Origin of the sequence: Sphingopyxis sp. (assembly GCF_025869345.1) — a bacterium.
Classification (GTDB): Bacteria; Pseudomonadota; Alphaproteobacteria; order Sphingomonadales; family Sphingomonadaceae; genus Sphingopyxis.
Genome location: NZ_JAOZVW010000146.1, coordinates 1 through 113,561, shown reverse-complemented (window position 1 = coordinate 113,561; position 113,561 = coordinate 1). Strand labels below are relative to the sequence as shown.

Here is a 113,561-nt window from a genome sequence, read left to right as displayed (position 1 = left end):
GGGTTCGTCTGGCCGACGACGGGCTGTCGCGGGTCGGCGAACCCGAACATGTCTATGACCCCTGGCGCTACCCCGCCGACTGGGTGGTCGAAGGCTTTTCGCCCGAAGGGCCGAAGATCGCCCGTCGCGGCGACTGGTTCTATCTCGTCACGGCGGTGGGCGGGACCGCGGGGCCGCCCACCGGCCATATGGTCATCGTGGCGCGTTCGCGCTCGATCCACGGGCCGTGGGAAAATTGCCCCGACAATCCGATCGTCCGCACCCTTTCATCCGAAGAAGCCTGGTGGTCCCGGGGGCACGCGACATTGATCGAGGGGCCGAGCGGCGATTGGTGGAGCGTCTACCACGGCTATGAAAAGGGATTTTGGACGCTGGGGCGCCAAACCCTGCTCGATCCGGTGACGTGGACCGATGACGGCTGGCCGCGGATGACCGGCGGCGACCTGTCGCAGCCGATCGCCAAGCCGGAGGGCGGAACGCCCGGGCCGCACGGCATGGCGCTGTCGGACGATTTCTCTTCGCTGGCGCTCGGTTCGAAATGGAATTTCTTTAAGCCCGCCGCGGACGAGAGCACCCGCGCGACGTTGGGCGAAGGGGCGCTGCTGCTGGCGGCGCGCGGGCGGGCGCCGTCCGATTCATCGCCGTTGCTGCTGATCGCGGGCGATCGTTCCTACAGCTTCGAATGCGATATCGAGATCGATCCGGGGGTCACCGCCGGGCTGATCCTTTTTTACGACGAGCATCTCTATTGCGGCCTCGGTTTCGATGCGGAGCGCTTCGTCACGCATCAATATGGGATGGAACGGGGCAGGCCCGCCAATCCCCATGGCCGCCGGATGCGGCTGCGCGTGACCAACGATGCTCATATCGTCACCTTCGATACCAGCGGCGACGGTGGGAGGAATTGGGCGCGCTTCGATCGCGGGATGGAAGTGTCGGGCTATCACCACAATGTCCGCGGCGGTTTCCTGATGCTGCGCCCGGGCCTTTATGCCGCGGGCGCGGGGCAGGCGCGCTTCCGCAATTTCCGCTTTCGCGCGCTCGGTTAGGGGCCGGACCCTACAGCGTCACGCCCGATTTCCAGATCGCGATGTCGCGCTCGCCATTGACCTCGGAACGCGTCTCGCGGCCGGAGGCGGTATCGACCAGCAGGGTAAGCAGCGCATCGGCGGCGCCTTCGAACCCATCGGCTAGCACTTGCCCCGCGTCGAAATCGATCCAGCCGCGTTTGCGCGTGGCGAGCGCCGAATTGGACGCGATCTTGAGCGTGGGGGCGGGAAAGCCGAGCGGGGTTCCGCGTCCCGTCGTGAACAGGATCAGCGTCGCCCCCGCGGCGGTGAGCGCCGTCGACGATACGGCGTCATTGCCCGGCGCCTCCAGCAGCGTGAGGCCGGGGAGCGATGCCCGGCCGCCGTAGCGCTGCACGTCGGTGAGGGGGACTCGTCCGCCTTTCTGCACGGCGCCCAGCGACTTTTCCTCCAGCGTCGTGATCCCGCCCGCAAGATTGCCGGGGGAGGGGTTTTCGCTGACCGGCTCGCCGTGGCGCGTGAAATAGGCCTTGAAGTCGTCGATCAGCGTCGCGGCGCGATCGAAGACGTCGCGCGATACGGCGCGGCCGAGCAGCATGGGTTCGGCGCCGAAGATTTCGGGTATTTCCGAAAGAATGACCCGCCCGCCGGCCGCCGCGACGGCATCGCCCATCCGGCCGACCAGCGGATTGGCGGTCAGGCCGGACATGCCGTCGGACCCGCCGCACTTGACCCCCAGCACGAGGTCGGCGAGCGGGACGTCGCTGCGCTCGGCCTGTGCCGCATCGGCGACCAGTTCATCGACCAGCGCCAGGCACGCGGCCTCGTCGTCCTCGACCGCTTGCGCGGCAAGGCTGCGAATATGCGTCCGGCTTTCGGGCGGGATGCCGTCGAGGAGTGCGCCGAGCTGGTTATTCTCGCAGCCGAGCCCGACGATCAGCACCCCGCCGGCATTGGGATGGCGCGCCAGCGCGGCGAGCAACGCGCGCGTGTGGCCCAGGTCATCGCCAAGCTGCGAACAGCCGAAAGGGTGTTTGAACGCATGGATGCCATCGATCCGTCCGGCATGACGCGCGGCGGCGATCCGCGCGACCCGTTCGGCGAGATTGCCGACACAGCCGACGGTAGGGATGATCCAGATTTCGTTACGCGTTCCCACTTGCCCATCGGCGCGCCGATAGCCCCGAAAGCTCGGGCCGCTACTTGCCGCCGCGACGATTTTGGCCGCCGCGGGCGTGAAACTGAATGACGTATCGGGCGTCAGCGCGGTTGAAAGATTATGGCTGTGAACATGGTCGCCGACCGCGATATCGGTCGAGGCGATACCGATCGGAAAGCCATATTTGATCACCTTGTCGCCGCGGGCAATCGGCGCGATCGCTACCTTGTGACCATGCGGAACGGCAACGGAGAGCGCGATGGGGGCGTCGTCGATGCGCAGCAGATCGCCCGCAGCGCCGTTGGCAAGCAATGTCGCGACATTGTCGTCGGGGTCGATCCTGATTGCGGTTACCGGTGTCATATATGCGCCTCGCTTTGATGATGGCCGATAGTTCAGGGCTGGGCCGGCGCGGCGACCGACTGGCGCTCGATGAAGGTCGAGGCAAGCACCGGGCTTTCCTCGATCGCGGTGCCGTCGAGGAAATCGGGGACCAGCGTCCGTGCGGCGCGCGCGCCCATCTCGCGGATCGGCCAGCGCACCGTGCTCAGCGCCGGCCAGATATGGGTTGCCGTAGGCGAATCGTCGAATCCGATGATCGAAAGTTGCCCCGGAACCGAAAGACCCTTGCTATGAGCGACGCTCATCACCCCCGCTGCCATTTCGTCGTTCGAACAGAAAACCGCCGTCGGGGGTTCAGCCAGCGACAGCAAGGCCTCGCCCGCCTCGACGCCCGCGGCATAGCGATAATTGCCGGGTGCGAAATGGTTGGGCGCGAGCGTCAGGCCCGCCTCGCGGAGCGCGGTGTGGAAACCTTCCTCGCGCTCGGCAGCGGACCGAAAACCTACGGGGCCGCGCACGAAACCGATTCGGCGATGGCCGAGGCCGATCAGCCTGCGCACCGCCTCCGCCACCACCTCGCGATCGTTGGAGGATACGCAATGCACCGCGTCGTCGAGGAGCGCCGATCCGACTCTGACGTAACGCACCCCCAATTCGCTGCACAGCGCCGCGAGCGCATCATTCTCGGAAATGGGAGGGAGCAGCATGGCACCGATCGGACGCTGCTTTTCCAGAAAGATGCGGACGTCTTCCAACATGCGGTCCGATCCGCGGTCGACCGGACGGACGAGCAAAGCCAGGTCGCTGTCCTTGATCGCATCGAGAACCCCTTGCTGGAAGTTCAGCACCGTCTGGGCATTGGGATTGTCGTGGAGTAGCGCGATCAGGAAATTGCGGCGAAAGGCGAGGGCGCGCGCCTGGGGATTGGGAACGAAGCCTAGGGTTTCGATGGCGTCCTGCACCGCCTTGCGCGTCTTTTCGGCGATGAACTCGGATCGATTGATGACGCGGCTGACGGTCTTTTTCGACACACCGGCCAAGGCGGCGACGTCGTTGATCGTCGGCTGTTTGGAACCCGGCTCACCTTTGTTTGCTCGCATATTGTCCGCACTCCGCTCGTTGGTCCGCCGGATGATCCGCAGATCGGCGCTATTTCTTGCCTAGTGAGCGTTCGGGGAACCGAAATCAACAGGCGGGCTCGCCTAATCGCTTGTTTTTGACACCGGTGTCTTTTAGAGTAGAAGCCAGAAGAGGGAAATGACAAAGATGAGTGCGACGAACGAAGCGGAAACTGTGGCCCGGGCGCTTCTTGCCGCGCGCGCCGGAAAGACACCGCTTACCTCTTATCCCGGCGCCGTGCCGCAAACCATGGCTGCGGCTTATGCGATTCAGGACCATGCGATCCGGCTCGACGGCCGGCCTGTCGGCGGCTGGAAGGTCGGCCGGATCGCCGACGATCTTGCGGACCGCTATGGCGACAATCGTCTCACGGGGCCCATTTTCTCCGAGGAAATTCGCGAGGAGTCATCTGGTGCCGCGCCCGCGATGCCGGTATTCGTGCCGGGATTCGCTGCCGCCGAAGCGGAAGTTTTGCTACGGCTCGGCGCGGTCGGCGATGTCGATTACGACGCGGTTTCGATCCGCGATTGCATCGAAGAAGTGCGCGCCGGGATCGAGATCGCAAGCTCGCCCTTTGCCGAAATCAACCAGCACGGACCTGCCGTCACGGCGTCGGATTATGGCAACAACAAGGGATTGGTGCTCGGCCCGCCTATCGCGGCATGGCGCGATGTCGACCTGATCCGCATGCCTGTCGCGATGTTCATCGAAGGAGCGAAAGTGGGCGAAGCGACGATGGAGACGATGCTCGACGGCCCCTTCGGCGCTGCCGCCTTCCTGGTACGCACCCTGCATCGACGGGGGGTATCCATAGCGCCCGGCACCTGGGTGTCGTCGGGTGCCATAACGGGCGTCCATGAAGTCACGCCGGGCCAGACGGTGGAGGCGCTGTTCGACGGAAAAATCCGCGTCGGCTGTCTGATCGAAAGCCTCTAGAGGCAGATAAGGGGAGAGTGATGGCAGACGCAATCGCAGAAAAGATCGTGCCGCCGGTGGCCAATGTCGGACGATATCGCTGGGTCATTGTCGGCCTGCTCTTTCTCGCCACCGCAATCAACTATGTCGATCGCCAGATGATCGGCGTCCTCAAGCCAACGCTCCAGCATGAAATGGGGTGGACCGAGGGTGATTTCGCCAACATCGTCTTCTGGTTCCAGGTCGCCTATGCCATCGGCTATATCGGTTTCGGACGGATCGTCGACAAGGTCGGCGCGCGCGTCGGCTATCTTGTTGCGATCGTCATCTGGACGGTAAGCCACATGGCGCACGGTCTGGCGTCGAGCGTAACCCAGTTCGCGCTCGCGCGGGCCGGTCTTGGTATCGGCGAATCGGGCAATTTCCCTGCCGGCATCCGTGCCGTCACCGACTGGTTCCCGCAAAAGGAGCGGGCTTTCGCGATCGGCTTGTTCAATGCGGGCGCGAATGTCGGCGCGATCGTCACGCCGCTGCTCGTTCCCTTCCTCGTCCTCATGTTCGACTGGCGCGTCGCCTTTTACGTCACCGGTCTGTTCGGGGTGTTGTGGCTGATTGCCTGGTGGGCGATCTATCGCCATCCCGACGAGCATCCCAGACTGTCGGAGGGTGAGCGCGCCTGGATCCAGCAGGATCCGGCGGACCCGGTGACGCCGATCGGTTGGGGGCGGCTGCTCGGCATACGCGAGACCTGGTCCTATGCGCTCGGGAAATTTTTCATCGACCCGATCTGGTGGTTCTTCCTCTTCTGGCTGCCCGGCTATCTGTTCGAGCGCTATGACATGGACCTCAAGAGCTTCGGTCTGCCGCTTGCGGCCATCTATCTGATTTCCGATGTGGGCAGCGTGGCCGGCGGCTGGCTCTCCTCGCGGCTGATCAAGGCGGGGCGCACCCCCAATTTCGCCCGGAAATTGACGATGTTCGTCTGCGCCTGCTGCGTCGTGCCGGTCTATTTCGCGCAGGACATCGACAGCGTCTGGACTGCGGTGCTGATCATCGGGCTCGCAACCGCCGCGCATCAGGCTTTCTCCGCGAACCTCTACACGCTGCCGTCGGACATCTTCCCGCGCGGGGCGGTGGGCTCGGTGGTCGGCATCGGCGGCACCGTCGGGGCGGTCGGCGGCATGGGCATGGCGCTGTTCACCGGCTATATCCTCGAGACGACGGGCAATAATTATCAGATATTGTTCGGCATCTGCGCGAGCGCCTATTTCGTCGCGCTGCTGGCGGTGCATCTTCTGTCGCCGCGTCTCGACCGCGTGACGGTATAGGCTCGCGATGTTTCGTCCGCTGACCCTCCATCCGGACCGGCTCTTTCCGTCCGATCCGGCTCAGCGCGCCATTGCGCGCCGCCTGTATGCCGAGGTTGCCGATCTGCCGATCATCAGCCCGCACGGACACACCGACCCGGCCTGGTTTGCGGCCAACGCGCCTTTCGGAAATGCGACGGAAATGCTGCTGCATCCCGACCATTATGTGTTCCGGATGCTGTATTCGCAGGGCGTTTCGCTCGACGCGCTCGGCATCCGCAATCCCGATGCCGACCCGCGCGAGAGCTGGCGGTTGTTCGCGCAGCATTATCATCTTTTTCGCGGAACGCCGTCGCGAATGTGGATGGACTGGGTGTTCGCCGAGGTGTTCGGGCTCGAGGTGCAATTTTCAGCCGAGACGTCGGATCTCTATTACGACCACATCACCGAAACGCTGGCGGCCGACGCCTTTCGTCCGCGCGCGCTGTTCGATCGTTACCGGATAGAGGTGATCGCGACGACCGAAAGCCCGCTCGACACGCTCGACCATCACGCGGTCATCCGCACCGCCAACGAAAAGGGCGAATGGGGCGGGCGCGTCATCACCGCCTATCGGCCCGATCCGGTCGTCGATCCCGAGTTCGAGGGCTTTCGCGACAATCTGGCGCGCCTGTCGGAGCTGTCGGGCGAGGATGCCTTTTCCTATGCCGGCTATCTTGCCGCGCATCGCCGGCGCCGCGCCTTCTTTGCGAGCATGGGGGCGACCTCGACCGACCATGGGCATCCCAGCGCGGCGACGGCAGACCTTTCCGATGCCGAGGCCGAAGCCCTGTTCGCGCGGGTCACCGGCACCGATGTCAGCGCGGCCGACGCCGAACTGTTCCGCGCGCATATGCTGACCGTGATGGCGGGAATGAGCCTCGACGACGGCCTGGTCATGCAAATCCACCCCGGCGCTTTCCGCAACCATAACCCCTGGCTGTTCGCCCATTATGGCCGCGACAAGGGCGCCGATATTCCAACGGGCACCGATTATGTTCATGCGCTGCGCCCGCTGCTCGGCCGCTATGGCAATGAGACGGCGCTGACGGTCATTCTCTTCACGCTCGACGAGACGAGCTATGCGCGTGAACTTGCGCCGCTCGCGGGCCATTATCCGGCGTTGAAGCTTGGCCCCGCCTGGTGGTTCCACGACAGTCCCGAAGGGATGCGCAGGTTCCGGCAGCAGACGACCGAAACCGCCGGCTTCTATAATACGGTCGGCTTCAACGACGACACGCGGGCCTTCCTGTCGATCCCGGCGCGGCATGACGTCGCGCGGCGGATCGATTGCGGCTTTCTGGCCCAGCTTGTCGCGGAGCATCGGATGGAGGAATGGGAAGCCGCCGAACTGGCGACCGACCTCAGCTACCGTCTCGCCAAGGCGGCCTATAAGCTGTGAGATTGTCCGCCGACACGCGCCTGCCGTCTTCGATCGCCGCGCCCGCCTATGACCGCGCCGCGCAAGCGAGCGGAATCGTCCATTTCGGGATCGGTGCTTTCCACCGCGCGCATCAGGCGGTCTATACCGACGATGCGATGGCGGCGGGCGATCGCGATTGGGGGATCGTCGGCGTTTCCTTGCGCTCGGGCGACGTTGCGGCGCAGCTCAACCCGCAGGACGGTCTCTATTCGATCAGCACCCGCAGCGCCGCGGATGCCTCGCTTCGTCTGATCGGCGCGGTGCGGCATGTTCTGGTCGGATCGGTTGCCCCGCAGGCGGTCATCGACGCTGTCGCCGCGCCGACGACGCATATCCTCAGTTTCACGGTGACCGAAAAGGGCTATTTGCGTGCCGCCGACGGCACGCTCGACCTCGCCGCGGCAAGGGGGGCATCGAGCCTCTACCGCTTCGTCGGCGCCGGTTTGGCGGCGCGCAAGGCGGCGGGGCTTCCCGGCGTTACGCTATTGAGCTGCGACAATCTCGCGAATAATGGCGCCGTGCTGGGCGGGCTGATGCGGCAATATCTTGTCGCCGCGCACCCCGATCTGGTGGACTGGTTCGATGCCAACTGTCGCTGTCCGGCAACGATGATCGATCGCATCGTGCCCGCGACCACCGACGCTGATCGCGATGCGATCGAAGCCGCGCTCGGTGCGCGCGACGAGGGCACGGTGGTCACCGAAGATTTCCGTCAGTGGGTGATCGAGGATGATTTCGCCGGCCCGCGCCCGCGCTGGGAGCAGGTGGGGGCCGAACTGGTCGCGGACGTCGCATCCTATGAAACCGCCAAGCTGCGGATGCTCAACGGCGCCCATTCGGCTCTTGCCTATATCGGCCTTGGGCGCGGCCATGACTATGTTCATCAGGCGATCGCCGATCCCGCCATCCGGCCAGTCGTCGAAGCGATCATGCGCCGCGAAGCCGCGCCGACCATCGATGCGGCGCCGGGGCAGAATCTCGACGCTTATGCCGCATCGCTGCTCGATCGCTTCGCCAATCCCGCGCTTGCGCACCGGCTGATCCAGATCGCGATGGACGGCAGCCAGAAGATTCCGCAACGCTGGCTCGAAACGCTGGCCTGGCATCAGCAGCGCGGCGACACATGCCCGTCGCTGGGTCTGGCGATCGACGCGTGGATCGACTTTCTGGCAAGCGGCCGCTGGCCGATCGACGACCCGATGGCGGACGCGCTTCGCGAAGCGGCGGTGCAGCCCGATGCGCGGCAGCGGCTGTTCGGCGCGGGGGGGCTGCTTGCATCGGGTTGGCGTCCGGAGCCTTAGGGCTCCCCGGGCAGGCTGCTGCGCCGTTTTGTTTAAGGCACTGTATTTCCGCCTATGGCCGCTTCTTGCCGCTCGCGCGCGGAAGCGGTCTGGATCGGAAGGGGAGGGCAGTCCCTGTGTTTCATATGGTCAATTGCACCCGCCTTCGATCGTGCAGTTCGGCTGCTCTTGTTGATCAGAGACCGCAACCTCAGCGCCGCTTCCCTCTGCCAGCAGCATGGCAATGCGCGCTCCCAATGCCAGATCGGGCTCCTGTCCGAACGCATCATGCCGGACCTGACCCAAGCGGTCGATCAATATCAACGATGGCGTGCCGCGCAGCTTATAGCGCTGCATCGTTACCGGCGGCCCCGCGGGATCGGTATGGGTATCGACACCCACCGGAAAGCCGATCCGATATTCGTGCAGAAAAGCTTCGAGCGCGACCGGGGTCATCGCTGCATGATGCTCGAACACGGTGTGCAGGCCGACCACCGCGACTTCTTCGCGGCTGAACGTCTGCTCCACGCGCTGTAATTGCGGCAGGCCGTGCGCAACGCAGCCGGGGCACAGCATCTGGAAGGCGCCCAACACGATAATGCGGCCTCGCAATGAGTCTGGCGACAGGGGCGCGCTGTTGAACCACTGAGTTACTGCCCATTCCGGGGCCGGATAGGGAGGCATTTGCGGGATTTCCTTCTTCATGAAACGATGGGCTCCCGCTGGCGAAGCCAGCCGTCATGGTGTCGTATGCGCAAGCGAATAAATGCCGTCAGGCCATGCCTCTCATTGCTGCCAGCGATACGCCGAAATGATGGGGAGCGGTCGCCCGTCAATGACATAGGCTGGAACCGACTCCATCTTTGCCGCTTCGGCTCCGGCAATGTGACTGGGCGCATTGCCGAAATCAACAAGGGTGGGGAGGCCAGCGGCAATTATCTCCCTTGGTTAACTGCAAGACAATTGCAGATCGACGCGTTCGTTCGGGGCAAGAGATCGGACCTGCCCTTTCGTCAGATCGCCGAGCGACACGCCACCGATGGCAACGCGCACCAGCCGCAGGACATTTGCGCCCTGGGAAGCTACCATGCGTCGAACCTGCCGGTTCCTCCCTTCGGTCAGCACTATTTCGATCCAACTCGATCGCCCGGAGGTGCGCAGCAGCCCGACCGATGCGGCGCTGAGGCGCTCTCCGTCATCCTCGACCGGTTCGCTAAGGGCCGAGACGAAACGCTCGTCTGCAACGCGATCGATCTTAACGTGATAGGTCTTCGGGACGCCCGAAGCCGGGTTCATCAGCTGTTCGGCCCACTGTGTATCGTTGGTCAGGAGCAACAGCCCTTCGCTCGCCTTGTCGAGTCGGCCGACCGGCGAAAGAAACGGCAGTCCGTCAGGAAGGCAATCATAGACCGTATCGCGCTGCCGCGGATCGCGCCGGGTGGTTACGAGCCCGCGCGGCTTGTTGAGCATCAGGTAGACTTTGTCCTGGGCGGTGATCTTGGCGCCATCGACAACGATCACCGCCCGGGCCATATCGACCCGCTGACTGGCAGCACGCGCAGGCCGGCCATCCACGAGCACCCGCCCAGCCTCGATCAGGGCGAGCGCTTCGGTCCGGGAACAATATCCCAGCTTTGAAAGCGCGCGCGGTAGGCTGACAATGGTCGCGGGATGGAAAGGCGGCTGGATGCGCCGGGTGGCAGAGCGCGGGGCACCTTGCCAGGAATCGTGACGGGACATGATGTAGGTCCGGCCCACCGAAGCTGCATTTTCGGGAAGGAGCATGACTGGAACGGAAAGAGGCAGGGAGAAAGCAGCGCTGCGCGGATATCTGACCCCGGGTAGCCGCGAGTGCACCCGGGGCTAGAGGCCCGCGATCAGTCTGCCGGCGCGCAAAGCGCGATGGAAATTGTTACCTGTCATGGTTCGCCTCATCGGCCTGACCAGTTTCGGCGTCAATGCCTGTCGGGGTATCTCGGCAATCTCGGCCTGATCAAAGGAATCGATCGCGCTTCGCCGACGCTAATCGCAGCTTGCAGGCGGCGGCTCAGGCGCTGGTAAACAAGAGCTCGTCCCGGCCGAATAAGCGCGGCTCGATTGGCAGCGGGGTCCCTGGATCGACCTGACCAGCAGCGCCACCATGGATGGCGATTATCCTATCTGAACAGCAACGAAGCTGCCGCACCCTTATGCTGGGCTTCCGGTTGATCATTATTTGACAGGTCGGAACGACCGCTGCCAGCATAGAAGGATAGGGGAGGGTTTTGTTGTTCCAGACTGTGCTTGGTCAATTCGACGTGATGCATATGACCGCGGGCTTTCTCGTCGGGGCTTTGGTGGGGCTGACGGGTGTCGGCGGCGGGGCGCTGATGACGCCGCTGCTGGTGCTGATGTTTGGTGTGAATCCCAAGACGGCGGTCGGAACCGACCTGCTCTTTGCAGCGATAACGAAGACAGTCGGCAGCACCGTTCACGGCTGGCGTGATACGGTCGATTGGCGCATTTTCCGCCGTCTTGCGGCGGGATCGATTCCGGCCGCATTGCTGTCGGTCATCGCGTTGCAGTGGGTAGGCGAGATCGGCGCTCATGCCGAGCGCGTCATTATCGCCTTCCTTGGCTGCATGCTCATTCTCACGGCGTTCGCCGCGCTCTTCCAGAAACGGCTTGTGCGGTTCGCACGCCGCGGAGGCGGTCGCGACGACCGGCGCGCGCTGCTTCCTACGGTAATGCTCGGCGCGTTCATTGGGGTTGCTGTCTCGATCTCCTCCGTTGGGGCAGGAGCAATCGGCGTGACGGCCTTGTTGATGCTCTATCCAAGGCTGCCGGTGTCGCGGATCGTCGGCACCGACATCGTTCATGCGGTCCCGCTGGCGTTGGTTGCGGGCTCGGGACACTGGCTTTATGGCGACGTCGACCCCGAATTGCTCGTCAGTCTGCTCATGGGATCAATCCCTGGCGTGATCATCGGCAGTCTCCTGTCAAGCCGTGCCCCCGACCATCTTCTGCGCCCGGCGCTCGCTGCCGTGCTGCTGCTCTCGGGGGTGAAGTTGCTTATCCACTGATGATATCGGCAGGCTCATGGCCCAGGTGCGGATGGCAGCATGACGGCCGATGACCGGCTCGTCACGAGAGTGGGTTGAAAGGCGCCGCCCGGTTGATAGGCTGTGAAGCACCGGAACCGTGAGAAAAAGGACTGTGAGATGGCTGAAACCTGGCTTCCATCGCTCAAGACGGCAACGCCGCAGGAAGGATTTGAACTCGCCACGAAACTTGCCCGCGTCGGTGTGAAGTTGACCCAGCCATCGGCGGACGTGCGCGACAAGCTCCGCGCCTCCTATGAACAGGATTCGGCGCAGTTGATCGCTTCTTCGCAGGTGATTGCCATCCATTTTCAGACGGTCGCCGCTGCCAATGATTATTGGCGCGGCTGACCTGTCCGCCCCTTAAGCGGGACAGGAATCTTGGCAAAATATGCGATCGGCGATCATGTGCGCTGGAATTCCGAAGCCGGCCATGTGACCGGCAGGATCATCCGGGTTCATCATGCGGATTTCGATTATAAGGGGCACCGGCACCGGGCTTCCAGAGATGATCCGCAATATGAGATCAAGAGCGACAAAACGGATCACATCGCGGCTCACAAGGAAGCTGCGCTGACAAAGATCAAGTAATGACCGCACAATTCGTTACGATCGGTCACTCCAACCGAAGTTTCGACCAGTTTCTTGATATGCTGCGCGCCGCCCAGGTCGGCGAGGTGATTGACGTCAGGCGGTTTCCGCGATCACGGAGCAATCCCGTCTATAATGTCGACCGGCTGCCCGAAGCCCTGGCGCAAGTGCAAACCGGCTATCGCCATTGGCCTGCTTTTGGTGGCCGGCGGCAATGCTGACAGCTTGCGACGCTAGCGCCGGCCATTTCTTGGCGCCCGTGCTGCATCCATAAAGAGCGGGATATCCTGTTAGATGACGCGTACCCGATATTGATATCCCGCTGTTTCATTCTCCGGTTTGGAACCATTAGGGTCCTGACCCTAACAACCTGACAGACGCAGTTGCCAAAACATGCAACCTCGGTCCTGCAAACTGATCTCCAACCTCCTCGTGATTTGGATGAAAAAGCAAGTGGCGTTTCCGATTTTGATAAGTGATGGGTGAGATAGGGGGCCTTACAAGGGGGTGGGTGATTCGCGTTCGAATATTCGTAGCGGCCTTGGTCGCGGCGAGCTTTTCTACTGTCGGCAGTGCGCAGGAAACGATGGACCCGGGCGTGTCCAGCGCGAACCCTGTCGCATCACCAACCAGCGTAAAACTTTCCGCAGCGCAACTTTTCAAATTGGCCGATCAGGCCCGGGGGCGCCGCGACTTCATAACGGCGGAATCGGCCTATCGGGCGCTCGCCAGGGATCCCGACATCGAACTGCGTACCGAGGCGAGATTTCGCCTCGGAATGATGCTGGCCGACGATCTCAAGCGCTATTCGGATGCGGCGATCGAGTTTCGCCATATCCTCGACGACAAGCCGGATGTCGCACGGGTGCGGCTGGAACTGGCGCGCATGCAGGCCATGCTCGGCAATCTTGCCGCAGCGCGCAAGGAATTGCGCGCCGCCGAGGCCGCGGGCCTGCCGCCGGAGGTCGAACAGATCGTGCGCTTTTATTCGCGCGCCCTCGATGCCCGAAAGCCTGTCGGCGGCTCGGTCAAGCTGGCGCTCGCGCCTGACAGCAACATCAACCGCGCTACCCGTTCCGACACGCTGGGCACGGTGATCGGCGACTTCGTCCTCGACGAGGAAGCCAAGGCAAAATCGGGCGTCGGTCTCGATCTGCAAGGACAAGGCTATGTCCGCATCGGGATCGAGCCCGGCGCTGATCTTCTGGTCCACGCATCGGCCGGCGCCGTGCTCTATCGCGATGCCGACTTCAATGACGTCACGGTCGGGGTTCAGGCCGGTCCGCAATATGCGTGGGGCCGCAGCCAATTGACCTTTTCATTCGGGCCGTCGTGGCGCTGGTATGGGCGCGATCCCTATAGCAGGGCGGTCGGCGGCAGCGTGAGCTGGCAACGCCCCACCGGCAAGCGAAGCCAGATGAGGATCGAAGGCGGTATCGCGCACCAGACCAACCTGCGCAACGCGCTTCAGACCGCCGATGATTTCACCCTCTCCGCGAGTTTCGACCGGGCCTTCAGCGCGCGAATGGGCGGCGGGGCGCAACTCTATGGATTCCGGGAGGCCGCGCGCGATCCCGGCTATTCGCTGGCGAGCGGGGGAACCTCCTTCTATCTGTTTCGTGAGCTTGGGCGCGCCACGTTGGTCGGGACGCTGGGCTACAGTCATCTCGAAGCCGATGAGCGCCTGTTCCTTTATCCGAAACGCCGGGTCGAGGACCGTTATAATGCAAGCCTCGCGATGACGCTGCGCGCCCTGAGGCTCGGCCGTCTCGCGCCGCTGGTCCGCCTGAAATGGGAGCGCAACCGCTCCTCGATCGAAATCTATGATTATCGCCGCGTTGCCGCTGAATTCGGCGTCACATCGGCATTTTAACGGGGGAATAGTTCATGCGTCTTACACGTTCCAAGAGGCTGGCCGCGATGGTTTCGTTGACGACGCTCAGCCTGATGCTCGCTGGTTGCGGCGGGGGCGGCGGCGTCAATTCAACGCCCGTGCCGCCCCCGGCACCGACGCCCACACCGACACCCACGCCGACACCGACGCCGACGCCCACGCCCACGCCCACGCCCACGCCCACGCCCACGCCTACGCCGACACCCACACCGACGCCTACTCCCCCGCCAACAGCGACGAAGATCGTCGGGAAACCCACGGCCGGCGCGACCTTCGCCGCGGCCGCAAATCTCGCTGCGGTCGATTATGATGTCGGCCGTGCGCAGCCCGCAACCGGCGGCCCCGTGGCCGAAGCGAGCCTGATCTATGATGCCGGTGCGGACAGCTTTACGCTCAGCGCGGGATCCGAGGAGTTCGTGTTCAATCCGGCCGACGTGAAAATCGCGTCATCAAATCTGCTGCGCTATGAAAAGGTCGAGGGCGACAAGGTCACGCAACTCGATCTCGATTGGGGTATGCGATCCGACTGGACGACCACTCCCGATTATGTTGCGCTTGGCCAACTTCTCATAAGACAAACGGATATACCGACCGGCATCGACCATTATAGAACGCTCGATCTGGTCTTCGGCTTTCCGAGCGAGGCGTCCGCCGTGCCCAAGACAGGGCACGCCGCCTATGACCTGAGGTTCAGCGGCTCGCGCTCCTCCAGCGTCACCGACAGCTTGCTCGATGTGGTCGGGGACGGGACGGCCCTCGTGGATTTTGGAACGGGGCAGTTGGAAATCGCCGGCAAGACGGCATCGTTCAATTTCTCCGGTGCCCGGATTCCGGTTGTCGAAAGCGAAGGGGAGGTCAAAGCCAGTGGTGCGATCGTCGCCGGCGAAAATCGCTTTACCGGCACCTTCACGGCAAAGGCCGGGGCGTCGGACACCTATGCGGGCAATTTGTCCGGGTCCTTCTTCGGTCCTGCTGCCGAGGACATCGGCGGGACACTCTATGGCAGTTCGGGTCCGCTCTATTACAGCCTTGCCTTTGCGGGCTATGGCCTGCCGGAAACCGCCGCTGACGATACGCTCGCCAATCTGGAAGGGGTGACCCGTTTCCGGACCGTTTGGGCGGCGATCAACCTGCCTGCCGAAGAGAATATGGATCCGCCTGACGATAGGATAAATCCTCCCTTCGCGGAAACGATCATCTACGACGCCGATACGCGAACATACACGGTGTCCAGTCGATCGGCCGCTGGATTCCAGTTTTCCTTCGGTCCTGCCAATCGCGTTGCAGCGAACGATTCGGGGGATTATCGAGCCTATGGCGTGGCGCAGCCCTTTGTCGACGGAAAGGTGCAATATTCGATCGGCCTGTTCGATGGCGAGGCTGACGGTATCCAGTTGACCTATGCTGGCTTCATGCGCGTTCTGGCGGCACGCACCGACTTTGACGGCAAGCCCCTTGGCGAAAGCGTCGAATATATCGGCTTCGGCAATTTCACGCCGCCCGATCAATTGCCGCGTAGTGGCAGCGCGACCTATGCAGGCCGCCTTTTCGGAGACATCGACGACGGTTCGAAGCTTGTCGCCGCATTGGTCGGCCGATCGGATCTCACGGCAAATTTCGGGACCGGCGCGCTGACGGCTAGCCTGTTTCCCACGCGGGTCACCGCAGACGGCGTCACGACCGCTTTGGGGCGATATGATTTCTCAGGGGTGATCGATGCCTTCTCGGCGGCTTTCACGGGAGCGTGGAACTTGGGACCGGGAACACTGGCCGGCCGTTTTTACGGCAACGCGGCTCAGGAATATGCGGCAGTCTTCAATATCAAGGATCCCGCAGTGGGGGCGATGACGGGGGTCGCCATAGGGAAGCAAAACGTGCCGTGAATATTGGGAATCCAAGGACGGGCAACGATTGTTTCTCGCCCATAGCTCGTGAGGTTTTGGCATATCCGCGCTGCCGCATGGAAGATCGCGATACGGGTTGCCAGAGTTACAAAACGCTCGATCAGGCAAACCTCGACCCGTCGTCGACCCTCAAGAACAATGCGGAGTGCGGGCGTCGTCCTGGATTTGATATTATGGTCAGAACCCATTTGATATGGCGGCTGTGATTCAAGCTCGCGGTGAGGAGCCTGAAGAATGAGATTGGATCTGGCTGACGGAGGAGCAGTAAGCGGCGTCTTCAGGCCACGACGGTCCAAGACATAAGGTTGCCGACGGCATTGGCGGGATGACCCGCGGCCAGCTTGCCGAGTGTTTCGGTCAGCTTGATACTCGAGATCTTGCAGGTCTCGATGAGCGTGGCGATGACCGCCCAATTGTTGCCGTCTTCATGGAGCCGGCGAACAGGGGCATTCTTCCGGTTCAATGCGAGGGGGCGCATCGACCGCTCCGCGGGGTTGTTGTCGAGATCGATGCGGCCGTTGTCGAGGAGCCAGGTAGCATAGGGTCCATGAAGCGTGGGCGGTCATATTGTCTCGCCGGGGTTTCTGATGTGCCGATTGCGCCTTCGGATTGCCGCCTTCCAAGATCGAAAATGTCTTCCCTTTCCTGGGCCGCGCGTTTCTCCTTGCAGATAGAAGGCCGCGTTTAGCGGCTTGCCGATTCCCGGCTGCTATCCTATATCTGCAATATGCCGATAATGGATCGGCATATTGCGAGGCGTGTGATGACGGCGGTTGCACGAATTCAGGAGTTGCTTGGTGGCGAGGCCGTGACGGGACCGCTTCACAATGAACGGGATATCGTCCGCCTCGTGCGTCGCGGTGTGCCGACCCAGGCGGTCGAGCATTTTCTGGAAGCAGCGCGGCTTCCGTTCAATCTGCTCGATCCCAAGGTGATCAACCTTCGCACCTTCAAGCGGCGCAAGCAGAATGCACAGCCGCTGGAACAGGATGAGTCCGATCGCCTGCTGCGCGTAGTCGGCATCGTTGCCGCGGCCGAGGAAGTCTTCGGCAATCCCGACAAGGCACAGCTCTGGCTGAACCGCAAAAACCGCGCCCTCGATGACGAGACGCCTCTCGCGATGGCCGACACCGATCGCGGCGCGCGCGCGGTCGAAGCCCTGTTGGGACGGATCGAGCACGGCATCGCTGCGTGATCGTCTATCGGCTCTGCAAGGCCGCCCATATCGCATTGGATGGGGAGGGCGCCCGCCTTTGGGGCGGGCGCTGGAACTCGGCGGGCCGCCCGATGGTCTATACGGCAGCGACACCCTCTCTCGCGGTTCTGGAGATACTCGTGCATCTCGACCTGCCCGCCGAATTGCTCCCCGACGATCTGCGTCTTCTGACTATCGAGGTTCCGGACGATGCGCCATCGTACCGGCTCGATGCCGGTCCCGCGGACGATGCCGCGTGCCTTGCCCAGGGCGATGCCTTTCTCGTCGCTGGAGAAGCCTTGTCGCTTCGAGTGCGAAGTGTCGTAGTGCCGCAGGAATGGAATATCCTGCTCAACGTCCGACACGCCGACATGGGCAAGGTGAAGATCATCGCGAATGAGCCGTTCCAGTTGGACCCGCGTCTCCTGCGCTGAAACGCAGCTAACCTTGGTCTCGGGGAGCCTCATATCAGCAAGGCACCGTGATCTCAGGAGCAAATCTTGTCTCACTCCATCCCATTTAAAGCCAAGGTGGTCGATAATCGGCCAAAGCGTGCTAGAAGCTGCCTCCGAAGCCCGCGGAGATGTTGGTATTTTTGCAACTTTACAAAATTAAATGTATAAATTTCAATTGTTTAGATAATATTACTCGAATCCTGCCGCGCCAGCCAGCCGATGCGGACCATCATGTCCTGACGGGATTGGGATTGCCGGCGGCTGACCCTATATTCCAGCGCCAGATCAGGATTCGATGGCGTTTCGGACCACGCAGCGGAAACCGATATGGCTGGTGGAACTGTCGACGGTTTCGGGGTGGCGCGCGGCGGGCCGGTAGCGCTGGCAATAATTGGGGGCGCAAAGATGCGAGCCGCCTTTGAGCACCTTGCGGCCGATGCGGATGTCCGGCTGGGCGGGGTCATAGCTCCGCCGCATCGGTCCTCCGCGCGGATTGTCGATCGCGCAGCAGGATCTGCCGCCACGGGTCGCGCGCGCCGCGGGCTCGGACCACCAGTCCTGCGTCCATTCCCAGACATTGCCGATCATGTCGTGCAGCCCGAAGCCGTTGGCGGGAAAGCTGCCTGCCGGGGAGGTGCCCTCCCACCCGTCGAGACGCTGGTTGGCAAAGGGAAAGAGACCTTGCCAATAATTGGCGAGCATCGCACCCCCCGGCGCCAGTTCATCCCCCCAGGCATAGTCCGCGCCGTCGAGACCCCCGCGCGCGGCATATTCCCACTCCGCCTCGGTCGGCAGCGCTTTGCCCGCCCATGCGGCATAGGCCTCTGCATCGGCATAGGCGATATGGACGACCGGATGATCTTCGAGCCCTGCGATCGCGCTGTCGGGGCCGTCCGGATGGCGCCAGTCGGCGCCGAATTCGAACTGCCACCAGTTGGCGGGGTTGCCGAGATCGACGGGGCCGCGCGTCTTGCGAAAGACGAGCGAGCCGGGGCGATCCATTCCGGGCAACATGCCCGGATAATCGCGAGGATCGGGGGCGATCTCGGCCGCCGTGACATGCCCCGTCGCCGCGACGAAGCGCGCGAAGTCGCGATTGGTGACGGGCGCGGTGTCGATCCAGAAACCGTCGATCCGCACCTGGCGCACCGGGGCTTCCTCGGGATAGAAATTCCGTGATCCCATGGCGAAGGCCCCGCCGGGCAGAAAGATCATGCCCGGCGGCCCGCCTGCGGAAATTTCGCCGTTCGTGTCGCGCATGGTCTCTTTCGCCTCGGGCCCGGCTTTGATTTGCATCGGCCGCCGTCTATCGTCAGGGGGCGGTTAGCTCAAGGATCGCAGCATGAGGAGGATTTTTGAAGCGGGCCGTCACGATCATCGATATCGCCAACCACGCGGGCGTGTCGTTCAAGACCGTTTCGCGCGTCCTGAACGGCGCGCCGACCGTCGCCCAGGACCTACGCGCGCGGGTCGAAAAGGCGATGCGCGACCTCGATTACAAGCCGAATCGCGCCGCCCGGCTGTTGCGCGGCGGCAAGGCGCACGCGCTGGGGCTGATCGTCGGATCGCAGACGCAGGCGATCGCCCAATCGCCCGAGCCCGACCGCCGTATGCCGAGCTATGCCGCCGACGTGATCCTGGGGCTGCTGCAGGCCTGCCACGCGGCCGAATATCATCTGGTGATCGAGAATATCTCGCCCCGCGGCACGCCGGAAGCGCAGGCGATGCTCGGGCGTTTTCTCGACCTCGTGAAGCTCGACGGCGTGATCCTCGTGCCGCCGCTGTGCGACACGCCCTGGGTGCTCGACCTGCTCGACAGCCGCGGCATCGCCTGCGCGCGGATCAATCCGGGGCTCGACCTCGACCGCGCGCTCTGCCTCGTCATCGACAATGAGAGCGCGGGGCGCGACGTGGGCGAGGCGATCCTGTCGCACGGGCACCGGCGGATCGGCTTCATCGACGGCCCGCGGAGCCACGTCGCGCTCGGCGAACGCAGGGCGGGCTTCCTCGATGCCGTCCGCCGCGTTGCCGGCGTTACGGTCGAGGTGCGCCAGGGCAATTTCCTGTTCAGCTCGGGACTTGAGAAAGGGCGCGAGCTGCTGTCGCTTCCCGAACGGCCGACGGCGATCTTTGCCGCGAACGACGAAATGGCGGCGGGGGTGCTTGCGGCGGCGGTCGGTTTCGGCATCGACGTCCCGCGCGAACTGTCGCTGATCGGGTTCGGCGGCCTCGCCATTTCCGAACATAGCTGGCCGCGCCTCGCCACCGTCAGCCAGCCCACGATCGACATCGCGAGGATCGCGGGCGAACGGCTCATCACGCGCGACGGGCGATCCGGCAAGGAATGGAATCAGGTGGTGACGATGCCGTACGAACTGGCGACGCGCCAGTCGCTGGCGCGCGCACCCGACTGAGCCCTTCGACTAGGGATTGTGGGGATTCAGCCACGTATGAAGTGACTGATATGAGGATAGTATCGTGTTCCCCCGCGAAGGCGGGGGTCCAGAGCAGCCCTGCGCCAGCCCGCTCTGGACCCCCGCCTTCGCGGGGGAACACGGTTTTTCGATAATCCTACAGCTGAAGCCTGAATCCCCACAATCCATAGGCCATAGCCACCGCGTCCATCGATCGATCGCCCGATATTGACGATGGATCGATGCTCCATTAGAGGATTGGGACAACGTTGTCCCGAATCGTGAACGGGGCAGGGCTTCGCTGTCGATGCGAATTGCGACGGCGGCAATCTGGGAGGATAAGATGAATTACCGCCGCAAAGCCTGCTGGATGAGCAGCGCCGCCCTCGCGCTGTCGGCGCCGGTTGCCGCGCACGCGCAAGAGGCGCCCGCCGCGGCGGACGATGTCGCGGGCGACGAGATCGTCGTGACCGCGCAAAAGCGCGAACAGAATCTTCAGAAAGTGCCGGTTTCGGTCTCGGTCCTGTCGTCGGCGGTGCTGGCCGACAATCGGGTCAGCGGGCTCGAGCAGCTCTCGCTGGTGTCGCCCTCGATCGGCTTCACCAACAGCGCCAACACGCGCGGGCAGGGGCTTTCGATCCGCGGGATCGGCACGCTCAACTTCTCCGACGGCGTCGAACCCTCGGTCTCCACGGTGATCGACGGCGTCGTCATCGGCCGCTCGGCCGCCTCCTTCTTCGATTTCAACGATATCGAACGCATCGAGGTGCTGCGCGGGCCGCAGGGAACCCTGTTCGGCAAGAACAGCTCGGCCGGCGCGCTCAACGTCGTCACCGGCAAGCCCGACCTTCATGAATCGAGTCTCGAAGCGTCGGCGAGCTATGGCACGTTCGACGATGTCCGGCTCAAGGCCACCGGGTCGCTGGTGCTCGACCAGGGACGCGCGGCGCTGCGCATCTCGGGATTCCGGTCGAAGGCCGACGGGATCATCACCAACACCGTCAACGGCGAAAAGCTCAACGACAACGACAGTTGGGGCGTGCGCGGAAAATTTCTGTTCGAGCCGAGCGACGTCACCTCGATCTATGTGATCGGCGACTATGGCGAGAGCAATCGCAATTGCTGCGTCTCGACCGTGCGCTCGGTGCTGCCGACGACGGTCTATTACAATGGCGACAAGCGGGCCGACCTGCTCGCCGGCCAGACGCTCGGCCCGCTCAACCGCGAGGTGACGATCGACGGCGATTATTTCAACCATCAGAAGACCGGCGGCGCATCGGTCGAGATCAACACCGAACTCGGCGGCCAGACGATCACCTCGATCACCGCTTATCGCGAGTTCAAGGTGTTCGACAACAACGACCCCGATGGGGTTCCCCTGCCGGTGGTGAGCCTCAACAGCGCCCGTCAGAAGCAGCAGCAGTTCACGCAGGAACTGCGGCTGACGTCGCCCGCGGGCGAGCCGGTCGAATATGTCGTCGGCCTCTTTTATTTCTGGCAGGACGTCGTCAGCCAGACGCAGGTGAAGGGCAAGCTGGTCGTGAACCTGCCCGGGAACCTGTATCTCGGCAACCAGGTCGACCGCGACATTACGACCAAGAATGTCGCCGCTTTCGGGCAGGTCACCGGGCATCTGACCGACAGCCTGTCGCTGATCGGCGGCTTTCGCCTGACGTCAGAGCAGGCGGTGGCGCATTTCGACCGGACGATCCTGCCGGGCGCCGTCGCCGCGATGCCGAGCCTGGGCGGACCCGCCTATGCCGCGCCGACGCTGAAGGCCACCGACACCGACCTCAGCTATAAATTGGGCGTGCAATATCAGGCGTCGCCCGATGTCATGGCCTATGCCACCTATACGCGCGGCTACAAGGGGCCGGCGCTCAACATGCTCAACAATCTGACCGCGGTAACGGTCGACGCGGGGCTGGCGGTGCTGCGGCCCGAGATCGCGCGCAACTGGGAAGCTGGCGTCCGCACGACGCTGTTCGACCGGATGCTGACGCTGAACGTCACGGGCTTTTACGAGACCTTCACCGATTTCCAGGCGCAGACCTACAGCGCGCTCCTGACCTCGTTCCAGCTCACCAACGCGGGCAAGCTGATCACCAAGGGGGCCGAGGTCGAGGCGATTCTGCGGCCGGTCGATGGACTCAATCTGTCGGGCAACCTTGCCTTTACCGACACCGAAGTGCGCGGGCTGATCGTGAGCTGCTATGCCGGGCAGACCGCAAAGCAAGGCTGCGTCGGCGGCCGTCAGGACGTTACCGGCGAAGCGCTGACCAACGCGCCGAAATGGGCGTGGACGCTGAACGCCAACTATGGCGCCGATATCGGCAGCACCCTGCGCGGCAGCGCCAATCTGGCGTTCACCTATCGGTCGAAGACGCTCTTCGGCTATCGCGATCCGAACACCGCCCAGCCGGGCTATGGCCTGCTGAACGGGCGCCTGTCGCTCGAGACGCAGGACGGCCGCTATGGTGTGTCGGTGTTCGGCAAGAATCTGACCAACAAGCATTTCGCAAGCTTCATCGGCGCCGGCCTGCTCGACACGTCGGCGACGGGCGCCGGCTACACGCAATTGCTGACCCCCGATGCCTTCCGCACCTTTGGGGTCGAAGGCCGGGTTCGCTTCTGACCCGCCCGCAGATGGCGGGGACGCCGGCCCGAGCGCCGCGTCCCCGCCGGAATATGGAGCCGATCGATGGACTATTCCCGCCGCCGCTTCGTCGGCACCCTTCTGGCCACCACGACCCTGTGCGGCCTGACGCCCGCGCGCGCGATCGGCAGGGCGGGGCCGCGGCCCAATATCATCACCATCGTGCTCGATGACGTCGGCTATTCGGATATCGGCTGCTTCGGCGCCGAAATCCGCACCCCGGCGATCGACAGCCTTGCCGAGGCAGGGCTGCGCTACGTGCATTTCGATACCAAGGCGGTCTGCGCCTCGACCCGCGCGTCGCTGCTGACCGGGCGCAATTGCCACACGGTCAACATGCCCGACGTGCCCGACGTCGCCGCGGTGCTGCCGGGCGATCCCCAGATGGCGCGGCTGTTCCGGATGCCGGGCAATGCGCAGACGATGGCGCAGGCGCTGCAAGGGCGGGGTTATGCGACCTGGGCGGTCGGCAAATGGCACATGATCCCGATGGACGAACTGGGCGAGGACGCCGGGCGGGACAATTGGCCGCTCCAGCGCGGATTCGATTATTTCTACGGTTTTCCGAGGGGCTGGACCGATCAGTATCGGCCCGAGCTGGTCGAGAATAATGCCTATATCAAGCGCGACTTTCCCGCCGGCTATCATCTGTCGGCCGACCTCGCCGACAAGGCGATCGACCTGATCGAACGCCATGTCGCGGAAAAGAAGGACAGCCCTTTCTTCATGAACCTCGGCTTCGGCACCGCGCATTCGCCGATCCAGGTGCCGCGCGAATATTCGGCGCCCTATGACGCGATCTACGAAAAGGGGTGGGACCAGGTCCGCGAGGATCGCTTCGCCCGCATGAAACAGATGGGGCTGATCCCCGCCGACACGCTTTTGCCGCCGCGCGAGCCGCGCGACCGGGCGTGGGCCGATTTGTCGGATGACGAGAAAGCCGTCTTTGCCCGTTATATGGCGGTCTATGCCGGCTTCATCGAGCATTGCGACCGGCAGATCGGCCGTTTGCTGGGCGCGCTGCGCGAGCAGGGGCTGTTCGACAATACGATCATCATCCTTCTGTCCGACAATGGCGCGGCGTCGGAGGCGGGGCAGGGCGGTTTCTTCGACGGGCTCTATCGCGCGAACAGCCTGACTCCGGCCGAGCAGCGCGCGCGCATCGACGAGCTGGGGACCGCCAAGACGCAGGCCGAATATCCGCGCCCGTGGGCGATGGTCGGCGACACGCCGCTGCGGCGCTACAAGCTGTGGCCCTATTCGGGCGGCACGCGCACCCCGATGATCTTTCACTGGCCGCACCATGTGACGGACCCGGGCGCGATCCGGCGCCAGTTCGTCGATGTCGTCGATATCGCGCCGACTCTGCTCGACGCGGCCGGCGCGCGTTTCGACCCGGTGGTCGGCGGCGTGACCCAGATTCCGGTCGCGGGCCGCTCCTTCCTGCCGACGGTGCGCAGCCGCAAGGCGCCCGGCCGGCAGGTCCAGTATTTCGAGCTGCGCGGCAACCGCGCGATCACCAGCGGGCGCTGGCGCGCGGTCGCGCTCCACGATTGCGATCAGCCCTATGCGAACGACCGCTGGGAGCTGTTCGACCTCGACCGCGATTTTTCGGAAAGCACCGATCTGGCCGTTCGCTATCCGGCCAAGGTCGCCGAGATGAAGGCGCTGTGGGACGATCAATGGGCGCGTTACGGCAACGGCGTGCTGGCGCAACCGGGGGCGCTGACGTGCCGCCTGTCCGACCTGTTCGACCGCCACCCGCTTGCCGGACGCGAAGGATGAAGCCAGAAACAGGGGAGCGGTAAGGATGCGAGGATATTATGCGACGACGGCGCTGGCGATGCTTCTGGGATGCGCGGCGATGACGGCTTCGGCGAAGGACCAGGCACGGCCGGTTCCGGCGGCCGAGGCGGCGGCCGACGACTGGGCCGCGAAGACCGAAGCGCAGATGACCGACGACGAGCGTTTCTCGCTGCTCCACGGCTTCATGCCGATTCCGATCGGGCCTTATGCCGACCCCGAATGGCAGGCGAAATGGCCGAAGGACGTGATTCCGGGCGCCGGTTATGTCGCGGGCGTGCCGCGCCTCGGCATCCCGTCGCAGCGCGCCACCGACGCCAGCCTGGGCGTCACCAACCCCTTCGGCATCCGCAAGGGCGACAGCGCGACCGCGCTGCCCGCCGGCCTCGCGCTCGGCGCAAGTTTCAACCCCGACCTGGCCTTCGCGGGCGCCGAGGCGGTGGCGAGCGAAGCGCGCGCCAAGGGGTTCAACGTCCTGCTCGGCGGCGGCATGAACCTGATCCGCGACCCGCGGAACGGCCGCAATTTCGAATATATTTCCGAAGATCCGCTGCTGTCGGGCGTCATGGGCGGCGCGGCGGTGCGGGGCGCGCAATCGGCGGGGGTGGTGTCGACGGTCAAGCATTTCTCGCTCAATTCGAACGAGACCAACCGCCACACATGGAACGCCGAGATCGACGATGCGGCGCACCGCGAAAGCGATCTGCTCGCCTTTCAGATCGCGATCGAGCGCGGCCATCCCGGCTCGGTGATGTGCGCCTATAATCTGGTCAACGGGCAAAAGGCGTGCGGTAACGACCATCTGCTCAACACTGTCCTCAAGAAGGATTGGCGCTACAAGGGCTGGGTGATGTCGGACTGGGGCGCGGTGTCGGGCGCCGACTTCGCGATCAAGGGCCTCGACCAGCAGGCGGGCGAGCAGCTCGACAAGCAGGTCTGGTTCGACGCGCCGCTGAAGGCCAAGCTCGCCGACGGCAGCCTGACGCGCGACCGATTGTCCGACATGGTGCGCCGCATCCTGCGCTCGATGAAGGCGAACGGGCTGGTGGACGCAGGCCCGGCGCCGGCGGTGGACATGGCGGCGCACGCTGCGGTCGCGCGGCGGATCGCCGAGCAGGGGATCGTGCTGCTCAAGAATGACGGCGGTGCGCTCCCGCTCGCCGCCAACGTCGGCTCGGTCGCGGTGATCGGCCGCAATGCCCATGTCGGCGTACTGTCGGGCGGCGGATCGTCGCAGGGTCTGCCGCCGCGCGGCTGGGCGGCGTCGGTTCCGGTCGGCGGCGGCGACGGATCGATCGGCGCGTGGCGGATCGAACGCTGGTTCGCGGGCGCGCCGCTCGCGGCGCTGCGCGAGGCCTTGCCCAAGGCGCATGTCGGCTTCGATCCCGGCCTCTATCCGCAGGACGCCGCGGCGCTCGCCGCGCGCTCGGACGTCGCGATCGTCTTCGTCAGCAAATATGAGGCGGAAGGGTTCGATTCGCCCGACCTGTCGCTTCCCGGCAATCAGGACGCGATCGTCGAGGCGACCGTCGCGGCCAATCCCAATACGATCGTCGTGCTCGAAACGGGCAATCCCGTCGCCATGCCGTGGCTGGACAAGGTGAAGGCGGTCGTCGCCGCCTGGTATCCGGGACAGGAGGGCGCCGCGGCGATCGCCGACGTGCTGACCGGCAAGGTCAATCCGTCGGGCCGCCTGCCGGTCAGCTTTCCCGCATCGACCGACACGCTGCCGCGCCCCGCGATTCCCGGCTATGGCACGCCCGAAAACACGCATGTCACCGCGACGATGAACGAGGGGTCGGACGTCGGCTATCGGTGGAACGCGCGGACCGGGGTGAAGGCGCTTTTCCCGTTCGGCCACGGGCTTTCCTATACACGCTTCGCGACGGACGGGCTCAGGACCGACGGCGCAACCGCCAGCTTCACCGTCCGCAACGGCGGCGAGCGGGCGGGTGCGACGGTGGCGCAGCTTTATCTCGTGGCGCGCGGCGGCAAGCCGATGCAGCGGCTGGTCGGTTTCCAGCGGGTCGAACTGGCGCCCGGTGCCGAACGGACCATCCGGCTGACGATCGATCCGCGACTGCTCGCCGACTGGAACGGGACTGGGTGGACGATCGCGAAGGGCGATTATCGCTTCGCGCTCGGCGAGGATGCGGAAACGCTTCAGGCCCCCGTCTCGGTGTCGTTGAAGGAGCGCATCTGGCAGGACTGACCCTAGATGACGGTCTTGTAATCCGGCGGTCATGCGCCGGGCAGGCGCACGGGTCTATCCCGTTCTCGTCGGGTCGAGCCGGTCCGCACCATCCCCCCTGACCCTGGCATGGATCGGCTCCCCTGGCTTCGCCCGCACTGGAAGGGGCGGATCAACAGTCAAGGAGAGAAAGTCCATGCGTAACGTTGCCAAACTCGCCGCCGCCGGTGCCCTGTCGCTCGCGATCGTCAGCGGAACCGCCTTCGCAGCGACCGCGCCCGCCAGCCAGCCGGCGAAGACCGCCGTGACCAAGAAGGCCCCGGCCAAGCACGTCACCGCGAAGAAGGTCGAAAAGAAGGCCCACTGATCGGTTACATCCTCTCCGTCCGGAAAGGCCGGTCCGCACCCGCGGGCCGGCCTTTTCTTTTTAGAACCGCACGCTCGCCGACACGCCATAGGTGCGCGGTTCGTTCGCCATGATGCGATTGGCGGTGCTGCCGGGAAAAGCCCCATTGTTGAGGCCGAGCGCGGCGCCAAGCGGCTGATAGACGGCGAGCGGGCGATAATGGGTGCCTGTGAGGTTGCTGCCGAAGATCGCCAGCGACCAGCGATCGTCCGGGCCGTTCAGCGTCAATCGCGCGCCGAGCAGCGCATAGCCGTCGGCGATCGATTGCGGGTTGGCGTCGTTGACGGTGCCGACATATTGGTCGGACACGAAGGAAACGTTGGCGTTCGCGGCCCATCCCAGCCCGCTCGACCCGATATCGCCGTTCCAGTCGACCGCGACATTGCCCGACCAGGCGGGCGAGAAGCTGTTCGGCTTGCCGGTCAGGTCCTGCGTCCCGCCGATCCCCGGAAGACCCGAGGCATTGGCGAAATCGGTGAATTTCGAGTCGAGATAGGCAAGCGAGCCCGAGAGCGCGAAGCGATCGGTCGGCGCAAGCCTGAGGTCGAGCTCCACGCCCTGCTGGCGGAGGTTGCCGGCGTTGCGGACGACGAAGCTGACCCCGTCGAACGCGCGGTCCTGAAAGCCCGCGATGTCCATGCGAAAGACGGTGAAATTGGCGGTCAGCGCGCGATCGAGCCAGCTCGTCTTGGCGCCGAACTCGTAATTCTTGACCGTCTCGCGGTCGAACACGCGCCGGGTCGAGATCAGATTGCCCTGCGGGTCGAAGGTCGACAGTGCCGGCACCCCGCCGCCCGAATTATAGCCGCCCGACTTGTAACCCGTCGAATGGTTGACGAAGAGCATCACGGCGTCCGCCGGCTTGTAGTTGAGGCTGATGCGATAGGTGAAGCGGCTTTCGGACAGGCCGGGATAGTCGAGCACCTCGGGCGCGCGGATCGTCTGGGTGAAGGGGCTCGAGAGCTGCGAATAGCTGCCGCGCTTGCGGTCGTTGGTCCAGCGTCCGCCGAGCGTCAGGGTCAGCGCGTCGGCGATATAGATGTTGCCCTGCGCATAGGCGGCGATGCTGCGGACTTTCTGGAACACGTCCTGATCGGTCGCCGCGATGCCGCCGGTGCTGGCGTAATAAGCGGCGCAGGCGGTGCGCCCCGGTCCCGCGGGGACAAGGACGTTGCAGAACTGCGAGTCCATGTTGAGCTGTTCGCCGAGCGCGAACTTCTCCTGAAAATAATAGACGCCCGCGACCATGTCGAAATGGCCGCCCAGCCATTCGCGTTCGGGCGAGATGAATTGCAGCTCGTGGTTCCAGCTTCCCGAATCGAACAGGCTGCGCCGCGTCGCGAGCGGGACGGGCAGGAAGATGATGTCGCCGTCGAGCTGGTCGTTGGTCCATTTGCGATAGCTGTTGATCAGGCGCAGCGTCGATCCGCCGCCGATTTCGAGCGACGCGGTGCTCGACACGCCCCAATTCTTGTCGAGCAGGCCCGAGGCGACCGACTGGTTCATCACCCGGTCGTTCAAATCGGTGTCGGGACCGCCGCTGAACGCGGCTTGCAGAAAGGCGAGGCGGGCCGGGGCGATCGAGGCGGGGTCGAAATCGAAATTCACGACGCCGTCGCCGTCGAGCCGCGTGTAATCGCCGCGCACGATCCATTCGAGATTGCCGAACTCGGCCTTCACCGTGCCGCGCACCGCGACATCGTCCGACCCGCCATAGGTCTTGCCGTCGTAGCGGTTCTTCCACGGTCCGTCATACCATTGCCCCATCGCCGCGACGCGCGCGGAAACATTCTCGCCCAGCGGAATGTTGACATGGCCCGACAGCTTGTAGCGGTCGAACGAGCCGGCCTCTGCCGAGACCTGCCCCGAAAACTCGTCTTCGGGCAGCGCGCTGCGGATCGACAGCGCGCCGACGCTGGCGTTGCGGCCGAACAGGGTGCCCTGCGGCCCGCGCAGCACCTCGACCCCGTCGATGTCGAGGAAGGCGCCGAGGATCGAGCCCGAGCGCGGGACATAGACGCCATCGACGAACACCGCGACGCTCGGCTCGATCAGCGTGTTGGCGAGGCTGCCGACGCCGCGGATGCCGATGCGCGTCGAGCCGGTGTTCGACGATCGCACCGTCTGGAAATTGGTCGCGACGCGGCCGAGGTCCATCACGGTGAGGATGTTCGCGCTCTCCATCGTTTCGCCGCTGACCGCGGCGATCGAGATCGGCACGTCCTGGATATTCTCGGCGCGCTTTTGTGCGGTGACGACGATCGCGTCGCCCATGTCGCCGCTGGTGGCATCGGCAGGCCTGGCGTCCTGCGCGGCGTCCTGCGCGGCGGCGGGCGTGGCCGCAAGCGCAGCGGCGAAAGCGGCAAGGCTGGTGTAGGCAATCGTCTTCATACGTCCCTCCCAAGATGATTCGTCGTTGTGTTTGGCCGGAGGCTATCGAGGCGCTCGGGGCGATATTTCACATTTCACGACAGAATTTTTTCAATACGCGACACATTGGCGCGGGAAATAGGGCCAGTGCCGCAAAGGAAGGCGGCGGCCGCCGCAATGGCAAGCGCGACGGCAGGGCCTGGCGCCGGGGACAGCGGCGCGCAGCAAAGGAGGTCGTGATGGGGTATCCTAGGGTTGCGGCGCGACGGTTTCGAGGTCGGTGAGATAGCTTCGCCGCGCCGCGAGAAAGATCAGTGCGGCGATGACGGCGGTGGCGGGGAGAAGGCGCAGCGCGTCGAGCAGGCCGACCGCATCGGCGATGCGCCCGGTCGCGATCGGTCCCGGCGCGAGCCCGAGCAGATTGTGCGCGAGGGTCAGCGTTGCAAAGGCCGAGCCGTGGAGCGCGGCGGGCGTGAGGTTGGCGACCATCGCGCCCGCCGGTCCGGTTGTCCCGGCGACGAGGAACATCGCGATGCCGAGGAGGGCGAGCTGCGCCGGTCCCGGCGGCAACAGCAGCGCGAGGCTGAGCGCGACCGCGCTGCCGAAGCCATAGCCCGAGGCGAGCAATATCTTGCGGTCGGGCCGCCCCTGCGCCGCGCGATCGCTCGCGATTCCGCAGAGGACCATGCCGCAGCCGCAGATCAGCAGAAAGATCGCCGCCATCCGCCCAGCCGCATCGACGGGCATCGCATAATAGCGGTTGAAATAGCTCGGCAGCCAGGCGGGCAGGGCGCCCGCGGCGAAAAGCTGGATGCCGCTCGCAAGATAGGCGAGCCGCACGCTGCGGTTCGCGAACAGCGCGCGTAGTGGCGTGCGCTTGCGGGCGTCCGGTGCCCGCGCGTCGGGACCGGCGATCGTGGCGATCCGCTTTTCCCGAACCACCAGCGGATAGGCGATCGCGAGCGCGAGGCCGCCGAGCCCGATCACGGCGAAGGCGGTGCGCCAGCCATGGCTCGCGGCAATCTCGCCGCCGATCGCGACGCCCAGAACCTGGCCGAACAATCCGCCCGCCATGAAGGCGGCCGAGAGCGTCGCGCGCAGCCGCTGCGGAAAGACGCTGATCACCACCGCGATGCCGACGCTGCCATAAGCGGCCTCGCCGACCCCGACCATGACGCGGCCGAGCAGCATTTGCGGATAGCTGGCGGCCATGGCGCAAAACAAGGTGGCGAAACTCCACAGCGCCGCCATGAACGCGAGGCTGCGCACGCGGCCCCAGCGGTCGGCGGCGAGCGAGAGTGGAAAGGTCAGGCAGCCGACCATCAGCGCGACGACGCCCGACAAGAGGCCGAGCTCGGCATCGCTCAAGGCCCATTCGGCCTTGAGCAGCGGGAAGACCGCATTCAGCACCTGCCGCGCCATATAGTCGGAGATGAGGAGCCCGAAGCTCAACGCAAAGACGATCCAGCCATAGAGGGTGGTATCGCGCGGACCGCCCTGCGCGATGTCGCCATTTGCCGTGGGTGCCATTACCGCCATAACCGCCTCCACCTGAATGTCGAGAAGCCGGCGGACGCGCTCATGTCAATCCCGCGCCGCGCCGGGCATCGTCAGTCCGCGCGCCTGCATTTCTTCGGCCAGCATGGGCGCGCCGAGCGCCACCGAATGGAGACCGAGCACCGCGACCGCTTCGAGCACGGCCATCACTTCCTCTGGCGTCGCGCCCTTGTCGAGCGCGGCGGCGATGTGGCGGCGGGTGCCCGGCGCATACATGTGGGTGCATGAAGCATCGACCGCGATCGCGAGAAATTCGTAGATCTTGGGATCGAGCACCCCGCGCCGCAGCGGCAGCGTGCCCGCGGCGAGAAAGGTTTCGAGCCATATGGGGTCGAGTGCCGCCATCTCGTCCCACGCGGCGTTCCACTGGCCGCCCGCGCGCATCGCGTCGCTGACCGGGGTCGTGCTCACAGCGCGGCGCTCCGGGCGTGATCGCCGAGCCGATCGAGCATATCGGTCAGTGCGGGCCATGGGCCATAGCCCGCCGCCGGATTGAGGTGCCCGACATCGCCCGCGTCGTGCAGCGCCGCGCCCCAGGCGTCCGCGAAACCCGCGACGCGGTCGAAGGCGGCGAGCGGATCGTTGCGGCTCGCGACGACCATCGCCGGGAAAGGCAGGGGCTTCTTCGGGATCGGAAACCAGCCGCCTGCCTTCAGTGCCTCGGGCTCCGGATAGCCGGCGGGTAGCGGGTTCTCGATGTCGGCGGGCGTGACGAGCAGCGCCGCGCGGACCGGCCGCGTCGGCGCGAGCGCCCAATGCATCGTGGTCAGGCAGCCGGCGCTGTGCGCGACGATTACCACTTCGCCGGGGATCGCGCGGAGCGCGGCGTCGAGCGCCGCCACTTGCCCGGCACGGGCGAGCCGATCGGCGGCGAGTGGCGCGACCGTCGCCGCGCCGGGGATCGCCCGCGCGGCATGGGTCTGCCAATGATCCTCGACATGATCCCTGAGGCCGGGAACGAAGAGGATGGTGGTGTCGCCGCCGAAAGTCATCGTCGTCTTGCTCCCGCCTCAGGCCGCGTAACGCAGCGGCAGCGCGCGCTGGCCGGGCTGGCGGTTTGGCGCCATGCCCAGCTTGGCGAGCGTTTCCTCGACCGAATTATATTGCACGCCGATCTTGTAGATTTCGCGGGCTTCCTTCGCGGTCGCGACCTCGCGGCCCAGTTCCCTGGCGACCCGGACGATCTGTTCGATCCCCTGGACCGAGGTCATCTTGTTGCCATGCTGATCGTAGAGCGTGTCCTCGATGCCGCAGCGGACATGCTGGCCGAGGCACATCGCCATGACGTTGACCGGCAGCACATGGCGCATCAGCGATTCGAGCGTCACCGTCGATCCGTCGGGGGCGCGGCGGATGAACTCCATGAAATTATTGGGGTTCGGCCCGTCGAAGCCGCCGCCGATGCCGACCCAGGTCAGGTTGAGCGGTCCCTTGTAGAGCCCGCGGCGCACCAGCCGCTCGACCGTTTCCATGTCGGGCATGCAGGTCAGCTGGAAATGCGGCTGGATGCCCGCCGCGGTCAGCCGCCGCAGATGCTCCTCGACCCATTGCGGGGTCGCGGGGACGACCATCTCGCGATAGGCGTGATAGAGCGCGGGCGCGGCGAGCGAGGTGTTACCATATTCTTCCTCGGTCATCAGATCCATGATGTTCATCTGGGTCGTGTTGACCGCGATCGTCACCTGATCGGGCGCGGGCTTGAGGTCGGCGAGCATGTGGCGGACCTCGTCCGACAGCCATTTCGCCTCGGCGCCTTCTTCCTCGCTTTCGGGCGAAAAGGAGATCGAGCCGCCGACCTGGATGATCATGTCGGGCACGCGCTCGCGCACCCCGGCGATCAGCTCGTTGAATTTCGAGAGATGCTTGGAGCCCGAGCCGTCCTCGTCGCGGCAATGGAGGTGGAGCACGGTCGCGCCGGCGTTGTAGCAGTCGACCGCTTTCTGGATCTGCTCCTCCATCGTGACGGGGATGTCCTCGGGGAAGTCGCTCGGGTGCCATTCCGGGCCATAGGGCGCGACGGTGATGACCAATTTGTCCTGCGTTTCGGGAAGCAGGCTGTCGTCAAGAAACTGCATCTCTTCTCTCCTTGTGCGATGATCAGAACGGGCGGTCGCCGACGATCCCCGCACGCTCCATGCGGCGGGTGGTCGGCGGGTAATCCATCACGGCGTAATGCTGGGTCGAGCGGTTATCCCAGATCGCGACGCTGTTCGGCTGCCAGCGCCAGCGCACCTGATATTCGGGGATCGCCGCGCGGCCGATCAGATAGGCGAGGAGCTGGCCCGCCCCCGGCGCATAATCCTGGCCGTAGCGGACATTTTCGGCGGTGTGGAAATTGGTGAAATGGGTGGTGAAGCCGTTGACGAACAGGATCTTTTCGCCGGTTTCGGGATGGGTGCGGACGACCGGATGCTCGGCGTCGGGAAAGCGCGCCTTCAGCGCGTGACGCTGCTCCTCGCCCATCCGCGCGCCGAAACTCGCCTCGATCGAATGGCGCGCCTTAAGCGGCGCGATGATCGCCTTCACATGCTCGGGCAGGTCGGCATAGGCCTTTGCCATATTCGCCCACATCGTGTCGCCGCCGACCGGCGGGCAGGCGATGCAGCGCAGCACCGCGCCGAGCGGCGGCGCGTCGCGCCAGGTCGCGTCGCAATGCCAGCTATTCTCATAATGGTCGGGCGGCGAACTTTCGTCCTTGTATATCTGGACCAGCCCCGGATGGTCGGGGTCGCTGCCGACCACCGGATGATCCTCGAGCGCGCCGAAGCGGCTGGCGAAGGCGACATGGTCGGCGCGGGCAATGTCCTGATCGCGCAGGAACAGCACCTTGTGCTCGATCAGCGCGGCGCGGATTTCGCCGAACAGATCGTCGCTCTGCGCTGCTTCGGCCAGGTCGATGCCGCTGATCTCGGCGCCGATATGACAGGTGAGCTTCTCGATCTTCATCGCCTCTCTCCCTCAGAGTATGAAGATGGATGATCCGATGGTTTGCCCGGCTTCGAGCTCGCGGTGCGCCGCGACACAGTCGTCGAGGGCATAGCGCTGGCCGATCTCGACCTTGACCCGCCCGGCGGCGAGATGGCCGAACCACAGCGCCGACAGTTCGGCGCGCTCGGCGGGATCGGCATAATAGTCGGCGAAGCCGGGGCGGGTGACGTAAACCGACCCCTGCATCAGCAACTGAAAGACGTCGATCGGCGGAAACGGCCCCGATGCGGTGCCGCAGGCCACGAGCACGCCGCGCCGCTTTAGCGATTTCAGCGACCCCTCGAACGTGTCCTGGCCGACGCTGTCGAACACCGTCGTCACGCCTTCGCCGCCGGTCAGTTCCTTCACCCGCGCCGCGACATCCTCGCGGCGATAGAAGATGATCTCGTCGCAGCCGAGCGAGCGCGCCTTTTCGGCCTTGGCCTCGCTCGACACGGTGCCGATGACACGCAGCCCCATCAGCTTCGCAAGCTGGACCGCGAGCAGACCGACCCCGCCCGCCGCAGCGTGGAGCAGGATGGTGTCGCCCGCCTTCATCGCCGGGTTGGTCCTGGTGAGCCAATAGGTCGCCGACAGGCCGCGCATCGTCGAAGCCGCGGCGTCCTCGATCGCGATGCCGTCGGGCAGCTTGAACAGCGGCGCGGCGGGCATGACGCGCGCCTCGCTATAGGCGCCGAGCGGGCTGCCGTTATAGGCGACGCGGTCGCCCGGTGCGAAGCCGGTCACGCCCTCTCCGACCGCTTCGACCGTCCCCGCGCCCTCGACCCCGATGCCGGCGGGGAGGGGGGCGGGATAATAGCCCGAACGGAAATAGGTATCGGCGAAGTTGCAGCCGACCGCGGCGTGGCGGACGCGGACCTCGCCCGGGCCGGGGTCGCCGACCGCGACCTCCTCGACACGCAATACTTCGGGTCCGCCGGTTTCGTGGAAGCGAACAGCTTTCGCCATGATCCTCTCCTCTTTTGTCGGGATTAGCCGGGAGTCCACTTGCACTTTTCACAATTCATGACAGTATTTTTGCAATCGACGCCAAGGCGCGGAAGGAAAGCAAGATGGCGGAACTCGTCCGCGTGGCCGCGCTGACCGGCTATTTCCCGATCATGCGATCGCTGGGCACCGACCCGCGTTCGCTGCTCCGCGAAAACGGCCTGTCGCCCGAACTGCTCGCGAATCCGGAACAGCTCATCTCGGCGCGCGCGGCGATCCGCCTGCTCGAACGCAGCGCGGAGGCGAGCGGCTGCCTCACGCTCGGCCTGCGAATGGCCGAGGAGCGCGCGGTCGCCAATCTGGGCGTGACCAGCCTGGTGATCGCGCATCAGCCGACGCTCGGGCATGTCCTTCACGCGCTCGCCGAATTTCGCAACCGGATCAATTCGACCCTCGTGCTGCAGATGGAGCGGTTCGGCGACGAGATCATCCTGCGCGAGGATTTCTCGCTGAGCACGCCCGAGGCGACGCGGCAGTCGTCGGACCTTGCGCTCGGGGTGCTGGCGCGGCTTTGCGCGAGCGTCCTGGGCGAGGCATGGGCGCCGCTGTCGGTCTGCTTCGCGCACGAGGCACCGCCCGCCGCCGACCTGCCGATCTTTCGCCGCCTGTTCCGGTGCCAGCCCGAATTCGACTGCGAATTCCATGGGCTGGTCATCGCCGCGAGCGATCTCGACCGTCCCAATCTGCGGGCCGATTCGGATCTCGCGCATCATGCGCGCGACCTGATCGAATCGATCATGACCCCCGCGCTGCGCACGACGGCGCAGGATGTCGAACAGGCGATCATGATATTTCTGCCGACCGGCCGTGCGACGATCCAGCATGTGGCGGCGTCGATGGGGCTGACGGTGCGGACGCTTCAGCGGATGCTGGTCGCCGACGGCACGGGGTTCAGCGACCTGCTCAACCGCGCGCGGATGCAATTGTCGGCGCAATATCTCGCCAATCCGCGGATGCGGATCACCGATGTCGCAGAGTTGCTCGGCTATGCGTCGATCGGCGCCTTCACGCGCTGGCATAGCCAGACCTTCGGCCAGTCGCCGCGCGAGTGGCAGGCGGCGCGCAAGGCCGCGCGGACGGACAGCGCCTGACGCCGCTTCAGTCGCGGGCGGGGGCCGGGATGTCCATCGTCCGCTTGATCTCGCCTGGGCGCAAGGTGCGCGCCAGATGGACGAACGAGCGGCGCGCGATCACTTCGAGCATCGGCATCTGCCTGCACCACGGCTTTTCATAGCCCGCGAACATCGTCAGCCCCTCCATCGACCCCGAAATGAACAGCGCCAATATCTCGCGCTCGTCGCCGGGCAGCGCCGGATTGATCTCTGCAATCAGCTCGTTGAGCGAAACGCGCGCGCGTTCGTAAAGCTCGTTCATCCGGTCGTGGACGAAGGGGGCGTGGTTCGCCATCGCCCATAGTTCGGGGAAGAAGCGCGTCGTCTTCTTGGTCGTTATGTCTTCGAGGATCAGCGTCACCAGATTCTCGAGCCGCGCCTCGGCGCTGGCCCCCGGCTCGTGGATGATCTCGTCGAACGATTCTTCATAACTGCTGATCACGGCATCGAGCAGTTCGCGGATCAGCTCGTCCTTCGAGCGGAAATAATAGTTGAGGTTGCCGACGTTCATTCCCGATTCGGCGGCGATCCGGCGCAGCGTCAGTGCCGCCGAGCCATGGTTCACCAGCAGCGACAGGGCCGAACGGAGAATATGCTCAAAGCCATCCTGGCCGCGGGCATAGCCCCCCGAACGCGGGGTGATTTTCAGGTCGGGAACAATGAAATTCGCCAAGATTCAGCAGCCTCCGCGGCCTAGGTAGCTCCCTCGGCGCACTTGGACAAGTGACCTAATTTTGGCGCTTGACTAAATTTGGGCGTCCGATCAATATCCACTCGAATCGGCCGCCAGAGCCATTGTTCAAACAGGAGAGGGAGTGCCGGGATGCCACGCATCGCGAGAGGAGCGATTTTTGCCGCATTGATGGTGTCGGCGAGCGCATCGGGCGCCGCGGACTATCCGCAGCCGCTGCCTGAAGAGCCGGTCCCGGCCGTCGCCGAACTTCCCGAACATTATCCGGACAGTTGGGTCTTCGTGCAGGACCTGCACTTCAACAGCCTGCCCGACGGCCGCGCGGCGATCGTCGACGTCGGCGCCGACAACAATAATCTGCGCGGACAGATTCCGGTCGCGCAATTCGGCGTGATGCTGCCCTCGACGACGCGCGGCGAAATCTATGTCGGCGAAACCTTCTATTCGCGGCTGACGCGCGGCGAGCGGACCGACGTCATCACCATCTGGGACACGAAGACGCTGACGCCCAAGGACGAGATCGTCCTGCCCGGCGGCAAGCGCGGGCTGTTCGTCACGCTGCGCAACAGCCTGCAACTCACCAACGACGAGAAATGGGCACTGGTGTTCAATTTCACGCCCGGCGCGTCGGTCACCGTCGTCGATCTCGACGGCCGCAAGATATTGTCGGACATCGAGCTTCCGGGCTGCTCGCTCGTCTATCCGACCGGGCCGCGCGGTTTCACCTCGCTCTGCGCCGACGGAACGATGACGAGCATCGCGCTCGACGCCGCCGGCAACGCCGGGCCGGCCGTGACCAGCGCCGTGTTCAACGACATCGACGACGATCCGCTGTTCATGACCCCCGCGATGGTGGGACGGACGGGCTGGTTCGTCAGCTTCAAGGGCCATGTGCGCGCGATCGATTTTTCGGGCGCTGCTGCGAAGGATCTCGGCAGCTTCGCGCTGCCCAAACAGGATGGCGGCGAACCCGAATGGCGGCCCGGCGGCTGGCAGGTGATCTCGGCCGACCGCGCCGGGCTGCTCTATATCCTCATGAACCCCAAGAGCGGCGAGGGAACGCACAAGGACGGCGGGACCGAGGCGTGGGTGGTCGATCCGAAAACGAAGACGCTGGTCCGCCGCATCGCGCTCAGGAACCACAGCGTGTCGATCGAGGCGACGCAGCAGGAAAGGCCGCTGCTCGTCGCCTCGCGCCCCGACGGATCGCTCGACGTCTATGACGCGGCGAGCGGCGCGTTCGTCCGCACGATCGTCAGCGTCGTGCACGATCCGATGACGATGACGGCGGCGCGCTGATGACCGCCGTGCTTCCCGTCCTCGCGCTGTTCCTCGCCATCGTCCTGACGACCGCGGCGGCGCACAAGCTCGTCGAGCGCGCGCGGCTGATGCGGGCGGCCGCAGGCCTGCTGCGCCTGTCGCCCGCGGTCGCGATGCCGGTGACGATGGCGGCGGCGGCGACCGAGTTCGCGGCGGCGCTCGCGCTGCTCTTTCCCGCTTCGCGGCCCGCGGGTGCGCTGCTCGCCGCGCTGCTGTGGGCCGGATATGGCGTCGCCCTGCTCGCGGCGCGGCGGCGCGGCGACGGTGAGCTCGATTGCGGCTGCGACTTCGGCGCGCGCAAGAGCGGCATCGGCCGCTTCGCCATCGTTCGCGCCCTGGCGCTCGCCGCCGCCGCGCTGCTGCTTTGCCTCTCTCCCGCCGGGGGCGGCGGCATCGACATTCCGTCGATCTTCGCCGCCCTCGCCTTTGTCGCGCTGCTCTTTGCCGCCGGCGAACTCGCCAGCCTTCCCGCACCCCGCAGGAGTGTCACTCGATGACCGGATTTTTCCTTGCTTCGCAAATATTGCTCTGGATCGCCATCGCCGTCCTCGGCGTCCTCGTCGCGGCGCTCGCGCGGCAGGTCGGCGTCCTGCACGAACGGATCGCGCCCGCCGGTGCGCTGACGCTGCACCAGAAGGTCAATGTCGGCGACATGGCGCCCGCGATGACGCTGGACACGCTGAACGGCGGACAGGTCGCGATCGGCGGCAAGCGCCACCGCCGCGGCCAGCTTCTCTTCTTCCTCTCGCCCGACTGCCCCGTCTGCAAGACGTTGCTCCCCATCGTCCGCTCGGCGAGCGGCGCCGAGCACGACTGGCTCGATGTCGTGCTGGCGAGCGACGGCGATCCCGCCGCGCACCGCCGGCTGGCGATCGCCGAGGGGCTCACCGGCTTCGACTATGTGCTGTCGGAGGAACTGGGCCGGTCGCTCGGCGTCTCGAAGCTCCCCTATGCGGTGCTGATCGACGAGGAGGGCCGCATCGCCTCGCTCGGCCTCGTCAACAATCGCGAGCATCTGGAAAGCCTGTTCGAGGCCAAGGAACGCCGCGTCGCCTCGATTCAGGATTATCTCGCGCGCGGTTGAGCCGGGCGAAACGACAGGAAGGGGACGAATATGTCGGGTCTCGACAAATTTTCGGAGAAGGTGACGCGCAACGTCGCGCGCGCGACCTCGCGGCGCAGCCTGCTGACGCTGATCGGCGGCGCGCTGACCGGCGCGGCGGTCATCCCGGTGCTGCCGGTGTCGCGCGCGCAGGCGCAGACCCACGGCGGCGGCGGCGATCCGGTCGCGCCGCAATCGAGCGGCAATCCGCAGGACCCCGGCGACCAGACGAAATGCGACTATTGGCGCTATTGCGCGATCGACGGCTTTTTGTGCAGCTGCTGCGGTGGCTCGCCGAGTTCGTGTCCGCCGGGGACCGAGATGTCGCCGATCACCTGGATCGGCACCTGCCAGAACCCCGCCGACAACCGTGCCTATATCATCAGCTATAACGACTGCTGCGGCAAATCCTCGTGCGGGCGCTGCCTGTGCAACCGCAACGAAAACGACCGGCCGATGGTCCGCCCGCAGGCGAACAACGACATCAACTGGTGCCTCGGCACCTCAAGCTCGGTCTATAATTGCTCGACCGCCGTGATCCTCGGCGTCGCGCTGGAGCAGCAGTAATGCGGCGGCTGGCGACCCTCCTTGCCCTGGCCGCGCTGGCAGCGGCGGGACCGGCGACCGCGCAGGACGGCGCGACGATCTACAAGCGTTGCGCGGCCTGCCATCTGGCCGACGGATCGGGCGTGCCCGGCGCCTTTCCGCCGCTGAAGGCCGATGTCCGCGCGCTCGCGGCGACGGCCGCCGGACGCCGCTATCTCGCGCTCGTCGTGATCCGCGGCGTGTCGGGGCCGATCACCGTCGCCGGAAAAGTCTATCGCGGGACGATGCCGGCGCAGGCCGGACTCAATGACGCGCAAATCGCCTCGGTCCTGAACCATGTGGTCCGCGGTTCGTCGGCGAAAGCGTTCACGGCAAAGGAAATCGCGGGCTACCGCGCGGGGGGCGCCTCGCTCGCTCCCTCCGCCGTGGCGCGTCTGCAGCCGGGCACCGCCGGCAAATGAAATGGCTGGCCGTTCCCGCGCTGATGCTGGCGACCGGGGCGGCCGTGGCGACACCCGGCCCGGCCGGTCCGGACGCGATGCCCGGCGTCGCCAACCCGGTGCGCGCGCGGCAGCACTGGATATTGCAATGCCAGGGATGCCACCGCGCCGATGCCACCGGAACGCCGCAGACCGCCCCGACGATGGCGGGCTTCGTCGCGCGTTTCCTGCAGGTGCCGGGCGGGCGCGAATATCTGGCGCGGGTACCGGGCGTCGCGACGGCGGCGCTGTCCGATGCCGATCTGGCGGAGGTGGTGAACTGGTCGCTGGCGCGGTTCGACCCGGCGCATCTGCCCGCCGATTTCAAACCCTACACGGCCGCCGAAATCGGCGGGCTGCGGAGCAAACCGCTGCGGGCCGAGGCGAGCGCGATGCGCGCGCGGCTGGTGGCGGAGTTTGACGAGACGGACGTGACGACACCGAAATGACGACAGGAAAATAGCGATAAAAACAGGGAGGATGTTCGATGATCAAGGTGAATGAAGGCGGGGCAGTGCGCCCCATGCTGCTGCTGCTGCTGACCGGAGCGTCGGTTCCGGTGCTGGCTCAGGAAGCCCCCGCTCCAGCCGCTTCAACGCCCGCTCCGGCCGAGACGGCCGCCGACGACGGGACCGACATCGTCGTCACCGCGCAGAAGCGATCCGAACGGCTTCAGGACGTCCCGATCGCGGTCAGCGCGCTCGGCGGCGATGCACTCGACAAGCAGCGGGTGACGCAGGCCGACGAACTCGCGGGCAAGATCGTCAACCTTCAGCTTACCTCGACGGTCGGCGACAACACCCCGATCTTCGCGCTGCGCGGCGTGTCGATGTCGGATTACAGCCTCAACCAGGCGAGCCCGGTCGCGACCTATTATGACGAGGTCTACAAGGGCAATTTCGCCTTCCTCGGCGTCGCGATGTACGACCTTGAACGCGTCGAGGTGCTGCGCGGGCCGCAAGGCACGCTCTATGGCAAGAACACCACCGGCGGCGCGGTCAACCTGATCAGCCGGACGCCCGTGCTCGGCGAGACCGAAGGCTATCTGAACCTCGGCTACGGCAATTACGACCGCTATGAAGCGAACGGCGCGCTCGGCGTGCCGCTCGGCGAAACGCTGGCGGCACGCGTCGCCTTCACCTTCGCGCGCGCCGATGGCTGGTTCAAGAACCAGCTTCCCGGTCAGCCCGACCTTGCCAGCGTGCGCGAATATGGCGTGCGTGGCAGCCTGCTGTTCGAGCCGAGCGACAGCGCGCGCTTCGTGCTCCGCGCCTCGACCAGCTATCAGAATCCGCGCAATTACGGCATCTATGCCCAGCCCGAAGCGGCGAACCGGCCGGGACTCGGGCGGCGCCAGATCGAGGCAAACGTCACCGACCGCCGCCGCGCGCGCACCTGGTCGGTATCGCTGACCGGCACCGTCGATCTCAGCGACGCGCTCGCGATCACCAGCGTCACCTCGTGGGACAAGGGCCGGCTCAATTTCTATGAGGACACCGACGGAACCGCGACCGAACTGCTCGAAATCCCCTATACCGACCGCGCGACGCAATTCGCGCAGGACCTGCGGCTGACGAGCGATTTCGACGGCCCGTTCAACTTCATCCTCGGCGCCTATTTCAATCGCGAGAAGGTCTATAACGAAACGACCTTCGAGATCGGCAAGGACATCGACGTCGACGGCAACGGCGTGATCGACGTCGACGACTGCGCGGCCGGGCTTCCGCTCGCCTGCCTGTTCCGCAACAGCTTCGATCAGGTCAAGAAGAGCTATGCCCTCTATACCGACATGAGCTTCGAGGTCACCGACCAGCTCACGCTGCGCGGCGGCCTCCGCTTCACCTACGACAAGGGCGTGCAGAGCAATTTCGAATCGAACGCCCTTGGCGTCGACGGCGTGCTCGTCGCCAATCTGATCCCGCCGTCGCGGCTCGATTACAGCACCGAAAATCTGTCGGGCAAGATCGGCGCCGATTACAAGATCAACCCCGACGTGATGGTCTATGGCAATTACAGCCGCGGCTATCGCGCGCCGAGCTTCAACGCGCAGGCTTTCTTCGATCCGTCAGAGCTGTCGGTGGCAAAGGCCGAAAAGATCGATGCGTTCGAGCTGGGGCTGAAGAGCCAGTTCGCCGACCGCCGCGTCACGCTCAACATGGCGATGTTCCATTACACCTACAGCAACCAGCAGTTCATCAACGTCGATCCCGGAACCGCGGCGCAGACCCTGCTCAACATCCCGCGTTCGCGTATCCAGGGCGGCGAGGCCGAACTGACCGTCCGCGCGGGCGACATGGTGACGCTGCGCGGCGGCCTCGGCCTGCTCAGCACGAAGATCAAGCGCGGCACGGTGAGCGGCGTCGACGTCAGCGGCAACCGGCTGTCGAACGCGCCGAAGCTGACCTTCACCGGCGGCTTCGACGCGACGGTGATCGACGGCGGCAGCGGCAAGGTCAGCCTGCACGGCGACCTCAACTATTCGTCGAACCAATATTTCGAGGTGCTCAACGTGCCCCGGCTGCGGCAGAAATCCTATGCCCTCTTGTCGGGGCACATCGACTGGGAATCGGCCGACGGGCGCTGGACGGCATCGGTCTGGGGCAAGAATCTCGCCAATAAATTCTACTTCACCTCGCGCGTCGACCTGCTCGCGGGCTTCGGTTTCGACTATAACCATGTCGGGACTCCGCGAACCTATGGCGTGACCGTGGGCGCGAAATTCTGATCGGAGAGAGGCATGTCTGACTATAAGATGCTGATCGGCGGCCGGCTGGTCGACGGCGACCAAGAAATGGACGTCATCAACCCCGCGACCGAGGAGGTGTTCGCGACCGTCGCGCGCGCCTCCGAGCGGCAGGCGGACGAGGCGATCGAGGCGGCGGCGGCGGCCTTTCCCGCCTGGGCCGAGGTGCCGCTGGCCGAGCGGCAGGCGAAGGTCGCCGAACTGGCCGACGCGATCGCCGCCAACGCCGACAGATTCGCCCGCGCGCTGACCCAGGAACAGGGCAAGCCGCTCGCCGAGGCGCAGGGGGAACTCGCCTGGACCGACGGCTATCTGCGCCATTATGCGACGCTCGAGATCGCCGAACGGACGATCCAGGACGATGCGAGCGGGCTGATCCAGATCCGCCGCAAGCCGCTGGGCGTCGTCGCGGGGATCATCGCCTGGAACTTCCCGCTGCTCGTCGCCTGCTGGAAGATCGGCCCGGCGGTGATCGCGGGCAACACGATCGTGCTCAAGCCCGCACCGACGACGCCGGTGACCGCGCTGATGCTGGGCGAACTGTGCCAGAAGATCTTCCCGCCGGGGGTGGTCAACATCATCGTCGATGCCAATGACCTCGGCGGATACCTGACCGCCGATCCGCGCATCGCCAAGGTCGGCTTCACCGGATCGACCGCGACGGGGAAGAAGATCATGGCGAGCGCCGCCGACGGGCTCAAGCGGCTGACCCTCGAACTCGGCGGCAACGACCCCGGCATCGTGCTCGACGACGTCGACGTCCGCGCCACCGCGCAGGGCATCTTCAACGCCGCCTTCCTCAATTGCGGGCAGGTCTGCCTCGCGATCAAGCGCGCCTATGTCCACGACAGCATTTACGACGCGATGTGCGAGGAACTGGCGCGGCTGGCCGAGGCGGCGGTGGTCGACGACGGACTGGCGCAGGGCGCGCAGATCGGGCCGATCCAGAACAAGGCGCAATATGAGAAGGTGAAGGCCTTCCTCGACCGCGCCCGCGCCGACGGCACCATCGTCGCGGGCGGCGAGGTGATCGACCGCGCCGGCTATTTCCTGCGCCCGACGATCGTCCGCGACGTCACCGACGGCGACCAGATCGTCGACGAGGAACAATTCGGCCCGATCCTGCCGGTGATCCGCTTTTCGGACGTCGACGATGTCGTCGCGCGCGCCAATGCGTCGCCCTATGGCCTCGGTGCGTCGGTGTGGTCGCGCGACGTCGATCGCGCGCTGGCGGTCGCGGAGCGGATCGAAAGCGGATCGGTGTGGGTGAACCAGCATGTCGCCATCGGCCCGCATATTCCGATGGCGGGGGTCAAATCCTCCGGCCTGGGGGTCGAGCAGGCGGAGGAAGGGCTTGCCGAATATACGCAATTGTCGGTGATCAACGTGGCGCGCGGCGGATGAACGAAGCTTTCGACTGGAATCCGCCGCCGCGCTATAATTTCGCGCGCGACGCGATCGGCCGGCTGGCGAGCGAAAGGCCCGGCGATCGCGCGATGCTGTGGACCGACGGCGCGGGCACCGTCGTCGATCGCAGCTTCGCCGAACTGTCGGACCATGCGGCGCGCGCCGCCGCGGTGCTCAGCGCCGCGGGCGTCGGGCGCGGCGACACGGTGCTGATCCTGATGTCGCGCGAGATCGAATGGTGGGAACTGATGCTCGCCTGCCTGCGGCTCGGCGCGATTGCCTCGCCCGGCACCGTCCAACTCACGCCCAAGGACATCGCCTATCGCTGCGAAGCCGCAGAGGCGCGCTGCATCGTCGCCGGGGTCGATGTCGCGCCGCGCGTCGACGAAACCCCCGTCGATGCCGCGATCCCGCTGATCCACATCGGCGGCGCTCGCGCTGGATGGATCGATTACAGCGCGGTCAAGGCGGCCGCCGAACCGCTGGCCGAGATCGCCGACACCGCGTTCGACGATCCCGCGCTCTGCTATTTCACCAGCGGCACCACTGGCCAGCCCAAGATGACGATCCACGGCGCGGGCTATCCGCTGGCGCACGAGATCACCGGCCGCTTCTGGCTCGACCTCGGTCCCGGCGACCTGCACTGGAATATGTCGGACACCGGCTGGGCGAAGGCGGCGTGGAGCAGCCTGTTCGCGCCGTGGCTGATGGGCGCGGCGATCTTCGTCCACCATGCGCCGGGCTTCGACCCCGTCGCCGCGATGGACCTGCTCGAGGCGCATCCGGTGACGACATTGTGCGCGCCGCCGACCGCCTATCGCATGTTCGTGCGCGCCGATCTGGACGGACGGTCCTTCCCGCATCTTCGCCATTGCGTCAGCGCGGGCGAGCCGCTGAACCCGGAGGTCATCGACCTGTGGAAGAAGGCGACCGGGCTCGATATCCATGACGGCTACGGCCAGACCGAAACCGTGCTGCTCTGCTGCAACCGTGCCGGCGCGGCGCGGCAGGGCGCGATGGGGCGCCCGACGCCGGGGATCGATCTGGCGGTGATCGGCCATGACGGCGACATTCTGCGGCCGGGCGAGGAGGGCGACATCGCGCTGCGCGTCGGGGAAAGACGGCCGCCGGGCCTGTTCCTCGGCTATCGCGGCGACGCGGACCGCACCGCGAGCGTGTTCCGGGACGGCTGGTATCTGACCGGCGACCGCGCGACGGTCGATGCCGACGGCTATTTCTGGTTCGTCGGCCGCGCCGACGACGTCATCCTCTCCTCGGGCTATCGCATCGGGCCGTTCGAGGTCGAGAGCGTGTTGTTCGAGCATGAAGCGGTCGCTGAAAGCGCCGTCGTCGCCAGCCCCGACCCGACGCGCGGCGAGGTGGTAAAGGCCTTCGTCGTCCTCGCCGCGGGCCACCACCCGTCCGACGCGCTCGTCACGGCGTTGCAGGATCATGTGAAGCGGACGACGGCGCCCTATAAATATCCGCGCCGCATCGAATTCGTGGACAGCCTGCCCAAGACGGTGAGCGGCAAGATCAGGCGCAAGGAATTGCGCGATGCCGAGTTCGGGAAAGCGGACGCATGACCGCCAGCTTCGTTCGCGGCGACGACAGCCCGCCGCTCCTCGATGGGACGATCGGCGATTGCTTCGACCGGGCCGTGCTTCGCGATCCCGAGGGCGAGGCGCTGGTCGTCCGGCATCAAGGCGTGCGCTGGACGTGGCGTGCGCTCAAGGCACGAGTCGATGCGGTCGCGGCGGGGCTGCTCGAACGCAGGCTGAAGCCGGGCGATCGCGTCGGCATCTGGGCGCCCAATTGCGCCGAATGGGCGATCGTCCAGTTTGCGACCGCGAAGGCGGGGCTGATCCTCGTCAACATCAACCCCGCCTATCGCGTCGCCGAACTCGACTATGCGCTGAACAAGGTCGGCTGCGCCGCGCTGATCTTTGCGCCGTCGCACAAGAGCAGCGATTATGTCGCGATGCTCGGCGAACTGGCGCCCGAACTGGCGACCGCAGCGCCCGGCCAACTGCGGGCCGCGCGCCTTCCCGACCTGCGGCTCGTCGTCGTGCTCGGCGACGCGCCCCACGCCGGTTGCCTGCCGTTCGCGGAGCTCGCCAGCGACGCCACCGGCGCGCTCGCGGATATCGCGATCGATCCCGACGGCCCGGTCAATATCCAGTTTACCAGCGGCACCACCGGCTTTCCGAAGGGCGCGACGCTGTCGCACCGCAATATCCTCAACAACGGGGCCTTCGTCGGCGCGCGGATCGGGCTGACCGCCGCCGACCGGCTGTGCATCCCGGTGCCGCTCTATCATTGTTTCGGCATGGTGATGGGCAACCTCGCCTGCGTCGTCCACGGCGCGACGATCGTCTATCCGGCCGAGGCCTTCGATCCGCAGGCAGTTCTCGAAACCGTCGAGGCCGAGCGCTGCACCGCGCTCTACGGCGTGCCGACGATGTTCATCGCGGCGCTGAACCATCCCGATTTCGACCGGTTCGACCTGTCGTCGCTGCGCACCGGGATCATGGCGGGATCGCCGTGCCCGATGGCGGTGATGCGCGAGGTGATCGACCGGATGCATATGGCAGAGGTCACCATCGCCTATGGCATGACCGAAACCAGCCCGGTCAGTTTCCAGAGCGATCCGGGCGATCCGCTCGACCTTCGCGTATCGACGGTCGGGCGCGTCCAGCCGCACCTCGAGGTCAAGCTGATCGACCTTGCGGGCGAGGTCGTGCCGCGCGGACAGACGGGCGAGCTTTGCACGCGCGGCTATTCGGTGATGCTCGGCTATTGGGACGACGCCGAGCGAACCGCCGAGGCGATCGACGCCGAGGGCTGGATGCACACCGGCGACCTCGCGACCATCGACGAGGCGGGCTATTGCCGGATCGTCGGGCGCATCAAGGACATGGTGATCCGCGGCGGCGAAAATATCTATCCGCGCGAGGTCGAGGAATATCTTCTCACCCATCCCGACATCCTCGACGTTCAGGGCGTCGGCATTCCCGACCGGAAATATGGCGAGGAATTGTGCGTCTGGATCCTGCTGCGCGAAGGCGCGGCGATGACCGAGGATGCCGTGCGCGCCTATTGCCGGGGCCGCATCGCGCATTTCAAGATTCCGCGCCACATCCTCTTCGTCGACGGCTTTCCGATGACGGTGACCGGAAAGGTGCAGAAATTCGCGATGCGCGAGCGCACGCTGGAACTGCTGAAGGGATAGCAACGCCCGCGCGCCCCGAGGTGCGAGACGATCGCGGGAGTCAGGGGCCGGGGAGGGGGCGTTCGCCCGGAGCCCGAAAAGGAGGCATCCGTCCGGCGGCGCGCTGGCGCAGGATCTGATGCTTGAGCGCCGCGGCGATATGCAGCACGAGAAGCGCCAGCGTCACGAACACCAGCAGTTCGTGGATGCCGCCGATCGCTTCGCCGGCATCGTCCGATACGCCGGGGATCAGCGGCAGGGGAATGCCGCCGAGCAAAGCGGTGCTGGTCTTGCCCTCGGCGCTCGCGCCCCCCGACACCGCCATCAGCCCGGTCAGCGGAAGCAGAATGAGCAGGACATAGAAAGCCCGATGCGTCCAGACGCTCGCGATGCGTTCCCAGCGCGGCAATTCGGTCGGGAAAGGCGGCGGCGGATGGGCAAGGCGCCAGCCGAGCCGCACGAGCGCGAGGACCAGGATCGTCGCGCCGATCGTCTTGTGGACGGTGAAAAGGTCGCCGCGCGCCGCGCCGCGTTCCATGCTGGCAAAGGTGAAACCGACGATGACCTGCGCGACCACGATCAGCGCCGTCAGCCAATGCAACAGCACCGCGCCATCGTTATAGCGCAGCAGCCGCTCCTGCGGCGTGGCTTCGGGGACGGTCGCCATGCCCTATCAACGCGCCGGACGCATTTGGGATGCATGACCTTCTGCGGCGGGCCTGTCATGCGTTGCCGCCGCCGCTCCGCCGAACCTGCGCGCCGACGGAGCCGGTGCGCTTCGCCGTAGCGTAAACTGTTGCTTTTAAGTCACGAATGCCCGCAAAATAGGCCTGTTCCGGTCCTGTGCGTTGACGCGGCGCGGCGGAGCCTTACAGCCACGGTCACCGCCGGAGCATCTCCCCCTCCACAGGCCCCGATGGGCCGCGCTCCGGTGGTCTGGAGAGAGACACCATGACTTTGCGCAACATTCTGTTGGGCGCCACCATGCTGTGCGCCGCCACCCCCGCTTTCGCCTTTGCTCAGGAAGCCCCTGCCGACGATGCGGCCGCGACGTCGGACGTCACCGACTATGGCAACGACATCATCGTCACCGCGTCGAAGCGGTCGCAGACGTTGCAGGACACGCCGATCGCGGTTTCGGTGACCTCGGCCGCCGACATCCAGAACGCGCAGATCCGCGACCTTATCGACCTGCAGTCGGCGGTGCCGAGCCTGCGCGTTTCGCAGCTTCAGTCGAGCGCGAACACCAATTTCATCATCCGCGGTTTCGGCAACGGCGCGAACAACCCCGGCATCGAACCGTCGGTCGGCGTCTTCATCGACGGCGTCTATCGCTCGCGCTCGGCCGCCCAGATCGGCGACCTGCCCAATGTCGAGCGTATCGAGGTGCTGCGCGGTCCGCAGTCGACCCTGTTCGGCAAGAATGCCTCGGCGGGCGTCATCAGCATCGTCACGCAAAAGCCGCAATATACATTCGGCGGCTCGGTCGAGGCGAGCTATGGCAATTATGACGCCATCGTCCTCAAGGGCGACATCACCGGCCCGATCAGCGACACCATCGCCTTCTCGCTCGGCGCCAATTTCAACCGCCGCGACGGTTATGCGAAGGACCTGAACCTCGACACCGACGTCAACGACCGCAACCGCTGGGGCGTGCGCGGCCAGTTGCTGTTCGAACCGACCGACGCGCTGTCGATCCGCCTGATCGGCGACTATGACAAGATCGACGAGAATTGCTGCATCGCCGGCAACGTCATCGCCGGTCCGACCGTGCCGATCACCGACTTCCTTGCGGGCGGCACCAGCGTCGATGCGGAAAATCCCTTCTCCTACCGCGTCTACAATAATTTCCTGTCGTCGAACGTGATCAAGAATTACGGCGGCTCGGGCCAGATCGACTATGATCTCGGCAATATGGCGCTGACCTCGATCACCGCCTATCGCCAGGTTCGCGCCGACACCAACCAGGATTCGGACTTCACCAGCGCCGACCTGATCGGGCAGAAGTCGGACGATACCGCGATCAACACCTTCACCCAGGAACTGCGTCTGGCGTCGGATTTCGACGGCCCGATCAATTTCCTCGTCGGCGGCTATTATTTCAACGAGAAGATCAAGCAGCACAGCCAGATCTATTTCGGCGACGACTTCCGCGCCTATGGCAATGCGTTGATTCAGGCGGCGAGCGGCGGTGCGTTGAGCGTTCCAGTGCTCGAAGCCGCGCTCGGTGCACCGAGCGGCTCCTTCTTCCATGCGGGTGACGGCATGGACGAATATTATCGCATGAAGAACACCGCCTGGTCGATCTTCGGTACGCTCGATTTCGAGATCACCGATCGCCTGACGCTGACCCTTGGCGGCAACTACACCAAGGACAAGAAGCGTTTCTCGACCGACGTGACGAGCACCGACGTCTTCTCGGGTATCGACCTCGATGCCCCGGCCTATGCGCCGTTCCGCAACCAGTTGATACTCGGCGGCGCGCTGCAGCAGGCGGGTGTCAATCCGAACGATCCGGCGGCCGTTCTGGCATTTGCGACCAACCCGGCAACCGCGGCGACCTTCGCGCAGTTCCAGGCCATCGCGAACGCCAACCAGAACAACCCGGCGGCGAACCCGCTCAATCCGCTGAAGGCATTCCAGTTCCTGCCGCCCTTCCTCGACGTTCCGAACAGCGTCGAGCCGGGCCGGACCAACGACGGCGACTTCAGCTACAGCGCGCGCCTCGCCTATAAGGTGACCGATACGCTCAACGTCTATGCGACCTATGCGACCGGCTTCAAGGCGAGCTCGGTCAACCTGTCGCGCGACAGCCGTCCGCTCGCCAGCGATTTGCCGGCGATCATTTCGGGTGGTCTCGGCACGCCGAACCTCGTGTCGGGCACACGCTTTGCGGCGCCGGAAGAATCGTCGGTCTATGAGGCCGGGCTGAAGGCACAGTGGTCGGTCGCCTCGCTGAACCTTGCGGTGTTCAAGCAGTCGATCAAGGGCTTCCAGTCGAACGTCTTCACCGGCACCGGCTTCGCGCTCGCCAATGCGGGCAAGCAGTCGACCTGGGGCCTCGAGTTCGACGGGTCGGTGCGGCCGGTGCGGGGCCTGAACCTGAACCTGGCGGTCACCTGGCTCGACCCCAAATACGACAGTTTCGTCGCGTCGGCGTTCGGCGACCTGTCGGGCCTGAAGCCCGCGGGCATCCCCGACCTGTCGGTGTCGATGGGCGGCACCTACACCCACGAATTCGCGGGCGGGACGAAGGCGATCGCGCACATCGACTATCAGTATGAAAGCCCGACCCAGATCGTCGACGGCCTGCTCGGCCTTCCGGCGACGGTCGCGCAGAATCTGAAGCGCGAGGTGAACCAGCTCAACGCGTCGTTCACCGTTGCGCTGACCAACGGGTTCGAGCTTGGCGTGTGGGGCCGCAACCTCACCAACGCGCAATATCTGACGACGGTGTTCAACGCCGTCGCCCAGTCGGGCAGCGTGTCGGGCTACCCCAGCCAGCCGCGCACCTATGGCGTGACCGGCCGCTTCAAATTCTGACGAGCGGCCGCGGGGCGGTTCGCCGTCCCGCCCGTTCCCAGCGGACAAGAAAAAGCCCCGGCCTCTCGATGGAGAGGCCGGGGCCTTTCTTTGGGCGCTTCGGCGTTGCCGCCGCCCGGATTTAGAACTTCATCCCGGCCGCGATGCCATAGCGGCGCGGTTCGAGCGTGAAGATATTGGTGTAGTTACCCGACGACTGGTCGGTGATGTAGAGGCCGGTGACGCTGCTCGAATTGAACAGGTTCTGGATGAAGCCCTTCACATACCATTTGTCGTCGGCGCCGTTGAGCTGCAACTGGGCATTCACCTGGGCATAGCCCTTGATCCGGTTGACGTTGCCGTTGAAGATGCTGCCATAGCTCTCCCCGGTATAGGCAAGGTCGAAGCGCGGGACGAGCGTCATGTCGCCCATATGCGCCGTATACTGGACGCCGGCGCTGAACTTGTAGTTCGGTGCCTGCGGCAGCTGGTTGCCCTTGATGTTGACGGGAATGCCGGCGGAGTAATAATCGACCCCGCCGAGCGCGGTGGGATCGACCGACAGACCCGCCACCGGAGCGGGCAGGTTGGCGAAGGCGCCCGCCGCGGCCGCTTCCATGACGGCGCAGATGCTGTAGGCGCCGGTCGAGGCGATGCCGCCGTCGGCCGGGAAGGCCGTGGTGCCCTGCAGACCTGCGCCAGCGGCGACGCCGGGAACGACCCCGACGTTGATCAGGGTCTGGACGCCGTTCACGAACTGATTGATCCCCGCGACATTCCCCGTCTTCGAACCGACGGCGCAGTTGGCGGCGTTCGTGATGTCCTTGAGGATGACGGCATCTTCGCGACCCCCGCCGAAATCGCGCGGGTTGCTGGTGAACTTGTCCTCGGTCACCTTGGTGTGCAGATAGCTGAAGCCGAGGTTGATCACCCAGTCCGGATCGGGCCGGACCATGCCTTCGACCTCGAAGCCATAGATATCGGCGCTGACGTTGTCGTTCACCGCGGTACGGGCGACGATCTTGCTGAGCTGAAGATCCTTATACTTGTAGTAGAAGGCCGTCAGGTTCAGTTGGAGTGCGCCATTGCCGAAGGTGTTCTTCGATCCGATTTCGAACGCATCGACCTGTTCGGGCTTGAACGATTCGGGCACCGCGAAGATCGGCTGCAGCGGCGGGTTGATGCCGCCCGATTTATAGCCCCGCGAATAGGAGGCATAGAGCAGATTGTCGTCGGTCAGCTTGAAGTCGAGCACCGCGCGGCCGGTCAGCTTGTTGAACTTCACGCTGCGCGCCTGGATGATCTGGTTTCCGGGCGTGCCGGGATCGGCGTCGAAGGTCGCTACAAAAGGTGAGTCGAACGCCGAGCCGGTCTGGCCGAAGGGCACGAGGAAGCTCGCCAGCGTCGAACGCGCGGTCACGCTCTTCTTGTCGTTGTTGTAGCGCAGGCCTGCCGTCAGTTTCAGCCGGTCATTGAATTCGAAATAGGCTTCGCCGAAAATCCCGTAGGATTTGATCTTCAGATCGTCGGTGTTGTTGCGAAAGAAGGGTGTGCCCAAAAACGCCGGCGGCAGATTATTGGAAGGATCCGCGTCGGCCAGGCTTCCCAGGCCGGTGAACGCTCCAAGCACGCCCGCCAGATAGTCGATCGGGAAGGCGTTCACATAATAGCTGTTCTCGGTCAGGTGATAGTCGGCATAAATGCCGCCTACCAAGAAGTTGAACGGCCCGTCGAAGTCGCTCGTCAGGATGCTTTCGACCGACCAGCTGCTGTTATACTGATTCGATCGGTCGAACTGCAACGACTGGTCGCTGCAAATCTTGTTGCCGCCGAAGGAGCCGAGGCCGGTTTCTTCCGCCAGCGAGGTGCAGAGCTGACCCGTGGGGCCATTGGGCATGATAGCAGCCGCCACGGGGCCGAGGTAAGCCTGCAGACCTGGGCCATAAAGGCCATCGGCCGCGTTCTGCAGATTTTGGAGACCCGTCGCATAGAGCGAGCGGTCGCCGACATTGCTGTTATAGTCCTGCGATGCGTCGAGCTTCACCTTCTGATACTGGCCGGACACCTGCAGCGACACCGGGCCGAAATTATGGTCGATCCGTCCCTGCAGCGTCAGTTCGCTGGTGAAATAGCTCGGCGTATAGGCGGTGTTGACGGTCCGTGGATCATTGGGGATCGTCGTATTGGCATAGACATCGGGGCCGTAGAGGCTGCCCAGCGAGAAATCGAGGAGGCCCGTGGGGTTGGACGCGGTCACCGTCCCATTGGGAATGCCGCGGATCGCCAGGAATTCCTTCGACGTCAGCGCCGCCGTGAAGGTCGCGTTGCCGTTGAACGGCGAATTGTCGAGACGATTGTTCAGACAGCCGAGGATACCGGTCGGGTCGCGCTGGCAAAGCTGTTTCTGGATGCGGGTGCGCTGGTCCCGCTCGTGGAAATAGGAACCGAGCAGGTCGATCGTCGTGTCGGGCGTCGGCTCCCAGCGGAACGAGCCGCGCACCGAATAAAGGTCGCGATCGTCGATGCGGGTATTGAGGAAGGTGTTCTTCGTATAGCCGTCGCGGTTCAGATAGATGCCCGCGATGCGGAAGGCCGCGGTGTCGCCAAGGGGGATGTTGATCATCGCCTTGCCCTTGAGCGAATCATAATTGCCATATTCGCCTTCGACCGCGGCTTCGAACTGACCCAGCTTCGGCTTCGCGGTGATGACGTTGACCACGCCCGAGGTCGCGTTGCGGCCGAACAGCGTGCCCTGCGGGCCGCGCAGCACTTCGACGCGTTCGAGGTCGAAGAATTCGGTTTCGAACAGGCGGGTCGAGAACAGCGGATCGCCGTTCAGATGGATCGCGGTTGCGCTGTCGCAGGTCGTGCCGACGCAAAGGTCGCCGATGCCGCGGATGGTGAAGCTGGCGCCGGTGAAGTTGGTCTTGGTGAAGGTGACGTTCGGCAGAGTCAGCTGCAGGTCGGACGGGGTCTTGATCTGCTGCGCCTCGAGCGCTTCGCTCGAGAAGGCGCTGACCGCGATCGGCACGTCCTGCAGACGTTCGGATTGGCGCTGCGCGGTGACGACGATCTCGCCGCCGAAGGCGTCGGTGGTGGAGCCGCCGCTATCCTGCGCATAGGCGGGTGTCGCCACCGCCATCGCCAGAATCGACGAACCCATCAGTCCCTTGAACTTCATTTACATCCTCCCTTTTTCGAACCCGCGTCGCGGGCCGCCCAACTCGAATTGTGCTTAAAGGGGAGGGATGGTGACCAGACGTGGCAAAGGGTGCCGGACCGGTCCGGTCTGGTGCCTCGGCATATCCCGCTTGCCAGCTGTGCTGGTCATCGTCCTCTCCCACCGGCGTCGGGGACTACGCCGGGCTCTCCGGATTACGGTCCGCTTGAGCGAACTCTGTAATGACCATGAAGGTGCGCCGAGTTGACGAAAGCGTCAAGCCACTTGTTCGCGGCGAAAATGCGCGGAAATTCAGGCGAGTCCCAAAGCTGGAAAAGCACAGATTCCGCAACGTAAACTTGGTCCCGTGCAGGAATTTCTTGGCCGACCGGGGTTGCGCATCGCCCATTTCATGTCGAAATGTGCGGCATCGATGCAACAGTAAGGACGGGGTGATGACAAAGGTGGAACTGGGTCCGGACGGCAAACCGGTCGTGCCCGGTCATGTGCTCGACGCGGTCCGGACGCTGATCGAATGGGCCGGCGACGATCCGGCGCGCGAGGGGTTGATCGACACGCCGCGGCGCGTGGCGCGCGCGTGGCTCGAATATTGCCAGGGCTATGAGGACGATCCCGCGGTCCACCTGTCGCGCACCTTCGAGGAGGTCGGCGGCTATGACGAGATCGTGCTCTTGCGCGACATTCCGTTCCAGTCGCATTGCGAGCATCATATGGCGCCGATCACCGGCAAGGCGTCGATCGCCTATCTGCCGCGCGACCGCGTCGTCGGCATCTCGAAGCTCGCGCGCGTGCTGAATGGTTTCGCGCGGCGCTTGCAGGTGCAGGAGCGGCTGACCGCGGAGGTCGCCAAATGCATCTGGGACAATCTGCACCCGCAGGGGGTCGCGGTGGTGATCGACGCCCAGCACGGCTGCATGACCGGCCGCGGCGTCCGCACGCCGGGTGTCGGCATGGTGACCAGCCGCCTGCTCGGCTGCTTCCTCGACGACGAACGCAGCCGCAAGGAAGTGCTGAGCCTGATGGGGTATTGAGCGCGCGCGGTCCTAGCGCCGCCACATCCGCAGCAGTTGATATTGAACTGCTTGCAGCCGGGTGTAATTTTCCGGCGCCATCGTGTTGCCCTCCAGCGCCGCGACCTCGTTCAGTTCGTAGATCAGGTTCCGCCGCTCGACGTCGGGGATCAGACTCTGGATGAAGGTGATCGCGACGAGCCGTTCGCCGCGCGTCACCGGCTCGACCTCGTGCAGCGTGTGCGAGGGATAGACGATCGCGACGCCGGGCGCTTCCTTGAAGCGCAGGTCGGCGTTGCCGAGGCGGACATGCAGCGCGCCGCCGTCATAGTCCGCCGGGTCGTTGATGAAGACGGTGCAACTGACGTCGGTGCGCAATTGGCCGTCGGACAGCGGAATATAGGCGGCATCGGGGTGCAGCCCGTAATGCATACCGGGCGTGTAGCGCGTCAGCAGCGGCGGCGCGATTCGCGCCGGAAAGGCGAATTCCATGAACTCGGGATTCTGCACCATCGCGTCGAGGAGGATCTTCGACGAGCGCTCATAGGCGCCGGCGTCGTGAAGCTGCAGGTTGTTCTTGATCGTTGAATGCGGATTGCTGATCCGCCCGTCGACGAACTTGCCGCCCGCCGCGATCTCGCGCAGCGCGCGGATGCCTTGGTCGTTGAGAAGCGGAACGAGCTTGAACATGGGTCTTCCTAGCGGATCGGCAGGTCGGCGAGATGTGTATAGCGCCCGGCGAGCGCTTCAACCCATTCGATGGCGTCGGCGATCGCCGCGCCATGTTTCGCCGCCGCCTCGGCCTGCAATTCGCGGCGCAGATCGGGGCTGTAGCCATGTTCGGGCGCTTTGGAATATTGGCGCATGATCGGGCCGGTCACCGCCGCCTCGATTGTCGCCGCATCCACCGCAAGGCCGAAATGCGCGCATTGCGCGGCGAGCGCGGCCGCGGGGTCGGCGAGCATCGCCTCGAAATCGACCCACTGGTGACGCGCGTCGGCGGCGGGCAGGGTGCGCTGCGCGCTCTCCATCTCGCAAAGCCAGCTCATCGCGACGCGGGTGACCGGCGGCAATTGCCATAAGGCGTGCGGAAAGCCGGGGAGCCGCGCCGCGAGCCGCGCCATCCGCGCGGGCGCCTGCGCCAGCGTCTCGGCCAGCGAGGCTTCGCCGGCGAGGATCGTTTCCAGATAACGGGGCAGCGACGTATGGAGGAACAGCGCGCGCGCGCCGGTGCCGGTCAGGTCATCGGCGATTGCGGTGATCACGCTCGACGCTTTCACCATCGCGCGCTGTCCGGGCACGAAGCCGCGCCCGAGCCAGCCGCGCACCTGCGCCAGCCGCCGGCGATAGAGATCGGGCGACCATAAGGATTCGGGCCTGTCGATCCGCTCCGCGACCTGCGCCAGCGTCCGCAGCAGCATCGGCTCGCGCAGCGGCAGGACGCCGCTCGCTTCGGCGAGAAGCCGCGAGGCGAGGGTCGAGCCGACATGCCCGATATGAAAGATGAAATCGGGAGGCGCCGCCGCCCCGAGATCGGGAAGCGCGTCCCACGTCGCCCATTCGCGGCCGATCCGCTCGGTCAGCAGCCGCTGGTCGAGAAAGCTCGCCGCGCGATAGTCCTCCTCGCCAAGCAGCGCGACGAGGATGCGGTCGTTCGCCAGATCGGCCATATGCGGCAGCAGGCTCGCATCGGCGGCGAAACGGCGCTGGAGGGGGGTGTCGGCCATCGCCGATGCCATAGGAAAGCGCCGGGCATAAGAAAAGGGCCGCGTTCCCGTGGAGGAACGCGGCCCTTTCGAAAAGCTTGGGAGGATTAAGCCTCTTCGGCTTCGTCCGCAGCCGGAGTTTCCTCGGCGGCGATTTCCGACGGGGCGGGGCCCACGTCTTCGAACTCGTCCTCGCTGTCGGGCTCCAGCGCCGAAGCGACGGCTTCGGCCTGTTCTTCCTCGAACATCGCCTGGATCACGTCGATGCCCTGCTTTTGCATTTCGGCTTCGTCGGGCGAGCGCGCGACGTTGACGCCGACGGTCACGGCGACTTCGGGGTGCAGCTTGACCTTGACGTCGACGAGGCCGAGCGACTTGATCGGACGCTCGAGCTCGACCATCGCCTTGGTCACGCCGGCAACGCCGTCTTCGACCAGCGCGTCGACGATGTCGCGGACCGAAACCGAGCCGTAAAGCTGGCCGGTGTTCGACGCCTGGCGGATCAGGACGATCTGCTTGCCGTCGATGTCCTTGGCGCGGCCTTCGGCGTCGGTGCGGCGTTCGGCGTTATCGGCCTCGATCTTGTCGCGGTTGGCTTCGAACAGCTTGCGGTTCGCGTCGTTCGCGCGCAGCGCCTTGTTGTTGGGCAACAGGAAGTTGCGGGCAAAGCCGTTCTTGACGGTGACGACGTCGCCGATACCGCCCAGTTTCTCGATACGTTCGAGCAGGATGATTTCCATGACGCTGCCCTCCTTACTTCACGATATAGGGGAGCAGGCCGATGTGGCGCGAGCGCTTGATCGCCTTCGCCAGCTCACGCTGCTTCTTGGTGGACACCGCGGTGATCCGCGACGGGACGATCTTGCCGCGCTCCGACAGGTAACCCTGGAGCAGGCGGACGTCCTTGTAATCGATGACCGGGGCATCCTTCTGGCTGAAGGGGCAGGTCTTGCGGCGGCGGAAAAAGGGTCGTGCCATTGTGCTGTTCCTTATTCTTCGCCGTCGCGGTCACGGCCACGGCCGCCGCGGCGTTCCTGCTTGCGCATCATCACCGACGGACCCTTTTCGAGTTCATCGACCTTGATGGTGAGCCAGCGGATGATGTCTTCGTTGATCGCAGCCTGACGCTCGATCTCCGCGATCGCTTCGCCGGTGACTTCGGCCGACAGCATCACATAGTGACCCTTGCGGTTCTTCTGGATCTTGTAGGCAAGCTGCTTGAGGCCCCAGGTCTCGGTCTTGTGGACCGTGCCCTTGAACTCGCCGATGACGTTGGTGACGGTTTCCGCCAGCGCGTCGACCTGAGCCTGGCTCAGGTCCTGACGCGCGATAAAGACATGCTCGTAAAACGGCATGGTTCGCGTCCTTCGATTTGGCCGATCGCTGATTCCGCGCCGATCGCGAAACCCCTCCGGCTGTCGTCCGGCTTTGCCTGTTCGTGCAAAGCAAACGGGGCGACAAGCACAAGGCCTCGCCCCGAATGCGGGCGCCTATACAGATTCGGGCGTGGAAAGCAAGCAGAGTCCCCCTCTCCCCTTGCGGGAGAGGGTTGTGACGACTTGCCAGCTTGCTGGCTAGTCGAAGCTGGGTGAGGAGCGGCGGTCCGCGGGACCGCGCGAGCCAAAGGCTCGCAACCCCTCATCCAACTGCGCCTAGCGCCTGCGGCGCAAGGCTCCGTATCCTTCTCCCGCAAGGGGAGAAGGAATTATGCCAGCTTCTCCAGCAACTCGCGCCCGAATTCGGTCAGCGTATCGTCGCGCGCGCCGAGGATCAGGATGCGGTCGCCCGGCTGCGCTTCCTCCAGCATCGCGGCGCCGCATTCGGCGCGGGTGGTGAGGTGGACGGCATCGGCGCCCGCACCGACGATGTCGGCGACCAGTGCTTCGCTGCCGGTGCTGCGATCGACGGTGCCGCCGAAATAGACGGGGTCGGAGACGAAGAGCCGGTCGCCATCGCGCATTCCGTGCGCGAAACTCGCGGCGAGTTCCCTGCCCATCTGGCGGAGCGGGCCATAGCCGTGCGGCTGGAAGAAGAGCAAAGCGCGGCCCGGCAGTTCGGCGACGGCGGCGAGGGTCGCGGCAACCTTGTCGGGATTATGCGCGAAATCGTCGATGACGGTGACATTCTTCGCCCGGCCCAGAACCTCGTAGCGGCGGGCAAGGCCGGCAAAGTCGGCCAGCGCCGCGACCGATTGCGCGACCGGCACATTCACCGCGCGCGCCGCCGCGATGGCGGCGAGGGCGTTCGCGGCATTGTGGCGGCCGGGCATTCGCAGACGGACTTCATGGGTATCGCCTGCGAAATGGACCGTGAAGCGGCAGCCGTCGGGCAAGGCTTCGAAACCGCCGCCGCGCATCGCCGCCGCCTCGGAAAAGCCGAAGCGCATGACATTGGCACCGCCGAGCAGCGGTGCCGATTCCGCATCGTCGGCGTTGACGACGGCGACGCGTGCTTTCGCCGCGAAATCGCCGAAGAGCTGGTGCAGTTCAGCCAGGCTCTTGTGGTCGAGGCTGATGTTGGTGACCACCGCGACGTCGGGGCGATAGAGGGCGATCGAACCGTCGCTTTCGTCGACTTCGCTGACATAAGTCGCGGCATCGCCGACGAGCGCGCTGGCGAAAGGCGTGTCGGGGCCGGCGAAATTGCGCATCACCGCGCCGTTCATCACCGTGGGCTTGCGACCGGCGCGTTCCAATATCCAGCCGATCATGCCGGTGACGGTCGATTTGCCGCTGGTGCCGCCGACGCCGATCGCCTGTGCGGCGTCGTTGAACAGCGCTGCGTTGAGATCGGCGCGGGTCAGGCGCGCGAGGCCGAGGGCGTTCGCGGCGGCGATGTCGGGCACGCTGTCCTCGATCGCGGCCGAGGCCACGAGCGTCTGGCCCGCCGCGACGCCGCTGCCGTCCTGCGGGAAGAGGGCGATGCCCTGCCGCTCGATCCAGTCGAACTTGCCGGGCGAGCGGCCCTGGTCGCGGCTGCGATCCGACCCTGCAACCATTGCGCCGCGCGCCGCGACGATCATTGCGAGCGGCAACATGCCCGATCCGCCGATGCCGCAGAAGAAATAGGATTTGTTTTCCGACATGGCGCGGCGTTATGGCCTTGGCGAAGGGTTTGCAATGCTTCCTGCCCGGCCCTCTGCTTCCATCTTCGTCATGCTGAACTTGTTTCAGCATCCATGGCCAGGTGTCGGGTTGATAGGGCGGGGCTAGTTATATTTTCGCACAAAGCCACAAAGCCACGAAGAAGTCGCACATACCGCGAAGCGGCTTTCCTTTCCGACCGTGTGTGGCCCGCCGCACCGTTGATAAGAAAAGGGCCTGATCGGCCCAAGCCGTCCTCTTCGTGGCTTTGTGGCTTTGTGCGAAACAAAAAAAGCACTGCGTTTCCCGAAAAGGCCGGCCATGGATGCCGAAACAAGTTCAGCATGACGAGGAAGGTCCGGTGGACAGAGCCATTCAGGTTTCGCGAAAAACATTATAGAGGCTGGCTATGCGCATCGGAATCGTCGCTCCCTCCACCCCCATATTGCCCGATGATGCCGAGGCAGTGCGCGCGATCGCGGCGATCGGCTATCCCGATATCGACCTCATCTTCGACGAGCAATGTTTCGCGGTCCACGGCCATTTCGCGGGCGAGGACGGGCATCGCTTCGCGGCGCTGGTCGAAATGGCGAACCGCCCCGACATCGACGCGATCTGGTTCGCGCGCGGCGGTTATGGCGCGTGCCGGATCGCCGAGGATGCGGTCGCGGCGATGACCGATGGCGCGCGGCGCAAGGCCTTTCTCGGCTATTCGGATCAGGGCAATCTGCTCGGCGCCCTCTATCGCGACGGCTTCGACCATGTCGCGCACGGGCCGATGGTCGCCGACATCCGGCGCGAAGGCGGCGATGCCGCGGTGATGCGCGCGCTCGACTGGCTGGTCGCGCGCGATCCGGCGGCGTGCGAGCCGGGGCTGGCGCATGGCGCGCGCCACGCGGCGTTCAACCTGATGACGCTGTCGATGCTGCTCGGCACGCCGCTCGAGCCCGATCTTGCGGGACATGTGTTGCTGGTCGAGGAGGTGAGCGAATATCTTTACGCCTTCGACCGCGCCTTCTTCCATGTCGCGACGTGCCTAGCGCCGCGCGGACTCGCCGGGCTGCGGCTGGGGCGGGTTAGCGACGTGCCCGCGAATGACCGGCCGTTCGGCCTGGAGGCCGAGGAGATCGCCCGCGACTGGTGCGCGCGCACCGGCATTCCATGGCTCGGCCGCGCCGACATCGGGCACGACGCGGCGAACAAGGTCGTGCCCTTCGGCTTGCATCGCGCAGGGTGAGGCAATAGGCGCGGGGGTGATAAATCACATCACAGGGGACGCAACATGCGCGCATTCATCTTTCCGGGTCAGGGCAGCCAGGCGGTCGGCATGGGCAAGGCGCTCGCCGATGCGTCGCCCGTGGCGCGCGAGGTGTTTCAGGAGGTCGACGAGGCGCTCGGCCAGAATCTCTTCAAGCTGATGAGCGAAGGGCCCGAGGATCAACTGACCCTCACCGAAAATGCCCAGCCCGCGATCATGGCGAATGCGGTCGCTACGCTGCGCGTGCTGGAGAAGGAGGGGGGCGTGACGCTCGCCGCCAAGGCCGCCTATGTCGCGGGCCACAGCCTCGGCGAATATAGCGCGCTCTGCGCCGCGGGCGCCTTCGACCTTGCGACCGCCGCGCGGCTGCTCAAGACGCGCGGGCAGGCGATGCAGGCGGCGGTGCCGGTCGGCGTCGGCGCGATGGCGGCGCTGCTCGGCGCCGACATCGACACCGCGCAAAAGCTCGCCGACGCCGCGGCCGAGGGCGAGGTCTGCACCGTCGCCAACGACAACGACCCGTCGCAGGTCGTGATCTCCGGCCACAAGGGCGCGATCGAGCGCGCGGTCGCGCTGGTCAAGGATTTCGGAATCAAGCGCGGCGTGCTGCTGCCGGTGTCGGCGCCTTTCCATTGCCCCTTGATGCAGCCCGCCGCCGACGCGATGGCCGAGGCGCTCGGCGCGAACCCGCCCGCTGCGCCGCTGGTGCCGGTGGTCGCGAACGTCACCGCGAGCCCGGTCAGCGACGCCGACACGATCCGCGACCTGCTCGTCCAGCAGGTCACCGGCCGCGTCCGCTGGCGCGAGAGCGTCGGCGCGATGGAGGAGATCGGCGTCGGCCAGTTCGTCGAATTCGGCGGCAAGGTGCTGTCGCCGATGGTCAAACGCAGCGCATCGGGCGAGGTCGAGACGGTCAGCGTGATTTCGATGGACGATATCGAGGCGCTGCTGAAGGTCTTTTGAGGTTCACGCGGAGACGCGGAGGCGCGGAGATATGGCGCAAGACATTGATGTCGTGAGCGGCGATGTGCTGGATTTGTCGCTTCGCATCCATCGGGACCTTGGTCCCGGCCTTTTGGAAAGCGTCTATGAAACCGTGCTGGCCGGCAAGCTGGCGGCTGCAGGTTATAAGGTCGATCGGCAAAAGCCGATCGACATATTCTTTGAAGACATGCGCTTCGATGCCGCCTTTCGGATCGATTTATTGGTCGATGACCGGCTTCTTGTCGAAATCAAATCCGTCGAACGGCTTAATGCGGCGCACGGCAAACAATTGTTGACCTATCTGCGTTTGACTCGTCAATCGGTAGGACTTGTCATAAATTTCGGCGGTGCGACCCTCAAAGAGGGTGTCCGTCGCATCGTCAACGATCATAAACCCTCCGCGTCTCCGCGTCTCCGCGTGAACCGGTAAAATATGGAGACTTTAATGTTCGATCTCACCGGCATGACTGCCCTCGTTACCGGCGCTTCGGGCGGCATCGGGTCTGCCATTGCGCAGGCGCTCGTGGCGCAGGGCGCGCTGCTGGCGGTGTCGGGGTCCAACGCCGACAAGCTGAACGCCTTTCGCGATAGCCTTGGCGGCGATCATGTCGCCTTGCCGTGCGACCTTGGTGACGCGGCGGCGGTCGATGCGCTCGTGCCGTCGGCGGTCGAGGCGCTGGGGCAGCTCGATATTCTCGTCAACAATGCCGGGGTCACGCGCGACAATCTGATCATGCGGATGAAGGACGAGGAATGGTCGGACGTGATCCGCATCAACCTCGAAGCCAATTTCCGCCTCGCGCGCGCGGCGGCGAAGCCGATGATGAAGGCGCGCTTCGGGCGCATCATCTCGATCACCAGCGTCGTCGGGGCGACGGGCAATCCGGGACAGGCCAATTATGCGGCATCGAAGGCGGGGGTCACCGGCATGACCAAGGCGCTGGCGCAGGAACTCGCGAGCCGCGGCGTCACCGCGAACTGCGTCGCGCCGGGTTTCATCGCCACCGCGATGACCGACGACCTGCCCGACGCGCAGAAGGAAGCGCTCAACCAGCGCATCCCGGCGGGGCGGATGGGCGAGGGCAGCGATATCGCGGCTGCGGTCGTCTATCTCGCGTCGAAGGAGGCGGGGTATGTCACCGGGCAGACGCTGCACGTGAACGGTGGGATGGCGATGCTGTCGTAAGGCGGCGTTGGGACGTTCGCGACGGAATGGTTGCTGGCGAGCGATGGGCGACGTTGAGCATCTCCTAACGTCGTCATTCCCGCGAAAGCGGGAACCCAGTGTGGGATCAGCCGACGCACGCCCTGGGTTCCCGCTTTCGCGGGAATGACGAAAGTGGGGAGTGTCCGCTTCCCACCCCAACAGCGAACCCCTGCTAGAAACTCGCGCGCGCGGTGATCCGGATGTCGCGGCCGGCGAGGGGGACATAATCCTTGGTGAAGCTGGCGTGGCGGCGGGCGTCGACGTCGAAGATATTGTCGGCGGCGAGCGTCAGCGACAGGTGCCGGGTCTCCGGCAGCGGGCGCCAGGTCAGCGAGGCATTGACCAAAGTGAAGCCCTTGGTCGGCGTCTCGAACGCCGCGATGCGATTCTGGTCGTCGGTCCATTCGACCTCGGCGCGTGCGTCGAGCCGTTCGCTCGATGCCTCGATCCCGCCGCGGACGCGCAGCGGCGGAATGCGCGGCACATAGGGGCCGTCGACGATCTTCGCGCGCGTCATGTCGGCGGTCGCGTCGGCGCCGATATGGAAGCCGCCGATCTGCGCGAGCGGCGCGGCGCCCTCGAACTCGAAGCCCCAGACGCGCGCCTTGTTCTGGCGGAACTCGAACAGGGGCAGGTCGTCGGCGATCAGCCCGGTGTCGGTTTCATAGATGAAATTGTCGAACCGGCTCGCATAGCCGGTGAGCCCCGCCGACCAGCCGTCGCGCTTGAATTTCAGCGAGGCTTCGCCGCCCCAGCTCGTTTCCTTGGCGAAATTCGGATTGCCGCGCTCATAGGTCAGCGTCGCGGCGTGCGGGCCGTCGGAGAGCAGCTCCTCGGCCGAGGGCGCGCGTTCGCTGCGCGAGATCGAGACGCTGGCCTTGAGCCCGTCGGCAAGCTGATAGCTGATCCCCGCCGCGCCCGACAGGCTGCTGAACGAGCGGTCGAAGCCGATGCTTTCGGCGCGAACCTGCGACTTTTCGAGGCGCAGCGCGCCTTCGAGCGTCACCGGACCGCGTTCGAGTTCCTGCAAGGTGAAGGCCGCGATGCGCGTCGTCTCGTTGGCGGGCAGGAACGCCTCGTCGCCGATCGCTGCGAAGTCGCGGAAGCTGTATTGGACGCCGCTCGCGCCGCGCCAGCCGCCGCGGTCGTTCTGCGCCAGTTCGGCGCGCGCCTCGATGCCGCGGTTGGTGAAGCGGGTGCCGGGCTCGCCATCGTCGAATTCGGTATGGGCATAGTCGGCATAGGCGCCGCGGACGCGCAATTTCTCGAACAATCCGTCGCCGAGCTCGACCTCGCCGCGCAGGTCGACGCGATACTGGCGCGCCTTGATCGTCGGCACCTCGTCGATGTCGGCGCGCGGCGGGATGCCATATTCGTCCGCGAGATAGCCGAAGCTGATCCCGAGCGAGCCGCCGTCGTCGATGAAGGCGGCGCCGACCCCCGCGCTCTTGCTGGTGCTCTGGCTGTTCGGCACCTTGCCGCGGCTGTTCGCGGCGTCGGTCAGCCGCGCCGCCTCGTCGGCGTCGCCGTCGGCGCTCGCGTCGGCGGCGAGGTCGAGCAGATGCGCGCGAAGAGCGGGGGCATAGATCAGCCCGCCGACGCGGACATTGTTCGAATCGCGATAATTGCCGTCGGCATGAACGACGAAGCGCTGGCCGACCGGCACGTCGATCGAGGCACCGGCGCTCTTGTCGTCGGCGGCGGTGCCATAGCTCGCGAGCGCGTCGAGGTGGAACGGGCTTTCGGGGATGCTGCGCGGGATGCGGCGATCGAAGACATTGACCGCGCCGCCGACCGCCTGGCTCGAAAAGAGCAGGACCGAGGGGCCGCGCAGGATTTCGATGCGCTCGGCGGTCAGCGGATCGATCGACACCGCATGGTCGGCCGAGGTCGAGGAGGCGTCGATCGCGCCGAGCCCGTCGACCAGCACGGCGGCGCGCTCGCCCGAAAAGCCGCGCAGGATCGGGCGCGAGGCGCCGGGAGAGAAGCTGCTCGACGACACGCCGGGCTGCGAGGCGAGGGTGTCGCCGATCTGGCCGCGGATGTCTTGCGCCAGCTTCTCGCCCTCCATCACCGAGACATTGCCGAGGATGTCGAGGCTGCGGACATAGGGCGCGGTGACGACGATCGCCTGGTCGGTGTGATAATCATCGTCGCCGGTCGGCTGCGGCGCGGCGTCCTGCGCAAAGGCGGGGGCGGCGATCATCAGGGCAAGCGTGAAACCGGCGGTGGAGAGAAGGCGCATGAAGGGGATTCCTGTTGTTCGGGACAGTAAGTCGCCGCTGCCAGTAATGATATACTGTTACAATGACAAGGGCAGCGCAGCGGCGATGGCTGCCGTTCGTCGGTGCTCGTGCCCCGTTGGTCGACAAAGCGGGCCTGTCCATGGAGCAAGCGAAGCTGTCTTGCGGCGCTGGGGCGGCGGTCCTAGATCAGGGACATGACTATTGCCAAAACCAGCCTGGACCTGATCGGCAACACCCCGCTCGTCCTGCTCGAAGGCCCCAGCAAAGCGACGGGATGCGAAATCTGGGGCAAGTGCGAATATGCGAACCCCGGCGGATCGGTGAAGGACCGCGCCGCGCTCTATATCGTCCGCGATGCCGAAGCGAACGGCAGCCTGCGCCCCGGCGGCACGATCGTCGAGGGGACGGCGGGCAATACCGGCATCGGGCTGGCGCTCGTCGGCAATGCGCTCGGCTACAAGACGATCATCGTCATGCCCGACAATCAGAGCGCCGAGAAGATGGCGACGATCCGCGCGCTCGGTGCCGAGCTGGTGCTCGTGCCACCCGCGCCCTTCGCCAACCCTGGCCATTTCGTCCACACCTCGCGCCGCATCGCCGAGGAAACCGACAATGCGATCTGGGCGAACCAGTTCGACAATATCGCCAACCGCAAGGCGCATATCTTCGGCACCGCCGAGGAGATATGGGAGCAGATGGACGGCCGCATCGACGGCTTCACCTGCGCCGCGGGCACCGGCGGGACGATCGCCGGGACGGGACTGGGCCTCAAGGCAAAGGACGCCGACATCACGATCGCGCTCACCGACCCGCACGGCGCGGGGCTTTATAATTATTATCAATGCGGCGAGTTGAAGCCCGAAGGGTCGAGCGTCGCGGAAGGCATCGGGCAGAACCGCATCACCGCCAATCTGGAAGGGGCGCCGATCGACACCCAGTTCCGCATCTCCGACGAAGAGGGGCTGAAGGTCGTGCGCCAGTTGCTCGACGAGGAGGGGCTTTGCCTCGGCCTGTCGTCGGGGATCAACGTCGCGGGTGCGATGGCGCTGGCGCGGCAACTGGGGCCGGGCAAGCGGATCGCGACAATCCTTTGCGACAGCGGCTTTCGCTATCTGTCGACGCTCTACAATCCCGAATGGCTCGCCAGCAAGGGGCTGGCGGCATGACGGCCGGCGGCCCCTCCGCGTCGACTCCGCCCGCGCCGGTGAACGATTCGATGCGCCGGCTTCAGATCGGGATTGCCGGCTTGCTCACCGTGCTGCTGCTCGTCGGCATGGCGGGGCTCATCGGCGATCGCGCGCGCCAGAATGCGGCGCAGGAGGCCCCCGGGACGGCGCAGATGGCGCCGCTCGATGCCGCGAAGGCCGGCAGCGCGCCGCTCGAGGAGCTGGGCGTGCAGCCGGTGTCGAAGGACCAGAATGAAGTCGGCGGCGTGAAGGCGCCGCAGCCGGTTCCGGCGGTTCCCGATCTCGAACCCGATCCAGCGCTCGCGCGGGCCCGCCAATCGAAACAGTGACTGCGCGCCGCCGCCCGGCCGTGCTGGACGCCGCCGTTGCGGTGTCGGCGTTGCTTGCGCTGGCATGGTTCACGGGCGGGCAGGCGGCGCTCGGGCGGATCGATCCGGCGCTGGCGCTGCCGTGGCTGGCGCTGGTGTGGGTGCCGCTGGCGCTGGTCCAGAACCACCGTGTCCCCGCGAAGGCGGGGACCCATCATCCGCCGGTTCCAAATAGCACCGGCCGGAGATGGGCCCCCACCTTCGCGGGGGAGCACGGCTTTTTCCATACCATGATCCTGCTCCTGCTGGCGCAGGCAATCCTTGCGCTGATGCTCGCGGGGCAAATGCCTTGGGCACAGCTGGCGCTGGTTGGCGTCGGAGCGGCGCTGGCCGCATGGCTCGCCACTCGTCTCGCGCGGTGGCGCGCGGGCAGGGCGATGCGGGGCATCGCCGCGCTGCTGCTGATCGGCGCGTGGTTTGGCGGGTCGCACCTGCTGCTCGCAACCCTCTATCGCACCCCGCCCGCCGCGGGCGCGCCCGTCACCATGCTCACCGGCCTGCCGCTGCGCTGGTCGGCGGACGGCGGCATGGCGGCGATGATTGCCGAGGGCGCAAACGACGACCCGGCTTTGCGGCGGATCGAGGCGGCGGGGCCGGTGCGCCTGATCGACAGCCTGATCGACCATCCGCCCGCGCCGGGCGGCACGCTGTTTCTGGCGCATCCGCGCGCGCTCGCGCCGCGCGAGCTGGTGGCCGTCGATGCTTTCGTGCGCGGGGGCGGGCGTGCCGTCATCCTTGCCGATGCGCTGTCGGGCTGGCCGGCGCGTCATCCGCTCGGCGATCCGCGCAATCCGCCGGTCACCAGCCTGCTGACCCCGCTGCTCGATCATTGGGGCGTGACGCTCGGCGCCGCGCCGACGGGCGAGGGGAGGCCGCTGGCGGCCGATGTCGAGGGCGCGCGGCTGCGCCTGTTCAGCGCCGGGCGCTTCGAGCGGTTTCCCGCCGCCTGCCGGGCCCATGCCGGCGGCCGCATCGTCCATTGCCGTATCGGCGGCGGCGAGGCGTGGCTGATCGGCGACGCCGACCTGCTCTTTGCGCCGCTATGGCAGCCGGCGCCCGGCTGGGCGGCGCATTTGCGGCGGGCCGACACGATGGAATGGCTCGCCGCGCGCCTCTGGCCGGCCGCGCCGCGGGCGATCCTTCGCCCCATATGGATTCGCGCCATCGAACAGGCGGGCGAATAGGCGGGCGAAAGCAAAGGCTTCGCGGCCGCTCCCGCGACCGATTCTCCTCTCATTCCCAAGCTTCGGGCTCCGCATTGCGGCGTCCGGACCCGTTTTCGCACTCATTTCACCCCGAAATCACCTATTTGGGGCGTAATATCCCTATCTCACCCTAAAATACCCCTTTCCACCCCGATGGAGTCTTGATAGGCAGGAATCGGAGAGGGGCAATCTCCGCCTGAGTCTTTCGGCCCGAATCTGTCGATTCCGGGCGCAGGGAAATATTGCCCGGTGGCGCGAGACAGGGGGCTTCAGCGATGGCAGTTGTGACGCCCGGCCGTTACTCGGGCACCAACTTTGCCGCGATCGATGGCAAGGGACGCATCGCCGTCCCCTCGCAGTTCCGCAACAATGTGCCCCTCAATGCGGACGGCCAGCGCGTGCTTTGGGTCGGCTTCCACGAAAAGCTGCCGTGCCTCGTCGCCTATGGGCAGGATCAATACGATCGCCTGTCGGACGAGATCGAGCGCGACCGCGACACCGCGCTGACCCGCAACCTCGATTTCGACGAGGACGAGGCGTTCAAGAAGCGCTTCAGCTATACCGAGGCCTATACGCTCGACGACAGCGGGCGCTTCCTGCCCAATTTCACCGCGCGCGACCGCGTGGGGGAGGCGGGGGCGACCGCCTTCGTCGGGTCGGGCCGCCGCTTCGAGATATGGTGGCTGCCGAGCCTCGCCGAATGCGCCGAGGCCGACCCGGTGCTGCGGCGACTGGCCGGGGCCTGGGAAGAGACCAAGGGGAAGGCGCGAAAGTGACCGAGCTTCCCGCCGACCTTCCCCGGGACCCCCGCCACGATCCGGTTCTCCGCGAAGAAGTCATCGCCGCTCTCGCCATCGCCCCCGGCGAGCGTCATGTCGATGCGACTTTCGGCGCCGGCGGCTATACGCGCGCGATGCTGTCGGCGGGCGCCGACGTGATTGCCTGCGACCGCGACCCCGACGCGATCGCCGAAGGGCAGGCGCTGGTCGCCGAGGCGGGTGGCCGGCTGACGCTGATCCACGGCCGCTTCGGCGAGATCGACCGGCTGCTCGCCGAGCGCGGGATCGAGGCGGTCGACGGCATCACCTTCGATATCGGCGTCTCGTCGATGCAGCTCGACCGCGACGCGCGCGGTTTCTCCTTCCAGAAGGACGGCCCGCTCGACATGCGCATGGCGCAGGAAGGCGAAAGCGCCGCCGAGTGGCTCAACCGCGCCGATGAGGAGGAGATCGCCGACGTCCTCTATCATTATGGCGACGAGCGCCAGTCGCGCCGCGTCGCGCGGGCGATCGTCGCCGCGCGGCCGCTGGCGCGCACCGGCGAACTGGCGACGGTGATCCGCAAGGCGCTCCGTCATCCGCCCGGCGCGCCCAAGGACCCGGCGACCAAGAGTTTTCAGGCGATCCGCATCCACATCAACGGCGAGCTTGACGAACTGGTGCAGGGCCTCGCCGCCGCCGAGCGCGTGCTGCGCCCCGGCGGCCGCCTCGCGGTGGTCAGCTTCCACAGCAGCGAAGACCGTATCGTCAAGAATTTCCTGCGCGAACGCAGCGGCGGCGACGCCGGCGGTTCGCGCCACCGGCCCGCGCTCCAACCTCCGGCGCGGGCCGCAACTTTCGATCCGCCCGCGCGCAAGGTGCGCCCGTCGAAGGCGGAAGAGGCGCGCAATCCGCGCGCGCGTTCGGCGACGCTGCGCAGCGCGGTGCGCACCGCGGCCCCGGCCTGGCCCGGCCAATCGACTATGAAGGAGTCCATGTCATGCTGATGGCGGCCCGCAAGCTCCAGGGAATCGGCCTGGTCCTGCTCGTGCTCCTCTTCGCGATGGCGCTTTATCCGGTCTCGCTCAAGGTTGCGGCGACGCGCAGCGAACTGACGCGGATCGAGCGCCAGATCGACCGGACGCAGGCGAATATCCGCTATCTCGAATCCGAGCTCGCGGTGCGCGCCTCGATGCGCCAGCTCGAACAGTGGAACGCCGACAGCTTCGGCTATTCGGCGCCGTCGGCCTCGCAATATCTGGAGAGCGAGCGCCAGCTCGCCTCGCTCGACGGCCTGCCGCGGGCGCGCGGCGCCAACGAGGTCGCGCCGGTGCTGATGGCGATGGTGAGTCCGGTCGGCGCCCCCGCGACGGCGGCGACCGAAAAGCCGGCGGCGAAGCCCGCCGCTGAGAAGCCCGTCGTTCTCGCGCAGGCCGAAACCGGCGTGCAGAGCGATTCGCCGCCGCGCATGGCGCCGACCCGCCGCCGCGAGCAGCTCAAGATGATCGAGGATCAGCTCCTCGCCGAATCGACGCTGGCCGACCTCAAGCGCGCCGCGGCGCGCGAGGCGAAGGAGGGCCGCACCGCGCCATGAACACGCTGGTCGTCCGTCCGGCCCGGGTGCGCACCGCTGGGGTGCGGCAGCAGATATTGCTGACCGCGCAGCAGCGGCTGATGATGCTCATGCTGTTGTTCATGGCGGCCTTTTTCCTGATTTCGATGCGTCTGCTGTTTTTCGCGCTGTTCGACACCTCGTCGGGGCACGGCAATGGCGCGACCGCCTTCATTCCTGCGCGCGCCGACATCGTCGACCGCAACGGCGTGCCGCTGGCGCGGACGATCGACGGCTATTCGATCCGCGTCGTGCCGTCGAAGCTGCTCAACAACCGGCAATATCTGGCCGACGAGCTGGTCAAGATCTTCCCCGACACCCCGCGCGAGGAATTTCTGGCGAAGCTCAGCGGTCCGCGCCCGACCTATATCCGCCGCCGCGCGTTGCCCGATCAGGTCGCGGCGGTGAACGCGATCGGCGATGTCGGGTTCGATTTCCCGCGTGAGAAGGAGCGGCTTTATCCGCAGCTCAGCCTTGCGGCGCAGGTGCTGGGCTTCACCGACGCCGAGGGGCATGGCGTCACCGGCGTCGAAGGCGCGTTCGACAAGCAGCTCACCGACAAGGCGACGCGCGGCGAACCACTCACCCTGTCGATCGACTCGCGCGTCCAGGGCGTGCTCGAAAGCGAGCTCGGCAATGCGGTGACCAATTTGGAGGCGATCGGCGGCGCGGGCATCATCCTCGACGTCCACACCGGCGAGGTGCTGGCGATGACCTCGCTGCCCACTTATAATCCGAACAAGCTGATCGCCGGCGACATGGCCGCGCGCCGCAACGCGGTGACCTATAATCTCTACGAGCTGGGATCGGTCATCAAGCCATTGTCGATCGGCGCCGCGATCGACGATGGCGTCGTGACCAGCATGGCGAAACGCTATGACGCGACCAAGCCGCTCGCGATCGCGGGGTTCCATATTCGCGATTCGCACATGATGGGACGCTGGCTCAACGTGCCCGAGACGCTGATCCACAGCTCGAACATCGTGACGGCGCAGATCGCCGACCAGCTCGGCAAGGAAAAGATGGAGGCGATGTTCCGCAGCATCGAATTCAACAAGCGTCCGGCCATCGAACTCAAGGAACGCGCCTTTCCGCTGTGGCCCAGGGAATGGGGCCGGCTGTCGACGATGACGACCAGCTATGGCCACGGCATCGCGGTGACTCCGCTGCATCTCGCAAATGCCTATGCTGCGCTCGTCAACGGCGGTATCTGGCGCCCCGCGACGATTGTGAAGCTCGGCGACAAGGCGCCGCCGCAGGGGCATCGCGTCTTCAAGGCGTCGACCAGCGCGCGGATGCGCCAGCTCCTTCGCCTGATCGTCTCGGACGGCACCGGCCGCCAGGCCGACGCGCCGGGCTTTCGCGTCGGCGGCAAGACGGGCAGCGCCGAAAAGCCGGGCGCGGGCGGCTATCGCCGTCACTCGCTCGTCTCGACCTTCGCCGCCGTTTTCCCGATGGACAATCCTCGCTACGTCGTCATCGCGATGATCGACGAGCCGAAAGGCAATGCCTTCAGCTCGGGCCAGCGCACCGCGGGCTATACCGTCGCGCCGGTGGTCAAGAAGGTGGTGATGCGCGCCGGGCCGATGCTGGGCGTCTTCCCCGACGAAAGCCGCGACGTCGACGTGTCCGAACTGACCCCGCTGCTCTGGAAGAACGGGGAAAGCGAATAATGCGCCTGTCCGCGCTGCTCGACGATCATGGTCTGGCAGGGGCGGACCCGGTGGTGACCGGGCTCGCGATCGACCATCGCAAGGTCGCCCCGGGCACGATCTTCGGCGCCTTCGCCGGCGAAAGGTTCAACGGCGAGGATTTCATCCCCGCAGCCGTGGAGGCCGGGGCGATCGCCGTCGTCGCGCGGCCGGAGGCGAAGGTCGAGAGCGCGGTCCATATCGCCGACGCCAACCCGCGCCGCGCCTTCGCGCATATCGCCGCGCGCTTCTTTCATCGCTTTCCCGCGACCTGCGTCGCGGTGACCGGCACCAACGGCAAGACCTCGACGGTCGAGATGACGCGCCAGCTCTGGCGGATGGCGGGCTTTCATGCCGCGTCGATCGGCACGCTGGGCATCACGACGTCGAACGATAGCGCCTCGACCGGGCTGACGACGCCCGACATCGTCACTTTCCTCTCGAACATGGCGGGCCTCGCCGCCGAAGGCGTGACCCACGCGGCGTTCGAGGCGTCGAGCCACGGTCTCGACCAGTATCGCACCGAGGGGTTGCGGGTGAAGGCGGCGGCGTTCACCAATTTGAGCCACGACCATCTCGACTATCATGGCGATATGCACAGCTATCTGGCCGCCAAGATGCGTCTGTTCCGCGAGGTGGTCGATGCCGATGGCACGGCGGTGATCTGGGCCGACGATGCCTTCGGGTCGCCTGCCGCCGAATATGAGGCCGAGCAGCGCGGCCTGCGCATCATGACGGTGGGGCGCGAAGGCAGCGCCCTGCGCCTCGTCTCGCGCGAGCCGACCCAGCTCGGCCAGTCGCTGCTGATCCAGGCGGGCGCGCTGGCGCAGAAGGTCACGCTGCCGCTGATCGGCGCCTATCAGGTCGCCAATGCGCTCGTCGCGGCGGGGCTGGTCATCGCGACCGGCGGCGACGTGCAGCAGACGCTCGCCAATCTCGCGCGGCTCCAGCCGGTGCGCGGGCGCCTCGAACGCGCGGCGATCACCAGGGCGGGCACGCCCGTCTATGTCGATTATGCACATACCCCCGATGCGATCGAGGCGGCGCTCGACGCGCTGCGCCCGCACGCCGCGGGCCGCCTGATCCTCGTCTTCGGCGCGGGCGGCGACCGCGATCAGGCGAAGCGCGCCGAAATGGGGCGGGTCGCCGCCGCCAAGGCCGATGTCCTGATCATCACCGACGACAATCCGCGCGGCGAGGACCCCGCCGCGATCCGCGCCGCCATCGCCGAGGGCGCGCCCGATGCGCAGATCATCGGCGACCGCCGCGCCGCCATCGCCGCCGCGATTGCCGAGGCGCGCGCCGACGACATCGTCTGCATCGCGGGCAAGGGCCACGAGCAGGGCCAGATCGTCGGGCGCGGCGATGCGATGCGCGTCCTTCCCTTCGACGATGTCGCGGTCGCGCGCGAGGCGGCGGCATGAACCCGCTGTGGACCGCGCGCGCCGTCGCGGCTGCTACGGGAGGCACCGCCAGCGCCGACTTCACGGTGCAGGGTGTCGCCTTCGATTCGCGCGAAGTGACGAAGGGCGACCTGTTCATCGCGATGAAGGGCGAGGCGACCGACGGCCACAACTATATCGACAAGGCGATCGCCGCGGGCGCGGCGGGAATCGTCTGCGAAACCGAAATCGATTTCCCGCACGTCCGCGTGACCGACAGCGTCCAGGCGCTGAACGCGCTCGGCACCACATCGCGTGCACGCAGTCACGGGTGGATCATCGGTGTCACCGGATCGGCGGGCAAGACCGGGACGAAGGAGGCGCTGTTCGCGGCGCTCGATCGCTTCCGCCCCGGCAAGGCGCATCGCTCGGTCAAGAGCTACAACAACCATGTCGGCGTGCCCTTGAGCCTCGCGCGGATGCCCTCGACCGCCGACTTCGGCGTGTTCGAAATGGGGATGAATCACGCGGGCGAGCTTGCCGCGCTGACCCGCATGGTGCGCCCGCACGTCGCGATCGTCACCACCATCGCGCCCGCGCATATGGAGTATTTCGGCAGCGAGGAAGCGATCGCCGACGCGAAAGGCGAGATTTTCGAGGGGCTGGAACCCGGCGGCACCGCGATCCTGCCGTTCGACAGCCCGCATTATGCGCGGCTCCGCGCCAAGGCGGAGCGCCATGCCGCGCATGTCGTCAGCTTCGGGCTGGGCGAGGGCGCCGACGTCCGCGCGGTCGACTGGCTGCCCGACGGGCAGGGCGGATCGCTCGTCACCGCGCAGGTGCAGGATGCGCTGCTCTGCTTCACCATCGCGCAGGCGGGCGCGCATTGGGTGTCGAATGCACTCGCGGTGCTGGCGGCGGTCAAGCAGGTCGGCGGCGATCTGCCCGCCGCGGGTCTCGCCTTTGCCGAGATGGGCGGGCTTGCGGGGCGCGGCGCGCGCCACCGGGCTCAGGTGCCCGGCGGCTCGATCCTCGTCATCGACGAAAGCTATAACGCCAATCCCGCCTCGATGGCCGCGACGATCGAACAGCTCGCGGCCGAATCCGGCGATCGCAAGGTGGCGATATTGGGCGCGATGAAGGAACTTGGTTCGGGCGGCGAAGCCTATCACGCCGCGCTCGCGGCTCCGCTCGTCGCGGCGGGCGTGCGGTTCGCCCTGCTTGTCGGCGAAGAGATGGCGCCGCTCGCCAAAGCGCTTGAGGGACGCATCGAATTCGAGCATGTGGCCGCCCACTCGGCCGCGACCGCGCGGCTGAAGGACTTGATCCGCCCCGGCGACGCGGTGCTGGTCAAGGGGTCGAACAGCGTTGGCCTGTCGCATGTGGTGACGGCGCTGACCAACGGGGATTATTGATGTTATATTGGCTGGCGGAATGGCTGGGCTTTCCGGGGGCTTTGAACCTCATCCGCTATCTGAGCTTTCGCTCGGGCGCCGCGGTCGCGACCGCGCTGATCATCGGCCTGTGGATCGGGCCGCGCTTCATCCTGATGCTGCGGATGCGGCAGGGAAAGGGGCAGCCGATCCGCGACGACGGCCCGCAAAGCCACCTCGCGAAAAAGGGCACGCCGACGATGGGCGGGCTGATGATCCTGATTTCGCTGATGATCTCCGCCCTGCTGTGGATGGACCTGTCGAACCGCTTCGTCTGGGCGTGCCTGTTCGTCACCGGCGGCTTCGCGGCGGTGGGCTTCCTCGACGATCTCGACAAGGTGACCAAGGCCAGCCACCGCGGGATTCCGGGGCGGGTGCGGCTGTTGATCGAGTTCGCGGTCGCCGCGGTCGCGGTGCTGCTGATCGTCTCGCGCACCGGCACCGACCTGTATCTGCCCTTTTTCAACGACGTCTATATCCCGCTCGGGCCCTTTTATTATGTCTTTGCGATGGTGCTGATCGTCGGCTTCGGCAATGCGGTGAACCTGACCGACGGGCTCGACGGGCTCGCGACCTTTCCGGTGATGATCGCCAGCCTGACCTTCCTCGTCATCGTCTATCTGTCGGGTAACGTGAAATTCGCCGGCTACCTCGGCATTCCGCACGTGCCGGGGGCGGGCGAGCTGGCGATCTTCGCGGCCGCGATCATCGGCGCGTGCCTTGCCTTTCTGTGGTTCAACGCGCCGCCCGCCGCCGTCTTCATGGGCGATACCGGCAGCCTCGCGCTCGGCGGCGCGCTCGCGACGGTCGCGGTGACCGCGCAGCACGAGCTGGTGCTCGTCCTCGTCGGCGGCCTGTTCGTGGTCGAGGCACTGTCGGTGATCATCCAGGTCTTCTGGTATAAAAGAACGGGCAAGCGCGTCTTCCGCATGGCGCCGATCCACCATCATTTCGAGCAGCTCGGCTGGCCCGAATCGACCGTCGTCATCCGCTTCTGGATCGTCTCGATCATCCTCGCGCTCGCGGGGCTCGCGACGCTCAAGCTGCGGTGATCACCGCGCGCGCCTTTGCCGGCCGCCGCTATGCGGTGCTGGGGCTGGCGCGCTCGGGGCTGGCGACGGTCGAGGCGCTGGTCGCCAGCGGCGCGGGCGTCACCGCGTGGGATGACCGCGAGGAAGCGCGCGACGAGGCGATGGCGCTGAACGCCGACATCGGCGACCCGCTCGAAATCGATCTCGTGGGTTTCGCGGGTGTCGTCGTGTCGCCGGGGGTGCCGCTCAACCGCCACCCGATCGCCGCCCACGCGCGCGAGACGCAGGTGCCGGTGATCGGCGACGTCGAGCTTTTCGCCGAGGCGCGTCCCGATCTGCCGCCGCACAAGGTCGTCGGCATCACCGGCACCAACGGCAAATCGACCGTCACCGCGCTCGTCACCCATATGCTCGAAAGCGCGGGGGTGCCGACGCTGATGGGCGGCAATATCGGCCTGCCGATCCTGTCGCGCGACCCCTTGCCGGAAGGCGGCGTCTATGTGCTGGAATTGTCGAGCTATCAGATCGACCTCGCCCACAGCCTCGCCTGCGACGTTGCGGTGCTGACCAATCTGACCCCCGATCATCTCGACCGCTACGACGGCTTCGCGGGCTATGCCGCGTCGAAGGCGCGGCTGTTTTCGCTCCAGCACCAGGGTCAGGTCGCGATCGTCGCGGTCGACGACGATCCGTCGCGGATGATCGCCGGGCGCATCAATCACCGTCTCCACCGCGTCTCGGCAAAGGACATCGATCCCGCTGACCAGGCGCGCTGGCCCGCGCTGCAAGGCCCGCACAACGCGCAGAACGCGGTGTGTGCGATCGCCGTCTGCCGGACGCTGGGGCTGAACGACGAAGAGATCGAGCGCGGGCTCGCCACCTATCGGGCGCTCCCGCATCGCATGGAATGGGTCGGCGAAGCCGCTGGCGCCCGCTGGTACAACGACAGCAAGGCGACCAACGCGGCTTCCGCTGCACCGGCGCTGGCGGCCTTTCCGCCGGCGCCGGACCAGCGTCTGCACTGGATCGCCGGGGGGCAGGCCAAGGGCGACGGCCTTTCCGCCTGCCGCCCCTGGTTCGGCCACGTCAAGCGCGCCTATCTGATCGGCGAGGCGATGGAGGCTTTCGCGGCCGAGATCGGCGAGGCGATCCCGGTCGACCGGGCGGGCGACCTTGCGACCGCGGTCGCGCACGCGGCGGCGGCGGCCGGGCCGGGCGACATCGTCCTGCTCTCGCCCGCCTGCGCGTCGTTCGATCAGTTCCGGGACTATGAGCAGCGCGGCGACGCGTTCCGCGACCTCGTTCGAGCGTTGGGAGATGGATGAGGATATGAGCGGGGGGACCGACATGAATGCGACCGAACGCCCGGTCATCGCCGCGACGACGCGGACGGCGAAGCGGCGCGGCCCGCGCCTCAGCCGCGCCGACCGCACGCCGCTCGGCCTCTGGTTCTGGGAAATCGACCGGGTGCTGCTGCTGCTCGTCTCGATGCTGATCGCGGTCGGACTGGTCGCGGTCGCGGCGGCGTCGCCGGTCGCGGCGCAAAAGCTGTCGACGACGACCGCCAGCCTCGACCCGCTCTATTATTTCTATCGCCAGCTCATGTGGGTGATCGTCGGCGTGCCCGTCATGCTCGGCGTGTCGATGCTGCCCAAGGCGCAGGCGCGGCGCTTCGCCATTTACGGCACCATCACCTTCCTCTTCCTGCTGTTCCTCGTGCCGCTGATCGGCACGTCGGTGAACGGCGCGCAGCGCTGGATCGGCAGCGGCGTCTTCCGCCTCCAGCCGTCGGAATTCCTGAAACCCTTCTTCGCGGTGTCGCTGGCGTGGATCCTGTCGCTGCGGCTGCATGACCAGAGCCTGCCCGTCGTGCCTTTATCTTTCGTGCTGACCGGCATCATCGGCATATTGCTGATGGGCCAGCCCGACCTCGGGCAGACGATCATCTTCCTCGGCACCTGGCTGGTGCTGGTGATGGTCGCGGGGCTTTCGATGCGGATCATCGGCATTCTCGCGGCGGGTGGTTTCGCGGGACTCGTCGTCGCTTACTTCACCTATTCGGTCGCCAACCAGCGCATCAACAGCTGGCTGTTCGGCGAGGGCGACAGCTTTCAGGAGGATCGCGCGCACGCGACGATCACCGCGGGCGGGCTGATCGGGACCGGCCCCGGCGCGGGGCTCGCCAAGTTCAAGCTGCCCGAAGCGCACACCGACTATATCTTCTCGGTCATCGGCGAGGAGTTCGGGATCATCGCCTGCATCGCCATCGCGATCCTGTTCCTCGCGATCATCGTCCGCGTTCTCGTCCGCCTGCTCGACGAGGAGGATAGTTTCCAGATTCTCGCGGTTGCCGGGCTGATCGCGCAGTTCGGCGGGCAGGCGACGATCAACATGGCGGTGAACACCCAGCTTTTCCCGTCGAAGGGCATGACCTTGCCCTTCATCAGCTATGGCGGCTCGTCCTTCATCGCGCTGTCGATCGGCATGGGTTTGCTCTTGTCGCTGACCCGGCGAAACCCCTATGCCGCGCGGGTGTCGATGACCCGCAACTGGAACAAGCGATGAGCGCCCGAACATGACAGCAACGCGCCACTTTCTGCTCGCCGCCGGGGGGACCGGCGGCCACATGCTGCCCGCCTATGCCCTGGCGGGCGAATTGATTGCGCGCGGGCACCGCGTGGCGCTGGTCAGCGACGACCGCGGCCTCAAGATTCCGGGCGCGCCTGCCGAACTCGAAACGCATGTGCTGCCCGCCGGCCGCGTCCATGGCGGCCCCATCGGCTGGGTGAAGGCCGCGCTTGCGATCCGCAAGGGGCGCAGGCAAGCGATCGACCTGATCCGCACCTTCGACCCCGCGGTCGTCGTCGGCTTCGGCGGCTATCCCTCGCTTCCGAGCCTGCTCGCGGCGGGATCGACGAAGCGGCCGCGCGTGATCCACGAACAGAATGCGGTGCTCGGCCGCGTCAACCGGATGATGGCGCCGCGCGTCGATGCGGTCGCGGTCGCCTACCACAATATCCAGCGCTTCCCCGCCGGGCATGAGATGAAGCTCCACATCACCGGCAATCCGGTGCGCGACGAGATTATCGCGATCCGCGAGGACGGTTTCCCGCCGCTGCCCGAGGATGGCATCTTCCGCCTGCTCGTGGTCGGCGGCAGTCTCGGCGCGACGGTGCTCAGCGACGTCGTGCCCGCCGCCATCGCGATGCTGCCGCGCGCGTTGCTCGACCGCCTGCAGGTCGTGCAGCAGGCGCGCGAGGACGACATCGCGGCGGTGCGCGCCAAATATGCCGAACTCGGCGTCGCCGCCGAATGCGCGCCCTATATCGCCGATTTTCCCGAGCGGCTGCGCTGGGCGCATCTGGTGATCGCGCGCGCGGGCGCCTCGACCGTCGCCGAACTCGCCTGCGCCGGGCGGCCCGCGATCTTCGTTCCCTATCCGCACGCGATGGACGATCATCAGACCTATAATGTCGTCGATATGGTTCAGGCGGGCGGGGCAATTTCCTTCCAGCAGCCCGATTTCACCGCCGCCGAGGTCGCGAAGCATATCCAGCGCATGGCGCTCGAACCCGGTGCGCTCGAAGAGGCGGCCGAGCGCGCCGCGAGCTGTGGGCTTCCCGATGCTACGCGCGATCTTGCCGACCTGGTCGAATCCTTCGCCGCGCCGCCGATGATGGACGTGATCCGCGTCGGCGCCCCGGCGCGCGCCGCCGTCGCCGGCGGCATCGCCGCCACCCGCGCGGGAGACGCCTGATGCGCGGCGTCGCGACCGATATCGGCATCATCCACTTCATCGGCATCGGCGGCATCGGCATGTCGGGGATCGCCGAGGTGATGCACAATCTCGGCTATCAGGTGCAGGGCAGCGACATCGCCGACTCCTATGTCGTCGAAGGCCTCCGGAAACGCGGGATCAAGGTCGCGATCGGGCACGAAGCAGCGAACGTCGAGGGCGTGGCGGTCGTCGTCACCTCGACCGCGGTCAAACGCGGCAATCCGGAGGTCGAGGCCGCGCTCGCGCACCGCATCCCCATCGTCCGCCGCGCCGAGATGCTGGCCGAACTGATGCGCCTCAAATCGACCGTCGCGGTCGCCGGGACGCACGGCAAGACGACGACGACCAGCCTCGTTGCCGCCTTGCTCGATGCGGGCGGCGTCGATCCGACGGTGATCAACGGCGGCATCATCAACAATTACGGCTCGAACGCGCGGCTCGGCGCGTCGGACTGGATGGTGGTCGAGGCCGACGAGAGCGACGGCAGCTTCCTGCGCCTCGACGGCACGATCGCGGTCGTCACCAACATCGATCCCGAACATCTCGACCATTATGGCAGCTTCGACGCGATCAAGGGCGCCTTCGTCGAATTCATCGAGAATGTGCCCTTCTATGGCGCCGCGATGCTCTGTCTCGATCATCCCGAGGTGCAGGCGATCATCCCGCGCATCCGCGACCGCCGCATCGTCACCTATGGTTTTTCGGCGCAGGCCGACGTGCGCGGCACCAATGTGACGCCGGGGCCCGACGGCAACCGCTTCGACGTCGTCGTGCGCGACCGCGACGGGAACAGCCGGACGATCGAGGGCATCCATTTGCCGATGTCGGGGCGCCACAATGTCCAGAATGCGCTCGCGGCGATTGCGGTGGCGCTGCATATGGGGGTCAGCGACGACAGGATTGCGTCGGGCTTCAAGGGCTTCGCCGGGGTCAAGCGCCGCTTCACCAAGGTCGGCGAGATTGCCGCCGAGGGTGGCGTCGTGACGGTGATCGACGATTATGCCCATCACCCCGTCGAAATCCGCGCGGTGCTGTCGGCGGCGCGCGAGGGTGCCGGGGCAGGGCGCGTCGTCGCGGCGGTCCAGCCGCATCGATTTACACGTCTTCGCGATCATATGGACGACTTCCAGCAGGCGTTCAACGACGCCGACATGGTGCTCGCGCTGCCCGTCTATGCGGCGGGCGAAAGCCCGATCGACGGCGTGTCGTCGGACGCGCTGGTCGCGGGATTGAAGGACCGCGGGCATCGTCATGCATCGACCGTCGCGGATGCCGATGCACTGGCCGCGACGATCGGCGAGGCCGTGAAGGCGGGTCAACTTGGTGCTGGCGACAAGGTCATCTGCCTCGGCGCCGGCGACATCACCAAGATCGCGGCGGGGCTGGCAGCGGCGGTGGAGTTGGCGACGTGAGCGGCATGCACCCGATCCTCCCCGGAACGGGGAGGGGGACCATGCGAAGCATGGTGGAGGGGCGCGGGCAGGCGAACGCTGCGTGTGACCTCCCGTGCCCCTCCACCACCCTTCGGGTGGTCCCCCTCCCCCGTTGGGGGAGGATCGGCGCATGACCACCGCAACCGTCCCCAGCGTTCGCGGCAAGCTCACCCCCAAGGCCCCGCTGGCGCCGCTCGTCTGGTTCAAGTCGGGCGGCCCCGCCGACTGGCTGTTCGAGCCGAAGGACGCTGACGATCTCGCGGATTTTCTCCGCGACCTCGATCCGGCGATTCCGGTGATGGCGCTCGGTCTCGGCTCGAACCTGATCGTCCGCGACGGCGGTTTTCCGGGCGTCGTCGTCCGGCTCGGCAAGGCGTTCGCCAAGGTCGAAGCGATCGATACGACGACGCTGCGCTGCGGCGGAGGCGCGTCGGGTATTCTGGTTTCCTCGACCGCGCGCGACGCAGGCATCGCGGGGCTGGAATTTCTGCGCTCGATCCCCGGCACCGTCGGCGGTTTCGTGCGAATGAACGGCGGCGCCTATGGCAGCGAGGTCAAGGACATATTGGTCGAAGCTGAAGTCGTCTTGCGCTCGGGCGAGCGCCGGACGCTGCCGCTCGCGGACCTCGGCTACACCTATCGCCACAGCGAATTGCCCGAGGGCGCGGTGGTGATCGGCGCGACCTTCCGCGGTCGTCCCGGCGCGAGCGAAGCCATTCAGGCCGAAATGGACCGCATCGCGGCGAGCCGCGAAGCCTCGCAGCCTTTGCGATCCAAGACCGGCGGTTCGACCTTCAAGAACCCGGAGGGATACAAGGCGTGGCAACTCGTCGACGAGGCTGGGTGCCGCGGCTTCGCGGTCGGCGGCGCGCAGGTCAGCGAGAAGCACACCAATTTTTTGATCAACACCGGCGATGCGACGAGCGCCGACATCGAGGCGCTCGGCGAGGAAGTCCGTCGCCGGGTGAAGGCGAAGAGCGGCATCGCATTGCAATGGGAGATTCAACGCGTGGGTAAGCCCGTATGAGCCGGGGTCCGTGGCATGTCGCCGTCCTGATGGGCGGCTGGTCGGCCGAGCGCGAGGTGTCGCTGATGAGCGGCAAGGACATCGCCGATGCGCTCGAGAGCCGCGGTCACAAGGTCACGCGCATCGACATGGACCGCGATGTCGCGCTGCGGCTCGCCGAGGCGAAGCCCGACATCGTGTTCAACGCGCTCCACGGCGTTCCGGGCGAGGACGGGACGGTGCAGGGAATGCTTGACCTGATGGGCCTCAAATACACCCACAGCGGGCTCGTCACCTCGGTGATCGCGATCGACAAGGAATTGACGAAGCAGGCGCTGGTGCCGCATGGTGTGCCGATGCCGACGGGGACGATGGTCGACAGCGAAAGCCTGTTTTCAGTCGATCCGCTGCCGCGCCCCTATGTGCTGAAACCCGTCAACGAAGGCTCGTCGGTCGGGGTCGCGATCGTCAAGGACGACAGCAATTACGGCAACCCGATCGCGCGCGATGCGGTGGGGCCCTGGCAGGAGTTCGACCGCTTGCTCGCCGAACCTTTCATCAAGGGGCGCGAGCTGACCGTCGCGGTGCTCGGCGACCAGGCGCTCGGCGTCACCGAACTGCGCGTCAAGTCGGGCTTCTACGACTATGACGCCAAATATACCGAGGGACTGACCCAGCATGTCTGCCCCGCCGAAGTTCCCGCCGACATCGCGCAGCGGATGAAGGACCTCGCGGTCCAGGCGCACCGGCTGCTCGGCTGCAAGGGCGCGTCGCGTTCCGACTTTCGCTGGGACGACGAGCACGGCCTTGCCGGCATCTATCTGCTGGAGGTCAACACCCAGCCCGGCATGACGCCGCTCAGCCTCGTGCCCGAACAGGCGCGCGCGATCGGTATCGACTATGCCGAACTCGTCGAGCGCATCGTGGAGGAAGCCCTATGAGCAGCACGCGGATCAAGCGCGGCAAGGCGCCCCCGCGCCGCCCCGCGCGCGCGCCGAAGAAGCGGCGGAAAATCCAGAAGTCGCGGTTGAACGCGGTGATCAACGCGCTGCCCGTCAGCCCCGCGACGCTGCAGCGCGCCGCCAACTGGACGATCGGCATCGGCCTGGCCGCCGCGGTCGCGCTCGCCGCCCACGCGACCGGCGTGACCGCGAAGATCCACGAGGAATATGCGCAGGCGGTCGGCCGCGCGGGCTTTCAGGTCAAAAAGGTCGAGGTCGTCGGCGCCGACCGCATCGATCGGCTCAAGGTCTATGACATCGCGCTCGCGCAGAAAGACCGCTCGATGGCGGCGGTCGACCTTGAAAATGTCCGCCACGACCTGATGCAATATGGCTGGATCAAGGATGCGCGCGTCTCGCGCCGCCTGCCCGACACGCTGGTCGTCGACATCGTCGAGCGCACCCCGGCGGCGATCTGGCAGCATAATAATCGCCTGTCGCTGATCGACGCGAAGGGCGTCGTGCTCGAACCCGTCAGCGTCGCGACGATGCCCGACCTGCCGCTCGTCATCGGCCCGCACGCGAACCGCCGTGCGCAGGATCTCGATCGGCTGCTGGCCGAGGCAAGCTCCCTGAAGGAATTGCTCGCGGGCGCGACCTGGGTCGGCAACCGCCGCTGGGATTTGCGCTTCCGCAGCGGCGAGACGCTGTCGCTTCCCGAGGGCGAGGTCGAGGCGAAGGCGGCGCTCGCCAAATTCGCGCATATGGACGGCGCCAACCGGCTGCTCGGCCGCGGTATCCTGCGCTTCGATATGCGCGATCCCACGCGTTTCGTGCTGCGCCTGCCGCACGAAGGGCAGGTGGCGCCCGCGAAGCTCGACGATGCACATGATGCGGCCGATGCCGTTGCCGCCGCCGCTTCGGCGGAGAAGGGATAAGCCATGGCGCCGCCCCGCATCGAAAAGATCATCACCGCGCTCGACGTCGGCTCGTGGAAGGTCTGCGCGCTGATCGCGGGGCAGACCGCCGACGGCCAGCTCCACGTCCTCGGCACCGGCCAGCGCGAGAGCCGCGGCGTCCAGCGCGGCTATGTCGCCGACATGGAGCAGACCGAGCATATCGTGCGCGAGGCGATCGAACAGGCCGAACGGATCGCGGGGCTCAACATCGACGATGTCTGGGTCAGCTTCTCGGCGGGCAGCCTGCTGAGCGACGTCGCGCCGATCGAGAGCGAGCTCGGCGGCCACCGCATCGAGCAGGAGGATATCGACGACCTGCTCGCCGCCGGCCGCGCCGGGATCGATCCCGAGGGACGGATGATCCTCCATGCCCAGCCCGCGCTCTATACGCTCGACGGGCTCACCGGGGTCAAGAACCCGATCGGGCTCCACGCCGACCGGCTCGGCGTCGACATCCATATCATCATGGCCGACGGCGCGCCGGTGCGGAATCTGGAGGCGGCGGTGCGGCAGGCGCATCTTGACGTCAACGCCGTCGTCGCCTCGCCGATCGCCGCCGGGCTCGCCTGCCTGTCGGACGAGGAACGCGACCTCGGCGTCGCGCTCGTCGAGCTTGGCGCCGCGGTCACCACCGTCTCGCTCTATGCCGGCGGGATGCTCGTCGAGATGGCGTCGCTGCCCTTCGGCGCGAGCGACATCACCGACGACATCGCTTCGGCCTTCGGCATCCGCCGCAGCCAGGCGCAGCGGCTCCAGAGCTTCTACGGCTCGGCCTCGGCTTCCCCGCGCGACAATAACGAGATCATCGAGCTCGATCCTGGCGCGCCTGCGGGCAGCGATTCGCCGCGCATCACGCGGGCGCAGCTCGTCGCGGTGATCCGCCAGCGCCTCGACGCGATGATGGGCGACATCGGCCGGACGCTGAAGGACCTGCATTTCGTCGGGCCGGTCGGGCGTCAGGTCGTGCTCGTCGGCGGCGGCGCCGACCTGAAAGGCCTCGCCGACTACACGCAGAGTGCGCTCGGCCGCGCCGCGCGCGTCGGGCGGCCGCGCGGGCTGCACGGCCTGCCCGATGCCCATGGCGGACCGGCTTTCGCGACGCTCGCGGGTCTGGTTCTCTATGCCGCGTCGGACCCGGTGGACCTGCGCGATCTGCCGATGATGGCGCAGGATGTCTATCGGCCGAAGAACGCGGGCATCATCAATCGATTGATGGCCGCTCTCAAAAGCAGTTTTTGAACGACGGGCGTGGGAAAGGTTAATTTTTTGGGTGATTCCCACGTCACAATAGTGCAATGCGGTCACAGAATCCCGGACGGTGGGACTGACGTCCGGATGGGTCGCAAGGTGAGGGACGCGGCGCAGGTCCGCCGCACAGGGAGATTGGTTGATGAGCATCAATATTGGCCCGCCGCAGGTCGATGAGCTGAAGCCGCGGATCGCGGTCATCGGGGTCGGCGGCGCGGGCGGCAATGCCATCGCAAACATGATCGCCGCGCGGGTCGAGGGCGTCGATTTCGTCGTTGCCAACACCGACGCGCAGGCGCTCAACGCCTCGCCGGCGGAGCGGCGTATCCAGCTCGGCACGCAGATCACGCAGGGTCTGGGCGCGGGCTCGCGGCCCGAGGTCGGGCGCGCGGCGGCCGAGGAAAGCATCAGCCAGGTCGAGGAAGCGCTGAACGGCGCGCATATGTGCTTCGTCGCGGCCGGCATGGGCGGCGGCACCGGCACCGGCGCGGCGCCGGTGATCGCCAAGGCGGCGCGCGACCGCGGCATCCTGACCGTCGGCGTCGTGACCAAGCCCTTCACCTTCGAGGGCCAGCGCCGTATGCGGTCGGCCGAGGCCGGCATTGCCGAGCTTCAGGACCATGTCGACACGCTGATCGTCATTCCGAACCAGAATCTCTTCCTCGTCGCCAACCCGAACACGACCTTCAAGGAAGCGTTCACCATGGCCGACGAAGTGCTTCAGCAGGGCGTACGCGGCATCACCGACCTGATGGTCATGCCCGGCCTCATCAACCTCGACTTCGCCGACGTGCGCAGCGTTATGCGCGAAATGGGCAAGGCGATGATGGGCACCGGCGAAGCCGAAGGCGACGGCCGCGCGCTCGAGGCGGCGCAAAAGGCGATCGCCAACCCGCTGCTCGACGGCGTGTCGATGGCAGGCGCAAAGGGCGTCATCATCTCGATCACCGGCGGCGAGGACATGCGCCTGATGGAAGTCGACGAGGCCGCGAACCATATCCGCGAACTGGTCGATCCCGACGCGAACATCATCTGGGGCAGCGCCTTCAACGACAATCTCGACGGCAAGATTCGCGTGTCGGTCGTCGCGACCGGCATCGACAGCACCGGCGACACGTCGGCGCAGGCGGCGCCCGCGACGCGCAGCTTCTCGTTCCAGCCCGCGCGCACCGTCGCACCGGCTCCGGTCGCTGAGGAACCTGTCGAGGCGGCCGCGCCCGAAGCGCCGGTCGAGGCTCCTGTCGAAGCCGACAATGACCCGGCCCCCGGCTTCTCGCTCGGCGACGCGCCGCAGGCCGAGGCGCCTGCCGAGGCCGTTGCCGAGGAAGAACCGATGGAGCTCTCGCAGGTCGCGGCGCGCTATGACGATACCGCCGACGAGCTGGTGCTCAGCGAGCCCGAAGCTCCGACCGGCTATCAACCTGCCGCTCCGGCTGCCGAAGCCGCTCCGCACGCCGCACCTGCCGAGGATGCGCCTGCGCGCGCGCTCGGTGGTGGAACGCTGTTCGAGCGCATGTCGCGCCTGTCGCGCGGTTCGACCGCCGACCGCGAAGAGGGCAAGGAGGACGGGGTCGACATCCCGCGCTTCCTCGGACGCCAGAACAACCAGTAACAGGGCAGTAAGCGGCCGTTGCTCCGGGCAAGGCGGGCCTGAAATCGGGATGATCTGACGTGCCCTTGCGGCCATGGAAAGCGATGCGGCGACAGGGTTGGGCCGCCGGACCCGGACGGGCCCGGCGCCTGGCGGCGGCGGCGGGCGCGCTGCTGCTGACGAGCGCGATCGCCACGCCTGCGCTCGCCTTTCAGGCGGCGACGCCCGATGCGGCGACGAAAGCGGCGATGGACAAGCGCACCGCGGCGCGAACCCTGCTGTCGTCGGCGCTCGGGCGGCTGGCGACGAACAGCAATGATGCCGCGGCGCTGCTCGATGCCGGGCGCGCTTCGAACGAGCTCGAGGATTATCGCGCCGCGGTCGGCTTCCTGACCCGCGCCGAGCAGGCGAGCCCGCGTGACGGCGCGGTCAAGGCGGCGCTCGGCTCGGCGATGGTCCATATGGAAAGCCCGACGCGCGCGCTCGACTATTTCGGCGAAGCGCAGCTTCTTGGCGCGCCCGAGCGGCTTTTTCTCGCCGACCGCGGCCTCGCCCGCGACCTGCTGGGACAGCAGGATGCGGCGCAGCGCGACTATCAGCTCGCGCTGTCGATCGCCCCCAATGACGAGGTGACGCGCCGCTATGCGCTCTCGCTCGGGATCAGCGGCGAAGCCGACCGGGCGGTGCAGTTGCTGACCCCGCAGCTTCGCGCGCAGGATCGCGCGGCGTGGCGGTTGCGCGCGATGATCCTGGCGATGAACGGCCGCGATGCCGAGGCGACCGAGATCGTCAATGCGACGATGCCCCCGGCGCTCGCGCAGAATATCCTGCCCTATCTGACGCAGATGGACCGGCTCAACCCGGCGCAGCAGGCCGCCGCCGCGCATTTCGGCCGCTTCCCGAGCGGCGAGCTCGGCCCGCGCCGGAGGCCGGTGCAGGTCGCCGCCGCGACCCCGCCGCCGCCATCGCCTTCCCCGCCTGCGACCGAGGCGGGCAGACGGTCGGAGCGCAGCCGGCCGCCGGTGGCGGCCACGCCGAAGCCCAAACCGGCGCCGGTTCCGGCAGCGACGCCGACGCCGCGGCCAGCCGCTTCCAAACCCGCTTCCGTCGCGGCATCGCGGGCGCCGGCGGCGCGGCCGCCTGCCGTGGACAAGCCAGCCCCCGCCGCCGCAAGTCCGTCTCCCGTCCCCGTCAGGGCGGACCCGCCCGCCGCAACGGTGGCCGCGCCTGCTCCGGCGGCGGCCGCATCCGTCGCCCCGATCGGCACGAACCCCGTGCAGTCGTCGACCCCCGTCGGCCCCGGTTTTTCGATCGCCGATGTCGGGCGGCCCGCGCCGGCTCCGGCGGCCGCCCCCATGCCGCCGCCGCCATCGATCGCGCCCGCGGGAAGCGCCGTGACGCCCGAGGCGCCGCTGGCCTCGCTCGCGGCCATCGCCAGTTCGATCGAGATTCCGCCCGAGGAAATGGCGCGGCCCGACAACGCGATCGGCGCCGACGTGCTCGCCAGGCTGCGCGAGGACAAGAAGCGCGCCGACGCCGCCGAAGAAGCGAAGCGCGAGAAGGAAGAGGCGGCCGCCAAGGCGAAAGCCGAGGCCGAAGCGAAGGCCAAGGCCGAAGCGGCCGAAAAGAAGGCCAATCCCGCGCGCACCTGGGTGCAGATCGCGACCGGCGCCAATGCCAAGGCGCTGGCGTTCGACTATGACCGGTTCGCGAAGAAGAACGCGGCGCTGTTCAAGGGGAAATCGGCCGCGACGACCGAATGGGGCAGGACGCGGCGCCTGCTCGTCGGGCCGTTCAAGGATCGCGCGACGGCGCAGGACTGGCTCGGCGACTACAAGAAGGCGGGCGGCGACGGTTTCCTGTTCAACAGCGACGCCGGCCAGAGCGTCGACCCGGTCAAATGAGCGTCGCCGCCTGCGCCAGCAATCCGGCGCAGAGCCGCGGCCGCCGCCACGAGGAACCGGGCCGCGTCGTGCGCGGCCCGCGCGACGCGTTCCAGCGCGACCGCGACCGCATCATCCACTCGATCGCCTTTCGCCGCCTGCGCCATAAGACGCAGGTCTTCGTCGCCCCCGACGGCGATCATTACCGCGTCCGCCTGACCCACAGTATCGAGGTCGCGCAGATCGGCCGCGGCATCGCCCGCGCGCTCGGCCTCAACGAGGATCTGACCGAGGCGCTGTGCCTTGCGCACGACATCGGCCATCCGCCCTTCGGCCATGCGGGCGAGGATGCGCTGAAGGCCGCGATGGCGGGGCATGGCGGCTTCGACCATAATGGCCATACGCTGCGGACCTTGGCGCGGCTCGAATGCCCCTATCCGCGTTTCGACGGGCTGAACCTGAGCTGGGAGACGCTGGAGGGGCTCGCCAAGCATAACGGCCCCGTGCGCCATCCCGGCTGGGCGCTGGTCGAGATCGACCGCGAATTTCCGCTCGACCTTGCAAGCCACGCCAGCCTCGAGGCGCAGGTCGCGGCGGTGGCCGACGACATCGCCTATGACAATCACGACATCGACGACGGGCTGCGCGCGGGGCTGCTGACGCTCGACCAGTTGATGGACCAGCCGTTCGTCGCCGCCAATTACCGCGCGGTCGAGGGGCGCTTTCCCGGCGCGCCGCGCGACCGCTTGCTGCGCGAACTGGTGCGCGACCAGATCGGCGTGATGGTCAACGATGTGATCGCCACGACCGAAGCGAATGTCGCCGCCGCCGGGGTGGCGAGCGCCGGCGAGGTGCGCGCGGCGGGTCGCACCCTCGGGGCTTTCTCGGGCGACCTCGCGCGGCAGGAACGCGACCTCAAGCGCTTCATGTATGCGAATCTCTATCACCACCCGTCGCAGATCGAGGCGGCGGTGGGGGCAAAGGAGGTGGTGTCGCGCCTGTTCGACGCCTACGCCGCCGACCCGCGCCTGATGGGCGAGGACTGGGCCTCGCGCCTGCCCGAAGGGGAGGGGGCGACGGTGCGCCATATCGGCGACTATATCGCGGGCATGACCGACCGCTTCGCGATCGACCGCTTCGCGGAGATTTTCGGCCGCGGGGCGGTGCCGGGGGCGCTGGCGCACGCGTGATCGGTTGCGCAGAGAACGCAGAGTGCGCAGAGATTTGTTCACGCGGAGACGCGGAGACGCGGAAAGATTTGGCGATCTCCCACTTTCGTCATTCCCGCGAAAGCGGGAACCCAGCCAAAGGTTTTGGCGCTTCGCCAGCCCATGTCCCTTCTGCGCAAGTCGGGGCCGAATTGCGGTTTTCGGATACGGCGCTGCCGCGCTGGTTCTTTCGTTACGCTGGGTTCCCGCTTTCGCGGGAATGACGAAAGTGGAGGGAGCCGCAGAATCTCTCCGCGCCTCCGCGTCTCCGCGTGAATCCTTTTCACCTGATCTCCGCGAACTCTGCGTTCTCTGCGCGAAAATAACCCGGAGCCCACATTGCCAATCGGGCGCGGCGCGGCTTAGGATCGGGCTATGGCGTCACCCGACATCCTGCTGATCGGTGCAACCGGCCTTGTCGGCGGCATCGTGGCGCGGTCGGTCGCCGCGACGATCCTCAGCCGCCGCGCGCCCGACGATCCGTCGTCGCAGCGGGAAATTATCGTTGCGCCTAGCGAGCAATGGCCCGCGCTCATCGCCGACCGGCGGCCCGCGACGCTGATCTCCTGCCTCGGCACGACGATCCGGCAGGCGGGATCGCAGGCGGCGTTTCGCGCCGTCGATCATGATCTGCTTCTCGCCTGCGCGCGCGCCGCGAAAGAGGCGGGGGTGCGGCAGATGATCGCGGTCAGCAGCGTCGGGGCGTCAGCGAAAGCCTCCAATTTCTATCTGCGGACCAAGGGTGAGGTCGAGGATGGGCTTCGCGCGCTGGGGTTCGACCGGCTCGACCTGCTTCGCCCTGGTCTGTTGACCGGGAACCGCGCGGGGCTGCCGCGGCTGGGCGAGGGAATTGCGATGGCCGCGGCGCCGCTGACCGATGCGCTGCTTCACGGATCGCTGCGCCGCTATCGCTCGATTCCCGCCGAAAGGGTCGCGCAGGCGATTGCCCGGCTGACCGGCGAGCGGGCGTCCGGCGTCTATATCCACGAAAACGACGCGATCCGCGCGCTCGCCGATTGACTCCGTAAAAAGGCGACGCCAAGGCTCGGGCGTCTGTCGGGCCTCCTTGCGGAGATTCGGCCGGCCGCGCGGGAGAGCGCGGGGCAGGGCGACCTGCGCCGCCACCGAAGGAGCAACCGCCCCGGAAACTCTCAGGTCAACGGACCGCGCAGGCTGGAGTGGACACTCTGGAAAGCGTTCCGGCGGAATTCGCCGGGGCCACCGAAGGGGTAACCCCGAATCATCGGGGGAAAACTCTCAGGTTCCCGTGACAGAGGGGGCATGGCGACAGGACGGCATCGGGCCGCGCCTTGCCATGTCAACCGCGGGAGACTGACATGACCGAAACGGACTTTACGGGCGAGGAAGCGGTCCCCACCGCGACGCTGCCGCTCGACGCCTGGCACCGCGCGCGCGGCGGCCGAATGGTCGAATTCGCCGGCTATTGGATGCCGATCCAATATGAAGGCATCATGGCCGAACATCAGTGGACGCGCGACAATGCGGGCCTGTTCGACGTCAGCCACATGGGGCAGCTCAGCCTTTCGGGCGAAAATGTCGCGGCGGCGCTCGAAACGCTCGTTCCCGGCGACATCGCGGCGTTGAAGCCCGGCCGGATGCGCTATTCGCTGCTGCTCGGCGAGGACGGCGGGATTCTGGACGATTTGATGGTCACCAATGAGGGCGACCAGCTCGGCGTCGTGGTCAACGGCGCGGTGAAGTGGGACGACATCGGCTATCTTCGCGAAAATCTTCCCGACGACGTCACCCTCAATCACAACGAGGATTATGGCCTGCTCGCGCTCCAGGGGCCGAAGGCGGCTGACGCACTGGCGCGGCTGGTGCCCGAATGCGCGGATATGGTGTTCATGCAGGCCGCGCGCGCGACGTGGAACGGCCATGCGATCGCGCTCAGCCGCTCGGGCTATACCGGCGAGGACGGCTTTGAAATCTCGCTTCCGAACGAAGCGCTCGCTGCCTTCGCCGACGCGCTGTGCGCGATGGACGAGGTGAAACCGATCGGGCTCGGCGCGCGCGACAGCCTGCGGCTCGAAGCGGGACTTCCCCTCTACGGCCACGACCTCAGCGAAGACACTGATCCGGTCGAGGGCGACCTTGGTTTCGCGATCGGCAAGCGCCGCCGCGAAGAAGCGAATTTCCCTGGCGCCGCGCGCATTCTCGGTCACCTTGCCGATGGCCCGCCGCGTCGGCGCGTCGGCCTGCTCGTCGACGGCAAGCTGCCGGTGCGTGAAGGCGCGAAGCTGTTCGACGGTAACACCGAAATCGGCGTCGTGACCTCGGGCGGCTTTGCCCCCAGCGTCGGCGCGCCGATCGCGATGGGCTATGTGCCGCGCGACCACGCGGCGCCCGGCACCGCGATCGCCGCCGAAGTGCGCGGCAAGCGCGTGCCGTGCACCGTCGCCGCCATGCCGTTCGTTCCCCATAACTATGTCCGCAAACAGGGAGGCTGACCGATGCCGCGTTATTATACCGAAGAGCATGAATGGGTCGATGTCGACGGCGACGTCGCGACGGTCGGCATCACCGACTTCGCGCAGAGCCAGCTTGGCGACATCGTGTTCGTCGAGGTTCCCGACACCGGCGCCGAACTGGCCGCGGGCGGCGACGCCGCGGTCGTCGAATCGGTCAAGGCCGCCAGCGACGTCTATGCGCCGGTCGACGGCGTGGTGACCGAGGGCAACGGCCAGCTCGAAGAGGACCCGGCGCTCGTCAACAGCGACCCCGAGGGCGAAGGCTGGTTCTTCCGCATGACGCTGAGCGACAAGAGCCAGCTCGACGGCCTGATGAATGCCGAAGCCTATAAGGCCTTCATCGCCGATCTTTGACCGCTTTCACCCCTCCCGCTTGCGGGAGGGGCCTTGGAGGCTTCGATGAGCGTTTCCGACGCCGCCCTCGCCGATTGTCGCCTGATGGTGGCGACGCCCATCTATGACGGGGCGCAGGGCAGCTATGTCCGCGCCGCGCTCGACCTCGCACTGAAGGCGCAGGCGGCGGGCATTGCCGTGCGGTTCGAGTTCATCCTCTATCAGGCGTCGATCACCCGCGCGCGCGATCTGCTGGCGGCGATCTTCCGCGCCAGCGACTGTACGCATCTGCTGTTCGTCGACGCCGATATCGATTTCGCGGCCGACGACGTCTTTTCGATGCTGGCGGCGATGCGTGAGCAGGAGGACTGCGCGATCCTTGGCGCGGCTTGTCCGCGGAGGATCATGAACTGGTCCAACGTCGCGCGCGCGGTCGAGCAAGGGATGGCGAAGGACGATCCCGGCGAGCTTGCGCGCTTCGGCGGCGAGTTCGCGCTGCATTTCGTGCATCGGGACCAGCGTTTTGCGCTGACCGACCTTGTCGAGCTGACGCGCGCCGGGACGGGGATGATGCTGATCCGCCGCGACGTGCTCGACGGGCTGGCCGCGCGGCATCCCGAACTCGCCTTTCGCACCGACCCCGGCGAGCGTGCCGCGCACGGCGTCGCCGACAGCGAGCAGAGCTTCTTCCTGCCGATGATCGACCCCGACAGCCGCGAATTGCTGTCCGACGACTATGCCTTTTGCCGCCGCGCGCGCGACGCGGGTTTCCGCATCTGGCTCGCGCCGTGGGTGCGCACGACGCACAGCGGCCCCGCGATCTTCGCGGGATCGCTTCCCGACCTCGCCCAGCTTTTTGCCGTCCATTCCGCTTCTTCCACGGAGTAGTTCATGCGTTATCTTCCCCTTACCAGCGACGACCGCGCGGCGATGCTCGCCGCCGTCGGCGCCGCGTCGATCGACGATCTGTTCGTCGATGTGCCCGCCGAAGCGCGGCTCGACGGCGCGATCGCCGGGCTTCCCGATCATGCCAGCGAGCTTGCGGTCGAGCGCCATATGGCGGCACTCGCGCGGCGGAACATGGCGGCGGGCGACGGGCCCTTCTTCCTCGGCGCGGGCGCCTATCGCCACCATGTCCCGGCGAGCGTCGACCATCTGATCCAGCGCGGCGAGTTCCTGACTGCCTACACCCCCTATCAGCCCGAAATCGCGCAGGGCACGCTGCAGATGCTGTTCGAATTTCAGAGCCAGGTCGCGCGCCTGCTCGGCACCGATGTCGCCAATGCGTCGATGTACGACGGCTCGACCGCCTGCTGGGAAGCGATCGTCATGGCGCGGCGCGTCACGCGGCGCGGCAAGGCCTTGCTCTCGACCGGGCTCCATCCGCATTATCGCAGCGTTGCGCGGACCATGGCGAACTATACCGGCGATGTGCTCGTCGATGGCGATCCGGCGCTCGTTCCCGGCACCGACTGGGCCGCGCTCGCGGCGGCGGTCGACAAGGAGGTGAGCTGCGTCGTCGTCCAATATCCCGACATCCTCGGCCGTATCGACGACATGGCCGCGCTCGCGAGCGCCTGCCAGGCCGCGGGCGCGCTGCTGATCGCGGTGGTGACCGAACCCGTCGCGCTCGGCCTGATCAAGGCGCCCGGCGAGATGGGCGCCGACATCGTCGTCGGCGAGGGGCAGTCGATCGGCGTCGGGTTGCAGTTCGGCGGGCCTTATCTCGGCCTGTTCGGCTGCAAGGCCAAATATGTCCGTCAGATGCCGGGCCGCCTCTGCGGCGAGACCGCCGACGCCAATGGCAAGCGCGGCTTCGTGCTGACGCTCTCGACCCGCGAGCAGCATATCCGGCGCGAGAAGGCGACGAGCAATATCTGCACCAATTCGGGGCTTTGCGCGCTGGCATTCAGCATCCACATGACCCTGCTGGGCGAGGCGGGCCTCCGCCATTTGGCGGGGATCAATCACGGCCGCGCGCAGGCCGCCGCCGCCGAACTGGCGAAGGTGCCGGGCGTGTCGCTGCTGAACAGCGGCTTCTTCAACGAGTTCACCTTGGTCCTGCCCAAGGCGGCGCGGCCCGTCATTCACGAACTGGCGGAAAAGGGCATTCTCGGCGGCGTTTCGCTTGGCCGCCTCTACCCGGACAATGACGCGCTCGCGAACGGGCTCGTCGTCGCGGTGACCGAGACTGTCACCGAAGAGGATATCGCCGCCTTTGCCGCGGCGCTGAAGGAGGTGCTGGCATGACCGCGCTCAACCGCGCCGGGTGGCGCCCCGAAATGAACGCCGGCGGCGTCGACGACACGACGACCTTCACCGGCAACCGCGCGCTGATGCTCGAGGAACCGCTGATCTTCGAGATCGGCGGCAGCGAGACGACCGGCGTCGATTTCGACGAGGCGGCCCCCGCCGCCGACCTCGGCACGCTCGCGCGCTCGGCGCCGATCGGCCTGCCGGGGCTCAGCGAGTCGGAAACGGTGCGCCACTATACGCGCCTGTCGCGGCAGAATTATGCGATCGACCTCGGCCTCTTCCCGCTCGGAAGCTGCACGATGAAGCACAACCCGCGCCTCAACGAAAAGGTCGCGCGGATGCCGGGGTTCGCCGACGTCCACCCGCTCCAGCCGCAGGAAACGGTGCAGGGCGCCTATGCGGTGATCCACGAACTCGCCGAATGGCTGATCACGCTCACCGGGATGCACAGCGTTGCCATGTCGCCCAAGGCGGGCGCGCATGGCGAGCTTTGCGGCATCCTCTGCATCAAGGCGGCCTTGGAAGCGCGCGGCGAGGACCGCCGCGTCATCCTCGTCCCCGAAAGCGCGCACGGCACCAACCCCGCCACCGCCGCCTTCGCGGGCTTCGCCGTCGAGGATATTCCGGCGACCGGCGAAGGCCGCGTCGACCTCACGGCGCTGAAAGCACGGCTCGGCCCCGACGTCGCGGGGGTGATGATCACCAACCCCAACACATGCGGCCTGTTCGAGCGCGAGATGAAGGCGATTTCGGACGCGGTCCACGCGGCGGGCGGCTATGTCTATTGCGACGGCGCCAATTTCAACGCGATCGTCGGGCGCGTCCGCCCCGGCGACCTGGGCGTCGACGCGATGCACATCAACTTGCACAAGACCTTCTCGACCCCGCACGGCGGCGGCGGTCCGGGTTCGGGGCCGGTGGTGCTGTCGGAGGCGCTCGCGCCCTTCGCGCCGCTGCCTTTCGTCACCAGCGAAGACGGTCGCTTCCGGCTGATCGAGGAGGAGAATGCGGGCGAGGATCATCCGCAGACCTTTGGCCGCATGACCGCCTTTCACGGCCAGATGGGCATGTTCACCCGCGCGCTTGCCTATATCCTCAGCCACGGCGCCGACGGGCTCAAGCAGGTTGCCGAGGATGCCGTGCTCAACGCGAACTATGTGCTACGCAGCCTCGAGGATGTGCTCGACGCGCCGTTCGCGGCTTCGGGGCCGTGCATGCACGAGGCGCTGTTCAGCGACCGCGGGCTGGCCGAAGGCTTCTCGACGCTCGACGTCGCCAAGGGGCTGATCGACGAGGGCTATCATCCGATGACGGTCTTCTTCCCGCTCGTCGTCCATGGCGCGATGCTGATCGAACCGACCGAGACCGAGAGTAAGGCGGTGCTCGACCAGTTCATCGGCGCGCTGCGTAGCATCGCGCTGCGCGCGAAGAACGGCGACCCGGCGCTCAAATCGGCGCCGCATTTCGCCCCGCGCGCCCGGCTCGACGAAACGCTCGCGGCGCGGAAACCCGTGCTCGCGTGGAGTGAGCCCGAGGTGGCGCCGGGCACGCCGTCGCTGAGCGAGATCGGCGGCAGTTGACCGGCGCCGACGACCGCGCGGCGAAGCGCCCTGGCGCCGGCTGCCTCGCCGGCGGGGCGCTGTTCGCGGTCGTCTTCGTCGCGATCTGGCTGGCAGCGATCACGCTCTACGGGCTGGTCGTCGAACAATGGGCGCTGGTCCGCGTCCGCCGCGACTTCAGCTATGACTGGGCCTTTCTCTATGCGCCGCTGATCGCGCTGGGGGTCGGGCTAACGGCGGCCTTCTTCGCGACGCGGCGACTGCCCGCGGCGCGGATGACGCTGCTGATCCTGACGGCCGGCCTGATCGCACTGTTCGGCGGCATCCTGCTCTTCGGGCTGGGCGCGGTGATTTAGCACGCAATAATGTCAGTTTCAGATATCCGTCATTGCGAGCGAAGCGAAGCAATCCAGGGCGTTTTACGCACGCTCTGGATTGCCGCGTCGCCTTCGGCTCCTCGCAATGACGGGAAAAGCTGATCTGGGGAGAGAACGCATATGAGCTGGAACAACCTTTATCTCATCGCCAATTACTGGGCGATCGCCGGCTGGCTGCTGCTCGCCTTCGCGCCGCGCAGTCCGCGGACATTGTCCGCCATCCTCTATGCCGGCGTGTCGCTGCTCTGCCTGCTGTATATTATTCTCATCACCGGTTTCCTGACCGGGGGGATCGACCCGGGCGGGACTGGCGGCAGTTTCACCTCGCTCGCCGGGGTGATGAAGCTGTTCGCGGCGCCGGGCGGAGCGACGCTCGGCTGGGTCCATTATCTTGCCTTCGACCTGTTCACCGGCCTGTGGATCGCGCGCGACGCCGACAACAAGGGGTTCGGCCGCATCGTGCAACTGCCGTTCCTGTTTCTGACCCTGATGGCGGGGCCGGTCGGCCTGTTCCTCTGGCTGGTCGTCCGCGAACGCCGCGCGCGGGAACAGGCGCGCGCTGCATGACCCAGCCGTGGATGGCAGAGGACGGCGGCGCGGGAGCGAAGCGCCACGCCCCCGCGACGGTCCGCAACCGCGATGCGATCGCCGCCGTGCTCGCCGACTGGCTGCCGCCCGCGGGCACGGTGCTGGAGGTCGCGAGCGGATCGGGCGAACATGTCGTCCATTTCGCCGCCGCCTTTCCGGGGCTCTTCTGGCAACCGAGCGATCCCGACCCCGCGGCGTTGACCTCGATCGCCGCATGGCGCGCCGAGGCGGGTCTCGCGAACATCGCGCCGCCGATCCTGCTCGACGCCGCCGCGCCCCTATGGCCGGTGGGGACGGCCGATGCGCTGCTGTGCATCAACATGGTGCATATCAGCCCATGGGCCGCGACGCTGGGGCTTTTCGCAGGGGCCGCCCGCATCTTGCCGCCGGGCGCGCCGCTGATCCTTTACGGTCCCTATCTCGAACGCGAAGTGGCAACCGCGCCCTCGAACCTGGCGTTCGACCGCTCGCTGAAGGAACGCAATCCCGATTGGGGGCTGCGCGATCTGGACGCGGTCGAGGTCGCCGCTGCCGAAGCCGGCCTGGCCTTTGCCGAGCGCCGCGCCATGCCCGCGAACAATCTGATGCTGCTTTTTCATCGTCGCTGATTGCACCCTGTCACATCTGCGTGCTTTTCCCGCGCGCGCGGAGCCGCTAGCCTTGCCATCGATTGCAAAAAGCAACGCGATTCGAGGAGAGAGAATCGATGGCCGCCGACCTTTCGGACCTGATGACGTTCGACGAATTCATTGCCCATTGGGCGGCCGACCGGCCGGATCGCATCGCGATGCGCGAGGAAGACCGGGTCTTCACCTATGCCGAACTTGAAGAGCGCACCGCGCGCGTCGCAAGCGCTTTGCTCGCCGCTGGACTGGAGAAGGGCGACCGCATCGCGTGGATCGGCAAGAACAGCGATCTCTATTTCACCATCTTCTTCGGTGCGGCGCGCGCGGGCATCGTGATGGCGCCGATCGGCTGGCGGCTGTCGCCGACCGAGTGGGCCTATATCGTCAATGATACCAAGGCGAAGATCGTCTTCACGGGGCCCGGCTTCGAGAATGCGGCGGAACAGCTTGCCGGCAAACTCGACCGCGCTCCGCGGATCATCGGCGCCGACGAGGCGCGCGCGCTGATCGACAGCACGCCGCGCGCCGCTTTCGTGCCCTCAGGACCGAACGACGCCGTATTGCAACTTTACACCTCGGGCACGACCGGCAATCCCAAGGGTGCGGTGCTGTCGAACCGCAACCTCTTCGCGCTGCGCAAGAATTCCGCCGACGCCGACCTCGCCTATACGAAATGGGACGATGACGAGGCGGTGCTCGTCGCCATGCCCTGCGCGCATATCGGCGGCACCGGCCTCGGCATCATGGCGCTCGCGGCGGGGCTGCCGGGCATCATCCTTGCCGAGTTCAACCCCGACGGCGTGTTCGACGCGGTCGAGCAGCATGGCGTCACGCGCTTCTTCATCGTCCCCGCGGCGCTTCAGATGCTGCTGATGCACCCGCGCTGCGCCAGCGTCGATTACAGCCGGCTCAAATATATCCTCTACGGTGCCGCGCCGATCCCGCTCGACCTGCTGCGCCAGTGCATCAGGATGTTCGGCGCCGAATTCATCCAGGCCTATGGGATGACCGAGACCACCGGCACGATCTGCATGTTGCCGCCCGAGGATCATGATCCCGAAGGCAACAAGCGGATGCGCTCTGCGGGTAAGGCGCTGCCCGGCGTCGAGATCAAAATCCTTGGCGCTGACGGCAAGGAAGTTCCGACCGGCGACGTCGGCGAGGTCGTCACCCGCTCGTCGAACAACATGCTCGGATACTGGAACCTGCCCGACGCGACGGCGAAGACGATGACCGGGGACGGCTGGATCCACACCGGCGATGCGGGCTATCTCGACGAGGACGGCTATCTCTTCATCCACGACCGGATGAAGGACATGATCATCTCGGGCGGCGAGAATGTCTATCCGGCCGAGGTCGAAAGCGCGATCTTCGGTCACCCCGCGGTGCAGGAGGTCGCGGTGATCGGCATCCCCGACCAGAAATGGGGCGAGACGGTGAAAGCGGTCGTCGTCGCCAAGCCCGGGATGAGTATCGAAGAAGCCGACATCATCGCCTGGGCCCGCGACCGCATCGCCGCCTTCAAGGCCCCGCGCAGCGTCGATGTGATCGAAGCGCTGCCGAGGAATGCGAGCGGCAAGATTTTGCGCAAGGACCTGCGCGCGCCCTATTGGGAGGGGTATGAGCGGATGGTGAATTGAGAGACGGCTATTGACCGATTGCGGACATGAGAAAAGCCCCGCATTGTAAGCGGATGAAGTGGCTGACATTTGCAGTGCTGCTGGCGCTCACGGCCTGTGCAAGGGTTGAGGATGTGTTCGTCGTGCGAGATGACCAGAAACTCGTCGAGGAAGCCACGCTAGACCTATGTGGTGCCGAGATAACGCTAGCACGCCTAGGTGAGCAATTTATTGGCAGAAAATCAATAGATTGCGAAGGCAGCGGACAAATCAAGCTTCGTTACACGACCGGTGAAAAGCATGAGTGCATTGTCGGCTATGTCACGCCAGGGGCCGGGCAGCACTTCAGTTTTCGAGCCACGAAAAAGGGTTGCGAATAGTCGCTACCTTGCGTCCGCTCCCCACCCCAAAGCCGTCGTGGAACTTAACCCCTCTGGCGCTCGCGCGCCCGCCTGAACCCGTCACGCGCCATGCACCGCGCCAGCCACGCGGTCGTGGCCTCGCCCAGAACATCCTCCGCGCCCAGCGTCGTTGCCAGAAACGCCGCATAGCCGATGACGATGTCGGCGACCGTGAAGCGTCCCGCGACCAGCCACTCGCGCCCGTCCGCCAGCGCCGCCTCGATGCTCCGCGCCCGCCCGCCGAAGAAGGCTTTATAGTCCGCGACCGCCTGCGCCAGCCGGCGCTCCTCGGGTTCGATGCGGGTGTAGCGGATCATGATCGCGAGCGGGAAGGTCAGCGTCGCGTCGCTGCGGTGGAGCCAGTTGCGGTAATCCCAATAATCGTCCTCGTCGCGGCGCACTTCCAGCCCCGTCCCTTCGGCGATCCGCTCGCAGATCGCGGCCGATTCGGTCATCAGCCGCCCGTCTTCGACCCAGCCGGGAACGGTCATCAGTGGGTTCACCGCGCGGTAGTCGGGTTCGAAAGCGCGCGGCGGGAATTTCAGGACGCGCAGATCGACATCGATCCCGGCCTCCTCGACCGCCCACAGGCAGCGGAGCGAGCGGGCATCGGGGCAATGATAGAGTATGGGCTGGCTCATGCGGCGACTTCCTTCACGCGTTCGATATGGCGGCGGTGCTCGCGCCAGGCGATGAACAGGCCGCTCGCGACGATCAGCGGCGCGCCGGCCCAGGTCGTGTCGGCGGGCAGGGTGCCGAAGAACCACCAGCCGCAGGCGATCGACCAGAGCAGGCTCGAATAATCCATCGGCGTCACCACCGACACCGGCGCGAGGCGCAGCGCGCCGGTCAGCGACAGCTGCGCCACCGCGCCGAGCAGGCCGAGCCCGGCGAGCAGCCCCCACTCCGCCGCGCCGTGCGGCGTGATGACGAAGGGCAGCGCAATCCCCAGCGGGATCAGCGAGATCAGGCTGAACCAGAAGACGATCGTCAGCGCGCTTTCGGTGCGGCCGAGGTCGCGAACCTGGATCGTGATCAGCGCCGTCATCACCGCGCCGCCGAGCGCGATCAGCGTGCCGAGCCCGTGTTCGCCCGCGAAGCCCTGGGTCAGCAGCGAGGTCGGGTTGAGCACGATCAGCACCCCGACGAAGCCGACGAACACCGCGCTCCAGCGCGCCGGGCCGACGCGCTCGCCGAGCAGCGCGGCGGCGAGGAAGACGCAGATGATCGGCACCGACAGGTTGATCGTCGTCGCCTCGGCCATCGGCAGATAGATCATGCCGCCGAAATTGAGCGCCATCCCGGTCAGCCCCATCGCGGCGCGGCGCGCGTGGACGCCGATCCGCCGGGTGCGGAACATGCCGAGCCCGCCGTGGGTCAGCGCCCACAGGACGAGCAGCGGCAGCACCATCGCCTGCCGCCAGAACAGGCTTTCGACGATGTGAATCCCGTCGGCGGCGATATATTTGACCAGCACGAACATGAACGATAGGCTGGCCATCGCGAGCAGGCGCAGCGCGATGCCGCCGAGATAATGCTGCGGAGCGGCGGAGGAGGGGGACGCGGCGGCGGTCATGGGCCTTCGCGCATATCAGGCGAGTTGCGATAAGCAACCCGTCATCCCTCTTGCCCGCGCCCTGCAATCGGGCTAGGGGCGCACTCCGGCCTAGGGGTATAGCTCAGCTGGTAGAGCATCGGTCTCCAAAACCGAGGGTCGCGGGTTCGAATCCTGCTGCCCCTGCCATCGTTTCGATGGCTCGCCGGACTATCACGCGGCTAAGCGTTGGCTGCTTGCGCGGAATAAGCGAAAGGGCAGGAAAAACCCCGCCGAGCCGGTTGGCGCGACGGGGTTACCCACATCCCTGGGTCGCATGGAGAGATGCAAGGCAGGGGCCGGTCTATCGGCGCTTGACTTGGATGTCCTGAAGACGATCTAAAGAATTTGTGAAGGCGCGCGCATCGCGCCCGATCGCAAGCAAAAGGGGCCACGTCCCCGCCGGCCTCGTCGGTTGCGGGGCGGGTGTCAGGTCCGGGACGGCCCGGCAGCCGATAAGGAGCTGTCATGCCCTGGATCTATCTTGCCATCGCCGGCCTGTTCGAGGTCGTCTGGGCCTTTTCGATGAAACAGTCGGAGGGGTTCACGCGGCCGGGACCGACCGCCGTCACGATTGCCGCGATGATCGCGAGCTTTGCCTTGCTGTCGCTGGCGATGAAATCGCTGCCGCTGGGCACCGCCTATACCATCTGGACCGGAATCGGCGCGGTGGGGGCGTTTCTGGTCGGCGTCGCGATCCTCGGCGAAACCGCGAGTGCGATGCGCATCGTGGCCGCGCTGCTGATCGTGTCGGGGCTGGTGCTGATGAAGCTGTCGTCGCCCGCCTGAATCGCAAGCGCTTGCCAAGGCGGAGGCGCACGGGTAAAGGCCGCTTCATTCGGACAGTTGCGCCGTTTCCTCCCGCCTTTCGCCGGCATCGCCGGGGAGGGTGGGCGGACACTTGCCCAAAGCGCGCTTGACGCGGAAGGGGCGGCAACCCATCTGCTCGAAACCCAGATGCTTGAAGGACAGGACGATCGATATGGCGAGGCCCAAGATTGGCGAATTCGTCAACCAGGTGAAAACCGAAGCCACCAAGATCGTGTGGCCGTCGAGCCGCGAGACGGTGCAGACGACGATCATGGTGCTGATCATGACGACCATCCTCGCGCTCTTCTTCTTCGGCGTCGATTCGGTTTTCAAATTCATCGTCAGCTGGCTGACGTCGCTCGCGCGCTAAGCGCGGCACCGCAGGGATAAAAGGGACACGCATCATGGCGCGCTGGTACATCATTCACGCCTATTCGGGCTTTGAGAACAAGGTTCGCGATTCGGTGCTCGCCGAGGCCGAACGCATGGGCCTGACCCAGCTCGTCGAATCGGTCGAGGTGCCGGTCGAAACGGTCACCGAGGTGAAGCGCGGCAAGAAGGTGCAGGCCGAACGGAAATTCTTCCCCGGCTATGTCCTCGCCAAGCTGACGATGACCGACGACGTTTATCACCTCGTCAAGAACACGCCGAAGGTCACCGGCTTCCTCGGCTCGATGGGCAAGCCGCAGGCGATCAGCGAGGCCGAGGCCGCGCGCATCCTCAATAGCAAGGAAGAGGCCGCGGCGCGCCCCAAGACCGAAATCCGCGTCGATTACGAGATCGGCGATCAGGTCAAGGTGCTCGAAGGCCCGTTCGCGAGCTTCAACGGCCTCGTCGAGGAACTCGATTTCGACAAGGCGCGCGTCAAGGTCAGCGTGTCGATCTTTGGCCGCGCGACCCCGGTCGAGCTCGATTTCGAGCAGGTCGAACGGATGAAGTGACGACCCCGACAGGTCGTCATCCCCGCGCAGGCCGGGATCTCCATCGTTATCGCGCGGTCTGTCAGGAAAGGGCGAGGGATTGTCGGCGCCAAACTCACTGACCTCCACCGAAATCCAGGCGCGCGTCGATCGCGCGCGCGAAATCCAGTCGGCCTTTTCGCCCGAAAAGGTCGTCGCGGCGGTGACGCGCCTGTTCGATCTCGAACGCGTGCCGGGGCTCGAGGACGAATTTACCTTCCCCGCCTTCAACAAGCCGACGCGCCAGCGCATCTTCGGCGGACAGGTGATCGCGCAGGCTCTCGTCGCCGCGGCGCGGACCGTCGATCCCGCCAAGACCGCGCATTCGCTCCACGCCTATTTCCTGCGCGGCGGCGACGAGGCGAAGCCGCTCCATTTCCGCGTCCATCGCGACTTCGACGGGCGCAGCTTCGCGAACCGCCGCGTCGTCGTGCGGCAGGACGGCAAGGTCATCTTCAACCTGACCGCCTCCTTCCACGCGCCCGAGGCGGGCGCCGCGCACCAGGCGCCGATGCCCGACGTGCTGCCGCCCGAACAATGCGCCGAGTTCGTCGAAAATCTGGCCGCCGATCCGAACGTCAGCGACGCGCAGCTCGACCGCATGGCGCGGCTCCGCCCGTTCGAGATCCGCAGCTTTCGCCCGTCGTCGGTCGAAAAGGGCACGACGCATTATCAATGGTATCGGCTCGCGGCGCCGATCGGCGACGACCCGCTGCTCCACCGCGCTTTTCTGGCCTATGCGTCGGACATGGGGCTTTTGTCCTCCTCGCTGCTGCCGCACGGCTTCACCTGGTCGACTCCGGGCCTGTTTTCGACCAGCCTCGACCATGCGATGTGGTTCCACGACGACGTCCGCGCCGACCAATGGTTCGTCTATGTGATGGACAGCGACTGGACCGGCGCCAGCCGCGGCATCAACCGCGGCCTCGTCTATCGCCAGGACGGCACGCTGATCGCATCGGCGATGCAGGAAGGGCTGCTGCGCATCACCCCGCCCGAAGCCGGCGCATAAGGCTTGTTTTCTTACGTCTTTGCGCCTATGCGCGCCGCTTCGCGTCAGATAAGGACGTGATTCCGCGCGGGAGGAAGGGGTGATGCCCTTCCGTTCGACCGCTTATTTTGAGCCCTGGACCCGTCCGGGGCGATAGAAAGAAAGGAGGCCATCATGGCCAAGAAGATCAGCGGCTACATCAAGCTGCAGGTGCCCGCCGGCACCGCCAACCCCTCGCCGCCGCTCGGGCCGGCGCTGGGTCAGCGCGGCGTCAACATCATGGAATTCTGCAAGGCGTTCAACGCCGCGACCGATTCCATGGAAAAGGGCACGCCGACCCCGACCATCATCACCGTCTTCGCCGACAAAAGCTTCACCTTCGTCACCAAGACGCCTCCGGCGACCTATCTGATCAAGAAGGCCGCGAACCTGAAGTCGGGTTCGAAGGAGCCCGGCAAGATCAGCGGCGGCAAGATCGCGCGCTCGAAGCTCGCCGAAATCGCCGAGATCAAGATGAAGGATCTCAACGCCAACGACATCGAACAGGCGACGAAGATCATCGAAGGCAGCGCCCGCTCGATGGGCCTCGAAGTGACGGAGGGCTGAACCCATGGCTAAGCTGACCAAGAAGCAGAAGGCCCTCGAGGGCAAGGTCGACGCGCTGAAGCTGCACGGCGTCGATGAAGCGATCAAGACGGTGCGCGAGCTGGCCTCGGCCAAGTTCGACGAGACGCTCGAAATCGCGATGAACCTGGGCGTCGATCCGCGTCACGCCGACCAGATGGTCCGCGGCGTCGTCACGCTGCCCGCCGGCACCGGCAAGGACGTCAAGGTCGCCGTGTTCGCGCGCGGCGACAATGCCGACAAGGCGCTGGCCGCCGGTGCCGACAAGGTGGGCGCCGAAGACCTGATGGAAGACATGCTTGCGGGCAACCTCGACTATGGCCGCGTCATCGCGACGCCGGACATGATGGGCATCGTCGGCCGCCTCGGCAAGACGCTGGGTCCGAAGGGCCTGATGCCGAACCCGAAGCTGGGCACCGTCACCCCGAACGTCGCCGAAGCCGTGAAGGCCGCCAAGGGCGGTCAGATCGAATTCCGCGTCGAAAAGGTCGGCATCATCCACGCCGGCATCGGCAAGCTGTCGTTCGGCGAGGAAAAGCTCCGTCAGAACTTCGACGCCTTCGTCGATGCGATCGTCAAGGCCAAGCCGGCCGGCGCGAAGGGCAAATATGTCCGCAAGATCGCGCTGTCGTCGTCGATGGGCCCGGGCGTGAAGGTCGACACGGCCGACGTCGCCGGCGCCTGACCGGCACCGACATCGATACAGGGAAGGGCCGGGGGAAACTCCGGCCCTTTTCTTATGGGCCGCTTTGGGGTGGGGAGCGGACTAACGCTTAGGAGGAGGTGTGGGCACGAAAATCGGATCTGGATTTTTTCCCCCACGACACAGCTCAAAGTTACCCGCTTCCTCATCTTGGAACCGGGTTGGCCACCCTCCGATGCAATCGGTTGGCGTTAGATCAATTCCGTCCACTATTGCGATCGACATCGAATTAATTCGGGCTTCCCCAATGATGCAATTCAAATTGGCTTTTGGTATTCCATCGATTTTGACAAATGATGATCCAGCGTAATCTGGCAGAGACGTGTCCGTAACGAACTGCTGGACCTTGCAATCCCTAATGATCTTTGCACTCGTTGGGCCGTCCTCGAGCTTGTAGTTTGGTCCCAGAATGTGCTCGTAATTGTCATCGACGATGCGGAGATATTGCGGGGCATCTTCTTTCGACAACCACGCTGCCGTGGCAGCGCTTGCCAGCGCCAGTGCTGCACCAGCTAACATTCCTATTAGAAAAGGCCGACGGTTCATCCCAATGCTCATGAAGGAAACTTACTCGTGTTTCCAATGTCCGCAATCGGTCGAATGCCGCCCTGCCTCACCCCGCCGAAAACAGCTTCGTCCCCACCACGCCGACGACGATCAGTGCCATGAAACCGACTTGCGCGCCGCTCACTTTCTCGTCGAACAGCATGATCCCGCCGATGATCACCCCGACGGCGCCGAGTCCGGTCCAGATCGCATAGGCGGTGCCCGCCGAAATCTCGCGCATCGCCAGCGCGAGCAGCGCCATGTTGACGAAGCTCAGCGTGACGGGAACCGCCGATGCCTGCCATGTCCCGAGCGTCGCCGCCCATTTGAGGCTCAGCGCCCAGCAGATTTCGGTGAAAACGGCGACGGCCAGGATGATCCATCCCACGAGCATGTCCTTTCAGATCGGCGGGCTCGGGGAGAGAGCGCATGCCGGAAACCCGAAAGAGGCACGCAAAGGCGCGGCTGGACCGCGCGGGCGCGTTTAGACGGAGATTTCGTCAAAGGGAACCGTCATTGCGAGCGGAGCGAAGCAATCCAGAGCAGGCGTAAACCGCTCTGGATTGCTTCGCTTCGCTCGCAATGATGGCTGCTGCAGGACTCGCCCCTCAGCCGCCCAGCCATCCCGCGACATCGACCGCGACCTTGTTGGCGGCGCGGGTCAGCGCTTCGCCGACGGGTTTGGCTTCGACCTTGCCGGCGATCGGCTCGCGCGCTTCGAAGCGACGCTGGGTGACGCTCTTGCCGCCGGCCGAGACCAGCATCGCCTGATAGACGACGACCGCCTCGTTCGCGCGCGCGTCGACTCCGAAATCCATGAGCTGCCCCGCAAGCTGCTCGCCCGGAGCGGTCAGATATTGCCCCTCGTCGAGGACGACCCGCGCGGTGCGCGCGGCGACGGTTTCGGAGACGAGCCGCTGGAACAGACGCTGCGGCGCTTCGACCCATTGCGCGTCCTTGACATAGGCGACGCTGGCATCGTCCTGCTGCACCGGAATGCGCGGAGTGCGCAGCTTCTGCGGCGCGGTGGGAATCAGGATGGTCAGCGTCGCCGCGTCGCTCGCGGTGCGCGCCGTCCCGGCGGTCGGCGCCGCGTCGGCGTCGAGCGTCAGCAGAAAGGGCGGCGTCTTTCCGCCCAGCCCGATACAGCCGGAAAGCGTTACCGCCGCGGCCGCGACGAGCAGGGAAGTGCGGAGCGTTCGCATTGTCGGCATCCTCATTTCTTGTAATCGGGCAGCTTGCTGCCGCCGAGCACCGCGCCGGCGCCCTGCTGATCGAGCTTGTCGGTCAGGCTCGACAGCGAGGCGGAGGTGCGGCGCAGGTCGCGGATCAGCGCATTGGCTTCGGGAACGGTGGTGTCGCTGAAGGTCTTGAGCCCCGGCCGCGCGTCGGCGATCGCCGCCTCCAGCGTTTTCATCGATTCATTCGCCGATTTCAGCGTATCGCGCAGATTGGCCATCGCCGGGTCGACGTTGCGGTCGATCGTCCCCTGCGCCGAGGCGGCGAGATTGCCGATCTGCTCGGCGGCGTTGCCCGTCTGCTGGATCGCGATGCGCGTATCGGCGAGCGCCTTTTCGAGCGCCGGGCCGTTGCGCGCGAGGATCGCGGTCGATGCCTCGACATTGTTGAGGATGCCCTTGATGCTCGCCTGATTTTCGTCGTCGACCAGCTCGGCGAGCCGTTCGGACAGCGTCGAGAGGCGCTGCAGCAGCTGCGGCGCGGTGTTGAGCAACTCGCCGAGCCCGCCGACGCGCGTCGGGATGACGGGCTTGCCCGCCGGTCCCTTGTCGGTGATCGGCGGGGCGCCCTTGACCGCGCCGTCGAGCGAAATCTGCGAGACGCCGGTGAAGCCGACGCCTTCGAGCGCCGCGGTCGTGCCCTGAAGGATCGGCACGCCCTCGTTCACCTCGATCCGCACGCGGACGAATTGCGGGTCGTCGGGCCACAGCGCGATTTCGCGGACCTGCCCGGCGGGGACGCCCGAAAACTGCACCTGCGCGCCCTTGTTGAGGCCGTCGACCGACTGTTTGAAAAAGATGTCGTAGGCGCGCTTCGTGCCGCCGCTGTCGTTCGCGAGCCAGACGAAGAACACCGCGAGCGCGGCCATGAAGAAGAGGACGAACGCGCCGACGAGCACATTGTTCGAGCGTGTTTCCATCAGCTTTTCCTATCCTGCCGCTCTGCCGCGATATTGCAGCCGGCGGCCGCCCGTCCGCGCGGGCCGTTGAAATAATCCTGTATCCACGGATGCTCGGTGGCAAGCAGTTCCGGGATGGTGCCGACCGCGATCACCTTCTTCTCCGCCAGCACCGCGACGCGGTCGCAGGTCGCATAAAGCGAGTCGAGATCGTGGGTGATCAGGAAGACGGTGAGCCCCATCGTGTCGGCGAGCTCGCGGATCAGCTCGTCGAACTTGGCGGCGCCGATCGGGTCGAGCCCTGCGGTGGGTTCGTCGAGAAAGAGCAAAGCGGGGTCGAGCGCGAGCGCGCGGGCGAGGCCGGCGCGCTTGACCATGCCGCCCGACAGTTCGGCGGGAAATTTCGGCCCGGCATCGGGGGGCAGGCCGACCATCGACACCTTGTAGGCCGCGATCTCGTCGAGCAATTGCTGGTCGAGCCGCGGATAATATTCGCGCAAGGGAACCTGGATATTCTCGGCCACGCTCAGCGTCGAGAAGAGCGCGCCGCCCTGGAACATCACCCCCCAGCGGCGGCGGAGGTCGCGCGATTCCTCGGCGTCGGTGATGGTGTCGAGCGTCTTGCCGTAAACCTCGATCTCGCCCGCGGCCGGGGTCTGGAGCCCGACGATCGAGCGCATCAGCACCGACTTGCCGGTCCCCGATCCGCCGACGACGCCCAATATCTCGCCCGAGCGCACGTCGAGGTCGAGCCCGTCATGGATCACCGCGTCGCCGAACTGGTTGCGCAGCCCGCGAATACGGATCGCATATTCGAACGTCTCGGGCCGCACCGCGTCGGCGGCGGCCAGTTCCTCCTTGATCTCGGCCCGGCTTTCCTCGCTCATCAATTCCATCCCAGCGACGAGAAGAAGACCGCGAAAAAAGCGTCGAGGACAATGACGAGGAAGATCGCCGCGACGACCGCGGAGGTCGTGCGCTTGCCGACCTCCTCGGCATTCTGGCGCACCTGCATCCCTTCGTAACAGCCGGTGACGCCGATCAGGATGCCGAACACCGGCGCCTTGATCAGCATGATCCAGAAATCATGCATCGGAATGATCTCGCGCAGCCGCTGCACATAGGTGAGGGGCGGGATGCCGAGCCCGGCCCAACAGAAGATCCCGCCGCCGATGATCGCGCAGATGCTGGCGTAAAAGCCGAGCAGGGGCATGGTGATCGTCGACGCGGCGACGCGCGGCAGCACGATCGCTTCCATGGGCGACACGCCGATCGTCCGCATCGCGTCGATTTCCTCGGTCAGCTTCATCGTGCCGATCTGCGCTGCGAAGGCCGATCCCGATCGCCCCGCGACCATGATCGCGGTCATCAGCAGGCCAAGCTCGCGGATCGAGGCGCGGCCGACGAGGTTGATCGTGAACACCTCCAGCCCGAATTGCTCGAGCTGCACCGCGCCCTGCTGCGCGATGACGATGCCGATCAGCAGGCTCATCAGGCCGATGATGGGGAGGGCGTCGACGCCGACGGTCTGGAAACGGGTGACGACCGCGTGCCAGCGCAGCCGCCGCCGCGCGCGAATCTGGATGCCCAGCGCGATGATCATTGCGCCGAAGAAATCGATGATGCCGATCAGTTCGCCCCAGACCGCGAGGCTTGCCGTGCCGACCTGTTCGAGCATCCGCTCGATCGCCGAGCGGCGACCCAGGTGGACGCGATATTCGCTCTTGTCGTCCTTCAGCGCTTCGAGCAGCCGTTCGGCCTCGGGGCTCGCGCCGGTGACCTTGGCGCCATATTCGTTGACGGTGCGGGTGACGATCCAGGCGCCGACGGTGTCGATCCGTTCGACCCCCGACAGGTCGATCGACGCGACCGGCCCGACGGCGTCCAGCCTTTGCGGAAGGTCGCCGAGGCGCGCCAGCGTCAACCGGCCAGTGAAGCGAACCGCGGCCCCGCCGGCGCCGTCGCTATAGTCAAAGTCCGCCCTGGCCACCATCTCGCGGGGGACATTGTCTTATTTGCCCTGACACGGCAAGCAATTCCGGCCCCTTGGCCGCGGCGGCGCGGCGCCCTATTGTCGGTTCCATGGAAACGCCATCCGCCCCGCCCGCGACCGATCCCGTCCATCGCGTCGCGATGTACGATATGGACCGGACGATCACGCGATCAGGGACTTACAGCGGGTTCCTGATGCATGTTGCGAGGCGGCGCCAGCCGTGGCGCCTGCTGCTGCTGCCGCTCGTCGGACTCGCGGGCGCGGCTTATGCGCTGCGCCTGATCGACCGGTCGCGGCTGAAGGCGATCAACCTCCGCCTGCTTGTCGGCACGCGCTTTCGCCGCAGCGAAATCGCGCCGCTTGCCGAAAGCTACGCCGACAAGGTGGTCGCGCGCGGGCTGCACGCCGCGGCGCTCGACCAGATCGCCGCCGACCGCGCGGCAGGCTATCGGCTGCTGCTCGCGACCGCTTCCTTTCATCTCTATGTCGATGCGATCGCTCGGCGGCTCGGCATCGACGACGTGCTCGCGACGCGGCTCGACGAAGCCGACGGCGGCGACCATGTCCACGCACGGCTGGCGGGCGAAAATTGCTATGGCGAGGCGAAATTCGCGCGCATTTCGGACTGGCTCGCCGCGAACGAAATCACGCGGGATCAGGCGCACATCCGCGCCTATTCCGATCATGTCTCCGACCATCCGATGCTGCACTTCGCCAACGAAGCGGTCGCGACGACGCCGTCGCGAAAGCTGAAGAAGCTGGCGCCGACGATGGGCTGGCAGGTGGTGGACTGGCGGGCGCGGAAGTGAAAAGCCCCTCCCCTTCAGGGGAGGGTGTGGTTTACACCGCGTCCAGCGCCTGCGCGAAATCGGCGATCAGGTCGTCGGCATTTTCGATCCCGATCGACACGCGCACCAGATTGTCGGTGATGCCCAGCGCCTTCTTGCGCTCGTCGGGGACCGACAGGTGCGTCATGGCGGCGGGGTGGCTCGCGAGCGTCTCGGTGCCGCCGAGGCTGACCGCCAGCTTGGCGATCTTGAGCGCGTCGAGGAAGCGGAAGCTCTCGGCCTCGCCGCCCTTGATGAACAGCGAAAAGGTCGATCCCGCGCCCGAGCAATGGCGGTCGAAGATGTCCTTCTGCCGCGGATCGGCGATGAAGCCGAGATAGCCCAGCCCCTCGACCTTCGGATGATCGCGCAGGAAGGTACAGACCTTCAGCGCATTCTCGCCCGCGCGGCTCATCCGGAGCTCGAGCGTTTCGAGGCTGCGCAGCAGCATCCACGCCGTGTTGGGGTCGCAGATCGTGCCGATCGTGTTGCGCATCGGGCGGATGACGTCGATCAGCCGCTGGTCGCCCGATACGCCGCCCGCGACGAGGTCCGAATGGCCGCCGGCATATTTGGTGAGGCTGTAGACGACGAGTTCGGCGCCCTGCTTCAGCGGCTGTTGCCAGAGCGGGCCGAGGAAGGTGTTGTCGATCGCAATTGCGGGCTTTTGCTCGCCGGGGAAGGCCGCGTCGCGCGCTGCGCGCACCGCCTCGACGTCGACGAGCGCGTTGGTCGGGTTCGCCGGGCTTTCGAGATAGACGAGCGACACTTTACCGCCCTTTTCATCGGCGAGCGCCTTGGCGCGCGCCAGAATCGCGTCGAGTTCCTCGCGCGTAGCGCCGGCGGGGAAATCGACGAAGCCGACGCCGAAGCGCGACAGGATGCGCGCGATCAGCGTCTCGGTCGCGGCATAGAGCGGCCCCGAATGGACGATCACGTCGTTCTGGCCGACGAGCGCGAGGAGCAGCGTGGCGATCGCCGACATGCCGCTCGAAAAGACGAGGCTGTCGTCGGCGCCGTCCCAGACCGCGAGCCGATCCTCGAGGATCTCCTGGTTCGGCCCGTTGAAGCGCGAATAGACGAGGCCGTCGGCGGGGCCCTGGCGCTTGCCGGTGATATGCTCGAAGAAACGCTTGCCCGCGGCGGCGCTTTCGAAGGCGAAGGTCGAGGTGAGGAAGATCGGCGGCTTCAGCGATCCTTCGGAAAGCACGGGGTCATAGCCGAGCCCCATCATCAGCGTCGCGGGGCTGAGGTCGCGGTCGCCGATTTTTTTGCCGTTCGTCTTGGGGGTGCCGCGCATGGCCATGGGAATGCTCCTGTGAATGATCGGCCACGCTATAACAGCACCGGTTTCGATTGTAACTAAATTGCGCGGGCGGTGGCGACGTGATTTGGCTTTTGACAGGCCCGACCAACCCTTTCCCGTCACCCCGGACTTGATCCGGGGTCCCGCTCAGCGACGGTGGAAAGCGGGACCCCGGATCAAGTCCGGGGTGACGAA

At 66.1% G+C, this 113,561-nt stretch carries 105 protein-coding genes, 1 tRNA gene, 1 pseudogene and 2 riboswitches (1 of these 109 running past the window's edge); of the genes and pseudogenes, 75 read left to right on the top strand and 32 right to left on the bottom strand.

Annotated features, from left to right (window positions below; all coding sequences use genetic code 11):
* Positions 1-1,049: the 3' portion of a family 43 glycosylhydrolase gene (locus OJI97_RS16295; RefSeq protein ID WP_297665207.1), read on the top strand. The gene continues 568 nt to the left of window position 1, outside the view; 1,049 of the gene's 1,617 nt are visible here — the last part of the coding sequence; its start codon lies off the left edge, out of view; its stop codon occupies positions 1,047-1,049.
* 10 nt (positions 1,050-1,059) lie between these two features.
* On the opposite strand, the gene OJI97_RS16290 is transcribed toward OJI97_RS16295, so the two are convergent.
* Positions 1,060-2,550: a UxaA family hydrolase gene (locus OJI97_RS16290; RefSeq protein ID WP_297665205.1), complete on the bottom strand. Its 1,491-nt coding sequence runs from the start codon at positions 2,548-2,550 to the stop codon at positions 1,060-1,062.
* A gap of 32 nt (positions 2,551-2,582) precedes the next feature.
* A complete protein-coding gene (locus OJI97_RS16285) occupies positions 2,583-3,629 on the bottom strand; it encodes a LacI family DNA-binding transcriptional regulator (RefSeq protein WP_297665203.1) in 1,047 nt (348 codons plus the stop codon).
* Positions 3,630-3,822: 193 nt separating this feature from the next.
* On the opposite strand from OJI97_RS16285, the gene OJI97_RS16280 reads away from it, so the two are divergent.
* Genes OJI97_RS16280 through OJI97_RS16265 form a run of 4 tightly spaced genes read left to right on the top strand, consistent with a single transcriptional unit; the run spans position 3,823 to position 8,633 of the window.
* Positions 3,823-4,584 (top strand): 2-keto-4-pentenoate hydratase, encoded by a 762-nt coding sequence (locus tag OJI97_RS16280; RefSeq protein WP_367184777.1) that lies wholly within the window; start codon positions 3,823-3,825, stop codon positions 4,582-4,584.
* Positions 4,585-4,604: 20 nt separating this feature from the next.
* Positions 4,605-5,891, top strand: coding sequence for an MFS transporter (locus tag OJI97_RS16275; protein WP_297665199.1), 1,287 nt, complete (start codon positions 4,605-4,607; stop codon positions 5,889-5,891).
* Positions 5,892-5,898: 7 nt separating this feature from the next.
* Positions 5,899-7,311, top strand: a complete 1,413-nt coding sequence (gene uxaC / locus OJI97_RS16270) for a glucuronate isomerase (protein ID WP_297665197.1) — start codon at positions 5,899-5,901, stop codon at positions 7,309-7,311.
* Complete coding sequence (locus OJI97_RS16265; RefSeq protein ID WP_297665195.1) at positions 7,308-8,633, top strand: mannitol dehydrogenase family protein; 1,326 nt, start codon at positions 7,308-7,310, stop codon at positions 8,631-8,633. The genes uxaC and OJI97_RS16265 overlap by 4 nt, the downstream gene beginning before the upstream one ends.
* A gap of 129 nt (positions 8,634-8,762) precedes the next feature.
* Here OJI97_RS16265 and OJI97_RS16260 read toward each other — a convergent pair whose 3' ends face one another.
* Together OJI97_RS16260 and OJI97_RS16255 are read right to left on the bottom strand one after the other, a co-directional pair.
* Positions 8,763-9,317 (bottom strand): redoxin domain-containing protein, encoded by a 555-nt coding sequence (locus tag OJI97_RS16260; protein ID WP_297665193.1) that lies wholly within the window; start codon positions 9,315-9,317, stop codon positions 8,763-8,765.
* Positions 9,318-9,560: 243 nt separating this feature from the next.
* Positions 9,561-10,397 (bottom strand): pseudouridine synthase, encoded by an 837-nt coding sequence (locus OJI97_RS16255; protein WP_297665190.1) that lies wholly within the window; start codon positions 10,395-10,397, stop codon positions 9,561-9,563.
* Between the two features lie 515 nt (positions 10,398-10,912).
* On the opposite strand from OJI97_RS16255, the gene OJI97_RS16250 reads away from it, so the two are divergent.
* From OJI97_RS16250 to OJI97_RS16225, 6 genes are all read left to right on the top strand, one after another.
* Positions 10,913-11,674 carry a sulfite exporter TauE/SafE family protein gene (locus OJI97_RS16250; protein ID WP_297665238.1) on the top strand — a complete coding sequence of 254 codons (762 nt, stop codon included), beginning with the start codon at positions 10,913-10,915 and terminating at the stop codon, positions 11,672-11,674.
* Positions 11,675-11,812: 138 nt separating this feature from the next.
* Positions 11,813-12,043: a hexameric tyrosine-coordinated heme protein gene (locus OJI97_RS16245; RefSeq protein ID WP_297665188.1), complete on the top strand. Its 231-nt coding sequence runs from the start codon at positions 11,813-11,815 to the stop codon at positions 12,041-12,043.
* 30 nt (positions 12,044-12,073) lie between these two features.
* Complete coding sequence (locus OJI97_RS16240) at positions 12,074-12,283, top strand: DUF2945 domain-containing protein (protein ID WP_297665186.1); 210 nt, start codon at positions 12,074-12,076, stop codon at positions 12,281-12,283.
* Positions 12,283-12,504, top strand: a complete 222-nt coding sequence (locus tag OJI97_RS16235) for a DUF488 domain-containing protein (protein WP_297665183.1) — start codon at positions 12,283-12,285, stop codon at positions 12,502-12,504. Before OJI97_RS16240 ends, OJI97_RS16235 begins: the two co-directional genes overlap by 1 nt.
* Positions 12,505-12,824: 320 nt before the next feature.
* A complete protein-coding gene (locus OJI97_RS16230) occupies positions 12,825-14,156 on the top strand; it encodes a surface lipoprotein assembly modifier (RefSeq protein ID WP_297665181.1) in 1,332 nt (443 codons plus the stop codon).
* 14 nt (positions 14,157-14,170) lie between these two features.
* The gene (locus OJI97_RS16225; RefSeq protein ID WP_297665178.1) at positions 14,171-16,060 is read left to right on the top strand and encodes a transferrin-binding protein-like solute binding protein; all 1,890 of its coding nucleotides are present in this window, start codon (positions 14,171-14,173) and stop codon (positions 16,058-16,060) included.
* Between the two features lie 298 nt (positions 16,061-16,358).
* Here OJI97_RS16225 and OJI97_RS16220 read toward each other — a convergent pair.
* A pseudogene (locus OJI97_RS16220) lies at positions 16,359-16,601 on the bottom strand (transposase); the annotation flags it as partial.
* Positions 16,602-16,844: 243 nt separating this feature from the next.
* On the opposite strand from OJI97_RS16220, the gene OJI97_RS16215 reads away from it, so the two are divergent.
* Complete coding sequence (locus OJI97_RS16215; RefSeq protein ID WP_297665177.1) at positions 16,845-17,276, top strand: antitoxin Xre/MbcA/ParS toxin-binding domain-containing protein; 432 nt, start codon at positions 16,845-16,847, stop codon at positions 17,274-17,276.
* Positions 17,273-17,710, top strand: coding sequence for an RES family NAD+ phosphorylase (locus OJI97_RS16210; protein ID WP_297665175.1), 438 nt, complete (start codon positions 17,273-17,275; stop codon positions 17,708-17,710). The genes OJI97_RS16215 and OJI97_RS16210 overlap by 4 nt, the downstream gene beginning before the upstream one ends.
* Before the next feature lie 306 nt (positions 17,711-18,016).
* Here the strand turns inward: OJI97_RS16210 and OJI97_RS16205 are convergent, their stop codons facing one another.
* Positions 18,017-18,946: a formylglycine-generating enzyme family protein gene (locus OJI97_RS16205; RefSeq protein WP_297665236.1), complete on the bottom strand. Its 930-nt coding sequence runs from the start codon at positions 18,944-18,946 to the stop codon at positions 18,017-18,019.
* Positions 18,947-19,086: 140 nt separating this feature from the next.
* Between OJI97_RS16205 and OJI97_RS16200 the strand changes: the two genes are divergently transcribed.
* The 5 genes from OJI97_RS16200 (at position 19,087) to OJI97_RS16180 (ending at position 27,162) form a co-directional block, all read left to right on the top strand.
* Positions 19,087-20,145 (top strand): LacI family DNA-binding transcriptional regulator, encoded by a 1,059-nt coding sequence (locus OJI97_RS16200; protein WP_297665173.1) that lies wholly within the window; start codon positions 19,087-19,089, stop codon positions 20,143-20,145.
* Positions 20,146-20,488: 343 nt separating this feature from the next.
* A complete protein-coding gene (locus OJI97_RS16195; RefSeq protein WP_297665171.1) occupies positions 20,489-22,780 on the top strand; it encodes a TonB-dependent receptor in 2,292 nt (763 codons plus the stop codon).
* A gap of 66 nt (positions 22,781-22,846) precedes the next feature.
* Positions 22,847-24,586 carry an arylsulfatase gene (locus tag OJI97_RS16190; RefSeq protein WP_297665169.1) on the top strand — a complete coding sequence of 580 codons (1,740 nt, stop codon included), beginning with the start codon at positions 22,847-22,849 and terminating at the stop codon, positions 24,584-24,586.
* 25 nt (positions 24,587-24,611) lie between these two features.
* Positions 24,612-26,816 (top strand): beta-glucosidase, encoded by a 2,205-nt coding sequence (locus tag OJI97_RS16185; RefSeq protein WP_297665167.1) that lies wholly within the window; start codon positions 24,612-24,614, stop codon positions 26,814-26,816.
* A gap of 175 nt (positions 26,817-26,991) precedes the next feature.
* Entirely contained in the window at positions 26,992-27,162 is a 171-nt protein-coding gene (locus tag OJI97_RS16180) for a hypothetical protein (RefSeq protein ID WP_297665165.1), read from the top strand.
* 60 nt (positions 27,163-27,222) lie between these two features.
* Here the strand turns inward: OJI97_RS16180 and OJI97_RS16175 are convergent, their stop codons facing one another.
* The 7 genes from OJI97_RS16175 to OJI97_RS16145 form a co-directional block, all read right to left on the bottom strand.
* Entirely contained in the window at positions 27,223-29,592 is a 2,370-nt protein-coding gene (locus OJI97_RS16175) for a TonB-dependent receptor (protein WP_297665163.1), read from the bottom strand.
* Positions 29,593-29,820: 228 nt separating this feature from the next.
* The gene (locus OJI97_RS16170; protein ID WP_297665162.1) at positions 29,821-31,101 is read right to left on the bottom strand and encodes an MFS transporter; all 1,281 of its coding nucleotides are present in this window, start codon (positions 31,099-31,101) and stop codon (positions 29,821-29,823) included.
* Between the two features lie 54 nt (positions 31,102-31,155).
* The gene (locus OJI97_RS16165) at positions 31,156-31,539 is read right to left on the bottom strand and encodes a carboxymuconolactone decarboxylase family protein (RefSeq protein ID WP_297665161.1); all 384 of its coding nucleotides are present in this window, start codon (positions 31,537-31,539) and stop codon (positions 31,156-31,158) included.
* A complete protein-coding gene (locus OJI97_RS16160) occupies positions 31,536-32,120 on the bottom strand; it encodes an alpha/beta hydrolase (protein WP_297665160.1) in 585 nt (194 codons plus the stop codon). Before OJI97_RS16160 ends, OJI97_RS16165 begins: the two co-directional genes overlap by 4 nt.
* Positions 32,121-32,138: 18 nt before the next feature.
* Positions 32,139-33,203 (bottom strand): 3-keto-5-aminohexanoate cleavage protein, encoded by a 1,065-nt coding sequence (locus OJI97_RS16155; RefSeq protein WP_297665159.1) that lies wholly within the window; start codon positions 33,201-33,203, stop codon positions 32,139-32,141.
* A gap of 22 nt (positions 33,204-33,225) precedes the next feature.
* Positions 33,226-34,074: a TauD/TfdA family dioxygenase gene (locus tag OJI97_RS16150; protein WP_297665157.1), complete on the bottom strand. Its 849-nt coding sequence runs from the start codon at positions 34,072-34,074 to the stop codon at positions 33,226-33,228.
* 12 nt (positions 34,075-34,086) lie between these two features.
* Positions 34,087-35,064, bottom strand: coding sequence for a quinone oxidoreductase (locus OJI97_RS16145; RefSeq protein WP_297665156.1), 978 nt, complete (start codon positions 35,062-35,064; stop codon positions 34,087-34,089).
* 104 nt (positions 35,065-35,168) lie between these two features.
* On the opposite strand from OJI97_RS16145, the gene OJI97_RS16140 reads away from it, so the two are divergent.
* Positions 35,169-36,194 (top strand): AraC family transcriptional regulator, encoded by a 1,026-nt coding sequence (locus OJI97_RS16140; protein WP_297665154.1) that lies wholly within the window; start codon positions 35,169-35,171, stop codon positions 36,192-36,194.
* Between the two features lie 7 nt (positions 36,195-36,201).
* On the opposite strand, the gene OJI97_RS16135 is transcribed toward OJI97_RS16140, so the two are convergent.
* Positions 36,202-36,888: a TetR/AcrR family transcriptional regulator gene (locus OJI97_RS16135; RefSeq protein ID WP_297665152.1), complete on the bottom strand. Its 687-nt coding sequence runs from the start codon at positions 36,886-36,888 to the stop codon at positions 36,202-36,204.
* 150 nt (positions 36,889-37,038) lie between these two features.
* Between OJI97_RS16135 and OJI97_RS16130 the strand changes: the two genes are divergently transcribed.
* From OJI97_RS16130 to OJI97_RS16085, 10 genes are read left to right on the top strand one after another with little or no spacing between them, the layout of a single operon-like run.
* Positions 37,039-38,205: an amine dehydrogenase large subunit gene (locus OJI97_RS16130; RefSeq protein ID WP_297665150.1), complete on the top strand. Its 1,167-nt coding sequence runs from the start codon at positions 37,039-37,041 to the stop codon at positions 38,203-38,205.
* Positions 38,205-38,723 carry a MauE/DoxX family redox-associated membrane protein gene (locus tag OJI97_RS16125; RefSeq protein ID WP_297665149.1) on the top strand — a complete coding sequence of 173 codons (519 nt, stop codon included), beginning with the start codon at positions 38,205-38,207 and terminating at the stop codon, positions 38,721-38,723. Before OJI97_RS16130 ends, OJI97_RS16125 begins: the two co-directional genes overlap by 1 nt.
* Positions 38,720-39,310 carry a redoxin family protein gene (locus OJI97_RS16120; RefSeq protein WP_257544243.1) on the top strand — a complete coding sequence of 197 codons (591 nt, stop codon included), beginning with the start codon at positions 38,720-38,722 and terminating at the stop codon, positions 39,308-39,310. The genes OJI97_RS16125 and OJI97_RS16120 overlap by 4 nt, the downstream gene beginning before the upstream one ends.
* A gap of 30 nt (positions 39,311-39,340) precedes the next feature.
* Positions 39,341-39,895, top strand: a complete 555-nt coding sequence (locus OJI97_RS16115; RefSeq protein ID WP_297665146.1) for a methylamine dehydrogenase light chain — start codon at positions 39,341-39,343, stop codon at positions 39,893-39,895.
* Positions 39,895-40,335 carry a cytochrome c gene (locus OJI97_RS16110; RefSeq protein ID WP_297665144.1) on the top strand — a complete coding sequence of 147 codons (441 nt, stop codon included), beginning with the start codon at positions 39,895-39,897 and terminating at the stop codon, positions 40,333-40,335. The genes OJI97_RS16115 and OJI97_RS16110 overlap by 1 nt, the downstream gene beginning before the upstream one ends.
* Positions 40,332-40,802: a cytochrome C gene (locus OJI97_RS16105; RefSeq protein WP_297665142.1), complete on the top strand. Its 471-nt coding sequence runs from the start codon at positions 40,332-40,334 to the stop codon at positions 40,800-40,802. The genes OJI97_RS16110 and OJI97_RS16105 overlap by 4 nt, the downstream gene beginning before the upstream one ends.
* 38 nt (positions 40,803-40,840) lie before the next feature.
* Positions 40,841-43,078, top strand: coding sequence for a TonB-dependent receptor (locus OJI97_RS16100; RefSeq protein ID WP_297665141.1), 2,238 nt, complete (start codon positions 40,841-40,843; stop codon positions 43,076-43,078).
* 12 nt (positions 43,079-43,090) lie between these two features.
* A complete protein-coding gene (locus tag OJI97_RS16095) occupies positions 43,091-44,500 on the top strand; it encodes an aldehyde dehydrogenase family protein (RefSeq protein WP_297665140.1) in 1,410 nt (469 codons plus the stop codon).
* The gene (locus tag OJI97_RS16090; protein WP_297665138.1) at positions 44,497-46,089 is read left to right on the top strand and encodes an AMP-binding protein; all 1,593 of its coding nucleotides are present in this window, start codon (positions 44,497-44,499) and stop codon (positions 46,087-46,089) included. Before OJI97_RS16095 ends, OJI97_RS16090 begins: the two co-directional genes overlap by 4 nt.
* A complete protein-coding gene (locus OJI97_RS16085) occupies positions 46,086-47,735 on the top strand; it encodes an AMP-binding protein (protein WP_297665136.1) in 1,650 nt (549 codons plus the stop codon). The genes OJI97_RS16090 and OJI97_RS16085 overlap by 4 nt, the downstream gene beginning before the upstream one ends.
* A gap of 40 nt (positions 47,736-47,775) precedes the next feature.
* Here the strand turns inward: OJI97_RS16085 and OJI97_RS16080 are convergent, their stop codons facing one another.
* Entirely contained in the window at positions 47,776-48,381 is a 606-nt protein-coding gene (locus tag OJI97_RS16080) for a cytochrome b/b6 domain-containing protein (RefSeq protein WP_297665134.1), read from the bottom strand.
* A 284-nt stretch (positions 48,382-48,665) separates the two neighbouring features.
* On the opposite strand from OJI97_RS16080, the gene OJI97_RS16075 reads away from it, so the two are divergent.
* Positions 48,666-51,257, top strand: a complete 2,592-nt coding sequence (locus tag OJI97_RS16075; protein ID WP_297665132.1) for a TonB-dependent receptor — start codon at positions 48,666-48,668, stop codon at positions 51,255-51,257.
* Between the two features lie 121 nt (positions 51,258-51,378).
* Here OJI97_RS16075 and OJI97_RS16070 read toward each other — a convergent pair whose 3' ends face one another.
* Positions 51,379-54,417, bottom strand: a complete 3,039-nt coding sequence (locus OJI97_RS16070) for a TonB-dependent receptor (RefSeq protein WP_297665130.1) — start codon at positions 54,415-54,417, stop codon at positions 51,379-51,381.
* 434 nt (positions 54,418-54,851) lie between these two features.
* On the opposite strand from OJI97_RS16070, the gene folE reads away from it, so the two are divergent.
* Complete coding sequence (folE, locus tag OJI97_RS16065) at positions 54,852-55,448, top strand: GTP cyclohydrolase I FolE (RefSeq protein ID WP_257544217.1); 597 nt, start codon at positions 54,852-54,854, stop codon at positions 55,446-55,448.
* A gap of 12 nt (positions 55,449-55,460) precedes the next feature.
* Here folE and OJI97_RS16060 read toward each other — a convergent pair whose 3' ends face one another.
* The 6 genes from OJI97_RS16060 to OJI97_RS16035 all read right to left on the bottom strand — a co-directional run bounded on the left by OJI97_RS16060 (position 55,461) and on the right by OJI97_RS16035 (position 60,218).
* Entirely contained in the window at positions 55,461-56,117 is a 657-nt protein-coding gene (locus OJI97_RS16060; RefSeq protein ID WP_297665127.1) for a Fe2+-dependent dioxygenase, read from the bottom strand.
* Positions 56,118-56,125: 8 nt separating this feature from the next.
* Positions 56,126-57,154, bottom strand: a complete 1,029-nt coding sequence (locus OJI97_RS16055) for a hypothetical protein (protein WP_297665125.1) — start codon at positions 57,152-57,154, stop codon at positions 56,126-56,128.
* Between the two features lie 86 nt (positions 57,155-57,240).
* Positions 57,241-57,873, bottom strand: coding sequence for a 50S ribosomal protein L9 (gene rplI, locus OJI97_RS16050; RefSeq protein ID WP_297665123.1), 633 nt, complete (start codon positions 57,871-57,873; stop codon positions 57,241-57,243).
* A 13-nt stretch (positions 57,874-57,886) separates the two neighbouring features.
* Positions 57,887-58,111, bottom strand: coding sequence for a 30S ribosomal protein S18 (gene rpsR, locus OJI97_RS16045; protein ID WP_037517582.1), 225 nt, complete (start codon positions 58,109-58,111; stop codon positions 57,887-57,889).
* Positions 58,112-58,122: 11 nt separating this feature from the next.
* The gene (gene rpsF / locus OJI97_RS16040) at positions 58,123-58,488 is read right to left on the bottom strand and encodes a 30S ribosomal protein S6 (protein WP_294029015.1); all 366 of its coding nucleotides are present in this window, start codon (positions 58,486-58,488) and stop codon (positions 58,123-58,125) included.
* Between the two features lie 350 nt (positions 58,489-58,838).
* The gene (locus OJI97_RS16035) at positions 58,839-60,218 is read right to left on the bottom strand and encodes a Mur ligase family protein (protein WP_297665120.1); all 1,380 of its coding nucleotides are present in this window, start codon (positions 60,216-60,218) and stop codon (positions 58,839-58,841) included.
* A gap of 407 nt (positions 60,219-60,625) precedes the next feature.
* Here OJI97_RS16035 and OJI97_RS16030 point away from each other — a divergent pair, with 407 nt between their 5' ends.
* From OJI97_RS16030 to fabG, 4 genes are read left to right on the top strand one after another with little or no spacing between them, the layout of a single operon-like run.
* A complete protein-coding gene (locus tag OJI97_RS16030; protein WP_297665118.1) occupies positions 60,626-61,453 on the top strand; it encodes an LD-carboxypeptidase in 828 nt (275 codons plus the stop codon).
* A gap of 45 nt (positions 61,454-61,498) precedes the next feature.
* The gene (fabD, locus tag OJI97_RS16025) at positions 61,499-62,437 is read left to right on the top strand and encodes an ACP S-malonyltransferase (RefSeq protein ID WP_297665116.1); all 939 of its coding nucleotides are present in this window, start codon (positions 61,499-61,501) and stop codon (positions 62,435-62,437) included.
* 31 nt (positions 62,438-62,468) lie between these two features.
* The gene (locus OJI97_RS16020; protein WP_297665114.1) at positions 62,469-62,888 is read left to right on the top strand and encodes a GxxExxY protein; all 420 of its coding nucleotides are present in this window, start codon (positions 62,469-62,471) and stop codon (positions 62,886-62,888) included.
* Positions 62,889-62,903: 15 nt separating this feature from the next.
* Positions 62,904-63,644, top strand: a complete 741-nt coding sequence (gene fabG, locus OJI97_RS16015) for a 3-oxoacyl-[acyl-carrier-protein] reductase (protein WP_297665112.1) — start codon at positions 62,904-62,906, stop codon at positions 63,642-63,644.
* A 193-nt stretch (positions 63,645-63,837) separates the two neighbouring features.
* On the opposite strand, the gene OJI97_RS16010 is transcribed toward fabG, so the two are convergent.
* Complete coding sequence (locus OJI97_RS16010) at positions 63,838-65,910, bottom strand: TonB-dependent receptor (RefSeq protein ID WP_297665110.1); 2,073 nt, start codon at positions 65,908-65,910, stop codon at positions 63,838-63,840.
* Between the two features lie 195 nt (positions 65,911-66,105).
* Between OJI97_RS16010 and OJI97_RS16005 the strand changes: the two genes are divergently transcribed.
* The 32 genes from OJI97_RS16005 (at position 66,106) to OJI97_RS15850 (ending at position 100,855) form a co-directional block, all read left to right on the top strand.
* The gene (locus OJI97_RS16005; protein ID WP_297665108.1) at positions 66,106-67,077 is read left to right on the top strand and encodes a cysteine synthase A; all 972 of its coding nucleotides are present in this window, start codon (positions 66,106-66,108) and stop codon (positions 67,075-67,077) included.
* Positions 67,074-67,427, top strand: coding sequence for a hypothetical protein (locus OJI97_RS16000; protein WP_297665106.1), 354 nt, complete (start codon positions 67,074-67,076; stop codon positions 67,425-67,427). Before OJI97_RS16005 ends, OJI97_RS16000 begins: the two co-directional genes overlap by 4 nt.
* A gap of 20 nt (positions 67,428-67,447) precedes the next feature.
* A complete protein-coding gene (locus tag OJI97_RS15995) occupies positions 67,448-68,650 on the top strand; it encodes a hypothetical protein (RefSeq protein WP_297665104.1) in 1,203 nt (400 codons plus the stop codon).
* A 296-nt stretch (positions 68,651-68,946) separates the two neighbouring features.
* On the top strand, positions 68,947-69,447 hold the full coding sequence (locus OJI97_RS15990; protein WP_297665102.1) for a division/cell wall cluster transcriptional repressor MraZ: 501 nt from the start codon (positions 68,947-68,949) through the stop codon (positions 69,445-69,447).
* Positions 69,444-70,436, top strand: coding sequence for a 16S rRNA (cytosine(1402)-N(4))-methyltransferase RsmH (gene rsmH, locus OJI97_RS15985; RefSeq protein WP_297665100.1), 993 nt, complete (start codon positions 69,444-69,446; stop codon positions 70,434-70,436). Before OJI97_RS15990 ends, rsmH begins: the two co-directional genes overlap by 4 nt.
* Positions 70,430-71,023, top strand: a complete 594-nt coding sequence (locus tag OJI97_RS15980) for a hypothetical protein (protein WP_297665098.1) — start codon at positions 70,430-70,432, stop codon at positions 71,021-71,023. The genes rsmH and OJI97_RS15980 overlap by 7 nt, the downstream gene beginning before the upstream one ends.
* The gene (locus OJI97_RS15975) at positions 71,020-72,714 is read left to right on the top strand and encodes a penicillin-binding protein 2 (protein WP_297665096.1); all 1,695 of its coding nucleotides are present in this window, start codon (positions 71,020-71,022) and stop codon (positions 72,712-72,714) included. The genes OJI97_RS15980 and OJI97_RS15975 overlap by 4 nt, the downstream gene beginning before the upstream one ends.
* On the top strand, positions 72,714-74,156 hold the full coding sequence (locus OJI97_RS15970) for a UDP-N-acetylmuramoyl-L-alanyl-D-glutamate--2,6-diaminopimelate ligase (protein WP_297665094.1): 1,443 nt from the start codon (positions 72,714-72,716) through the stop codon (positions 74,154-74,156). The genes OJI97_RS15975 and OJI97_RS15970 overlap by 1 nt, the downstream gene beginning before the upstream one ends.
* Positions 74,153-75,529, top strand: a complete 1,377-nt coding sequence (murF, locus tag OJI97_RS15965; protein ID WP_297665093.1) for a UDP-N-acetylmuramoyl-tripeptide--D-alanyl-D-alanine ligase — start codon at positions 74,153-74,155, stop codon at positions 75,527-75,529. Before OJI97_RS15970 ends, murF begins: the two co-directional genes overlap by 4 nt.
* On the top strand, positions 75,529-76,599 hold the full coding sequence (gene mraY, locus OJI97_RS15960; protein ID WP_297665091.1) for a phospho-N-acetylmuramoyl-pentapeptide-transferase: 1,071 nt from the start codon (positions 75,529-75,531) through the stop codon (positions 76,597-76,599). The genes murF and mraY overlap by 1 nt, the downstream gene beginning before the upstream one ends.
* The gene (gene murD, locus OJI97_RS15955) at positions 76,596-77,903 is read left to right on the top strand and encodes a UDP-N-acetylmuramoyl-L-alanine--D-glutamate ligase (RefSeq protein WP_297665089.1); all 1,308 of its coding nucleotides are present in this window, start codon (positions 76,596-76,598) and stop codon (positions 77,901-77,903) included. The genes mraY and murD overlap by 4 nt, the downstream gene beginning before the upstream one ends.
* Positions 77,904-77,907: 4 nt before the next feature.
* Entirely contained in the window at positions 77,908-79,143 is a 1,236-nt protein-coding gene (locus OJI97_RS15950; protein WP_297665087.1) for an FtsW/RodA/SpoVE family cell cycle protein, read from the top strand.
* Between the two features lie 10 nt (positions 79,144-79,153).
* A complete protein-coding gene (gene murG / locus OJI97_RS15945) occupies positions 79,154-80,335 on the top strand; it encodes an undecaprenyldiphospho-muramoylpentapeptide beta-N-acetylglucosaminyltransferase (protein ID WP_297665085.1) in 1,182 nt (393 codons plus the stop codon).
* Complete coding sequence (gene murC, locus OJI97_RS15940) at positions 80,335-81,768, top strand: UDP-N-acetylmuramate--L-alanine ligase (RefSeq protein ID WP_297665084.1); 1,434 nt, start codon at positions 80,335-80,337, stop codon at positions 81,766-81,768. Before murG ends, murC begins: the two co-directional genes overlap by 1 nt.
* Positions 81,769-81,919: 151 nt before the next feature.
* Complete coding sequence (murB, locus tag OJI97_RS15935) at positions 81,920-82,816, top strand: UDP-N-acetylmuramate dehydrogenase (protein WP_297665082.1); 897 nt, start codon at positions 81,920-81,922, stop codon at positions 82,814-82,816.
* On the top strand, positions 82,813-83,736 hold the full coding sequence (locus tag OJI97_RS15930) for a D-alanine--D-alanine ligase (protein WP_297665080.1): 924 nt from the start codon (positions 82,813-82,815) through the stop codon (positions 83,734-83,736). Before murB ends, OJI97_RS15930 begins: the two co-directional genes overlap by 4 nt.
* Positions 83,733-84,674 (top strand): cell division protein FtsQ/DivIB, encoded by a 942-nt coding sequence (locus OJI97_RS15925; protein ID WP_297665078.1) that lies wholly within the window; start codon positions 83,733-83,735, stop codon positions 84,672-84,674. The genes OJI97_RS15930 and OJI97_RS15925 overlap by 4 nt, the downstream gene beginning before the upstream one ends.
* 3 nt (positions 84,675-84,677) lie before the next feature.
* Complete coding sequence (gene ftsA, locus OJI97_RS15920) at positions 84,678-85,934, top strand: cell division protein FtsA (protein WP_297665076.1); 1,257 nt, start codon at positions 84,678-84,680, stop codon at positions 85,932-85,934.
* 151 nt (positions 85,935-86,085) lie between these two features.
* A complete protein-coding gene (gene ftsZ / locus OJI97_RS15915) occupies positions 86,086-87,555 on the top strand; it encodes a cell division protein FtsZ (protein WP_297665074.1) in 1,470 nt (489 codons plus the stop codon).
* Between the two features lie 83 nt (positions 87,556-87,638).
* A complete protein-coding gene (locus OJI97_RS15910) occupies positions 87,639-89,438 on the top strand; it encodes an SPOR domain-containing protein (RefSeq protein ID WP_297665072.1) in 1,800 nt (599 codons plus the stop codon).
* Entirely contained in the window at positions 89,435-90,607 is a 1,173-nt protein-coding gene (locus OJI97_RS15905; RefSeq protein WP_297665070.1) for a deoxyguanosinetriphosphate triphosphohydrolase, read from the top strand. The genes OJI97_RS15910 and OJI97_RS15905 overlap by 4 nt, the downstream gene beginning before the upstream one ends.
* A gap of 393 nt (positions 90,608-91,000) precedes the next feature.
* Positions 91,001-91,645, top strand: coding sequence for an NAD-dependent dehydratase (locus OJI97_RS15900; protein WP_297665068.1), 645 nt, complete (start codon positions 91,001-91,003; stop codon positions 91,643-91,645).
* Between the two features lie 59 nt (positions 91,646-91,704).
* Positions 91,705-91,802: riboswitch (glycine riboswitch) on the top strand.
* Positions 91,803-91,909, top strand: a riboswitch (glycine riboswitch).
* 53 nt (positions 91,910-91,962) lie between these two features.
* Positions 91,963-93,096 carry a glycine cleavage system aminomethyltransferase GcvT gene (gcvT, locus tag OJI97_RS15895; RefSeq protein ID WP_297665066.1) on the top strand — a complete coding sequence of 378 codons (1,134 nt, stop codon included), beginning with the start codon at positions 91,963-91,965 and terminating at the stop codon, positions 93,094-93,096.
* A gap of 3 nt (positions 93,097-93,099) precedes the next feature.
* Positions 93,100-93,471: a glycine cleavage system protein GcvH gene (gene gcvH, locus OJI97_RS15890; protein ID WP_297665064.1), complete on the top strand. Its 372-nt coding sequence runs from the start codon at positions 93,100-93,102 to the stop codon at positions 93,469-93,471.
* Positions 93,472-93,516: 45 nt separating this feature from the next.
* Positions 93,517-94,338, top strand: a complete 822-nt coding sequence (locus OJI97_RS15885) for a glycosyltransferase (RefSeq protein ID WP_297665062.1) — start codon at positions 93,517-93,519, stop codon at positions 94,336-94,338.
* Positions 94,339-94,341: 3 nt separating this feature from the next.
* On the top strand, positions 94,342-95,700 hold the full coding sequence (gene gcvPA / locus OJI97_RS15880; RefSeq protein ID WP_297665061.1) for an aminomethyl-transferring glycine dehydrogenase subunit GcvPA: 1,359 nt from the start codon (positions 94,342-94,344) through the stop codon (positions 95,698-95,700).
* A gap of 32 nt (positions 95,701-95,732) precedes the next feature.
* The gene (gcvPB, locus tag OJI97_RS15875) at positions 95,733-97,286 is read left to right on the top strand and encodes an aminomethyl-transferring glycine dehydrogenase subunit GcvPB (RefSeq protein ID WP_297665234.1); all 1,554 of its coding nucleotides are present in this window, start codon (positions 95,733-95,735) and stop codon (positions 97,284-97,286) included.
* On the top strand, positions 97,283-97,621 hold the full coding sequence (locus OJI97_RS15870; RefSeq protein WP_297665060.1) for a hypothetical protein: 339 nt from the start codon (positions 97,283-97,285) through the stop codon (positions 97,619-97,621). The genes gcvPB and OJI97_RS15870 overlap by 4 nt, the downstream gene beginning before the upstream one ends.
* 141 nt (positions 97,622-97,762) lie before the next feature.
* Positions 97,763-98,209 (top strand): ABA4-like family protein, encoded by a 447-nt coding sequence (locus OJI97_RS15865; protein WP_297665059.1) that lies wholly within the window; start codon positions 97,763-97,765, stop codon positions 98,207-98,209.
* The gene (locus tag OJI97_RS15860) at positions 98,206-98,838 is read left to right on the top strand and encodes a DUF938 domain-containing protein (RefSeq protein ID WP_297665057.1); all 633 of its coding nucleotides are present in this window, start codon (positions 98,206-98,208) and stop codon (positions 98,836-98,838) included. The genes OJI97_RS15865 and OJI97_RS15860 overlap by 4 nt, the downstream gene beginning before the upstream one ends.
* Before the next feature lie 98 nt (positions 98,839-98,936).
* Complete coding sequence (locus OJI97_RS15855) at positions 98,937-100,496, top strand: fatty acid--CoA ligase (protein ID WP_297665055.1); 1,560 nt, start codon at positions 98,937-98,939, stop codon at positions 100,494-100,496.
* Between the two features lie 53 nt (positions 100,497-100,549).
* Positions 100,550-100,855: a hypothetical protein gene (locus tag OJI97_RS15850; protein ID WP_297665054.1), complete on the top strand. Its 306-nt coding sequence runs from the start codon at positions 100,550-100,552 to the stop codon at positions 100,853-100,855.
* Positions 100,856-100,899: 44 nt separating this feature from the next.
* Here the strand turns inward: OJI97_RS15850 and OJI97_RS15845 are convergent, their stop codons facing one another.
* Positions 100,900-101,517, bottom strand: coding sequence for a glutathione S-transferase family protein (locus OJI97_RS15845; RefSeq protein ID WP_297665052.1), 618 nt, complete (start codon positions 101,515-101,517; stop codon positions 100,900-100,902).
* The gene (locus OJI97_RS15840; RefSeq protein WP_297665050.1) at positions 101,514-102,452 is read right to left on the bottom strand and encodes a DMT family transporter; all 939 of its coding nucleotides are present in this window, start codon (positions 102,450-102,452) and stop codon (positions 101,514-101,516) included. Before OJI97_RS15840 ends, OJI97_RS15845 begins: the two co-directional genes overlap by 4 nt.
* A gap of 92 nt (positions 102,453-102,544) precedes the next feature.
* On the opposite strand from OJI97_RS15840, the gene OJI97_RS15835 reads away from it, so the two are divergent.
* From OJI97_RS15835 to rplA, 7 genes are all read left to right on the top strand, one after another.
* Positions 102,545-102,620, top strand: a tRNA-Trp gene (locus OJI97_RS15835).
* Positions 102,621-102,938: 318 nt separating this feature from the next.
* The gene (locus tag OJI97_RS15830; protein ID WP_297665048.1) at positions 102,939-103,259 is read left to right on the top strand and encodes a multidrug efflux SMR transporter; all 321 of its coding nucleotides are present in this window, start codon (positions 102,939-102,941) and stop codon (positions 103,257-103,259) included.
* A 193-nt stretch (positions 103,260-103,452) separates the two neighbouring features.
* Positions 103,453-103,650 (top strand): preprotein translocase subunit SecE, encoded by a 198-nt coding sequence (gene secE, locus OJI97_RS15825; RefSeq protein ID WP_257543992.1) that lies wholly within the window; start codon positions 103,453-103,455, stop codon positions 103,648-103,650.
* A 34-nt stretch (positions 103,651-103,684) separates the two neighbouring features.
* The gene (gene nusG, locus OJI97_RS15820; protein WP_297665045.1) at positions 103,685-104,221 is read left to right on the top strand and encodes a transcription termination/antitermination protein NusG; all 537 of its coding nucleotides are present in this window, start codon (positions 103,685-103,687) and stop codon (positions 104,219-104,221) included.
* 79 nt (positions 104,222-104,300) lie between these two features.
* Positions 104,301-105,251 (top strand): acyl-CoA thioesterase II, encoded by a 951-nt coding sequence (locus tag OJI97_RS15815; RefSeq protein ID WP_297665044.1) that lies wholly within the window; start codon positions 104,301-104,303, stop codon positions 105,249-105,251.
* Between the two features lie 153 nt (positions 105,252-105,404).
* Positions 105,405-105,836, top strand: a complete 432-nt coding sequence (gene rplK / locus OJI97_RS15810; protein WP_297665041.1) for a 50S ribosomal protein L11 — start codon at positions 105,405-105,407, stop codon at positions 105,834-105,836.
* 4 nt (positions 105,837-105,840) lie between these two features.
* Complete coding sequence (gene rplA, locus OJI97_RS15805) at positions 105,841-106,539, top strand: 50S ribosomal protein L1 (RefSeq protein WP_297665038.1); 699 nt, start codon at positions 105,841-105,843, stop codon at positions 106,537-106,539.
* Between the two features lie 81 nt (positions 106,540-106,620).
* Here rplA and OJI97_RS15800 read toward each other — a convergent pair whose 3' ends face one another.
* From OJI97_RS15800 to OJI97_RS15775, 6 genes are all read right to left on the bottom strand, one after another.
* Positions 106,621-107,103, bottom strand: coding sequence for a hypothetical protein (locus OJI97_RS15800; protein ID WP_297665036.1), 483 nt, complete (start codon positions 107,101-107,103; stop codon positions 106,621-106,623).
* A gap of 67 nt (positions 107,104-107,170) precedes the next feature.
* Positions 107,171-107,491: a multidrug efflux SMR transporter gene (locus tag OJI97_RS15795; protein ID WP_297665232.1), complete on the bottom strand. Its 321-nt coding sequence runs from the start codon at positions 107,489-107,491 to the stop codon at positions 107,171-107,173.
* Positions 107,492-107,711: 220 nt separating this feature from the next.
* Positions 107,712-108,308, bottom strand: a complete 597-nt coding sequence (locus tag OJI97_RS15790; RefSeq protein WP_297665034.1) for an ABC-type transport auxiliary lipoprotein family protein — start codon at positions 108,306-108,308, stop codon at positions 107,712-107,714.
* An 11-nt stretch (positions 108,309-108,319) separates the two neighbouring features.
* Positions 108,320-109,261, bottom strand: coding sequence for an MlaD family protein (locus tag OJI97_RS15785; RefSeq protein WP_297665032.1), 942 nt, complete (start codon positions 109,259-109,261; stop codon positions 108,320-108,322).
* Positions 109,261-110,127 (bottom strand): ABC transporter ATP-binding protein, encoded by an 867-nt coding sequence (locus tag OJI97_RS15780; protein ID WP_297665031.1) that lies wholly within the window; start codon positions 110,125-110,127, stop codon positions 109,261-109,263. Before OJI97_RS15780 ends, OJI97_RS15785 begins: the two co-directional genes overlap by 1 nt.
* Positions 110,127-111,233: an ABC transporter permease gene (locus OJI97_RS15775; protein ID WP_297665030.1), complete on the bottom strand. Its 1,107-nt coding sequence runs from the start codon at positions 111,231-111,233 to the stop codon at positions 110,127-110,129. Before OJI97_RS15775 ends, OJI97_RS15780 begins: the two co-directional genes overlap by 1 nt.
* Positions 111,234-111,322: 89 nt before the next feature.
* Here OJI97_RS15775 and OJI97_RS15770 point away from each other — a divergent pair, with 89 nt between their 5' ends.
* Entirely contained in the window at positions 111,323-112,042 is a 720-nt protein-coding gene (locus tag OJI97_RS15770; RefSeq protein ID WP_297665029.1) for an HAD family phosphatase, read from the top strand.
* Positions 112,043-112,073: 31 nt separating this feature from the next.
* Here OJI97_RS15770 and OJI97_RS15765 read toward each other — a convergent pair whose 3' ends face one another.
* Positions 112,074-113,366, bottom strand: a complete 1,293-nt coding sequence (locus OJI97_RS15765; protein ID WP_297665028.1) for a cystathionine gamma-synthase family protein — start codon at positions 113,364-113,366, stop codon at positions 112,074-112,076.
* Positions 113,367-113,561 lie beyond the last annotated feature (195 nt).

What these genes read in the sequence shown, in the direction of transcription:
- ftsZ (WP_297665074.1), top strand. Translation starts at nt 86,086, where the DNA reads ATGAGCATCAATATTGGCCCGCCGCAGGTCGATGAGCTGAAGCCGCGG.
- folE (WP_257544217.1), top strand. Translation starts at nt 54,852, where the DNA reads ATGACAAAGGTGGAACTGGGTCCGGACGGCAAACCGGTCGTGCCCGGT.
- OJI97_RS16235 (WP_297665183.1), top strand. Translation starts at nt 12,283, where the DNA reads ATGACCGCACAATTCGTTACGATCGGTCACTCCAACCGAAGTTTCGAC.
- OJI97_RS15780 (WP_297665031.1), bottom strand. Translation starts at nt 110,127, where the DNA reads ATGAGCGAGGAAAGCCGGGCCGAGATCAAGGAGGAACTGGCCGCCGCC.
- OJI97_RS16285 (WP_297665203.1), bottom strand. Translation starts at nt 3,629, where the DNA reads ATGCGAGCAAACAAAGGTGAGCCGGGTTCCAAACAGCCGACGATCAAC.
- OJI97_RS16130 (WP_297665150.1), top strand. Translation starts at nt 37,039, where the DNA reads ATGCCACGCATCGCGAGAGGAGCGATTTTTGCCGCATTGATGGTGTCG.
- OJI97_RS15865 (WP_297665059.1), top strand. Translation starts at nt 97,763, where the DNA reads ATGAGCTGGAACAACCTTTATCTCATCGCCAATTACTGGGCGATCGCC.
- murC (WP_297665084.1), top strand. Translation starts at nt 80,335, where the DNA reads ATGCGCGGCGTCGCGACCGATATCGGCATCATCCACTTCATCGGCATC.
- gcvPA (WP_297665061.1), top strand. Translation starts at nt 94,342, where the DNA reads ATGCGTTATCTTCCCCTTACCAGCGACGACCGCGCGGCGATGCTCGCC.
- ftsA (WP_297665076.1), top strand. Translation starts at nt 84,678, where the DNA reads ATGGCGCCGCCCCGCATCGAAAAGATCATCACCGCGCTCGACGTCGGC.
- OJI97_RS16055 (WP_297665125.1), bottom strand. Translation starts at nt 57,154, where the DNA reads ATGGCCGACACCCCCCTCCAGCGCCGTTTCGCCGCCGATGCGAGCCTG.
- OJI97_RS16290 (WP_297665205.1), bottom strand. Translation starts at nt 2,550, where the DNA reads ATGACACCGGTAACCGCAATCAGGATCGACCCCGACGACAATGTCGCG.
- OJI97_RS16260 (WP_297665193.1), bottom strand. Translation starts at nt 9,317, where the DNA reads ATGAAGAAGGAAATCCCGCAAATGCCTCCCTATCCGGCCCCGGAATGG.
- OJI97_RS15975 (WP_297665096.1), top strand. Translation starts at nt 71,020, where the DNA reads ATGAACACGCTGGTCGTCCGTCCGGCCCGGGTGCGCACCGCTGGGGTG.
- OJI97_RS16150 (WP_297665157.1), bottom strand. Translation starts at nt 34,074, where the DNA reads ATGAAGATCGAGAAGCTCACCTGTCATATCGGCGCCGAGATCAGCGGC.
- OJI97_RS16085 (WP_297665136.1), top strand. Translation starts at nt 46,086, where the DNA reads ATGACCGCCAGCTTCGTTCGCGGCGACGACAGCCCGCCGCTCCTCGAT.
- OJI97_RS16075 (WP_297665132.1), top strand. Translation starts at nt 48,666, where the DNA reads ATGACTTTGCGCAACATTCTGTTGGGCGCCACCATGCTGTGCGCCGCC.
- OJI97_RS16020 (WP_297665114.1), top strand. Translation starts at nt 62,469, where the DNA reads ATGGCGCAAGACATTGATGTCGTGAGCGGCGATGTGCTGGATTTGTCG.
- OJI97_RS15830 (WP_297665048.1), top strand. Translation starts at nt 102,939, where the DNA reads ATGCCCTGGATCTATCTTGCCATCGCCGGCCTGTTCGAGGTCGTCTGG.
- OJI97_RS16095 (WP_297665140.1), top strand. Translation starts at nt 43,091, where the DNA reads ATGTCTGACTATAAGATGCTGATCGGCGGCCGGCTGGTCGACGGCGAC.
- rpsF (WP_294029015.1), bottom strand. Translation starts at nt 58,488, where the DNA reads ATGCCGTTTTACGAGCATGTCTTTATCGCGCGTCAGGACCTGAGCCAG.
- OJI97_RS15900 (WP_297665068.1), top strand. Translation starts at nt 91,001, where the DNA reads ATGGCGTCACCCGACATCCTGCTGATCGGTGCAACCGGCCTTGTCGGC.
- OJI97_RS16175 (WP_297665163.1), bottom strand. Translation starts at nt 29,592, where the DNA reads ATGAAGACGATTGCCTACACCAGCCTTGCCGCTTTCGCCGCTGCGCTT.
- OJI97_RS15790 (WP_297665034.1), bottom strand. Translation starts at nt 108,308, where the DNA reads ATGCGAACGCTCCGCACTTCCCTGCTCGTCGCGGCCGCGGCGGTAACG.
- OJI97_RS16155 (WP_297665159.1), bottom strand. Translation starts at nt 33,203, where the DNA reads ATGCAGTTTCTTGACGACAGCCTGCTTCCCGAAACGCAGGACAAATTG.
- OJI97_RS16080 (WP_297665134.1), bottom strand. Translation starts at nt 48,381, where the DNA reads ATGGCGACCGTCCCCGAAGCCACGCCGCAGGAGCGGCTGCTGCGCTAT.
- OJI97_RS16250 (WP_297665238.1), top strand. Translation starts at nt 10,913, where the DNA reads ATGCATATGACCGCGGGCTTTCTCGTCGGGGCTTTGGTGGGGCTGACG.
- OJI97_RS15925 (WP_297665078.1), top strand. Translation starts at nt 83,733, where the DNA reads ATGAGCAGCACGCGGATCAAGCGCGGCAAGGCGCCCCCGCGCCGCCCC.
- OJI97_RS16190 (WP_297665169.1), top strand. Translation starts at nt 22,847, where the DNA reads ATGGACTATTCCCGCCGCCGCTTCGTCGGCACCCTTCTGGCCACCACG.
- OJI97_RS16255 (WP_297665190.1), bottom strand. Translation starts at nt 10,397, where the DNA reads ATGCTCCTTCCCGAAAATGCAGCTTCGGTGGGCCGGACCTACATCATG.
- gcvT (WP_297665066.1), top strand. Translation starts at nt 91,963, where the DNA reads ATGACCGAAACGGACTTTACGGGCGAGGAAGCGGTCCCCACCGCGACG.
- OJI97_RS15930 (WP_297665080.1), top strand. Translation starts at nt 82,813, where the DNA reads ATGAGCCGGGGTCCGTGGCATGTCGCCGTCCTGATGGGCGGCTGGTCG.
- OJI97_RS16195 (WP_297665171.1), top strand. Translation starts at nt 20,489, where the DNA reads ATGAATTACCGCCGCAAAGCCTGCTGGATGAGCAGCGCCGCCCTCGCG.
- mraY (WP_297665091.1), top strand. Translation starts at nt 75,529, where the DNA reads ATGTTATATTGGCTGGCGGAATGGCTGGGCTTTCCGGGGGCTTTGAAC.
- OJI97_RS15765 (WP_297665028.1), bottom strand. Translation starts at nt 113,366, where the DNA reads ATGGCCATGCGCGGCACCCCCAAGACGAACGGCAAAAAAATCGGCGAC.
- OJI97_RS16120 (WP_257544243.1), top strand. Translation starts at nt 38,720, where the DNA reads ATGACCGGATTTTTCCTTGCTTCGCAAATATTGCTCTGGATCGCCATC.
- OJI97_RS16030 (WP_297665118.1), top strand. Translation starts at nt 60,626, where the DNA reads ATGCGCATCGGAATCGTCGCTCCCTCCACCCCCATATTGCCCGATGAT.
- gcvH (WP_297665064.1), top strand. Translation starts at nt 93,100, where the DNA reads ATGCCGCGTTATTATACCGAAGAGCATGAATGGGTCGATGTCGACGGC.
- OJI97_RS15855 (WP_297665055.1), top strand. Translation starts at nt 98,937, where the DNA reads ATGGCCGCCGACCTTTCGGACCTGATGACGTTCGACGAATTCATTGCC.
- murG (WP_297665085.1), top strand. Translation starts at nt 79,154, where the DNA reads ATGACAGCAACGCGCCACTTTCTGCTCGCCGCCGGGGGGACCGGCGGC.
- nusG (WP_297665045.1), top strand. Translation starts at nt 103,685, where the DNA reads ATGGCGCGCTGGTACATCATTCACGCCTATTCGGGCTTTGAGAACAAG.
- murB (WP_297665082.1), top strand. Translation starts at nt 81,920, where the DNA reads ATGACCACCGCAACCGTCCCCAGCGTTCGCGGCAAGCTCACCCCCAAG.
- rplI (WP_297665123.1), bottom strand. Translation starts at nt 57,873, where the DNA reads ATGGAAATCATCCTGCTCGAACGTATCGAGAAACTGGGCGGTATCGGC.
- rplA (WP_297665038.1), top strand. Translation starts at nt 105,841, where the DNA reads ATGGCTAAGCTGACCAAGAAGCAGAAGGCCCTCGAGGGCAAGGTCGAC.
- murF (WP_297665093.1), top strand. Translation starts at nt 74,153, where the DNA reads ATGAACCCGCTGTGGACCGCGCGCGCCGTCGCGGCTGCTACGGGAGGC.
- rplK (WP_297665041.1), top strand. Translation starts at nt 105,405, where the DNA reads ATGGCCAAGAAGATCAGCGGCTACATCAAGCTGCAGGTGCCCGCCGGC.
- OJI97_RS16070 (WP_297665130.1), bottom strand. Translation starts at nt 54,417, where the DNA reads ATGAAGTTCAAGGGACTGATGGGTTCGTCGATTCTGGCGATGGCGGTG.
- OJI97_RS15860 (WP_297665057.1), top strand. Translation starts at nt 98,206, where the DNA reads ATGACCCAGCCGTGGATGGCAGAGGACGGCGGCGCGGGAGCGAAGCGC.
- OJI97_RS15775 (WP_297665030.1), bottom strand. Translation starts at nt 111,233, where the DNA reads ATGGTGGCCAGGGCGGACTTTGACTATAGCGACGGCGCCGGCGGGGCC.
- OJI97_RS16185 (WP_297665167.1), top strand. Translation starts at nt 24,612, where the DNA reads ATGCGAGGATATTATGCGACGACGGCGCTGGCGATGCTTCTGGGATGC.
- OJI97_RS15905 (WP_297665070.1), top strand. Translation starts at nt 89,435, where the DNA reads ATGAGCGTCGCCGCCTGCGCCAGCAATCCGGCGCAGAGCCGCGGCCGC.
- OJI97_RS16160 (WP_297665160.1), bottom strand. Translation starts at nt 32,120, where the DNA reads ATGACTTTCGGCGGCGACACCACCATCCTCTTCGTTCCCGGCCTCAGG.
- OJI97_RS16100 (WP_297665141.1), top strand. Translation starts at nt 40,841, where the DNA reads ATGATCAAGGTGAATGAAGGCGGGGCAGTGCGCCCCATGCTGCTGCTG.
- OJI97_RS16225 (WP_297665178.1), top strand. Translation starts at nt 14,171, where the DNA reads ATGCGTCTTACACGTTCCAAGAGGCTGGCCGCGATGGTTTCGTTGACG.
- OJI97_RS15785 (WP_297665032.1), bottom strand. Translation starts at nt 109,261, where the DNA reads ATGGAAACACGCTCGAACAATGTGCTCGTCGGCGCGTTCGTCCTCTTC.
- fabG (WP_297665112.1), top strand. Translation starts at nt 62,904, where the DNA reads ATGTTCGATCTCACCGGCATGACTGCCCTCGTTACCGGCGCTTCGGGC.
- fabD (WP_297665116.1), top strand. Translation starts at nt 61,499, where the DNA reads ATGCGCGCATTCATCTTTCCGGGTCAGGGCAGCCAGGCGGTCGGCATG.
- OJI97_RS15990 (WP_297665102.1), top strand. Translation starts at nt 68,947, where the DNA reads ATGGCAGTTGTGACGCCCGGCCGTTACTCGGGCACCAACTTTGCCGCG.
- OJI97_RS16245 (WP_297665188.1), top strand. Translation starts at nt 11,813, where the DNA reads ATGGCTGAAACCTGGCTTCCATCGCTCAAGACGGCAACGCCGCAGGAA.
- OJI97_RS15800 (WP_297665036.1), bottom strand. Translation starts at nt 107,103, where the DNA reads ATGAACCGTCGGCCTTTTCTAATAGGAATGTTAGCTGGTGCAGCACTG.
- OJI97_RS15850 (WP_297665054.1), top strand. Translation starts at nt 100,550, where the DNA reads ATGAAGTGGCTGACATTTGCAGTGCTGCTGGCGCTCACGGCCTGTGCA.
- secE (WP_257543992.1), top strand. Translation starts at nt 103,453, where the DNA reads ATGGCGAGGCCCAAGATTGGCGAATTCGTCAACCAGGTGAAAACCGAA.
- OJI97_RS15980 (WP_297665098.1), top strand. Translation starts at nt 70,430, where the DNA reads ATGCTGATGGCGGCCCGCAAGCTCCAGGGAATCGGCCTGGTCCTGCTC.
- OJI97_RS15845 (WP_297665052.1), bottom strand. Translation starts at nt 101,517, where the DNA reads ATGAGCCAGCCCATACTCTATCATTGCCCCGATGCCCGCTCGCTCCGC.
- OJI97_RS16140 (WP_297665154.1), top strand. Translation starts at nt 35,169, where the DNA reads ATGGCGGAACTCGTCCGCGTGGCCGCGCTGACCGGCTATTTCCCGATC.
- OJI97_RS16090 (WP_297665138.1), top strand. Translation starts at nt 44,497, where the DNA reads ATGAACGAAGCTTTCGACTGGAATCCGCCGCCGCGCTATAATTTCGCG.
- OJI97_RS16215 (WP_297665177.1), top strand. Translation starts at nt 16,845, where the DNA reads ATGACGGCGGTTGCACGAATTCAGGAGTTGCTTGGTGGCGAGGCCGTG.
- gcvPB (WP_297665234.1), top strand. Translation starts at nt 95,733, where the DNA reads ATGAACGCCGGCGGCGTCGACGACACGACGACCTTCACCGGCAACCGC.
- OJI97_RS16105 (WP_297665142.1), top strand. Translation starts at nt 40,332, where the DNA reads ATGAAATGGCTGGCCGTTCCCGCGCTGATGCTGGCGACCGGGGCGGCC.
- OJI97_RS16060 (WP_297665127.1), bottom strand. Translation starts at nt 56,117, where the DNA reads ATGTTCAAGCTCGTTCCGCTTCTCAACGACCAAGGCATCCGCGCGCTG.
- uxaC (WP_297665197.1), top strand. Translation starts at nt 5,899, where the DNA reads ATGTTTCGTCCGCTGACCCTCCATCCGGACCGGCTCTTTCCGTCCGAT.
- OJI97_RS15840 (WP_297665050.1), bottom strand. Translation starts at nt 102,452, where the DNA reads ATGACCGCCGCCGCGTCCCCCTCCTCCGCCGCTCCGCAGCATTATCTC.
- OJI97_RS15770 (WP_297665029.1), top strand. Translation starts at nt 111,323, where the DNA reads ATGGAAACGCCATCCGCCCCGCCCGCGACCGATCCCGTCCATCGCGTC.
- OJI97_RS16170 (WP_297665162.1), bottom strand. Translation starts at nt 31,101, where the DNA reads ATGGCACCCACGGCAAATGGCGACATCGCGCAGGGCGGTCCGCGCGAT.
- OJI97_RS16035 (WP_297665120.1), bottom strand. Translation starts at nt 60,218, where the DNA reads ATGTCGGAAAACAAATCCTATTTCTTCTGCGGCATCGGCGGATCGGGC.
- OJI97_RS16145 (WP_297665156.1), bottom strand. Translation starts at nt 35,064, where the DNA reads ATGGCGAAAGCTGTTCGCTTCCACGAAACCGGCGGACCCGAAGTATTG.
- OJI97_RS16205 (WP_297665236.1), bottom strand. Translation starts at nt 18,946, where the DNA reads ATGATCTTTCTGCCCGGCGGGGCCTTCGCCATGGGATCACGGAATTTC.
- OJI97_RS16000 (WP_297665106.1), top strand. Translation starts at nt 67,074, where the DNA reads ATGACGGCCGGCGGCCCCTCCGCGTCGACTCCGCCCGCGCCGGTGAAC.
- OJI97_RS16180 (WP_297665165.1), top strand. Translation starts at nt 26,992, where the DNA reads ATGCGTAACGTTGCCAAACTCGCCGCCGCCGGTGCCCTGTCGCTCGCG.
- OJI97_RS16010 (WP_297665110.1), bottom strand. Translation starts at nt 65,910, where the DNA reads ATGCGCCTTCTCTCCACCGCCGGTTTCACGCTTGCCCTGATGATCGCC.
- OJI97_RS15910 (WP_297665072.1), top strand. Translation starts at nt 87,639, where the DNA reads ATGCGGCGACAGGGTTGGGCCGCCGGACCCGGACGGGCCCGGCGCCTG.
- OJI97_RS16115 (WP_297665146.1), top strand. Translation starts at nt 39,341, where the DNA reads ATGTCGGGTCTCGACAAATTTTCGGAGAAGGTGACGCGCAACGTCGCG.
- OJI97_RS15885 (WP_297665062.1), top strand. Translation starts at nt 93,517, where the DNA reads ATGAGCGTTTCCGACGCCGCCCTCGCCGATTGTCGCCTGATGGTGGCG.
- OJI97_RS16275 (WP_297665199.1), top strand. Translation starts at nt 4,605, where the DNA reads ATGGCAGACGCAATCGCAGAAAAGATCGTGCCGCCGGTGGCCAATGTC.
- OJI97_RS16125 (WP_297665149.1), top strand. Translation starts at nt 38,205, where the DNA reads ATGACCGCCGTGCTTCCCGTCCTCGCGCTGTTCCTCGCCATCGTCCTG.
- OJI97_RS15970 (WP_297665094.1), top strand. Translation starts at nt 72,714, where the DNA reads ATGCGCCTGTCCGCGCTGCTCGACGATCATGGTCTGGCAGGGGCGGAC.
- rpsR (WP_037517582.1), bottom strand. Translation starts at nt 58,111, where the DNA reads ATGGCACGACCCTTTTTCCGCCGCCGCAAGACCTGCCCCTTCAGCCAG.
- OJI97_RS16110 (WP_297665144.1), top strand. Translation starts at nt 39,895, where the DNA reads ATGCGGCGGCTGGCGACCCTCCTTGCCCTGGCCGCGCTGGCAGCGGCG.
- OJI97_RS16005 (WP_297665108.1), top strand. Translation starts at nt 66,106, where the DNA reads ATGACTATTGCCAAAACCAGCCTGGACCTGATCGGCAACACCCCGCTC.
- OJI97_RS15950 (WP_297665087.1), top strand. Translation starts at nt 77,908, where the DNA reads ATGAGCGGGGGGACCGACATGAATGCGACCGAACGCCCGGTCATCGCC.